This is a genomic window from Achromobacter sp. MFA1 R4, assembly GCF_900156745.1.
In the GTDB taxonomy this organism is placed as follows: domain Bacteria; phylum Pseudomonadota; class Gammaproteobacteria; order Burkholderiales; family Burkholderiaceae_B; genus Achromobacter.
This window is the reverse complement of the sequence record NZ_LT707065.1, coordinates 3,803,760-3,916,282: the sequence shown is the minus strand read 5'-3', so window position 1 is coordinate 3,916,282 and position 112,523 is coordinate 3,803,760. Positions and strand designations below refer to the sequence as shown.

107 protein-coding genes and 4 tRNA genes (2 of these 111 cut by a window edge) are annotated in these 112,523 nt (G+C 66.1%); 35 read left to right on the top strand and 76 right to left on the bottom strand.

The annotated features are described in order from the left end of the window. The 5 genes from phoU to rmuC all read right to left on the bottom strand — a co-directional run. Window positions 1–720, bottom strand: partial view of a phosphate signaling complex protein PhoU gene (gene phoU / locus BXA00_RS17895; protein WP_076519826.1) — the 5' portion only. The gene continues 9 nt to the left of window position 1, outside the view; the window shows 720 of its 729 coding nt (coding positions 1–720); its start codon is at window positions 718–720; the stop codon falls past the left edge of the window. Window positions 721–885: 165 nt separating this feature from the next. Continuing rightward, complete coding sequence (rpiA, locus tag BXA00_RS17890; RefSeq protein WP_076519825.1) at window positions 886–1,566, bottom strand: ribose-5-phosphate isomerase RpiA; 681 nt, start codon at window positions 1,564–1,566, stop codon at window positions 886–888. Window positions 1,567–1,605: 39 nt separating this feature from the next. Beyond that, a complete protein-coding gene (locus tag BXA00_RS17885) occupies window positions 1,606–3,270 on the bottom strand; it encodes an isovaleryl-CoA dehydrogenase (protein WP_076519824.1) in 1,665 nt (554 codons plus the stop codon). Between the two features lie 83 nt (window positions 3,271–3,353). Continuing rightward, window positions 3,354–4,922: an amidase gene (locus BXA00_RS17880; RefSeq protein ID WP_231952102.1), complete on the bottom strand. Its 1,569-nt coding sequence runs from the start codon at window positions 4,920–4,922 to the stop codon at window positions 3,354–3,356. An 80-nt stretch (window positions 4,923–5,002) separates the two neighbouring features. Then, window positions 5,003–6,421 (bottom strand): DNA recombination protein RmuC, encoded by a 1,419-nt coding sequence (gene rmuC / locus BXA00_RS17875; protein WP_369825574.1) that lies wholly within the window; start codon window positions 6,419–6,421, stop codon window positions 5,003–5,005. A gap of 99 nt (window positions 6,422–6,520) precedes the next feature. Here rmuC and BXA00_RS17870 point away from each other — a divergent pair, with 99 nt between their 5' ends. After that, window positions 6,521–7,219: a PhoP regulatory network YrbL family protein gene (locus BXA00_RS17870; protein ID WP_076519823.1), complete on the top strand. Its 699-nt coding sequence runs from the start codon at window positions 6,521–6,523 to the stop codon at window positions 7,217–7,219. On the opposite strand, the gene BXA00_RS17865 is transcribed toward BXA00_RS17870, so the two are convergent. The 9 genes from BXA00_RS17865 to BXA00_RS17825 all read right to left on the bottom strand — a co-directional run bounded on the left by BXA00_RS17865 (window position 7,216) and on the right by BXA00_RS17825 (window position 16,058). After that, window positions 7,216–7,962 carry a DNA-3-methyladenine glycosylase gene (locus tag BXA00_RS17865; protein WP_076519822.1) on the bottom strand — a complete coding sequence of 249 codons (747 nt, stop codon included), beginning with the start codon at window positions 7,960–7,962 and terminating at the stop codon, window positions 7,216–7,218. The genes BXA00_RS17870 and BXA00_RS17865 overlap by 4 nt on opposite strands. Continuing rightward, window positions 7,931–8,287: an arsenate reductase gene (locus tag BXA00_RS17860; RefSeq protein ID WP_076519821.1), complete on the bottom strand. Its 357-nt coding sequence runs from the start codon at window positions 8,285–8,287 to the stop codon at window positions 7,931–7,933. Before BXA00_RS17860 ends, BXA00_RS17865 begins: the two co-directional genes overlap by 32 nt. Further along, on the bottom strand, window positions 8,284–9,093 hold the full coding sequence (locus tag BXA00_RS17855; RefSeq protein WP_076519820.1) for an ABC transporter permease subunit: 810 nt from the start codon (window positions 9,091–9,093) through the stop codon (window positions 8,284–8,286). The genes BXA00_RS17860 and BXA00_RS17855 overlap by 4 nt, the downstream gene beginning before the upstream one ends. Further along, window positions 9,090–10,007, bottom strand: coding sequence for an ABC transporter permease subunit (locus BXA00_RS17850; protein WP_076519819.1), 918 nt, complete (start codon window positions 10,005–10,007; stop codon window positions 9,090–9,092). The genes BXA00_RS17855 and BXA00_RS17850 overlap by 4 nt, the downstream gene beginning before the upstream one ends. Further along, a complete protein-coding gene (locus tag BXA00_RS17845; RefSeq protein WP_076519818.1) occupies window positions 10,004–11,131 on the bottom strand; it encodes an ABC transporter ATP-binding protein in 1,128 nt (375 codons plus the stop codon). The genes BXA00_RS17850 and BXA00_RS17845 overlap by 4 nt, the downstream gene beginning before the upstream one ends. Window positions 11,132–11,136: 5 nt before the next feature. Beyond that, window positions 11,137–12,240, bottom strand: coding sequence for a polyamine ABC transporter substrate-binding protein (locus BXA00_RS17840; RefSeq protein WP_076519817.1), 1,104 nt, complete (start codon window positions 12,238–12,240; stop codon window positions 11,137–11,139). 143 nt (window positions 12,241–12,383) lie between these two features. Next, complete coding sequence (locus tag BXA00_RS17835; protein WP_076519816.1) at window positions 12,384–13,115, bottom strand: 3-deoxy-D-manno-octulosonic acid kinase; 732 nt, start codon at window positions 13,113–13,115, stop codon at window positions 12,384–12,386. Next, window positions 13,105–13,527 carry a group II truncated hemoglobin gene (locus BXA00_RS17830; RefSeq protein ID WP_083714278.1) on the bottom strand — a complete coding sequence of 141 codons (423 nt, stop codon included), beginning with the start codon at window positions 13,525–13,527 and terminating at the stop codon, window positions 13,105–13,107. The genes BXA00_RS17835 and BXA00_RS17830 overlap by 11 nt, the downstream gene beginning before the upstream one ends. Beyond that, window positions 13,527–16,058: an ABC transporter permease gene (locus tag BXA00_RS17825; RefSeq protein WP_083714277.1), complete on the bottom strand. Its 2,532-nt coding sequence runs from the start codon at window positions 16,056–16,058 to the stop codon at window positions 13,527–13,529. Before BXA00_RS17825 ends, BXA00_RS17830 begins: the two co-directional genes overlap by 1 nt. Before the next feature lie 102 nt (window positions 16,059–16,160). On the opposite strand from BXA00_RS17825, the gene BXA00_RS17820 reads away from it, so the two are divergent. The 3 genes from BXA00_RS17820 to BXA00_RS17810 all read left to right on the top strand — a co-directional run bounded on the left by BXA00_RS17820 (window position 16,161) and on the right by BXA00_RS17810 (window position 19,053). Next, window positions 16,161–17,135: a TRAP transporter substrate-binding protein gene (locus BXA00_RS17820; RefSeq protein WP_076519814.1), complete on the top strand. Its 975-nt coding sequence runs from the start codon at window positions 16,161–16,163 to the stop codon at window positions 17,133–17,135. A 103-nt stretch (window positions 17,136–17,238) separates the two neighbouring features. Next, window positions 17,239–17,739 carry a TRAP transporter small permease gene (locus BXA00_RS17815; protein WP_076519813.1) on the top strand — a complete coding sequence of 167 codons (501 nt, stop codon included), beginning with the start codon at window positions 17,239–17,241 and terminating at the stop codon, window positions 17,737–17,739. A 36-nt stretch (window positions 17,740–17,775) separates the two neighbouring features. After that, complete coding sequence (locus BXA00_RS17810; protein ID WP_076519812.1) at window positions 17,776–19,053, top strand: TRAP transporter large permease; 1,278 nt, start codon at window positions 17,776–17,778, stop codon at window positions 19,051–19,053. Here the strand turns inward: BXA00_RS17810 and BXA00_RS17805 are convergent. Continuing rightward, window positions 19,002–19,769 (bottom strand): aspartate/glutamate racemase family protein, encoded by a 768-nt coding sequence (locus BXA00_RS17805; RefSeq protein WP_076519811.1) that lies wholly within the window; start codon window positions 19,767–19,769, stop codon window positions 19,002–19,004. The genes BXA00_RS17810 and BXA00_RS17805 overlap by 52 nt on opposite strands. A 218-nt stretch (window positions 19,770–19,987) precedes the next feature. Continuing rightward, window positions 19,988–20,278 carry a DUF3579 domain-containing protein gene (locus tag BXA00_RS17800; RefSeq protein ID WP_013392635.1) on the bottom strand — a complete coding sequence of 97 codons (291 nt, stop codon included), beginning with the start codon at window positions 20,276–20,278 and terminating at the stop codon, window positions 19,988–19,990. A 181-nt stretch (window positions 20,279–20,459) separates the two neighbouring features. Between BXA00_RS17800 and BXA00_RS17795 the strand changes: the two genes are divergently transcribed. Then, entirely contained in the window at window positions 20,460–21,641 is a 1,182-nt protein-coding gene (locus tag BXA00_RS17795) for an aspartate aminotransferase family protein (protein ID WP_076519810.1), read from the top strand. 56 nt (window positions 21,642–21,697) lie between these two features. After that, on the top strand, window positions 21,698–22,639 hold the full coding sequence (gene argF, locus BXA00_RS17790; protein ID WP_076521990.1) for an ornithine carbamoyltransferase: 942 nt from the start codon (window positions 21,698–21,700) through the stop codon (window positions 22,637–22,639). 104 nt (window positions 22,640–22,743) lie between these two features. Here the strand turns inward: argF and BXA00_RS17785 are convergent, their stop codons facing one another. The 4 genes from BXA00_RS17785 to BXA00_RS17770 all read right to left on the bottom strand — a co-directional run bounded on the left by BXA00_RS17785 (window position 22,744) and on the right by BXA00_RS17770 (window position 25,746). Next, window positions 22,744–23,307, bottom strand: a complete 564-nt coding sequence (locus BXA00_RS17785) for a DUF4286 family protein (protein WP_076519809.1) — start codon at window positions 23,305–23,307, stop codon at window positions 22,744–22,746. 14 nt (window positions 23,308–23,321) lie between these two features. Beyond that, window positions 23,322–23,852 (bottom strand): carboxymuconolactone decarboxylase family protein, encoded by a 531-nt coding sequence (locus tag BXA00_RS17780; protein WP_076519808.1) that lies wholly within the window; start codon window positions 23,850–23,852, stop codon window positions 23,322–23,324. Between the two features lie 2 nt (window positions 23,853–23,854). Further along, complete coding sequence (locus BXA00_RS17775; RefSeq protein WP_076519807.1) at window positions 23,855–24,808, bottom strand: tripartite tricarboxylate transporter substrate binding protein; 954 nt, start codon at window positions 24,806–24,808, stop codon at window positions 23,855–23,857. A 71-nt stretch (window positions 24,809–24,879) separates the two neighbouring features. Beyond that, window positions 24,880–25,746, bottom strand: coding sequence for an amidohydrolase (locus BXA00_RS17770; RefSeq protein WP_156902928.1), 867 nt, complete (start codon window positions 25,744–25,746; stop codon window positions 24,880–24,882). A 96-nt stretch (window positions 25,747–25,842) separates the two neighbouring features. Between BXA00_RS17770 and BXA00_RS17765 the strand changes: the two genes are divergently transcribed. Together BXA00_RS17765 and argG are read left to right on the top strand one after the other, a co-directional pair. Further along, entirely contained in the window at window positions 25,843–26,751 is a 909-nt protein-coding gene (locus tag BXA00_RS17765) for a LysR substrate-binding domain-containing protein (RefSeq protein ID WP_076519806.1), read from the top strand. A 131-nt stretch (window positions 26,752–26,882) separates the two neighbouring features. Next, entirely contained in the window at window positions 26,883–28,223 is a 1,341-nt protein-coding gene (gene argG, locus BXA00_RS17760) for an argininosuccinate synthase (protein ID WP_076519805.1), read from the top strand. A gap of 106 nt (window positions 28,224–28,329) precedes the next feature. Here the strand turns inward: argG and BXA00_RS17755 are convergent, their stop codons facing one another. From BXA00_RS17755 to rnr, 12 genes are all read right to left on the bottom strand, one after another. After that, the gene (locus tag BXA00_RS17755; protein ID WP_076519804.1) at window positions 28,330–30,270 is read right to left on the bottom strand and encodes a potassium transporter Kup; all 1,941 of its coding nucleotides are present in this window, start codon (window positions 30,268–30,270) and stop codon (window positions 28,330–28,332) included. Further along, window positions 30,267–31,382 (bottom strand): HAMP domain-containing sensor histidine kinase, encoded by a 1,116-nt coding sequence (locus tag BXA00_RS17750; protein WP_231952101.1) that lies wholly within the window; start codon window positions 31,380–31,382, stop codon window positions 30,267–30,269. The genes BXA00_RS17755 and BXA00_RS17750 overlap by 4 nt, the downstream gene beginning before the upstream one ends. A 66-nt stretch (window positions 31,383–31,448) precedes the next feature. Continuing rightward, a complete protein-coding gene (locus BXA00_RS17745) occupies window positions 31,449–32,120 on the bottom strand; it encodes a response regulator transcription factor (protein ID WP_024068289.1) in 672 nt (223 codons plus the stop codon). Between the two features lie 63 nt (window positions 32,121–32,183). Then, entirely contained in the window at window positions 32,184–32,657 is a 474-nt protein-coding gene (locus tag BXA00_RS17740; protein ID WP_076519803.1) for a biopolymer transporter ExbD, read from the bottom strand. Then, window positions 32,657–33,625 carry a MotA/TolQ/ExbB proton channel family protein gene (locus BXA00_RS17735; RefSeq protein ID WP_076519802.1) on the bottom strand — a complete coding sequence of 323 codons (969 nt, stop codon included), beginning with the start codon at window positions 33,623–33,625 and terminating at the stop codon, window positions 32,657–32,659. The genes BXA00_RS17740 and BXA00_RS17735 overlap by 1 nt, the downstream gene beginning before the upstream one ends. Window position 33,626: 1 nt before the next feature. Beyond that, on the bottom strand, window positions 33,627–34,457 hold the full coding sequence (locus BXA00_RS17730; RefSeq protein ID WP_076519801.1) for an energy transducer TonB: 831 nt from the start codon (window positions 34,455–34,457) through the stop codon (window positions 33,627–33,629). Between the two features lie 359 nt (window positions 34,458–34,816). After that, window positions 34,817–34,892: transfer RNA gene (locus tag BXA00_RS17725), tRNA-Val, on the bottom strand. Between the two features lie 157 nt (window positions 34,893–35,049). Beyond that, window positions 35,050–35,322: an HU family DNA-binding protein gene (locus BXA00_RS17720; protein WP_003812968.1), complete on the bottom strand. Its 273-nt coding sequence runs from the start codon at window positions 35,320–35,322 to the stop codon at window positions 35,050–35,052. 353 nt (window positions 35,323–35,675) lie between these two features. Beyond that, a complete protein-coding gene (locus BXA00_RS17715) occupies window positions 35,676–36,356 on the bottom strand; it encodes a Fe2+-dependent dioxygenase (RefSeq protein ID WP_076519800.1) in 681 nt (226 codons plus the stop codon). Between the two features lie 57 nt (window positions 36,357–36,413). Further along, complete coding sequence (locus BXA00_RS17710; protein ID WP_076519799.1) at window positions 36,414–37,658, bottom strand: cystathionine gamma-synthase family protein; 1,245 nt, start codon at window positions 37,656–37,658, stop codon at window positions 36,414–36,416. A gap of 43 nt (window positions 37,659–37,701) precedes the next feature. Next, window positions 37,702–38,439 (bottom strand): 23S rRNA (guanosine(2251)-2'-O)-methyltransferase RlmB, encoded by a 738-nt coding sequence (gene rlmB / locus BXA00_RS17705; protein WP_076519798.1) that lies wholly within the window; start codon window positions 38,437–38,439, stop codon window positions 37,702–37,704. 145 nt (window positions 38,440–38,584) lie between these two features. Continuing rightward, window positions 38,585–41,050 carry a ribonuclease R gene (gene rnr / locus BXA00_RS17700; protein WP_076519797.1) on the bottom strand — a complete coding sequence of 822 codons (2,466 nt, stop codon included), beginning with the start codon at window positions 41,048–41,050 and terminating at the stop codon, window positions 38,585–38,587. A 220-nt stretch (window positions 41,051–41,270) separates the two neighbouring features. Here rnr and BXA00_RS17695 point away from each other — a divergent pair. Continuing rightward, window positions 41,271–41,355 (top strand) — tRNA-Leu (locus BXA00_RS17695). Window positions 41,356–41,520: 165 nt separating this feature from the next. On the opposite strand, the gene BXA00_RS17690 is transcribed toward BXA00_RS17695, so the two are convergent. Continuing rightward, window positions 41,521–42,132: a tRNA-uridine aminocarboxypropyltransferase gene (locus BXA00_RS17690; protein WP_076519796.1), complete on the bottom strand. Its 612-nt coding sequence runs from the start codon at window positions 42,130–42,132 to the stop codon at window positions 41,521–41,523. A gap of 151 nt (window positions 42,133–42,283) precedes the next feature. Between BXA00_RS17690 and BXA00_RS17685 the strand changes: the two genes are divergently transcribed. Next, window positions 42,284–42,368 (top strand) — tRNA-Leu (locus BXA00_RS17685). Between the two features lie 228 nt (window positions 42,369–42,596). On the opposite strand, the gene BXA00_RS17680 is transcribed toward BXA00_RS17685, so the two are convergent. Then, window positions 42,597–43,040, bottom strand: a complete 444-nt coding sequence (locus BXA00_RS17680; protein ID WP_076519795.1) for a GNAT family N-acetyltransferase — start codon at window positions 43,038–43,040, stop codon at window positions 42,597–42,599. Between the two features lie 118 nt (window positions 43,041–43,158). Between BXA00_RS17680 and BXA00_RS17675 the strand changes: the two genes are divergently transcribed. The 4 genes from BXA00_RS17675 (at window position 43,159) to BXA00_RS17660 (ending at window position 48,322) form a co-directional block, all read left to right on the top strand. Continuing rightward, entirely contained in the window at window positions 43,159–44,052 is an 894-nt protein-coding gene (locus BXA00_RS17675; RefSeq protein WP_076519794.1) for a DMT family transporter, read from the top strand. A gap of 33 nt (window positions 44,053–44,085) precedes the next feature. Beyond that, window positions 44,086–45,030 carry an AEC family transporter gene (locus BXA00_RS17670; protein WP_076519793.1) on the top strand — a complete coding sequence of 315 codons (945 nt, stop codon included), beginning with the start codon at window positions 44,086–44,088 and terminating at the stop codon, window positions 45,028–45,030. Between the two features lie 214 nt (window positions 45,031–45,244). After that, a complete protein-coding gene (locus BXA00_RS17665) occupies window positions 45,245–46,468 on the top strand; it encodes a YeeE/YedE family protein (protein ID WP_076521987.1) in 1,224 nt (407 codons plus the stop codon). Window positions 46,469–46,654: 186 nt separating this feature from the next. Then, a complete protein-coding gene (locus BXA00_RS17660) occupies window positions 46,655–48,322 on the top strand; it encodes an FMN-binding glutamate synthase family protein (RefSeq protein ID WP_076519792.1) in 1,668 nt (555 codons plus the stop codon). A gap of 18 nt (window positions 48,323–48,340) precedes the next feature. Here the strand turns inward: BXA00_RS17660 and BXA00_RS17655 are convergent, their stop codons facing one another. Both BXA00_RS17655 and BXA00_RS17650 read right to left on the bottom strand, forming a co-directional pair. Next, the gene (locus BXA00_RS17655; RefSeq protein ID WP_076519791.1) at window positions 48,341–49,780 is read right to left on the bottom strand and encodes a phosphatidylserine/phosphatidylglycerophosphate/cardiolipin synthase family protein; all 1,440 of its coding nucleotides are present in this window, start codon (window positions 49,778–49,780) and stop codon (window positions 48,341–48,343) included. Window positions 49,781–49,843: 63 nt separating this feature from the next. Next, complete coding sequence (locus BXA00_RS17650; RefSeq protein WP_076519790.1) at window positions 49,844–50,179, bottom strand: YqjD family protein; 336 nt, start codon at window positions 50,177–50,179, stop codon at window positions 49,844–49,846. Between the two features lie 369 nt (window positions 50,180–50,548). Between BXA00_RS17650 and egtD the strand changes: the two genes are divergently transcribed. From egtD to BXA00_RS17635, 3 genes are all read left to right on the top strand, one after another. Beyond that, on the top strand, window positions 50,549–51,526 hold the full coding sequence (gene egtD, locus BXA00_RS17645) for an L-histidine N(alpha)-methyltransferase (RefSeq protein ID WP_076519789.1): 978 nt from the start codon (window positions 50,549–50,551) through the stop codon (window positions 51,524–51,526). Window positions 51,527–51,561: 35 nt separating this feature from the next. Then, a complete protein-coding gene (gene egtB, locus BXA00_RS17640; RefSeq protein WP_076519788.1) occupies window positions 51,562–52,878 on the top strand; it encodes an ergothioneine biosynthesis protein EgtB in 1,317 nt (438 codons plus the stop codon). 160 nt (window positions 52,879–53,038) lie between these two features. Continuing rightward, window positions 53,039–53,115 (top strand) — tRNA-Met (locus BXA00_RS17635). Window positions 53,116–53,201: 86 nt separating this feature from the next. On the opposite strand, the gene BXA00_RS17630 is transcribed toward BXA00_RS17635, so the two are convergent. The 3 genes from BXA00_RS17630 to BXA00_RS17620 all read right to left on the bottom strand — a co-directional run bounded on the left by BXA00_RS17630 (window position 53,202) and on the right by BXA00_RS17620 (window position 54,875). Further along, entirely contained in the window at window positions 53,202–54,113 is a 912-nt protein-coding gene (locus BXA00_RS17630; RefSeq protein ID WP_076519787.1) for a hypothetical protein, read from the bottom strand. 189 nt (window positions 54,114–54,302) lie between these two features. Further along, entirely contained in the window at window positions 54,303–54,494 is a 192-nt protein-coding gene (locus tag BXA00_RS17625) for a hypothetical protein (protein ID WP_076519786.1), read from the bottom strand. Between the two features lie 129 nt (window positions 54,495–54,623). Beyond that, a complete protein-coding gene (locus tag BXA00_RS17620) occupies window positions 54,624–54,875 on the bottom strand; it encodes a hypothetical protein (RefSeq protein ID WP_076521986.1) in 252 nt (83 codons plus the stop codon). Between the two features lie 260 nt (window positions 54,876–55,135). On the opposite strand from BXA00_RS17620, the gene BXA00_RS17615 reads away from it, so the two are divergent. Further along, complete coding sequence (locus BXA00_RS17615; RefSeq protein WP_076519785.1) at window positions 55,136–55,327, top strand: hypothetical protein; 192 nt, start codon at window positions 55,136–55,138, stop codon at window positions 55,325–55,327. A gap of 26 nt (window positions 55,328–55,353) precedes the next feature. Here BXA00_RS17615 and yddG read toward each other — a convergent pair whose 3' ends face one another. After that, complete coding sequence (yddG, locus tag BXA00_RS17610; protein WP_076519784.1) at window positions 55,354–56,262, bottom strand: aromatic amino acid DMT transporter YddG; 909 nt, start codon at window positions 56,260–56,262, stop codon at window positions 55,354–55,356. A gap of 107 nt (window positions 56,263–56,369) precedes the next feature. Between yddG and BXA00_RS17605 the strand changes: the two genes are divergently transcribed. Further along, entirely contained in the window at window positions 56,370–56,612 is a 243-nt protein-coding gene (locus tag BXA00_RS17605) for a 6-phosphofructokinase (protein WP_076519783.1), read from the top strand. Window positions 56,613–56,635: 23 nt separating this feature from the next. On the opposite strand, the gene BXA00_RS17600 is transcribed toward BXA00_RS17605, so the two are convergent. The 4 genes from BXA00_RS17600 to BXA00_RS17585 form a co-directional block, all read right to left on the bottom strand. After that, window positions 56,636–58,153 (bottom strand): sensor domain-containing diguanylate cyclase, encoded by a 1,518-nt coding sequence (locus tag BXA00_RS17600; RefSeq protein WP_076519782.1) that lies wholly within the window; start codon window positions 58,151–58,153, stop codon window positions 56,636–56,638. A 130-nt stretch (window positions 58,154–58,283) separates the two neighbouring features. Next, window positions 58,284–58,505, bottom strand: a complete 222-nt coding sequence (locus BXA00_RS17595; protein ID WP_076519781.1) for a hypothetical protein — start codon at window positions 58,503–58,505, stop codon at window positions 58,284–58,286. Window positions 58,506–58,613: 108 nt separating this feature from the next. Then, window positions 58,614–59,768, bottom strand: coding sequence for an AI-2E family transporter (locus BXA00_RS17590; protein ID WP_231952100.1), 1,155 nt, complete (start codon window positions 59,766–59,768; stop codon window positions 58,614–58,616). Window positions 59,769–59,859: 91 nt separating this feature from the next. Next, window positions 59,860–60,573, bottom strand: a complete 714-nt coding sequence (locus BXA00_RS17585) for a DUF3053 family protein (protein ID WP_076521985.1) — start codon at window positions 60,571–60,573, stop codon at window positions 59,860–59,862. A 239-nt stretch (window positions 60,574–60,812) separates the two neighbouring features. Here BXA00_RS17585 and BXA00_RS17580 point away from each other — a divergent pair, with 239 nt between their 5' ends. From BXA00_RS17580 to BXA00_RS17570, 3 genes are all read left to right on the top strand, one after another. Further along, complete coding sequence (locus BXA00_RS17580; protein WP_076519780.1) at window positions 60,813–61,172, top strand: hypothetical protein; 360 nt, start codon at window positions 60,813–60,815, stop codon at window positions 61,170–61,172. A 763-nt stretch (window positions 61,173–61,935) separates the two neighbouring features. Continuing rightward, entirely contained in the window at window positions 61,936–62,217 is a 282-nt protein-coding gene (locus BXA00_RS17575) for a hypothetical protein (protein ID WP_076519779.1), read from the top strand. A gap of 88 nt (window positions 62,218–62,305) precedes the next feature. After that, window positions 62,306–62,998: a cytochrome b/b6 domain-containing protein gene (locus tag BXA00_RS17570; protein ID WP_076519778.1), complete on the top strand. Its 693-nt coding sequence runs from the start codon at window positions 62,306–62,308 to the stop codon at window positions 62,996–62,998. Window positions 62,999–63,167: 169 nt separating this feature from the next. Here the strand turns inward: BXA00_RS17570 and BXA00_RS17565 are convergent, their stop codons facing one another. Further along, window positions 63,168–63,626 (bottom strand): cytochrome c, encoded by a 459-nt coding sequence (locus BXA00_RS17565; RefSeq protein ID WP_076519777.1) that lies wholly within the window; start codon window positions 63,624–63,626, stop codon window positions 63,168–63,170. A 58-nt stretch (window positions 63,627–63,684) separates the two neighbouring features. Beyond that, entirely contained in the window at window positions 63,685–65,061 is a 1,377-nt protein-coding gene (gene purB / locus BXA00_RS17560; RefSeq protein ID WP_076519776.1) for an adenylosuccinate lyase, read from the bottom strand. Between the two features lie 162 nt (window positions 65,062–65,223). Between purB and BXA00_RS17555 the strand changes: the two genes are divergently transcribed. After that, window positions 65,224–65,835 carry a glutathione S-transferase gene (locus BXA00_RS17555; RefSeq protein WP_076519775.1) on the top strand — a complete coding sequence of 204 codons (612 nt, stop codon included), beginning with the start codon at window positions 65,224–65,226 and terminating at the stop codon, window positions 65,833–65,835. 77 nt (window positions 65,836–65,912) lie between these two features. On the opposite strand, the gene BXA00_RS17550 is transcribed toward BXA00_RS17555, so the two are convergent. The 3 genes from BXA00_RS17550 to gcvA form a co-directional block, all read right to left on the bottom strand. Further along, window positions 65,913–66,731: a sulfite exporter TauE/SafE family protein gene (locus BXA00_RS17550; RefSeq protein ID WP_076519774.1), complete on the bottom strand. Its 819-nt coding sequence runs from the start codon at window positions 66,729–66,731 to the stop codon at window positions 65,913–65,915. Window positions 66,732–66,827: 96 nt separating this feature from the next. Beyond that, window positions 66,828–67,946 (bottom strand): tRNA 2-thiouridine(34) synthase MnmA, encoded by a 1,119-nt coding sequence (gene mnmA, locus BXA00_RS17545; protein WP_076519773.1) that lies wholly within the window; start codon window positions 67,944–67,946, stop codon window positions 66,828–66,830. 7 nt (window positions 67,947–67,953) lie between these two features. After that, complete coding sequence (gene gcvA / locus BXA00_RS17540) at window positions 67,954–68,880, bottom strand: transcriptional regulator GcvA (RefSeq protein WP_076519772.1); 927 nt, start codon at window positions 68,878–68,880, stop codon at window positions 67,954–67,956. Window positions 68,881–69,115: 235 nt separating this feature from the next. On the opposite strand from gcvA, the gene BXA00_RS17535 reads away from it, so the two are divergent. The 5 genes from BXA00_RS17535 to BXA00_RS17515 all read left to right on the top strand — a co-directional run bounded on the left by BXA00_RS17535 (window position 69,116) and on the right by BXA00_RS17515 (window position 74,114). Further along, a complete protein-coding gene (locus BXA00_RS17535) occupies window positions 69,116–70,105 on the top strand; it encodes a tripartite tricarboxylate transporter substrate binding protein (RefSeq protein ID WP_076519771.1) in 990 nt (329 codons plus the stop codon). A gap of 67 nt (window positions 70,106–70,172) precedes the next feature. Further along, window positions 70,173–71,048, top strand: coding sequence for an N-formylglutamate amidohydrolase (locus tag BXA00_RS17530; protein WP_076519770.1), 876 nt, complete (start codon window positions 70,173–70,175; stop codon window positions 71,046–71,048). Between the two features lie 191 nt (window positions 71,049–71,239). Then, window positions 71,240–72,358, top strand: a complete 1,119-nt coding sequence (locus BXA00_RS17525; RefSeq protein ID WP_076519769.1) for a Re/Si-specific NAD(P)(+) transhydrogenase subunit alpha — start codon at window positions 71,240–71,242, stop codon at window positions 72,356–72,358. A 2-nt stretch (window positions 72,359–72,360) separates the two neighbouring features. After that, a complete protein-coding gene (locus tag BXA00_RS17520) occupies window positions 72,361–72,678 on the top strand; it encodes an NAD(P) transhydrogenase subunit alpha (RefSeq protein WP_006224972.1) in 318 nt (105 codons plus the stop codon). Continuing rightward, entirely contained in the window at window positions 72,675–74,114 is a 1,440-nt protein-coding gene (locus BXA00_RS17515) for an NAD(P)(+) transhydrogenase (Re/Si-specific) subunit beta (protein WP_076519768.1), read from the top strand. The genes BXA00_RS17520 and BXA00_RS17515 overlap by 4 nt, the downstream gene beginning before the upstream one ends. 25 nt (window positions 74,115–74,139) lie before the next feature. Here BXA00_RS17515 and glcF read toward each other — a convergent pair whose 3' ends face one another. The 6 genes from glcF to tldD all read right to left on the bottom strand — a co-directional run bounded on the left by glcF (window position 74,140) and on the right by tldD (window position 82,494). Next, the gene (glcF, locus tag BXA00_RS17510; RefSeq protein ID WP_076519767.1) at window positions 74,140–75,375 is read right to left on the bottom strand and encodes a glycolate oxidase subunit GlcF; all 1,236 of its coding nucleotides are present in this window, start codon (window positions 75,373–75,375) and stop codon (window positions 74,140–74,142) included. Window positions 75,376–75,381: 6 nt separating this feature from the next. Continuing rightward, entirely contained in the window at window positions 75,382–76,488 is a 1,107-nt protein-coding gene (glcE, locus tag BXA00_RS17505) for a glycolate oxidase subunit GlcE (RefSeq protein ID WP_076519766.1), read from the bottom strand. A gap of 12 nt (window positions 76,489–76,500) precedes the next feature. After that, window positions 76,501–78,000 carry an FAD-linked oxidase C-terminal domain-containing protein gene (locus BXA00_RS17500; protein WP_076519765.1) on the bottom strand — a complete coding sequence of 500 codons (1,500 nt, stop codon included), beginning with the start codon at window positions 77,998–78,000 and terminating at the stop codon, window positions 76,501–76,503. 180 nt (window positions 78,001–78,180) lie between these two features. Continuing rightward, window positions 78,181–79,590, bottom strand: a complete 1,410-nt coding sequence (locus tag BXA00_RS17495; protein ID WP_076519764.1) for an FAD-binding oxidoreductase — start codon at window positions 79,588–79,590, stop codon at window positions 78,181–78,183. 102 nt (window positions 79,591–79,692) lie between these two features. Then, window positions 79,693–80,766, bottom strand: a complete 1,074-nt coding sequence (aroG, locus tag BXA00_RS17490) for a 3-deoxy-7-phosphoheptulonate synthase AroG (protein ID WP_076519763.1) — start codon at window positions 80,764–80,766, stop codon at window positions 79,693–79,695. Window positions 80,767–81,033: 267 nt separating this feature from the next. Continuing rightward, entirely contained in the window at window positions 81,034–82,494 is a 1,461-nt protein-coding gene (gene tldD, locus BXA00_RS17485; protein WP_076519762.1) for a metalloprotease TldD, read from the bottom strand. A gap of 833 nt (window positions 82,495–83,327) precedes the next feature. Here tldD and BXA00_RS17480 point away from each other — a divergent pair. Further along, window positions 83,328–83,711 (top strand): H-NS family nucleoid-associated regulatory protein, encoded by a 384-nt coding sequence (locus BXA00_RS17480; RefSeq protein ID WP_076519761.1) that lies wholly within the window; start codon window positions 83,328–83,330, stop codon window positions 83,709–83,711. An 88-nt stretch (window positions 83,712–83,799) separates the two neighbouring features. On the opposite strand, the gene BXA00_RS17475 is transcribed toward BXA00_RS17480, so the two are convergent. Continuing rightward, window positions 83,800–84,435 (bottom strand): DUF4136 domain-containing protein, encoded by a 636-nt coding sequence (locus BXA00_RS17475; RefSeq protein WP_076519760.1) that lies wholly within the window; start codon window positions 84,433–84,435, stop codon window positions 83,800–83,802. Window positions 84,436–84,582: 147 nt separating this feature from the next. Between BXA00_RS17475 and pepN the strand changes: the two genes are divergently transcribed. Both pepN and BXA00_RS17465 read left to right on the top strand, forming a co-directional pair. After that, entirely contained in the window at window positions 84,583–87,288 is a 2,706-nt protein-coding gene (pepN, locus tag BXA00_RS17470; protein WP_076519759.1) for an aminopeptidase N, read from the top strand. 10 nt (window positions 87,289–87,298) lie between these two features. Further along, on the top strand, window positions 87,299–88,330 hold the full coding sequence (locus BXA00_RS17465; RefSeq protein WP_076519758.1) for a class 1 fructose-bisphosphatase: 1,032 nt from the start codon (window positions 87,299–87,301) through the stop codon (window positions 88,328–88,330). Between the two features lie 118 nt (window positions 88,331–88,448). Here the strand turns inward: BXA00_RS17465 and BXA00_RS17460 are convergent, their stop codons facing one another. The 4 genes from BXA00_RS17460 to alaC form a co-directional block, all read right to left on the bottom strand. Beyond that, entirely contained in the window at window positions 88,449–88,670 is a 222-nt protein-coding gene (locus tag BXA00_RS17460; protein ID WP_056567306.1) for a YgdI/YgdR family lipoprotein, read from the bottom strand. Between the two features lie 179 nt (window positions 88,671–88,849). Continuing rightward, entirely contained in the window at window positions 88,850–90,259 is a 1,410-nt protein-coding gene (gene thrC, locus BXA00_RS17455; protein ID WP_076519757.1) for a threonine synthase, read from the bottom strand. A 111-nt stretch (window positions 90,260–90,370) separates the two neighbouring features. After that, a complete protein-coding gene (locus tag BXA00_RS17450) occupies window positions 90,371–91,675 on the bottom strand; it encodes a homoserine dehydrogenase (protein WP_076519756.1) in 1,305 nt (434 codons plus the stop codon). 169 nt (window positions 91,676–91,844) lie between these two features. Next, on the bottom strand, window positions 91,845–93,032 hold the full coding sequence (alaC, locus tag BXA00_RS17445) for an alanine transaminase (protein WP_076519755.1): 1,188 nt from the start codon (window positions 93,030–93,032) through the stop codon (window positions 91,845–91,847). A 233-nt stretch (window positions 93,033–93,265) separates the two neighbouring features. On the opposite strand from alaC, the gene BXA00_RS17440 reads away from it, so the two are divergent. Genes BXA00_RS17440 through BXA00_RS17430 form a run of 3 tightly spaced genes read left to right on the top strand, consistent with a single transcriptional unit; the run spans window position 93,266 to window position 95,951 of the window. Next, window positions 93,266–93,727 carry an Mth938-like domain-containing protein gene (locus BXA00_RS17440; protein WP_076519754.1) on the top strand — a complete coding sequence of 154 codons (462 nt, stop codon included), beginning with the start codon at window positions 93,266–93,268 and terminating at the stop codon, window positions 93,725–93,727. Next, a complete protein-coding gene (locus BXA00_RS17435; protein ID WP_076519753.1) occupies window positions 93,724–94,188 on the top strand; it encodes a peroxiredoxin in 465 nt (154 codons plus the stop codon). The genes BXA00_RS17440 and BXA00_RS17435 overlap by 4 nt, the downstream gene beginning before the upstream one ends. Window positions 94,189–94,244: 56 nt before the next feature. Then, window positions 94,245–95,951: a PhoH family protein gene (locus BXA00_RS17430; protein WP_076519752.1), complete on the top strand. Its 1,707-nt coding sequence runs from the start codon at window positions 94,245–94,247 to the stop codon at window positions 95,949–95,951. Window positions 95,952–96,033: 82 nt separating this feature from the next. On the opposite strand, the gene BXA00_RS17425 is transcribed toward BXA00_RS17430, so the two are convergent. The 14 genes from BXA00_RS17425 to metE form a co-directional block, all read right to left on the bottom strand. Further along, a complete protein-coding gene (locus BXA00_RS17425) occupies window positions 96,034–96,165 on the bottom strand; it encodes an entericidin A/B family lipoprotein (protein WP_008164311.1) in 132 nt (43 codons plus the stop codon). Between the two features lie 39 nt (window positions 96,166–96,204). After that, the gene (locus BXA00_RS17420; RefSeq protein WP_076519751.1) at window positions 96,205–96,900 is read right to left on the bottom strand and encodes a fumarylacetoacetate hydrolase family protein; all 696 of its coding nucleotides are present in this window, start codon (window positions 96,898–96,900) and stop codon (window positions 96,205–96,207) included. Window positions 96,901–97,187: 287 nt separating this feature from the next. After that, on the bottom strand, window positions 97,188–97,718 hold the full coding sequence (gene ppa / locus BXA00_RS17415; protein WP_076519750.1) for an inorganic diphosphatase: 531 nt from the start codon (window positions 97,716–97,718) through the stop codon (window positions 97,188–97,190). A 29-nt stretch (window positions 97,719–97,747) separates the two neighbouring features. Beyond that, a complete protein-coding gene (locus BXA00_RS17410; RefSeq protein WP_076519749.1) occupies window positions 97,748–99,370 on the bottom strand; it encodes a heme biosynthesis HemY N-terminal domain-containing protein in 1,623 nt (540 codons plus the stop codon). A gap of 5 nt (window positions 99,371–99,375) precedes the next feature. Continuing rightward, window positions 99,376–100,566 carry a uroporphyrinogen-III C-methyltransferase gene (locus tag BXA00_RS17405; RefSeq protein WP_076521984.1) on the bottom strand — a complete coding sequence of 397 codons (1,191 nt, stop codon included), beginning with the start codon at window positions 100,564–100,566 and terminating at the stop codon, window positions 99,376–99,378. A gap of 37 nt (window positions 100,567–100,603) precedes the next feature. Then, on the bottom strand, window positions 100,604–101,422 hold the full coding sequence (locus BXA00_RS17400; protein ID WP_076519748.1) for a uroporphyrinogen-III synthase: 819 nt from the start codon (window positions 101,420–101,422) through the stop codon (window positions 100,604–100,606). Continuing rightward, window positions 101,422–102,366 (bottom strand): hydroxymethylbilane synthase, encoded by a 945-nt coding sequence (gene hemC, locus BXA00_RS17395; protein WP_076519747.1) that lies wholly within the window; start codon window positions 102,364–102,366, stop codon window positions 101,422–101,424. The genes BXA00_RS17400 and hemC overlap by 1 nt, the downstream gene beginning before the upstream one ends. 9 nt (window positions 102,367–102,375) lie before the next feature. Further along, the gene (locus tag BXA00_RS29405; protein ID WP_042792647.1) at window positions 102,376–102,498 is read right to left on the bottom strand and encodes a hypothetical protein; all 123 of its coding nucleotides are present in this window, start codon (window positions 102,496–102,498) and stop codon (window positions 102,376–102,378) included. Next, window positions 102,485–103,204 carry a TerC family protein gene (locus BXA00_RS17390; protein WP_076519746.1) on the bottom strand — a complete coding sequence of 240 codons (720 nt, stop codon included), beginning with the start codon at window positions 103,202–103,204 and terminating at the stop codon, window positions 102,485–102,487. The genes BXA00_RS29405 and BXA00_RS17390 overlap by 14 nt, the downstream gene beginning before the upstream one ends. A 113-nt stretch (window positions 103,205–103,317) precedes the next feature. Further along, window positions 103,318–104,016 (bottom strand): TerC family protein, encoded by a 699-nt coding sequence (locus tag BXA00_RS17385; RefSeq protein ID WP_076519745.1) that lies wholly within the window; start codon window positions 104,014–104,016, stop codon window positions 103,318–103,320. Window positions 104,017–104,280: 264 nt separating this feature from the next. Further along, window positions 104,281–105,162 carry a succinate--CoA ligase subunit alpha gene (gene sucD, locus BXA00_RS17380; protein WP_076519744.1) on the bottom strand — a complete coding sequence of 294 codons (882 nt, stop codon included), beginning with the start codon at window positions 105,160–105,162 and terminating at the stop codon, window positions 104,281–104,283. Between the two features lie 21 nt (window positions 105,163–105,183). After that, the gene (gene sucC, locus BXA00_RS17375; RefSeq protein ID WP_076519743.1) at window positions 105,184–106,344 is read right to left on the bottom strand and encodes an ADP-forming succinate--CoA ligase subunit beta; all 1,161 of its coding nucleotides are present in this window, start codon (window positions 106,342–106,344) and stop codon (window positions 105,184–105,186) included. Between the two features lie 10 nt (window positions 106,345–106,354). After that, window positions 106,355–106,957 (bottom strand): DUF2889 domain-containing protein, encoded by a 603-nt coding sequence (locus BXA00_RS17370; RefSeq protein WP_076519742.1) that lies wholly within the window; start codon window positions 106,955–106,957, stop codon window positions 106,355–106,357. Window positions 106,958–107,222: 265 nt separating this feature from the next. Further along, complete coding sequence (metE, locus tag BXA00_RS17365; protein WP_076519741.1) at window positions 107,223–109,520, bottom strand: 5-methyltetrahydropteroyltriglutamate--homocysteine S-methyltransferase; 2,298 nt, start codon at window positions 109,518–109,520, stop codon at window positions 107,223–107,225. Window positions 109,521–109,721: 201 nt separating this feature from the next. On the opposite strand from metE, the gene BXA00_RS17360 reads away from it, so the two are divergent. Further along, window positions 109,722–110,639, top strand: coding sequence for a LysR family transcriptional regulator (locus tag BXA00_RS17360; protein WP_076519740.1), 918 nt, complete (start codon window positions 109,722–109,724; stop codon window positions 110,637–110,639). Window positions 110,640–110,686: 47 nt separating this feature from the next. Here BXA00_RS17360 and recX read toward each other — a convergent pair whose 3' ends face one another. Together recX and recA are read right to left on the bottom strand one after the other, a co-directional pair. Next, complete coding sequence (gene recX / locus BXA00_RS17355) at window positions 110,687–111,406, bottom strand: recombination regulator RecX (RefSeq protein WP_156902821.1); 720 nt, start codon at window positions 111,404–111,406, stop codon at window positions 110,687–110,689. A 134-nt stretch (window positions 111,407–111,540) separates the two neighbouring features. Further along, window positions 111,541–112,523, bottom strand: partial view of a recombinase RecA gene (recA, locus tag BXA00_RS17350; RefSeq protein ID WP_063952854.1) — the 3' portion only. It continues 79 nt past the right edge of the window; only the last 983 of its 1,062 coding nucleotides appear in the window; the start codon falls outside the window, past its right edge — the gene reads right to left on this strand; it ends in the stop codon at window positions 111,541–111,543.

Below are 112,523 nucleotides of genomic sequence, written 5' to 3'. Positions count from 1 at the left end.
CGAGGTGTCCTCGGACTCTTCTTCGCCGCGCGCCAGGCGCTCGGTGTTCTTCACGCCGGTGTGGCGCACGTCGGCGCCCTTGACCATGTAGATCACGCGCTCGGACATGTTCTTGGCGTGATCGCCGATGCGTTCGAGCGCGCGCGCGATGAAGATCATGTCGATGGCGCGCGAAATGGTGCGCGGATCTTCGATCATGTAGGTGATCAGGTGGCGCAGCGCGCCCTTCCATTCCTTGTCCACTTCCTTGTCGCTGCGCACGACGGCGGCGGCCAGGATGGGATCGAGGCGAGCGAACGCATCCAGCGCCTGGTGCAGCATGGTACGCACGGCGGCGGCCATGTGGCGCAGTTCGATCACGGGAATGTGGCGCAGTTCGCCTTCATGGACGCGGCGGGCAACGGTGGCGACCTTCTCGGCCTCGTCGCCGGATCGCTCCATGTCGGTCAGCATCTTGGACACGGCCATCAGCATGCGCAGGTCGATGGCGGTGGGCTGGTGCCGGGCCAGGATGCGGCTGATGCTTTCGTCGATCTCGACTTCGTGGCGGTTGACTTCCTTTTCCCGCTCGCGAACCTTATCGACCAGCGACATATCGCCGCTGGCCAGCGCGTCGATCGCCTCCTGGATCATGGCTTCCACCACGCCGCCCATTTGCAAGAATTGCGAACGGACGCTCTCCAGATCGGCGTCGAACTGCTTGTTTGTATGCTCCGTCATCCGGGCTCCCTGCGTGGTTGATCTCATTGCATTGCCCCGAAATAAAAGCGGTTACGAGATGGGCCTGCACAACCGGCAAGGTTATGACCCAAGTGTGACAGGATTATGAATCGAGGCCCCGCCCCCGGCAAGGCGGATCGGCGGGGCCTGCAGGCCGGCGTCTGGTCAGCCGGCGCGGTCCAGGCGGCGGATGCCGTTCTGGGTGGCCAGCAGCGCCACGTCGGCGCCCGACAGCGCGAACAGGCCGCAGGTCACGACGCCCGGCAGGTTGTTGACGATGGCTTCGAACGCGGGCGCGTCGGTGATGGACAGCCCGGACACGTCCAGGATGATGTTGCCGTTGTCCGTGACAAAGCCCTCGCGCAGCCGGGGCTGGCCGCCCAGCGCGGTGAGCGCGCGGGCCACGGATTCCCGCGCCATCGGAATGACTTCGAGCGGCAATGGAAACTTGCCCAGCGTCTGGACCAGCTTGGATTCATCGGCGATGCAGATGAAGCGTTCGGCCACCGAGGCCACGATCTTCTCGCGCGTCAGCGCACCGCCGCCGCCCTTGATCATGTGCAGGCTGGCGTTGATCTCGTCGGCGCCGTCCACGTAGATGGGCATGGTGGACACGTCGTTCAGGTCCAGCACTTTCAGGCCATGGCCCGCTAGACGGGCCGCGCTGCGCTCGGAACTGGCCACCGTGCCACCGATGCGGCCCTTGAATCGCGCCAGGCCGTCGATGAAGAGGTCAGCCGTGGAACCGGTGCCCACGCCGATGATGGCGTCCGGGCCGGCGACCTGTTCGACGAATTCCAGGGCTGCGTCAGCGGCTTGCTGCTTGAGTTCTTGCTGGGAGAGCATGGCGGTAGAAGTGCGGAAAAGTTGCGTGAGCCAGGAAATTTAGCATGCGGCGGTTTCGGGCCAGGCGCGCGCGAGGATCGCGTGCGTGTCGGCGCCGGCGGGCATTTCACCAAACATGCCCCCCGGCGCCTGCAGGCGGCTGGCCACGAAGGCGTCCGACACCGCGGCGGGCGCGTGCTCGATGAGCAAGGCGGCCTGCCACAGGCGCGCCAGGCCGCCGGCGACACGCCGCGCCTGGAACAGAGCCTGCTCGGTGTCCGCCAGCAGCGCGCGCCAGCGCCCAAGGGCCTCGTCGTAACCGCGGTGCTGCCCCGCGGCGCGCGCCAGCTCGGCCTCAAGCGCGGGCAGCGCCTCTGGTTCGCGCTGCAACGCCCGCAGCACGTCCAGCGCCATCACGTTGCCCGAGCCTTCCCAGATGGAGTTGACCGGCGTTTCCCGATAGAGCCGGGGCATCGGCCCGTCTTCGACGTAGCCATTGCCGCCCCAGACCTCCATGCACTCGGCCACGGCGGCCACCGCGCGCTTGCAGACCCAGAGCTTGGCGGCGGGCGTGCCCATGCGCACCAGCGCGCGCGCGCCGGCGTCGGCACGTTCGTCCACGGCCCGCGCCAGACGCAGGGCCAGCGCCATGGCCGCTTCGCTTTCCAGGGCCAGGTCGGCCAGCACATTGCGCATCAGCGGCTGTTCGACCAGCCGCTTGCCGAACGCCTGGCGGTGCAGCGCATGATGCGCCGACTGCGCCAGCGCCTGGCGCAACAGCGCGGCGCTGCCCAGCACGCAGTCCAGCCGCGTCGTGCCCGCCATTTCGAGCAGCACCGACAGGCCGCGTCCGGGCTCGCCGACCATGACGCCCCAGGCCTCTTCGAACTCGACCTCCGAGCTGGCGTTGCTGCAATTGCCCAGCTTGTCCTTCAGGCGCCGCACGCGCACGGCGTTGCGCGGGCCGTCGGGGATCCAGCGCGGAACGAGAAAGCAGCAGAGGCCCTCGTCCGTCTGGGCCAGCACCAGGTGCGCATCGGCCTGCGGCACCGAGAAGAACCATTTGTGCCCCACGAGCTGATACGCGCAACCGCGCCCGGGCGCGCCCAGCGGCATGGCGCGCGTCGTGACGGCGCGCAGGTCCGACCCCCCCTGCTTTTCCGTCATGCCCATGCCGATCAGGGCGCTGCGCTTGGCGCCGAGCGGCGCATCGGCGGGGTCGAATTCCCGCGAATACAGCGCGGGCAGCCACTGGCCGGCGAAATCCACCACGCCGGCGGGCTCGCGCTGCAGCAGCGGCACGGCGGCGAAGGTCATGGTGGTGGGGCACAGGGTGCCGGCCTCGACCTGGCCCTGCATCAGGTAGGCGGCCGCGCGCGCCACCTGCGCCCCCGGCGCGGGCTGCATCCAGGCGCGGCTGTGCAGGCCGCGGGCCATGATGCCGGTCATGAGCAGGTTCCAGGCGGGATGGAACTCGATGCGGTCGACGCGATGGCCCGCCCGGTCGTAGCTGACCAGGCGCGGCGGACTGCGGTTGGCCTCGGCCCCCGCGGCCAACGTCTGCGCGCGGCCCAGCCAGGCGCCGTGGGCGTTCAGGTCGCCCGCCCAAGCCTGCGCGCCCTCGCGGCGCACGGCCTCGCGCAGGGCGGGATCGGTGTCGTACAGGGAATAGTCTTCCAGGGGCGGAACCTGGTTGAACACGGTGTGCGTCGCGAACGATGACATGGAATCCCCCTGATTCGATCGGCCGCCGCGCCGCATGGACGTATGTCCGTATGCGCGGCGCGGCTTGCCCCGCGGGCCCCGGCCTAGACAGCCATGGGCGCCGTCAGCGTCCAGGGCCGCAGGGCCTCGATCTGCGCGGCCAGTTCCAGCAGTTGCGCCTCGGCGCCGAGCGGCCCCATGACCTGGATGCCGATCGGCAACCCGTCGGCGGACATGCCGAACGGAATGGAAATGGCCGGCATGCCCGTCAGGTTGGCCAGCGGCGCAAACGGCGAATAGCCGATGACGCCCTTCTTGCCCAGACGGTAGGCCAGATAGTCGGCGTTGTCCATGGCGTAGCGGCCGATGGGTGCGGGCGGCTGCGCCAGCACCGGGCTGAGGAACAGGTCAAAGCCCTGGGCGCCATCGCGATGCAGGAATCGCCCGACGCGCCGGGTGATCTCGTGGCAGGTATCGACGCAGGCCACGTATTGCGCGCCGGAGATCGCGCGGGCGTATTCGCGCGCGCCCAGTGTGGTGGGTTGCAGTTCGTCGGCGGCCAGGCGCCTGCCGCGCGCGGCGACGAAACTGTCGATGGCATTGGCCGCCGCGCTGGCGATCAGCGGCAGCATGGGCGACAGGACTTCCTCGGAGCCCACGGGCGGCGCGGCCGGCACCAGTTCGTGTCCCAGCGCGGCAAGGAACGCGGCGGCCTCGTCCAGCGTGGCAGCCACGTCGGGATGGATGGCGCCGCCTTCGTAGGTGGTGTTGACGAAGGCGATGCGCCGCCGGGGCGCCGCGCGCGGATCCGCGGCCGCCCGGGCCGCCACCGTGCGGAAGGATTCCGGGGGCTGGGCCGGCGCGGCATAGGGCGCGCCTACGTCGGCGCCCGCGCTGATGTCGAGCGAGGCCGCGCAGTCGCGGACGGACAGGGTCATCATGTGTTCGGTGGCCAGGCCGCCCCAGCCCTCGCCCTTGAGCGGGCCCAGCGGCATCAGGCCGCGCGAGGGCTTCAGGCCCAGCACGCCGCAGCACGACGCCGGAATGCGGATCGAGCCGCCGCCGTCGCTGCCATGCGCGATGCGCACCATGCCGCTGGCCAGCGCCGCGCCCGCGCCCCCGCTGGAGCCGCCCGCGCTGTGGCCTTTTTTCCAGGGGTTCTGGGTGGGCGGTCCGTAGACGGGGGATTCGGTCGTGGGGCTCAGGCCGAGTTCGGCGCTGGTGGTGCGGCCGAAGGGAATCAGGCCCGCGCGGCGATAGCGCTTGACGAGGTCGGCGTCGACATTCCACTGCACCTGGCCGTACAGCACCGACCCCATCGCGCTGGGCAGGCCGATGGCGGCGGTGCCCAGGTCCTTGAGCAGGGTGGGCACGCCCAGGAACGGCCGGTCGCGCAACTGCGCCAGGCGCTGGTCGGACGACAGGGACGCCAGTTCGTCGTCCAGCGCCTGCGCCAGCCGCAGGCCGGCTTCCGCCTGCACGCCGCAGGCCGCGTTGATGGACGGGTTGCGGGCCGCGACGCGCTCCAGCGCCTGCTGCATGGCAGCCAGCGCCGTGGTGGCGCCTTGGGCGATGTCGGCGCCCAGCGCCGTCGCGTCGAGGGGAGAGGAATCATGGCGTTCGGCGATGCTCATGCTGACGATGCTCCAGGGATCGACGGCGAAGTGCCGCATGCATGAGGATATCGGCTGCGGGGACGGGCAACAAGCGCGCCCCCGGGCGGGAATGGGTCCGAATCTTGCGGACCCCCGTTTCAGGCGGCGCCGGCGGACGGCGCGCGGGGCGCGTCGGTGTCCTCGTCGGCCTGCGCCGCATCGGCCGCGTCCGTGCCCAGCAGGCGCAGCGCATCGGCCTCGGGCAGCGCTTCCACGCCCTTCAGGTTCCGGAGCATCGCGCGGGTGCGCACTTCGGTCTGCCCGATCTTGTTGCTGGCCGTGTCCAGGGTCTTCTTGACGCTGGCCAGGGATTCGCCGAACTTGCCGAATTCGGTCTTGACCGCGCGCAGCACCTGCCACACCTCGGACGAGCGCTGCTCGATCGCCAGCGTGCGAAATCCCATCTGCAGGCTGTTCAGCAGCGCCGCCAGGTTGCTCGGACCCGCCACGTTGACGCGCAGGTCATGCAGCTTGTCCAGCAGGCCGGGCCGGCGCAGCACCTCGGCATACAGGCTTTCCGTGGGCAGGAACATGATCGCGAAGTCGGTGGTGTGAGGCGGTGCGATGTATTTGCCGGCGATCAGGCGCGCCTGCACTTCGACCGCCCTGCCCAGCGCGGCCCCCGCCATCTTCACGCCCTCGGCGTCCGCCGCTTCCTGCGCGTCCATGAGGCGCTCGTACTCTTCCTTGGGAAACTTGGCGTCGATCGGCAGCCAGACGGGATCGCCGCCGTCGCCGCGGCCGGGCAGGCGGATCGCGAATTCGACGGCCGCGTCGCTGCCCGGGACGGGCTTGACGTTGGCGGCGTACTGGTCCGGCGTCATGTTGTCTTCGATCAGCCTGGCCAGTTGCACTTCGCCCCACGTGCCGCGGGACTTCACGTTGGTCAGCACCCGCTTCAGGTCCCCCACCCCGGCCGCCAGCGCCTGCATTTCGCCCAGCCCCTTGTGCACGGCCTCCAGGCGGTCAGAGACCAGCTTGAAGGATTCACCGAGCCGCTGCTCCAGCGTGGCGTGCAGCTTTTCGTCCACGGTGCGGCGCATCTCGTCCAGTTTGGCGCTGTTGTCCGACTGCAGGGACTGCAGACGCTGGTCCACGGTGGCGCGCACTTCCATCAGGCGCCGCTCGTTGATCTGGATGAGTCCCTGCAACTGCTCCGAAAACCCCGCGGCAAAGCGCGCCAGCGATTCGGCCGATTCGGCGCGCGCGGCCTGCGCGTCGCGCGACAGGCCCGCGCGCAAGTCGCCATGCGACTGCGACAGTTCCTGGCGCAGGGCGCGCGTGGAGTCGGAAAACTCGCTGCGCAGGCCGCGCTGGCCCTCCGCAATGTCTGCGCGCAGCGCGCGCTCGGTTCTCTCCAGACCCTCCAGCAAGGCGTCCAGGCGGGCATCGGAAGCGGACGGACGCAGCCACGCCAGCACGGCGGCCACAAAGGCCAGCACGGCGCCGCCAGCGGCGACCCAAAGCAGAATATCGTTCAAAAGAGGCGTCTCCAAAGCGCGAATTGTAGGACTCATCCCGGCCCGCGTTCCAGCCGATCGCAGCGGCGGGCGGAAAGACGCGGCAAAGACAACCGGATTACACTGGCGGCCAGCCCAACAGATCCGCCCGCCGCATTGAACTCCGCCGATCACTCCGCCTGCACGCCTGACGTTTCCTTCCAATCCGTGTTCGGACCGCTGGACCTGGATTCGGAAACGCCGCTGGCTACGGGCGGGGACCGCCACATCTTCCAGCACCCGCATTCGCCGGCCCTGCTCGTCAAGGTCATGGACATGCACGCGCGCGCCATCTACCTGGATGCCCGGCCGTTCAAGCGCTGGTACAAGCAGTATCAGCGCGAAAGCGCCTACCGCGTCTACCTGAACGAAATCTCGGAATACGTCACCACCACCACCCGCCCCTCCGGCGTGTGGCAGGTGCCGATGGCGCGCGTGGTCGGCGTCGCGCAAACCTCGCTGGGCCTGGGCCTGGTGGTCGAAAAGATCACCGATGGCGCTGGCAACATGGCGCCGACGGTGACCGACCTGGCGCTCAAGGGCCAGTTGGACGATGCCCTGAAGGCGCAACTGGATGAATTCTTCGACGATCTTGCCGACGCGCATGTCGTGGTGCACGACATGTCGGCCAGCAATATCGCGGTGGGCCTGAACGCCGACGGCAAACCGGGGCTGTATCTTATCGACGGCTTTGGCGTGCTGCCCCTGATTCCGCTGTATGCCTGGAGCAAGCGGCTCAATCGCCGGCGTATCCAGCGCAAGTATGCGCAGTTGCGCGAATCGCTGGCCAGGCGCGTGCGCGAAGCCGGTTTCTAGCCGCCCGCCGGCGCCTCGGGCAGGATGATGCCCTGGCGGTCCACCCAGACATAGTCATGCCCGGCGCGCTGGCCGCGCCGCAACGGATTGCGCGTGCAGAAGGCCGCGTAGGCCGGGTCCACGAACCGATAGCTCAGATGTTCGTCGCGCCCGGCCGGAATGCCCAGCCGGGTGGTGCACACAAGGTAAGGCGGCGCCTCGCCCACGTCTTCGACATACAGCGCTTGAGGATCGAATCGGCGGGCATCCCAATCCGGCACCTTCAGGCCCAGCGATCGGCAAAGCAGCGTCTGGCCCGCGCAGAGCGCGCCCAGCGGCCGGGGCCGGCCTTGCGCATCGGGGTTCAGTTCGCGCATGCGGGCAAGCGCCTCGGGCCCGGACAGCGCATCGGTCCAGGGATAGGCGGACTTGATCAGCACGGCATTGCCCGGACCGCCCGCGCTGAAATTCAGCGAATCCCCGCCCCGCGCGTAATACATATAGATGGTGCCGCCGTCCATGAACAGGGCGCGGCGCTTGTGGGTATAGCCCAGCGAGGCATGGCTGCCCCGCTCTTCCAGGTAGTAGGCTTCGGTTTCAATGATGCGGGCCGACAGCCACAGGCCGCCGACCCGGTGGCGGATCACCTTGCCCGGCAGCTCGCGCGCGAGCTGGGCGGCGTCGCGGTCGAAGAAGGCGTCGGGCAGCGCCCGGCCGGCCCGCCCCGCGGACTCAGGCGAAACGTTCGCCGTAGCGCTTTTCACTGAAGCCAACGCTCACCTCGCCATCCGGCGTCACCGTGACCGGGCGGCGCACCAGCGCCGGGTATTCGGCGATCAGCTTGGTCCACTGCGCGTCGGTGTGGGCCGTCTTGCGGTCTTCGGGCAGGTTGCGCCAGGTCATCGAGGCGCGGTTGACCAGTTTTTCCCAGCCGCCGACCTGCTCGGACCAGGACTTGAGCGTGGCGGCCGGCACCGGATCGTCGCGGTAGTCGACGAAGGCGTGATCGACGCCGTGCTCGGTGAGCCAGTCGCGGGCCTTGACGCAGGTGCTGCACTTGGCCAGGCCATACAAGGTGGTTTGCTTCATTTGGATTCGGACTCCTTGCGCCATTGCATGCGGTTGGCGAGGATCACGCAGGTGCCCACCGCCAGGATGAACAGGGTGGCCAGCGCGTTGATCTCGGGCTTGAGGCCCAGGCGCACCCGGGAGAAGACCTCCATGGGCAGCGTGCTGGACCCGGGGCCGGACAGGAACGACGCGATGACGACGTCGTCCAGCGACAGCGTGAACGACAGCAGCCAGGCCGACGCCAGCGCGGGCGCGATGAGCGGCAGCGTGATTTTGAAGAACACGGTGATCGGCGTGGCGCCCAGGTCCAGCGCCGCTTCTTCCAGCGAGCGGTCCAGGTCGCGGATGCGGGTCTGGATGACGACGGCCACGAAGGCCATGCACAGCGTCACGTGTCCGACCCAGATCGTGAACATGCCGTTCTGCTCGGGCCAGCCCAGCGCGCCGCGCAGTTCCACGAACATCAACAACAGCGAGATGCCCAGCACGACCTCGGGGATCACCAGCGGTGCGCTCAGCATGCCCACGTACAGCGCAAAGCCGCGAAAGCGCCCCATGCGGCTCAGCACGTAGCCGGCCCAGGTGCCGATGATGACCGCCGCGGTGGCGGTCAGCACGGCGATGCGGAACGACAGCCAGGCCGCGCGCAGCAGCGCGTCGTCGTTGACCAGCGAGTGATACCAGCGCAGCGAGAACCCCGTCCACGACGTGACGGACGGGGATTCGTTGAACGAAAACACCATCAGGCTGAGGATGGGCACGTACAGGAAAAAGTAGCCCAGTCCCAGGACCAGGGCGCGCAGCGTCTTGTTGGGCCCGTTCATGCGCGGCCTCCGGCCTGGCGCTGCTGCCTGACCTGGCTGTACTGGAAGTAAACCAGCGGCACGAGCAGCAGCAAAACCATCACGCACGTCACGGCCGATGCCATCGGCCAGTCGGCGTTGTTGAAGAATTCATTCCACATCACGCGTCCGATCATCAGCGTGTTGGCGCCGCCCAGCATTTCCGGAATCACGTATTCGCCCACGGCGGGGATGAACACGAGCATGGCGCCGGCGATCACGCCCTGGCGCGACATCGGCACCGTGATCTGCCAGAACGCCTGCCAGGGCTTGGCGCCCAGGTCGTAGGCGGCCTCCAGCAGGCGCAGGTCCATCTTCACCAGCGTCGCGTACAGCGGCAGGATGAAGAACGGCAGATAGGCATAGACCATGCCGATGTACACGGCGAGGTCGGTCCGGTAGATCTCGAGCGGGCTGGAGATCAGGCCCAGGGCCTGCAGCAGGTTGTTGAGCAGCCCATCGTTGCGCAGGATGCCCACCCACGCATACACGCGCAGCAGCAGCGAAGTCCAGAACGGCAGGATCACCGCCAGCAGCAGCAGGTTGCGCACCCGCGCCGAGGAACGCGCGATGTAGTACGCGATGGGATAGCCGATCAGCACGCAGACCAGCGTGGTGATGCCGGCGATCTTCACCGAGCTGAGGTAGGTCCGGACGTACTGGTCTTCCGTGAACAGCAGGATGTAGCCGCGCAGGTGCAGGCTGAACTGGATCGCCTCGTCCTGGAACTGCGCCAGCGACGTGTAGGGCGGAATGCCGAATTTCATTTCGGCAAAGCTGATCTTCAGCACCAGCAGGAAGGGCAGCAGCAGGAACAGCACCAGCCAGGCAAACGGCGGCACCACGGCAAGGGCCCGGCCCGACGGGAGCCAGTCGCGGGGCGAAAAGCGGATCATGACGCCAGCACCGTCGCGCTGTCGGCGTCCCAGCTCACGAAGATCTCTTCGTCGATGCCCGGCGCGTCCATCTGGGCGAGCAGGCGGCTGGGCACGCTGGCCTCGACCGTCTTGCCGGAATCCAGGCGGATCTGATAGAGCGCGTAGCTGCCCATCCAGGCCATGTGGCTGACCATGCCGTGCGCCCAGTTGTAGTCGCCGTCGGGCTGCTCGCGCGACACCAGCAGGCGTTCGGGGCGGATGGACACGTGCACTTCCATGCCCAGGGGCTCGCTCACGCCGTGGTTCACGTAAAGCGGCCGGGTCAGTTCGGCGCATTCGATGGCGACGTGGTCGGGTTCGTCGACCACGATGGTGCCGGTGAACATGTTGGTCGAACCGATGAAACTGGCGACGAAGCGCGAGTTCGGGAAGGCGTAGACGTCCTGGGGCGTGCCGCACTGGACGATCTGGCCTTCGGTCATGACGGCCAGGCGATGCGCCATGGTCATGGCCTCTTCCTGGTCGTGGGTGACCATGATGCAGGTCACGCCGACCTGCTCCAGGATCTTGACGAGTTCGATCTGCGTCTTCTGGCGGATCTGCTTGTCCAGCGCCGACATGGGCTCGTCCAGCAACAGCAGCTTGGGACGCTTGACCAGGCTGCGCGCCAGCGCCACGCGCTGCTGCTGCCCGCCGGAGAGCTGGTTGGGCTTGCGGCGGGAATAGCCCGCCATCTGCACCAGGTCCAGCGCCTCGAACACGCGGTCATGGATTTCCGCGCGGTCCACGCCTTCCTGCTTGAGGCCGAAGGCCACGTTGGCCTCGACCGTCATGTGCGGGAACAGCGCATACGACTGGAACATCATGTTCACGGGCCGGCGGTACGGCGGCACGCTGGTGATGTCCTCGCCATCGAGCAGGATCTGGCCCGAGGTGGCTTCTTCAAACCCCGCCAGCATGCGCAGCAAGGTGGACTTGCCGCTGCCGGAGCTGCCCAGCAGCGCGAAGATTTCGTTGCGCTTGACGGACAGGTTGACGGAGCGCACGGCAACCACGTCGCCAAAGATCTTCACCACATCGGAGACCCGGACGAACTCGTCCGGGTCCGCCGAATGCGGCGCCGAGTAACGGCTGTCGTTCATGATGACTAATTTCCCAACTTCAGCTCGGACCACAACTTGTTCTGCAGGCGCGCGATGTTCAAGGGCAGCGCCTTGATCACGTACAGCGTCTTGGAGACCTCGGCCGGCGGGTAGATCATGGGATTGTCGGCCACGTCCTTGTTCACGTACTGCCGCGCCTCTTTGTTGGCGTTGGGGTAGAACATAGTGTTGGTGATGGCCGCGTGGACCTTCGGCGTCTCGATGTAGTTGATGAAGGCCAGCGCCTCTTCGGGGTGCGGGGCGTCCTTGGGGATGACCATCAGGTCGAACCACGCCGGCGCGCCGCCCTTGGGAATGAAGTAGTTCACTTCGTAGGGCTTCTTGGCGTCCTGCGCGCGCTTGCGGGCGATCATGACGTCGCCGGAGAAGCCGTAGACCATGCACAGGTCGCCCACGGCCAGCTCGTCGATGTAGCCCGACGAGCTGAACTGGCGGATGTACGGGCGGATCTTCTTCAGGACTTCCATCGCGGCCTGGTAGTCGGCGGCATTGGTGCTGTTGGGATCCTTGCCCAGGTACTTGAGCACGGCCGGAAAGACCTGCGCGGCTTCGTCCAGCATGGAGATGCCGCATTCCTTCAGCTTGGCGGCGTTCTCGGGCTTGAAGAGCATGTCCCAGCTGGCGAGGTCCACGTCGTCGCCCATGATCTGCTTGACCTTGGTGACGTTGTAGCCCAGCCCGTTGGTGCCGTAGCCCCAGGGAATGGCGTGTTCATTGCCGGGATCGACCGTGGCGACGAGCGCCATGATTTCGGGATCCAGGTACTTCCAGTTGGGGATCTTGGACTTGTCCAGCTTCTGGAAGAGGCCCGCCTCGATCTGGCGCGAGGCGTAATGGGTGGACGGGACAACGACGTCGTAACCCGACTTGCCGGCCAGCAGCTTGGCCTGCAGCGCGTCGTTGCTGTCGTACACGTCGTAGCGGACCTTGATGCCGGTTTCCTTTTCGAAACCCGGAATCGTGTCCGGCGCCGTGTATTCGGCCCAGTTGTAGACGTTGACGACCTTGTTCTGCGCCACGGCCGTCGATGTGGCCGCCGCAACCAGCACCGCGCCGAGCGCCCAGCGCATTCCCGCCTTCAGTTTCATTATGACCAGCCCCCTTGCTCTATGCCGTATGCGACAGAAGTACCAAAAGGCGAAATGATAAAGCTTTTTAGCGATCACCTGACCAACTTTGGGGGGTAAATGGCGCCATTCCCCGGGCCTGCGTCCGCGAGCGGATCGGCCGGTCAGGGCTGGATTCCAACGCCCCACGCCGTCCAGTAGCTGTCCCGCAGCCGCAGCCAGAACCGTTCGCCGGCCTCGCCGCCCACCTTGCGCAACGACCTGCGCAGCCGCTCCAGGTTGGCCTGGCGCTGCCGGTCGGTCAGCGCGCCCTGGGTGCCCCGGTCGAAATCGATGAGCCAGACCCGGCCGTCATTGCCGATGAGGATGTTGAACGCGTTCAGGTCGGCATGCCAGACGCCTGCCCGGTGCATGCGCGCGATGGCGTCGGCCACGGGCTGCCAGAGGGGCTCGGACAGCGCCTGCGCCAAGGGGCGCACGCCGGGAATGCGCTCGACGACGATGGCCGCGCGGTAGATCGGGCCCTGCCGCCAGTAAGCGGCGGCCAGCGGGGCGGGCACCGGCAACCCCTGCGCGCGCAGCGCAGCCAGCAGCCGGTATTCACGGAAGCTGCGCGTGCGGGATTCGCCGTTCCAGAGATAGGCGTCGCGGCTGATGCGGGCGATCATGCCGCCGCGGCGGTAGCGCCGCAGCACGCCCTGCCAGCCCTGGCCCTGCACGAACCACGCAGCCTGGCGTCCGCCGGCGTCCACCGGACGCGCCAGTTCGCCGTAGTGCGCGGGATTGAAGATTTCCGGACCGGCGTCCGCCAGGCGGCCGGCATCGCTGAGCATGGCGCCCGCCAAGGGGCCGGTCCAGGACGTGCGCCGCGCGCCGGAACGATCATCACCCTTCACGGTTGCGCATCCAGTCGGCCACGCCGTAGAAGGATTCGAGCAGGCGCTCGACCAGGACGGGCTCGATGCCCTCGTCTTGCATGGCGCGTCCGATGCACGTCACCCACTGGTCGCGCTCGACCTCGCCGATAGAGAACGGCAGGTGGCGCGCCCGCAACCGGGGATGGCCGAAGCGTTCTATATAGTGGTCCGGACCGCCGAAGTACCCGCACAGGAACCAGAACAGCTTGTCGCGCGCCGCATCCAGGCTGGGGCCGTGGGCGGCGCGCAGCGCCTTGAGGTCGGGCTCCATGTCCATCAAGTCATAGAAACGGTCGACGAGGGCGCGCACGCCGGCTTCGCCGCCAAGAAGGTCAAACACGGTGCGGGAATTTTCCACGGGTTCTGAAATGGAATGGACGCGGGACGTCATCAGGTTTCTCGAAGGGTGACGAGCGGCGGCGTGCGCAGGACGCCGCGCAGGGCCAGCGCCCCGCCGGCCCAGGCGCCCAGCATGCCCGTGCCGATGCCCGCCAGCCAGGGCCAGAGGCTGAGCGTAAAGGCGAAGTCGAACACCTGGGTTGATAAAGCCCAAGCGATCGCCGTGGCACCCGCGGCCGCCAGCAGGCCCGCCAGCCCGCCCACGGCCCACAGCTCGATGCGCTGGGACCGGGCAAGCTGGCGCCGCGTGGCGCCCAGCGCGCGCAGCACGGCGGCCTCGCGCATGCGCTCGTCGCGCGTGGCGGTCAGCGCCGCGGACAGCACCAGCACGCCGGCGGCCAGCGTGAACATGAACAGCAGCTGCACCGCGCGGCCGACTTCGTTCAGCACGGATTGCAACTGCTGCAGGATGGCGCCCACGTCGAACACGGTCAGGTTCGGGAACTCCCGCACCAGGGCGGGCAGCACGGCCGCCTTGTCAGGCGGCAGGTAAAACGAGGTGATCCAGCTCTGGGGCATGTCGGCCAGCGCGGCGGGCGTCAGGATGGCGAAAAAATTGACGCGCATGGTATCCCAATCCACCCGGCGCAGGCTGGTCACGGCCACCTCGACCTGCTGGCCGGCCACGTCGAAACGCATCTTGTCGCCCAGGTTGATGCGCAGGGACTGGGCCAGCCCCGACTCCAGCGAGACCTCGGCCGAGCCCGGCGCCAGCCAGCGGCCCTGCTCGATGCGGTTGGAGGAAGGCAACGTCTCACCATAGGACAGGTTGAACTCGCGGTCCACCAGGCGCTTGGCGCGCGGCTCTTCGTAATCGTCCGGCCCGACCGGCTTGCCGTTGATGGCGATCAGCCGCCCGCGCACCATCGGCGACAGCGTGATGCGGCCCAGCCCTTCGCGCGTCAGCGCGTCCGTCACGGCCTGGCGCTGGTCGGGCTGCACATTGATGAGGAAGCGGTTGGGCGCGTCGGGCGGCATGGTGCGCTGCCAGCCCTGGATCAGGTCGGTCCGGGTCATGGTCAGCAACAGCAGCGCCATCAATCCGACGGCCAGCGCGCAGACCTGCGTGATGGTGGCCGCCCGGCGGCGCACCACGCCCGCCAGCGCGAAGCGCAGCGCGGGCAGCCCGGCAGCCAGCCGGCGCACCCGCGCCAGGCCGAGGATGCACAGCCACGCCACCAGGGCGAACACCCCGAACGCCCCCAGGAAACCGCCCGCCACCACCCCGCCCAGCTTGGCATCGCCCGCGAACCACCAGATCAAGAGCGCAAAGCCCGCCGCGCCCAGCGTGTAGCCGAAGGCGCTGCGCGCGCTGATCGTGTCCGCATCGCGCCGCAGGACCCGGGCGGGCGGCACGTGCCGCAGTTGCGCCAGCGCCGGCAGGGCGAACCCCAGCAGGAGCAGCACCCCGGTCAGCACGCCCTGCAGGGCCGGAATGGCCGACGGCGCCGGCAAGGTCGTGTCGATGACCGACCCGAGCAGCATCACCAGCACCTGGTGCACCGCGTAGCCGACCAGGCAGCCGGCCGCGGACGAAAACAGTCCCACCAGGGTGAATTCCAGCGTCAGCATGCGCGAGACCTGCGACTGCACGGCGCCCAGGCAGCGCATGACCGCGATGCCGTCGCGGTGGCGCGTCATGTACCGGCCCGCCGCCAGCGCCACGGCCACGGCCGAGATCAGCACCGCCAGCAGCGCGACCAGCGACAGGAAGCGCTGCGCGCGGTCCAGCGTGCGGCGCACCTCGGGTCGGCCCGATTCCAGCGTGGCCACCTTCTGGCCTCGCTTGAGGTTCTGTTTCAGCCAGGTGGAATACCCGGCCACGGCGTCGGGCTGGCCGGCGACCAGCATGGCATAGCCGATGCGGCTGCCGGGCGCGATCAGGCCGATGGCCGGCAGGTCGCTGGCGCGCAGCAGCACGCGCGGGGCGACGTTGACGAACTGCATGCCCTTGTCGGGCTCATAGGTGATGACGCGGTCGATGCGCAGGCGGGCGTCGCCCACATTCAGGCTGTCGCCGACTTTCAGGTTCAACAGCGCCAGCAACTGGCCGTCGACCCAGACCGCGCCTTCGGGCGGCACATCGCGGGTGGGGGCATCGGGCGCGAACGGCGCATCCGCGACCCGCAAGGCGCCGCGCAGCGGATAGCCCGGCTCCACGGCCTTCAGCGCGGCAAGCTGCGCGCCGTCGCCCGCTCCCACCATGGAGGGAAACTGCCACGTGCTGGACACGGTAAGCCCCCGCTCGCGCGCCGCGTCCTTGAACGCCGCGGGAACGGGCTCGTCGGCGTCCAGCACCAGATCGGCGCCGAGCATCTGCCCGGCGTCGCGCTCCAGCGCCCGCCCGACGCGGTCGGCCAGGAACCCCACGCTGGTCACGGCCGCCACCGCCACCACCAGGGCCAGGACCAGCAGCCGCAGCTCGCCGGCGCGCGCGTCGCGCATCATCATCCGGGCGCCCAGGCGCAATGTGGACCAGAAACCGGGGCGCTTGGCCTGTGACATATCAGGGAAATCCATCATTCATCTATGTTAACTAAGGGCCTGTAGGGCGTCCGAATCCCGATATCATCCCGGGGCGGGAGGCAAAGCCGCCCCTAAAGATAACCAATTCCGGAGAAGACAATGCGTAAATCCTGGCTTGCTGCCACGATTCTGGCCGCCTGCGCGGCCGCCACATCCCTGCCCTCGGCGGCCCAGACCACCCTGAAGATGGCCTACGCCCTGTCGACCTCGTCGCACTACGGCGCCGGCGCCGAAGCGATGGCCAAGTCCATCGAGGCCTCCACCAACGGCAAGTTCAAGGTCCAGCAATTCGCCAACAGCGCGCTGGGCGGCGAACGCGAAGTCATCGAAGGCCTGCAGATCGGCACGATCGACCTGGCCATCGTTTCGACAGGCGCCACCCTGAATTTTGTTCCCGAGACCGGCGTTTTCGACATCCCCTTCCTGCTGCGCGACCTGGACCACGCCCGCAAGGTGCTGGACAGCAAGATCGGCCAGGACATGCTGGCCAAGTTCCCCAGCCGCGGCATCGTGGCGCTGGCCTGGGGCGAACAGGGCTTTCGCCACCTGACCAACAACGTGCGCCCGGTCAAGACCCCGGCCGACGCCAAGGGCCTGAAGATCCGCACCACCGAGAACCCGATCCACATCACCGCCTTCCGCCAGATCGGCATCCTGCCCACGCCGATGGCCTGGCCCGAAGTGGCCACCGCCCTGCAGCAGGGCACGATCGACGGCCAGGAAAACCCGCTGTCGGTGATCACGTCGGCCAAGCTGTCGCAGATGCAGAAGTACCTGTCCCTGACCGGCCACGTCTACGGCCCGGCCCTGGTGCTGATGTCCGCCAACGTCTATGAAGGCCTGTCGGCCGCCGACAAGGCCAACTTCGACAAAGCCGGCAAGGAATCGGCGCAGGCCATGCGCGCCTACGTCGACAACATCGAAAAGACAGGCGTCGAGCAACTCAAGAAGGAAGGCATGCAGGTGACGGAAGTGGACCGCGCCGCCTTCGCCGCCGCCGTGGAACCGGCCTACCCCGAGTACTACAAGAAGTTCGACAAGAAGCTGATCGACTCGATCCGCGACACCAAGTAAGCAGGCGCGGCCCCCGAGCGGGGCCGCTCGTCCTGCGGGCGGAACCGGCGCGCGCCGCGTGGCCGCCCCGCCTCTTACGCGACTATCGCCACCAGGATTTACCATGCGTTTGCTCTGCGCTTTCGACCGAGGCCTGTTCAGGCTGGTCTCGGTCCTGGCCCAACTCTTGCTCGTGGCCGCCGCGGCCGCCGCGTTCTACCAGGTCATCGCCCGCTTCGTGCTGCAATCGCCCGCCGACTGGAGCGAGGTCCTCACCCGCGCGCTGCTGATCTGGACCGTTCTGCTGGGCGTGGCGCTGGCCTTTCGCCACGGCGCCATGATCAGCGTGGAACTGCTGCGCAACCTGCTGGGCGGCAAGCGCCGCCGCGTGCTTGAAGCCGTCATCGGCCTGGTCTGCGCCGGCTTCCTGGGCTTTCTGGCCTGGATCGGCGGCAACATGACCTACCGCGTGCGCTTCCAGACCGTGCCCAGCCTGGACATTTCCATTTCCTGGATCTACCTGGCGATTCCCGTGGGCGCCACGCTTGCGGCCATTGCCGTACTGGCCCGCTGGTGCGCGGGCGAAGAAGAAGACGTCCCCGTGCGCAACGACGCGCAAGGCTGAGCCGTCCCTCAAAGAACCCCTGCAGCAGATATCGCCATGTCCCAATTAATGATTGTCTCGATGCTGATTTTCTTCGGGCTGTCGGTGCCGGTCGCCGTGTCGATCGGACTGGCCAGCCTGGCGGGCGTCGGCACCGCCGGCCTGCCGTGGGTGGTCGTCGCCCAGCAACTGTATGCCGCGCTGGACAAGTACCCCCTCGTCGCCATTCCCTTCTTCATCCTGGCTGGCAACCTGATGGAAGCCGGCGGCATCTCGGAACGCATGGTGGAGTTCGCCAAGAGCGTGGTGGGCGGCATCCAGGGCGGACTCGCGTGCGCCTGCGTGCTGACCTGCATGATCTTCGCGGCGGTGGCGGGCTCCAGCGTGGCCACCACCTTCGCGGTCGGCGCGATCCTGATCCCCGCCATGATCCGGCACGGCTACCCCGCGCCCTTCGCGGCGTCGCTGCAGGCCAGCGCGGCCGAACTGGGCGTGATCATCCCGCCGTCGATCCCGATGATCCTGTACGCCGTGTCCACCGACACCTCCACTGGCGAGCTCTTCATTGCCGGCGTCATGCCCGGCATCCTGATCGGCGCGGCGCTGATGCTCTACGTCTGGCTCTATGCCAAGCGCAACAACCTGGGCAAGCGCGACGGCGAAGGCCGCCTGCCGCTGTGGCCGGCCTTCAAGAACGCCTGGCTGGCGCTGCTGATGCCCGTCATCATCCTGGGCGGCATCTACGGCGGCATCTTCACCCCCACGGAGGCCTCGGTCGTGGCCGTCATGTACGCCGTGTTCGTGGGCAAGTTCATCTACCGCCGCCTCAGCTTCCGCCAGCTTTCCGTCACGCTGCACAAGTCGGTGGTGTCCACCGCCGTCATCATGTTCGTGATCGCCAACGCGGGCGTCTTCAGTTTCCTGCTCAACCGCGCCGGCGTGCCGGACGCGCTGGGCGTGTGGCTGTCCCAGATCTTCGACACCAAGTTCACCTTCCTGATGGGCATGAACGCCGCGCTGTTCGTGATCGGCATGTTCATCGAGACCTCGGCGTCCATCGTGGTGCTGGCGCCCCTGCTGCTGCCGGTGGCGCTGAAATTCGGCGTCGAGCCGGTGCACTTCGGGATCATCATGGTGGTCAACCTGGCGCTGGGGATGATCACGCCGCCGTTCGGCGTGAACCTCTTCGCCGCCAGCGCGGTGGCCAAACTGCCGCTGGAGCGCCTGATCAAGCCGCTGATCCCGTTTGTCGCCGTCGTGATCGTGTGCCTGCTGCTCATCACCTACTGGCCAGGACTGTCGCTGGGGCTGCGCGACCTGGTGTATGCAAAGTAATTTGCCCGTTCCAGCGACGCGAGGGCCAGCGCCTGCGCCAGCGCGGCCCGGTAGGAATCGATGACGGGCACGCGCGGCGGGCGTGGCAGGCTGGGCAGGTAGCCCGCCAGCGCGGCGCCCGCCAGGATCACCACGTCGGCGCCCTGCTCCGCCGCCGCGTCCAGCGCGCCGGCCACCGTGGCCGCCGCGTCGGACGACCGCGACGCATAGTCCAGCGCATTGCCCGGCAGCGCCCGTATCCCCGCGCAGCGCGATTCCACGCCAAGTTGGCGGATCTGCTCGCGCAGCATGCCGGGCCAGCGCTGCCCCACGGTCACGATGGCGTAGCGGTCGCCGCGCTGCATGGCCGTCATGATGGACGCTTCGGCCATCCCGACCACGGGCGCATTCAGCCGCTCGCGCACCGCGCCGATACCCGGCTCGCCGAAGCAGGCCAGTACGCAGGCCTCGAAGGGCAGCTCCGCCTGCGCCGCCTCGCATTCGACGGCGGCCAGGACCGCGTGCGCCGACAGGGCCGCGTCCGCCCGGCTGGCGACGTAGGCGGGGCCGAAGGGCGCGGTGACGCTCCGAAGCTGGACGGCGGTGCCGAAGAACGTGCGCCCCTGGCCGGCCAGGCTGTCCGTGAGGGTGGCGGTGGTGTTGCCGTTGACCACCAGCAGGCGATAGGGCGCCGCGGCGGGTCTGTCGGCGGTCAGGGAATCCGGGGTGTTGGGCATGTGACCTCTTTGGTACGGGGTATGTATACAAAGTGTGTCAACAATGCACCGGACTCGTGCCGCCCCTCAAGCTATCGCTAACCCTTGCGGCCCACGGACGCAGGGCTGCGGGGCGCGGCGGCCAGCGCGGCGGGCAGCGCCCCGCCCGCCCGGACGGGCGTGCAGGGGACGCAGAATGAGAAAAGCGCCCGGTGGGGGCGCTTTTTTCGTTCCGCGGGCTAGATTTCGCGTTCTTCCGTCTTGAGGTTGTTGTCGCGGGCGAAGTCCACCACGAACTTGTAGGCCAGCGGCTCCAGGTCGCGCAGGCGCAGATCGACCACGATCCCGCGCACGCCATCGATCACGACGGGAAGCACATAAGGCGAATAAGTGAGGTGGTTACCAGCACAGCCGGCGGGCCGGAACTGTGCCATCACGCCGGCGAGCCGTTCTGCCCAGTCGCTGGGACGGAAGCGGCTACCGCTTTCGGTAACGCCATGAATTACGAATTGTCTGACGCGAGTTGCCATGTGTTCTTTCACTGCGGGACGCCTTTCACGAAAGCCGGATCTTCGGCGTGATCAAACATCCGCCCCGCGCCGCGAATTGTATATGATTGATCCTTTGCCCTCTTTCGAAACGCGATTCGCCTTGAATCGGCCCCTTGAAAGCGGGCATGCTTTCGACGCCATTCACCCAGGAGGATCCGCGATGAGCTCGCCTCTGGCCAACATCTATGCCCGGCTGCCGGTTTCGTTCACGCACGGCCAGGGCGTATGGCTGTGGGACGCGGACGGCCGGAAGTACCTGGATGCCCTGGCCGGCATCGGCGTCTCGTGCCTGGGCCATGCCCACCCGAAGCTGGTCGCCGCCATCGCCGAGCAGGCCGCGCGCGTCATCCACACCTCGAACATCTACGAAATCCCCCAGCAGACGGCGCTGGCCGCCCGGCTGGCGGAACTCTCGGGCATGCAGGAAGTCGCGTTCAACAACAGCGGCTCCGAAGCCAACGAAGCGGCCATCAAGCTGGCCCGCTACTACGCCTACCAGCGCGGCAACAGGCACGCCCACATCATCACCATGGACTCGTCCTGGCATGGCCGCACGCTGGCCACGCTGGCGGCCACCGGCAGCGACAAGGCGCGCAAGGGCTTCGAGCCCCTGCCCAGCGGGTTCATCCAGGTCCCGTACAACGACCTGGATGCGGTGCGCGAGGCCGGCGATGCCGAGCCCCGCACCGCCGCGGTCCTGCTCGAAGTCCTGCAGGGCGAAGGCGGCATCCGCCCGTCCGACATCGCCTACCTGCAGGCACTGCGCCGCCTGTGCACCGAGCGCGGCTGGCTGCTGATGATCGACGAAGTCCAGTCCGGCATCGGCCGCACGGGCAAGTGGTTCGCGCACCAATGGGCCGACATCCGCCCTGACGTCATGACGCTGGCCAAAGGCCTGGCGGGCGGGGTTCCCATCGGCGCGATGCTGGCCGCCGGCCCCGCCGCCGGGGTTTTCACCCCGGGCAGCCATGGCACCACCTTCGGCGGCGGCCCCATGGTGTGCGCCGCGGGCCTTGCCGTGCTGGACGCGCTGGAATCGGAAAATCTCCTGGAGAACGCCCGCACCGTGGGCGCTCACCTGCAAGACCGCCTGGCCAGCGCGCTGGCCGGCACGCCCGGCGTCACCGAGGTCCGCGGCCGCGGCCTGATGCTGGGCATCGAACTGGCCCGCCCCTGCGGCGTCCTGGCGCTACGCGCCCTGGAGGCCGGCCTGCTCATCAACGTCACGCGCGACCGCGTCATCCGCATGCTGCCGCCGCTGATCCTGACCCGGGACGAGGCCGACCGCATCGTCGCCATCCTGGTTCCGCTCATCCAACAGTTCCTGGCCGAAAAACCATAATCAACGTCCCATCCGGGCCACGAGCCCGGCCGGGCCCAATGACCTGCGACATCACCATGACTCCTCCCACGACTCAAAACGGCCCGCTGCGGCACTTTCTCCAGTTCAAGGACTTCTCGTCCGCCGAGATCGCCTATGTGCTGGACCGCGCGCGGCTGATCAAGGAAAAGTTCAAACGCTACGAACCCCACATGCCGCTGCATGACCGCACGCTGGCGATGGTGTTCGAAAAGGCCAGCACGCGCACCCGCGTGTCCTTCGAGGCCGGCATGTACCAGATGGGCGGTTCGGTCATCAACCTGACCTCCAACGATTCGCAACTGGGCCGCTCCGAGCCCATCGAGGACACCGCGCGCGTGATTTCGCGCATGGTCGACATCGTCATGATCCGCACCTTCGAGCAGACGCGCATCGAGCGCTTCGCCTCGCACTCGCGCGTGCCCGTGATCAACGGCCTGACCAACGAATTCCACCCCTGCCAGATCCTGGCGGACATCTTCACCTACATCGAGCACCGCGGCCCCATCGCCGGCAAGACGGTGGCCTGGGTGGGCGACGCCAACAACATGGCCTACACCTGGCTGCACGCGGCCGAAATGCTCGGTTTCACGCTGCACGTGTCCACGCCGGCCGGCTACGAACTCGAAGCCGCCCGCATCGGCACGCCGTCCGACAAGGTGCTGCGCCAGTTCAAGGACCCCATGGAAGCGTGCAAGGGTGCGCACCTGGTCACCACCGACGTCTGGACCAGCATGGGCTACGAAGCCGAAAACGAAGAGCGCCGCGCGGCGTTCGCCGACTGGTGCGTGGACGCCGAAATGATGGCGGCGGCCGACCCGCAGGCCGTCTTCATGCACTGCCTGCCCGCCCACCGCGGCGAAGAGGTCACCGGCGAAGTCATCGACGGTCCCCAGAGCGTGGTCTGGGACGAAGCCGAAAACCGCCTGCACGTCCAGAAGGCGCTGATGGAATTCCTGCTGCTGGGACAGGTCGACTAAGACCATCCCCTAAGGAAAAAGGGCCCGGGCATCGCGCGATGCCCGGGCCCCTTTGTTTCGCGCCGGATCAGCAGCCTGAAGCGGCTTCACGCGGCTTCAGGCCGCTACAGGATCTTCCTGAACATCGTGCGCCGCGTGTTGCGGAACGACGGCCGCACGCGGCTGCTCCAGTCGGTCGCGCGCACGGCAAGCCATGGCGGACTGCCGAAGGTTTCCTGCGTATGCAGGTCGTAGCAGGCCAGATAGCGCGGCGATTCATCGCGGCATTCGTAGCGCTGCGCGCGCACGGTGCCCGGCACCGAGGCCAGGCCGGGCAGGTGCTCCTGGTCGTACCAGGCGTTCAGGTCGGCCTCGGCTTCCGGCGCCACATCGGTTTCGACGATGTAATGCCACGGCGCGTCCTGCCCCGCCGACGCGCCGGCCAGATCCAGCGTAAGGTGCAGCGCGCGCGCCCGCGCGCCCGGCGCCTGCGCCGCAAGCCGGTCCCGGACCGCGGACAGCACATCGGCGCCGCCGCGCACATAGACATAGGTCTCGTCGGCGTCCAGCGCCGCAAAGGCCGTGACGCGGGCGGTCGACAGCCCGTGCGTCAGGCGATCCGCCAATTCCTTCGCGCGTGCTTCGTCGATGCGCCCGCCCAGCGACACCAGCAATAGGGTTTCCTGCACAGTCAGCTCTCCTTTCAATGCCCGACGCGCAAGGCGACCAGGAAGCGCGACACCATGTTGTAGGCGCCCACGGTCGCCGTCAGCTCCACCAGTTGCGCATCATCGTATCGCGCACGCAGGGGCGCAAACACCGCATCCGGCACCTCGATGTCGCGGGTCATCGCGTCGGTCAGGGCCAGCACCTCGGCCTCGCCCGGTTCCAGGCCCGGCACCTGGTCCGGCGCCGGATTGCCGCGCAGCGCGTCAATGACCGATTGCGGCATGCCGCCCGCCAGCGCGTGCGGCACGTGCGCCTCGAATTCGTACGGCGCGTTATTCAGCGTGGCCACGCGCAGGATGATGAGCTCGCGCAACCGAGGCTGCAGCGACGTCTTCTGGCGGATCGCGGTCAACATGGCTTCCCATCCTTCCACCACGGCCGGACTGTTCAGCAGCACCTGGTACAGGGGCGAAATGCGGCCCCGCGCGGCGGCGATGCGCGCCTCCATCGGGGCCAGTTCCGGGCGCGTGCCCGGCACGACGGGTTCGACTCGACAAGCGCTCATGGTCACTCCGGACGGATGTTCTTGCGCTGGATCAGGGCGGCCCACTTCTCGCGGTCCGATGCGATGAGCGCCGCCAGCTCCTGCGGCGTGCTGGGCGCGGCCTCGGCGCCGAACTTTTCCAGGCGGGCGCGCACGGCCTCGTTGGCCAGGGCGGCGCGCACGGCCTGGTTCAGCTTGTCCACCGTGGCGGCCGGCGTGGCCGCGGGCGCGACGATGCCGTACCAGTTGTTGGATTCCACGCCGGCAATGCCCTGCTCGGCCAGCGTCTTCACGTCAGGCAGCAGCGGATGGCGCTTCGGCGCGGCCAGGCCCAGCGGCTTGAGCTTGCCGCCCTGGATATGGCCGATCAGCCCCGGCACATCGCCAAAGAAGCCCGCGACCTGGTTGCCCATGACGTCATTGATGACGGGCGCCGCGCCCTTGTAGGGCACATGCAGCACCTTGGCCTTGCTGGAATCGGCAAACATTTCCAGCGTCAGATGCGGAATGCTGCCGATGCCCGACGAGCCGATGGCCACCGATTGCGACGCCGACTGCGACCGCTTCACGAAGTCCGCGGCATCGGTGGCGGGGTTGGAGGGATTCACCACGAACACCGTGGCGTTGTTGACCACGCGCGACACCGGCGCGAAGTCGCGTGCCGGATCGTAGGGGAGGTCCTTGTAGAGCGCAGGGCTGATCGCCACGGCGCCAACGCTGGTCAGGAACAGCACCGAGCCGTCGGCGGGCGCCTTGGCCACGTAGGCGGCCGCGATGTTGCCGTTGGCGCCGGCCTTGTTCTCGACGATGACGTTCTGCTTGAGCTCCTTGCCCAGCTGCTCGGCCAGCACCCGGCCCACCAGGTCCACCGGACCGCCCGGCGGAAACGCGATGATCAGGCGCACGGGGCCCTCGGCGTGAACCGCACCCACGGCGGCCAGGCTCAGCGCGGCGGCCGAGATGATTTTCTTGAACATGGTGTCTCCTCGTTGATTGGGATGTTCTTGCGGCTGGGGCTTCCAGGCCCCTGTTCCGCGGTCATTGCCTGCTACTGAAATCCGTACAGCCGTGCCGGGTTGTCCACCAGCACGCGCTGGCGCAGCCCGGCGTCCGGGCATGCCTCGAAAAACGTGTCGACCAGTTCGCCATCGTCCGGCATGTCGCCCGCCACGTTCGGGTGCGGCCAGTCCGTGCCCCACAGGGTGCGATCCGGCATGGCCTCGACCAAAGCGCGCACGAAGGGAATACCTTCCGAAAACGGACGCTGGCCGGATGCGATGCGGTCGATGCCCGACACCTTCACCCAGGCCTTGCCCACGTCGGCCAGGCTGAGCAACGCCCGCATGGCAGGCGAGTCCAGCCCATCCGCCGCCTTCAACCGCCCCATGTGGTCCACGACGAACGGCACCGGCAGCGTCAAGAGCCGCGGCAGCAGTTCGGGCAGCATCGCGCCGTCCACGTGCAGGCACAGATGCCATCCCAGCGGCGCGATCAACGCGACCACGTGGTCGAACACGGCCGGGTCGGGCGCGCCGCCCAGATGCGGCACGAAATTGAAGCGCGCCGCCCGCACGCCGCCGTCATGCAGCGCCCGGACGCTGGCTGCGGTGGCATCGCCGCCCAGCAGCGCAACGCCGCGGTACCGCCCTTCACTGCGCGCCAGCGCGTCCAGCAAGGCGCGATGGTCCGAGCCATGGCAATTGGCCTGCACCACGACCGCGCGCTCGATGCCCAGATGGGCATGCAACGCCGCCATGCTGGCGAACGACGCGTCCGGCGGCGTATAGGAACGGCCTTGCGCGTACGGAAACACGTCGCCGGGCCCAAAGACATGGCAATGCGCATCGCACGCGCCCGGCGGCAGCGCGTGGCGGGGACGAGAGGGCGAGGCGAGCGGAGGACGGCAATCGGGCACGGGGGCTTCCTGCATGGAAAGCGCCATGGTCCCGGATTGCCGCCTGGCGAACAATGCTATACCTTATATTTCTGATATAGAAAAACTACATATCCGATGGACCTCAAGCAGATCGAATACTTCGTGCGCGTGGCCGAACGCCGCAGCTTCTCGCGCGCCGCTGAAATGCTCGACGTCGCCCAGCCCACGCTCAGCCGTCAGGTGCGGCTGCTGGAACTGGAACTGGGCCAGCACCTGCTCTACCGCAATGGCCGCGGCGCCGAGCCCACCGAAGCCGGCCTGCGTTTCCTGGAACATGCCCGCGCCCTGCTGACCCTGGCCGAACGCGCCAAGGAAGATTTGCAGACGCTGCGCGAAACGCCTACGGGCAAGGTCGTGATCGGCCTGCCGCCGCGCATTGCGCGGGTCCTCACCCCGCCGCTCGTCCAGGCGTTCCGCCAGGCCTTTCCCGACGCCTCCATCGCCGTGGCCGAGGGCCTGAGCGCCCAGGTGCGCGAATGGCTGCTCGCCGGCCGGGTGGATCTGGCGCTGCTCTACGATCCGGCGCCCTCCCCGCAACTGGCCTACGAATCCCTGTTCCGCGAAGACCTGGTGCTGGCCGCCGCCGCGGGGCATGTGCCGCCCCTGCCCGCCCGCGTGCCGGTTGCGCGCCTGGGCGACTATCCGCTGGTGCTGCCCAGCCTGCCCAACGCCATCCGCACCCTGGTCGAAAGCGTCTGCCGCGCGCAGGGCGTGCGGCTCAAGGTCGCGGCCGAGGTCGACGCGGTGCAGACCATCGTCGAACTGGCCGCGCAGGGCGATGCCTACGCCATTCTTCCGCGTTCGGCGGCGCGCGGCCCGGCCGCCGAACATGAACTGTCCCTGTGCGATATCGGTTCGCCCACGATCACCAACAACCTGGTGCTGGCCAGCGCCCGCCACCGCCCGGCTACCCGGCTGGCGGCGGCCACGGGCCAGCTGATCCGCGGCCTGCGCCTTGCCGACCTGTTCGCGCCGGGCGGATAGCGCCGGGCGGGCGGCTCCGGGCGAGCGCCCCGCGCGGCCAGCCCCACCTCAAAAGAGTTAAAATGGCGGGCTACTTTTCTTGTTTGGCGGCTCGTTGCTGTCAAAGTCCTGTTGGCGTCTCACCTCAAACAATGACCACTATCCTCCCGAACCTGCCCACCGGCCAGAAAGTCGGCATCGCCTTTTCCGGCGGCCTGGACACCAGCGCGGCGCTCCTCTGGATGCGCAACAACGGCGCCATCCCCTACGCCTACACCGCCAACCTGGGCCAGCCCGACGAGTCCGACTACGACGAAATCCCGCGCAAGGCCATGGCCTACGGCGCCGAAAACGCCCGCCTCATCGACTGCCGCGCGCAGCTCGTGGCCGAAGGCATCGCCGCCCTGCAATCCGGCGCGTTCCACATCTCGACCGCCGGCATCACGTACTTCAACACGACGCCCATCGGCCGCGCCGTCACCGGCACGATGCTGGTCGCCGCCATGAAGGAAGACAACGTCAACATCTGGGGCGACGGCAGCACCTTCAAGGGCAACGACATCGAGCGCTTCTACCGCTACGGCCTGCTCACCAACCCGGAACTCAAGATCTACAAGCCCTGGCTGGACCAGCGCTTCATCGACGAGCTGGGCGGCCGTTCGGAAATGTCCGAATACATGCGCCAGGCCGGTTTCGACTACAAGATGTCGGCGGAAAAGGCCTACTCCACCGACTCGAACCTGCTGGGCGCCACCCACGAAGCCAAGGACCTGGAGCAACTGAACTCCGGCATCCGCATCGTCAAGCCCATCATGGGCGTGGCGTTCTGGCGCGATGACGTCGCCGTCAAGGCCGAGGAAGTCACGGTGCGCTTCGAAGAGGGGCAGCCCGTCGCCCTGAACGGCGTCGAATACGCCGACCCGGTCGAACTGATGCTCGAAGCCAACCGCATCGGCGGCCGCCACGGCCTGGGCATGAGCGACCAGATCGAAAACCGCATCATCGAAGCCAAGAGCCGCGGCATCTACGAAGCCCCGGGCCTGGCCCTGCTCTTCATCGCCTACGAGCGCCTGGTCACCGGCATCCACAACGAAGACACCATCGAGCAATACCGTGAAAACGGCCGCAAGCTGGGCCGCCTGCTGTACCAGGGCCGCTGGTTCGACCCGCAAGCCATCATGCTGCGCGAAACCGCCCAGCGCTGGGTCGCCCGCGCCGTGACCGGCGAAGTCACCATCGAACTGCGCCGCGGCAACGATTATTCGCTGCTGAACACCGTCTCGCCCAACCTCACATACGCGCCCGAGCGCCTGTCCATGGAGAAGGTGGAAAACGCCCCCTTCACCCCGGCGGACCGCATCGGCCAGCTCACCATGCGCAACCTCGACATCGTCGACACCCGCGAAAAGCTGTTCACGTACGTCAAGACCGGCCTGCTGGCCTCCAGCGGCACCTCGCTGCCCCAACTGAAGGACGCCGCCAAGAAGAAGTGATTCTTCAAAGCCAAACAAAAACCCTCGGCAAAAAAGCCGAGGGTTTTTTTTCTCCCTGCACCGCCCGCGCCGGCTGGCTCAGACGGCTGGTTCAGACTCGGGGCGCCTACAGTTCCACCTGCATCCCCATTTCCACGACACGGTTCGCCGGGATCTTGAAGAACTTCGTGCTGCGCGTCGAATTGCGCGCCATGAACGAAAACACCACGCGCCGCCACCGCCACAGCGCGGGCTTCCTGGCCGCCACCACCGTCTGGCGCGACAGGAAGAACGACGTGCGCATCGGTTCCAGGTCCAGCTCGGGATAGGCCTCGGCGATCAGGCGCAGCGCCTCGGGCACGTCCGGGTCTTCCTTGAAGCCGTAGTTGACCGTCGCCGTCCAGCTCGACGCGCTGAGCTTGGTGACCTCGAAACGCTCTTCCGGCGCGATGTACGGCACATCGGCAACCAGGATCGTCAGGAACAGCACGTGGTCGTGCAGCACCTTGTTGTGCTTCAGGTTGTGCAGCAGCGCCGGCGGCACATTGCCCGAGTTCATCGTCATGAAGATGGCCGTGCCCGGCACGCGCGACGGCGGGTATTCCTCGAGCTGCGCCATGAATTCCTTGAGCGGCTGCCGATCGCGTTGCTGCATGTCGGACAGCAGGCGACGGCCGCGGCGCCACGTCATCATCAGCGTGAACACCACGATCGCCACCATCAGCGGCAACCAGCCGCCTTCGTGAATCTTGAAGACGTTGGCGGAAAACAGCAGCACGTCCAGCACCAGCAGCAGGCCCAGCACCAGGAACCACATCATGCGCTTGACGCCGGTCGTGCCGCGCGGAAGCACCGCGAAGGCCAGCACCGACGTCGTGAGCATCGTGCCCGTCACCGCAAAGCCGTAGGCGGCCGCCAGGTTGTCGGAGTTGCGGAACCACACCACCAGGATCAGCACCGCGCACAGCAGCAGCGCGTTGACCTGCGGGAGATAGATCTGGCCCTTTTCGACGGCCGACGTATGCAGGATCTGCATGCGCGGCCAGAAGCCGAGCTGCACGGCCTGGCGCGTCACGGAATAGGCGCCGGAGATCACGGCCTGCGAGGCCACGATGGTCGCGATGGTGGCAAGCGCCACCAGGGGCACCAGCCCCCATTCGGGGGCCATCAGGAAAAACGGATTGCGGATGGCGGTGGGGTCGCGCAGCAGCAGCGCGCCCTGGCCGAAATAGCACAGCGTCAGCGCGGGCAGCACCATGCTGAACCAGGCGCCGCGGATTGCCGGCCGGCCAAAGTGCCCCATGTCCGCGTAGAGCGCCTCGGCGCCGGTCAGCGCCAGCACCACCGCGCCCAGCAGCACGAAACTGATCCACGGAAACTCGACGATGAAGCGCAGGCCCCACATCGGGTTCAGCGCGGCCAGCACCTCGGGCGTCTGCCAGATCTGCCAGCCGCCCAGCGCGGCCAGGGTGGCGAACCACAGAAACATCACCGGACCGAACAGCTTGCCCATCGCGGCCGTGCCGTGCGACTGGATCGCAAACAGTGCGATCAGGACCACCAGCGCGATCGGCACGACCCAGTGATCCAGCGTGTGCGATACGATGCCGATGCCTTCCAGCGCCGACAGCACCGAAATGGCGGGCGTGATCATGCTGTCGCCGTAGAAGAGCGCCGCGCCGAAAATGCCCAGCACGATCAACACCCAGCGCAGCTTGCCCTCGCGCGCGCGCACGGCCAGCTCCAGCAGCGCCAGCGTGCCGCCCTCGCCGCGGTTGTCCGCGCGCAGCACCAGGGTGACGTATTTGAAAGACACCACCACCATCAGCATCCAGAACAGGATGGACAGCACGCCCAGCAGATGCGCCGGCTCGAGGTCTGTGTGCACGCTCAGGCCGGTCAGGCAGGCGCGCAGCGTGTACAGGGGGCTGGTCCCGATGTCCCCGTAAACCACGCCCAGGGCGCCCAGGATCAGCGCGGCACGCGATGACGGCGCGTGGTGCGCCCCGCCTGCCGCGCCTGCCGCGCCTGTGGGCGAAATAGGTGTGCTGACCGTGCCTTGGCTCATGATGCGGGTTCTTGGCGAGTGAGTTGGGCCCCTTTGCGGGGGCCGGGGAATACGACGGACAGCCGTGTCCCGGCAAAATCGGGCCGGCTCGTGAGCTTCCACCAGGCGCCGTGCGCGTGCGCGATCTCGCGCACGATGGCCAGCCCCAGGCCTGAGCCGCCCGCTGTCGCGGTGGGCGACCGGTAAAACGCCTCGAACACGCGGTCGCGCTCTTCGGGCGGAATGCCGGGGCCGTCGTCTTCGACGGTCAGCGAGGGAGGATTGGCGCCCACGATGAGCGTGATGCGCCCCGTGGGGTTGCCATAGCGCAGCGCATTGTCGATCAGGTTGCCCAGCAGTTCAGCGAGCAGCAAGGGGTCGGCGTCGATCCAGATGGGCCGCTCGGGCGCCACCAGGTCCAGCTCGTAGTGCGCCTCGCGCACGCGCGGGAACCACTCGGCGCCATGCGCCCGCACCCATTCGCACAGGTCGATGCGCACGAAACTGTCCTGGGGACGGGCATTGGGATCGGCGCGGGCCAGCACCAGAAGCTGCTGGCCCAGCCGGATCATGCGGTCGCTGACGGCCTTGATGCGCTCGGCGCGGGCCCGGACGTCATCGGGCAAGGGACGCGCCAGCATGAGTTCGGATTCGAGCCGCAGGCCCGACAACGGCGTGCGCAACTGGTGGGCCGCATGGCCGATGAAGCGCCGCTGCGCGGCCAGGGACGCATCCAGCCGCAGCAGCAGGTCATTGGTGTGGGTGACCAGCGGCTCGATCTCGACCGGCACGCCCGCCACCTCCAGCGGCTGCATGTCGTCGATGGAGCGCTGCCGGATCTCTTCGGACAGATGATTCACGGACCGCAGCCCGGATCGCACGCCCTGCACCACCACCCAGGTGAACAGGCCGATCAACGCTACCTGCCCCACCACCATCAGCCAGAAGAAGTCTTCCAGCATCCAGAGCGACATGTCGATCTTGTGGGTGATGACCCAGGTGGCCGCCAGGTCCAGCAGGACGAGCAGCAGGATCGGGGGCATCAGGCGGATCACCAGATGCCGGGCAAGCGAACGGGAGGGGAGCAAGGGGCGCGAAGCCGGGGACGGTTGAGGGATGCGTTCCTGCGTCATGGCGCAACGCCTTCGCTGGGGCGAATGGATGCGTGCGGCCGGAGCAAGGCGGCCGCAGCCGGCCCGTCAGGCCGTTTCCACATCCAGCATGTAGCCAAAGCCGCGTACCGTCTGGATGCTGGCGCCCGTGCCTTCCAGACGCTTGCGCAGTCGGTACACGTAGACTTCGACCGCGTTTTCGCTGAAGTCCGCGTCCCACGCAGACAGGGAGTTCACGATCTGGCGCTTGGTCACGACGCGGCCCACGCGGGCCATCAGCATTTCGAGGACGGAGAGCTCGCGCACCGACAGCGACAGGCGCTGGCCATTGGCGCGGACTTCGCGGCCGACGGTGTCGAACACCAGGGGCCCCACTTCGATCAGGGGCTGGGCCTGGCCGGCGCGGCGGCGTCCGAACGCGCGGACGCGGGCGGCCAGCTCGGGCAGTTCGAAAGGCTTGGTGACGTAGTCGTCCGCGCCGGCGTCCAGACCGGCGACGCGGTCTTCAATGCCATCGCGGGCGGTGAGAATGAGCACGGGAACCTGGTTGCCGTCCTGGCGCAGCTGGCGCAGCACATCCAGGCCGCTCATGCCAGGAAGGTTGAGATCCAGCAGCATCAGGTCGTAGGGCTGGCCCGCCAAGGCGCCCAGGACCCGGTCGCCGTCAGTCAGCCAGTCGACCGCATACCCCTGGTCGGCCAGAAATTCCTGGAGCGCATGGCCCAGGGTGGTGTCGTCTTCGATTACCAGAACTCGCATGCCGCGATTCTAGCGCGATCCAAAAAAAAAGGGGCGCGAAATGCGCCCCCTGCCTGGATTCGTTCACCCGCCGGACGGTGCCGCGGCGGGAGCCGGGGCGCCCGGTGCGGCAGCGCTGGTGGACGGTGGCGTCGTGACGAAACCGATGCGCGTCATGCCGGAACGGCGGGCCGAGGCCATCACCTTGGCCAGCGTTTCGTAACGCGTGTTCTGATCCGCGCGGATGCGGATCTCGGGCTGCGGCTTGGTGCCGGCGATCGACTTGAAGCGGTTCGGCAGGTCGTCGATATTGACCGGCTTCTCGTCCCAGAACAGCGCGCCGCTGGCGTCGATGGCCAGGTCCACGGTCTTGGGTTCTTCCTCGATCTGCTCGGCGGCCACCTGGGGCATGTTGATCTTGATCGAATGCGCCAGCAGCGGCGCCGTGATGATGAAGATCACCAGCAGCACCAGCATGACGTCGATCAGGGGCACCATGTTGATCTCGGACACCGCATGGCTTCCGGACCCTTTACCCTCAAAGCTGCCAAAGGCCATTATTCGCTCCCGCGTTGAACCGCGTGGCCGTTCTGGCGACGCAGCGCGCGCACCTTGCCGTCGGACAGCGCGACTTGCTGGCCCGTGGTCAGGAACGCAAACAGATCATGCGCAAACGCATCCAGGCGCGACAGGTACACGCGGTTGTTGCGCACAAACATGTTGTACGCCAGCACGGCCGGAATGGCCACCGCCAGGCCCAGGCCCGTCATGATCAGGGCCTCGCCCACCGGACCCGCGATGCGGTTGATGGTCATGCCATCGGCCATGCCGATGCCGACCAGCGCGTGGTAGACGCCCCAGACCGTGCCGAACAGGCCGACGAACGGCGCCGTCGAACCCACGGAGGCCAGCACGGTCAGGCCGTTTTCCAGCTTGGCGGTTTCCTCGTCGATCACTTTGCGCATGGTGCGCGTGACGAAATCGGAGTTGCTGCCCGACTCTTCCAGCTTGGTCGCGCCGAACTTATTGTGATGCGCCTGGGCATGCATGGCATGGCTGGCCAGGTGCGAGAACGGATCGCGCGCGCCGTGCGTGTTGATTTCGTGCTCGACCTGTTCCAGCGAACTGGCGTTCCAGAACTTGTTCAGGAAGTCGGCCGAACGCTTGCGCATGCTGACATTGCTGCCGGCCTTGACCAGGATGAGGTACCACGTCACCAGCGACATCAGGATCAGGATGACGAACAGGCTCTTGCCCACGAAGTCGCTCTGGGCGACAAAGTGCAGAAAGCCCATGTCGGGCGCCGGAGCCGGCGCTGCGGGCAGCGACGAGGCGGCGTTGTGCAGCACGTCCGCCGATTGCTGGACAGCGCCAGCGGCCTGCTGGACGGCGCCCGCGGCTTGCTGGGCGACGTCGCCGCCGGTCGTGGCGGCTTGCTGGGCTGCGGGCGCGGCCGCGGCAGCCGGCGCGGCCGGGCTGGTGGTCGCCTGCGCCACCAGGGTGGCGCTATGCAGTGCGTTGGACATCTCAGTTCCTCATGACGAAATCAAACGGAATTTTTGCTTTGGCGGGATAGGCCACGCCATTGCGGGTATAGGGCTTGAAACGGCCTTTGCGGGCGGCTGCCAGTGCCGATTCGTCCAGGCGCGGAAAACCCGACGAAACGTCGATGGTTGCCCGCTCGACCAGGCCCTGGGTATTGATTTCCACCAGCACCACGACCCGGCCCTCCTCCCGCATGCGGCGCGACGCCATCGGGTAGTTGGGCATCGGACGCGCGCCCTGGAACTCGATGCTCGAGACCAGCACGGGCTGATCGGGCGGCGGCCCCTGCTGCGGGCCCTGAGGCGCCTGCGTGCCTTCCGGCGCACCGCTGGGCGGCGTCTGCTGAGGCGGCGGTTCCGGCTTGGGCTCAGGCTTGACTTCCTTCTTGGGCTGAGGCTTGGGCTTGGGCTTGGGTTTCGGCTTGGGCGGAGGCGGCTTGGGCGCAGGCATCGGCGGCTTTTCGACCACCGGCTCAGGTTCGATCTCGGGCTCCGGCTCGGGCTCGGGCTTCAATTCCGGCTCGGGCTCGGGTTCCGGCTCGGGTTCGATCTCGGGCTCAGGCTCGGGCGGCGTTTCGACCACGGGCTGCTGCACTTCGGGAATGGGTTCGGCTTTGGCGATCTGGGGCACGGGAGCATCCACCACGCTCACCATGATCGCCTCGGGTTCCTCCAATTCAGGACGACTTTCCGGCGCCAGGAAAATGGCGCCTATCACCGCCGCATGCAATGCGACGACCGCCAGGCCAGCGCCTGCGCGTATACCAAAAGAAGACCGCGAAGAAGAATTCCAACCGGGTTGAAGACTAGGCATGAATCAGCCAGGGTGCAGTGACTTTCCGGCCAGCCAGAGGATCGACGCGCACACGATGGCGCCGCCGGCTGACCGGTACAAGCCCGTCATAGTATCTCAAATGCGAATGATTCGCACGTTGTATTTCGTCTGGAACAGCGTACCATTTCTGATCCGGATCAAAGCGGAATCAATGGAACGCTTACGAAATAGCCTGCGCCAAGTCGCGATGCGCCCGCGACAAAGGGGATTTGCTCGAAGCGCCATCCCGCCGCTGCCCGCGTCAGAAAACAAAAAACCCGCCACGATGTCGTGTGCGGGTTCGATGTGCGTTCGGGTCTGTCGCACGGTGTGCCGGCCGAACCGATATGTTGTGCTTCTGGTGGGTGCTACAGGGGTCGAACCTGTGACCTACGCCGTGTAAAGGCGCCGCTCTACCAACTGAGCTAAGCACCCTTTCGGTGCAGTTGCCGCGCAAATTTCCTGACAGGAAAACCGTGCATGACAACTGCCAATCGGGGTACTCAAAAGCAATACGCGGGCCGGAGTATACCGGACCGCGTACTAGTGGGCAAATCGCGGCGCGCAGCGCCTTGCGATCGCCTGCCGTTCATTAGTTGACGGCATCCTTCAGGGCCTTGCCCGGACGGAACTTCGGCACCTTGGCCTTCTTGATCTTGATGGTTTCGCCGGTGCGCGGGTTACGGCCAGTGCGCGCGGCGCGGGCCGACACGGCAAACGTGCCGAAACCAACCAGCGTGACCGTACCGCCCTTCTTCAGCGTGGTCTTCACGGCACCGATCAGGGCGTCGAGCGAACGGCCGGCAGCAGCCTTGGAGATATCGGCCTTGCTGGCGATGTGATCGATGAGTTCGGTTTTGTTCATGCAGGTGTACCCCTCACAAGGTGTGGAGTCTGCCGGGGGCGAAGTTCATGGCCGTCAGGATGGATGCCACAAATGGACGCGAGACCAGGCAAACGACGAACAGACAGTGGATAAACTTTTTTCTTGCGCTGCAAAGCACAACTTTTAAACTGCTGCGCCGCCTAGGTTTTGCTGGACCAATGCCTGCAAACCGTCAGCGACGCAGACGTGTATTAGGCCTTGGCGTAGAGCGGCTGTCAAGCGAAAACCTCACGGCAACCCGCGTCAATACTAGCTTTTAGGCGTTTTCGCAATAAACAAAAACGCGCATTTCGGGGTTTGCGCGACACCCCGAAAAAACACTTTAGGCTTCATCAAACGTCCGCCCATCGGCGCAGCAGATTGTGATAAATGCCGGTGAGCTGCACGATCGACGCATGCCCCGCCACATCCTGGTTCAAGCGCTGTATGGCCACGTCCATGTCCAGCAGCAGCGCGCGCTGGGTGTCTTCGCGCACCAGGCTCTGCATCCAGAAGAACGAACTTACGCGCGCCCCGCGCGTCACGGGGTTGACCTTGTGCAGGCTGGTGCCCGGATACAGGACCATGTGCCCGGCCGGCAGCTTCACGGCGCGCGGACCATAGGTGTCGTCGATGACGAGCTCGCCGCCGTCATAGCTGTCCGGATCCGAAAAGAACAGCGTCGCGGACAGGTCCGTGCGCACGCGCTCCGCCGTGCCGGCGATACCCCGCACGGCATTGTCCACGTGATAGCCGAAGGCTTCACCGCCTTCGTAGCGGTTAAAGAGCGGCGGGAAAATCTTGCGGGGCAAGGCGGCCGACATGAAGAGATTGTTCGCCGACAAGCGCTGCAGGATCAGCGCGCCCAGCTCCTGAGCCAGCGGATGCTGCTCCGGCAATTGCCGATTGCGCTTGACCTCGGCCGACTGGTGGCCCGCCGTCACCTTGCCGTCGACCCAATCGGCAGCATCCAGCCGCTGGCGGATGGCTGCCGCTTCCTCGGGCGTAAAAATTTCTGCGATCTGTATAAGCATGGGTCCCGACCCGATTGCGTTGCCGGCGCGACCTTTGCACAAGTCGCGTCTGCCGAATTATCCCTTCAGGCACCCATTGAGCGCCTGATCGAAATCAAACAGCAAATCCGCTTCGTCTTCGATGCCCACCGAAACGCGAATCAGGCTGTCGGCAATGCCCATCTGCTTGCGGCGTTCGGCGCCCATCTCGTAATAGATGGTGTGGGCCGCGGGCAGCGCCAGGCTGCGCGTGTCGCCCAGGTGCGTCGCCATCAGCACGACGCGCAGGCGATTGAGGAAATCGAAACAATCCACGCCGTCCGCGAGCTCGACGCCAAGCAGGCCGCCGAAGCGCGATCCAAACAGCGCCGCGGCGCGCGCGTGCTGCGCGTGGCTTGCCAGCCCCGGATAATGCACCTTCGCCACGCCGGGATGCTCTTCGAGAAAACGGGCCAGCGCCAGCGCGTTGGCGCAGTGGCGGGCCATGCGCAGGGCCAGGGTCTCGGCGCCGACCGCGATGCGGTGCGCGGGCTCCGCGGCCAGCGTTCCGCCCATGTCGCGCAGTCCCTTTTTCTTGATCTGCGTGAGACCCCAGCCGGTCGACGGCCCCTTGCGATAGGGTTCGTGGATGTTGCCGCTGCCAGCCCAGTCGAACAGGCCGGTATCGGTGACCGCGCCGCCCAAGGCGTTGCCGTGGCCGCCGATGTACTTGGACAGCGAATTCATCACGAGCGATGCGCCAACGGTCGCGGGCCGGAACATCCAGGGCGAAGTCAGCGTATTGTCCACCACATAGACCAGCCCCTTTTCGCGGCAGATCTCGCCAATCACGGCCAGATCGGCGACCTGCGTGCCCGGGTTGGCGATGGTTTCGGTAAAAACCATGCGCGTGTTGGACTGGATGGCCGCGCGCACCTGCGCCGAGTCCGTCGCGTCGACGAAGGTGATTTCCACGCCAAGGTCCTGCAGCGTGCCGAACAGGCTGTTGGTATTGCCGAACACGAACTGGCTGGACACCAGATGATCGCCACGGCGCAGCAGCGTGGTGAAGATCGCCGCCAGCGCGGCCATGCCGGTCGAGAAGCTGACCGTGCCCTTGCCGCCCTCCATCTGCGTGATCTTGGCTTCCAGCGCGGTCGTGGTCGGCGTGCCCTGGCGCGCGTAGGTGAAGCCCGCCTTGCCCTGGAACACGGCGGCCAGCTCGCGCGCGTCGTCGTACGCGAACTCGGACGACGGATGCATCGGCTTGTGCACCGCTCCGTGCTCGACGGATTGATTGCGGTCGGAATGGAGAATCGTGGTGGTAAAACCGTTCTGGTGCATGATGAGCTGACGCAAGAAAAGGGAACCTACAAGGCAGGCAGGATCAGGATTGACGCTGGCGCACGGTCTCGTACAGGCAGACGGCGCTGGCGACGCTGACGTTCAGGCTTTCCACCGAACCCAGCATGGGAATGTTGACGAGCTGGTCGCAGGTTTCGCGCGTGAGGCGGCGCATGCCCTCGCCTTCGGCCCCCATGACCCATGCCATCGGCTGGCGCGCGTCGATCTTGTGCATGCTGTCGGCGGCCTGGTCGTCCGTCCCGACGAGCCACACGCCGCGGTCCTTCAGACCGCGCATCGTGCGAGCCAGGTTGGTCACCATCAGATAGGGAACGGTGTCCGCCGCGCCGCAGGCGACGCGCTGCACGGTGGCATTCAGGCCGACCGCCCGGTCGCGCGGCGCAATGACCGCGTGCACGCCCGCCGCATCCGCCGTGCGCAGGCAGGCGCCCAGATTGTGCGGATCGGTCACGCCGTCAAGGATCAGCAGGAGCGGCGGCCCCTCCACCAGATCAAGCACTTCGTCCACATCGACCGCGAGCTGGCGCTCATCGGCCAGCGCCACGACACCTTGATGGCGGGTGCCGCGCGACAGGCCGTCCAGGCGCTCCATCGGCACGGGATGCAGGCGGCAACCCGCCTTTTCGGCCTGCTCGATGAATGTCTGCATGCGCTTGTCGCGGCGCGAGGCCTCGACGTAGATTTCCTTGATCGACTCGGGCGCGTGGCGCAGCCGCGCAACGACCGCGTGAAACCCGGCCAGGACTTGGGTCGACGCCATAAAACAATACCTTTAGATAAACGAATACCCGCCCCAGAGGGGGCGGGCCACCGGACAGACCGGCAATAAACGCAATGTTACCCCTTAAGGCCGCGCCGCCAAACGACGGCCCGGCCTTGAGGTTCAGACGGCGCCCGTCGGCGCGTCAGTGGCGGCTGCGCGTGGCCTTCTTGGCGGGCGCGGCCCGTTTGGCGGCCTTGGGCGGCTTGCTGGCCTTCTTGGCTTCGGCGCGCCTTTCCTTGGCGGTCTGTCCCTTCAAGCCCGCAGGCTTGGGCGACGCAGCCTTCTTGACCCGGCGCATCGGCTCATCCGGCCCGCGGGCCGCCGCCTTGCGCAGCGCGTCAAAGCTCGTGCCTTGCACCAGCCGGAACTCGATGCGGCGCGCCTCCAGGTCCACGCGGGACACCTGGACCTGCACCTTGTCGGTCAGGCGGTAGCGCATGCCCGTGCGCTCGCCGCGCAGTTCGTGCAGGGCGTCGTTGAACTGGAAGTACTCGCCGCCCAGCTCGGAGACGTGCACCAGGCCTTCGACATGCAGCGTATCCAGCGTGACGAAGATGCCGAAGCTGGCCACGCCGGTGACGGTGCCGCTGAAGTCCTCGCCCACGCGCTCCTTGACGAACCAACACTTGAGCCAGGCCTCGACGTCCCGCGACGCCTCGTCCGCGCGGCGTTCGCTGGCCGACAGCACCAGGCCCATCTTTTCCCAGATGGCGTGCTCGTGTTCGCGCTGCGTGCGGCCAATGACCACGGCGTGGTCGTCCAGGCTGGGCACATACCGCTGCCCCGCCAGCAAGGCCTTGATCACGCGATGCGTGAGCAGGTCGGGATAACGGCGGATCGGCGAGGTGAAGTGGCTGTAGCCCGGATAGGACAGGCCGAAGTGGCCCATGTTGTCGGGGCTGTACACGGCCTGCTGCATGGAGCGCAGGCACATGGTCTGCAGCAGCGGGTAGTCGGGACGCCCGCGCACGGAATCGAGGAAATCCCCGTAGTCCTTGGCCGTCGGCGATTCGCCTCCGCCCAGGGACAAGCCCATGGTGCGCAGGAATTCGCGCAGCGACTGCAGGCGTTCCGGCGTCGGCCCCTCATGGATGCGGTACAGGCCGGGATGCTTGCTGCGCACCATGAAGTCGGCCGCGCACGTGTTGGCGGCCAGCATGCACTCTTCGATCAGCTTGTGGGCGTCGTTGCGCACGGACGGGACGATCTGTTCGATGCGTCCCAGTTCGTTGCAGACGATCTTGGTTTCGACCGTGTCGAAATCGATGGCGCCCCGCTTCTTGCGGCCCTGCGCCAGCAACTGGAACAGCTCATACAGATGCTGGATCTGGGGCATGACGCTCTGCATGGCATGCGCCGCCGGCCCGCCCGGCTGCTGCAGGGCGGCCCAGATATTCGTGTAGGTCGTGCGGGCATGCGAATGCATGACCGCGTTGTAGAACTGGTAGGCGGTGACCGTGCCGGCCTTCGCGCCGCTGGCCGGAATGACCATGTCGCAGACCAGCACCAGGCGGTCGACGTCCGGATTCAGTGAGCACAGGCCGTTGGACAACGACTCCGGCAGCATGGGAATGACCCGGCGCGGAAAGTACACGCTGGTGCCGCGCTCGATCGCGTCGTCGTCCAGCGCATCGCCCGGCCGCACGTAATGGCTGACGTCGGCAATGGCCACCAGCAGGCGCCAGCCGGGACGCTTGCGCTGACCCGAGCCCAGCTCGACCGGCTCGCAATACACCGCATCGTCGAAGTCGCGCGCGTCTTCACCGTCAATGGTGATGAGCGGCACGTCGCGCAGGTCCACGCGGTCTTTCAGATCCGACTTGCGAACGGAGTCGGGCAGGCGCGCAGCCTGCTTCAAGGCGGCTTCGCTGAAATCGACCGGCACGTCGAACTTGCGCACGGCGATTTCGATTTCCATGCCGGGATCGTCGATCTCGCCCAGCACCTCAGCCACGCGGCCCAGCGGCTGCGTATGGCGGGTGGGCTGCTCCATGATTTCCACCGCGACCACCTGCCCGTGCTGGGCGCCGTTGGTGTCGCTGGGGGGAATGAGGATGTCATGCTTGATGCGCTGGTCCTCGGGCACGACGATGGACAGGCCATGCTCGTGCAGGAACCGTCCGACCAGCTTGTTGGTGCGGCGCTCGATGACTTCGACGATGGTGCCTTCCGGCTTGCCCCGGTATTCGCCCGTCGGCTTGACCAGCACGCGGTCGCCATGCAGCACCTTGAGCATTTCGCGCGGCGACAGGAACAGATCGGGCCCGCCGTCGTCGCGCAGCAGAAAGCCGAAGCCGTCGCGGTGACCCAGCACCTTGCCCGCCACGAAGTCGAGCTTGGTCGCGAGCAGCAGCACCCCCTTGCGGTTGGGCATCAACTGCCCGTCGCGCTCCATGGCGCCCAGGCGGCGCTCGAATCCCACCATCGTCGCGGGTCGCTCGATGCCCATGCGCTCGGCCAGCTCAACCGGAGACAAGGGCGAACCGGCGGCGCGCAGCGCCGTCAGAATGGCTTCACGGGACGGAACATCAGGATCGAAGTCCGGCGGCGCTTCGGGCAAGGGAGTTGATCTGTTGTTATTCGATTCGTTATTCGATCGTTTTGCCAAAGCTAAATTTTCCGTATATAATGCGCAGCTTCTGTGGTTCGCCCAAGGCTGAACACTGAAGCAGAAATGGTCAGAAGTGCGGGTCAGAGTTGCTAATAAAGCGCTGATAAAGCCGCATTGTAAAACCAACTGCATCCTGACGCATGGTTTAGTTCAAAAGTTGAATTGAACGATGCAACGGAAGGCAGGGTAGCACAGACTTCTGACAGTATCTTTCAGTGCCCAGGTGGCGGAATTGGTAGACGCGCATGGTTCAGGTCCATGTGCCGCAAGGTGTGGAGGTTCGAGTCCTCTCCTGGGCACCACGGAATTCAAATCGAGTCAGTATTCACTGATTTGATTGCAAAGGCTGAAGGCCCCGGAAATCGAAAGGTTTCCGGGGCTTTTGCTTTGCGCGCCAGCAGGGCACGCAAACCCACTGCACGTAACCCCACGGCAAGTAAATCTCAATACGCTCAATACGCGGCACATTATCGCCAGGGCACTTTGCGATTGAGGTGATGCCGGGCATAAAGATCGGCGCCCATGCCGTTGATCTGCCCGTCGATGAGCGCCTCGAACGGCGCGAGCAGCGCATCGAAATTGCGCGGCGCCTCGATGGCGTTCAGCGCATGCGTCACGGCCTCGATGGTGGACAACGCGCCCGGCACATCCGCATGGCGCACCCGGTAGCGCGTGGCCAGGCCCGGCGGCAGCATCACACGCGGCAGCGCGGCAAGCGCGGGATTGATATGCAGCAGCTTGCGCGCATGCCCCCACGTTCCGTCGGGCACGATCAGTCGGATGGGAACGTCCATGTCCTGCCCGTAGCCCGGCGTCAGCACGTCGGCGCCCTCCCCGGGAAACAGCAGGCGCGGCGCGTGACCGGGCGCCGCCCAATCGGCCTCGGAAAAATATTCGCCCACCACGCGGCGAGCGCCCGCAAGACCCAGCACCGCCAGCCGCGCCGTATTCAACGCGTGACGCGCTTCGCTGGGATGCTGCAGGACCACCACGCTGGTGCGGCACGATAGCGACGGAATCAGCGCGCAAAGGCAATGCGACAGCGGACGCAGGCAGCGGGTACAGAGGGCTCGGGACATGGACGACACTATATAGAAAGCGGCAAGACAAAAAAAAAGTGAAAAAAAAGCAGCACGACTTGCACACTTCCAAAAAAGTATGCATAATCTCGTTCCTCTGCTGCTGAACACGAAACGGAAGCGCAAGCAACCGGATCTGCGAAGCAACAGCGCCCAGGTGGCGGAATTGGTAGACGCGCATGGTTCAGGTCCATGTGCCGCAAGGTGTGGAGGTTCGAGTCCTCTCCTGGGCACCAATTACTACATCACGAGGTACCTGTCGTGATGCGCCAAAGAAAAACCCCGTACGCGAAAGCGTTCGGGGTTTTTGCTTTTGCGCGCCGACAAAACCCTTGTCTGCCTGAGTCGCCCCTCACACCTTGCCTTGTTTCATGCGCGGCCGCTTGCCCGTTACGGAGCAGGACGGCCGGCAGGTGCAACGACAGCCATCACAGCCGTTGCAACGACAGGCAGGCCGCAGCGCCCTACTTCAAGGTGCGCGTCATCACCACGTGCGGGATGCCGGCCTCGACGAATTCCTCGCCCTCGGCCTTGAAGCCATGCGCTTCATAAAAACCGGCAGCATGCGTCTGCGCGTGCAGCACCAGCATGCGATGGCCATCGCCGTGACCCTGGCCGATCAGCGCATCCAGCAACTGGCCGCCCACGCCCATCCCGCGCGCGCGCTTGTGAACGGCCATTCGGCCGATATGGCCGTCGGGCAGCAGGCGTCCCGTGCCCATGGGCGTGCCGTCGGGCCCGTAGGCCACAGCATGCACGGACACCGCGTCGTCGTCGTCCAACTCGACTTCGGGCGGCACCTTCTGCTCGACCACGAACACCGCATGACGCACGGAATACGCGTCCTCGCGCAGGCGATCCCACGTACCCAGGGCGATACGCACCGTTGCTTGTTTATTGGCCGACATGTCCTTCCCCTACGTTGCAGCAAATGAATAACGAAATCCTACGCCGCATTCTCGCAGGGATGAAGGCGGCGCGAAAAGGGGTACGATCGCGGCTTGCCCTTGCCGCCCAGGTTCCGCCATGACGCCTGCCGCTCCTCCCGCCTGGTTGAAGGCCGCGCCCGCGCTCTTTCTCGTGCTGTGGTCCAGCGGCTTCGTGGTGCTCAAGGTGGGCCTGGCCTACGCGGATCCGCTGACGTTCCTGGCCTTGCGCTATGCCTGCGTCGTTCTCATCCTGGCGCCGCTGTTGCTTGCGCTGCGCCCACCGCTGCCCAGCAACCCACGCACGTGGGGGCACCTGGCGATGGTGGGCCTGCTGTTGCAGGCAGGCTACTTCTGCTTTACCTACCTGTCGCTCAAGCAGGGGATGTCCGCCGGCGGACTGGCCCTCATCACCTCCCTGCAGCCCATCCTGATTGGCCTGCTGGCGCCTGCCATCGCGCATGAGCGCGTCGATGCCCGGCGTTGGGCCGGGCTGGCGCTGGGCGTGGCCGGCGCCGCGCTCGTCATCGTGGCCAAGGCCTCGATCGATGTGCTGGCACCGTGGGGACTGCTGTTCGCGGTGGGCGCCCTGCTCTGCATCACGGGAGGCACGCTGTACGAAAAACGATTCGGCACGCAGATTCATCCGGTCGCGTCCAACCTGGCGCAATACAGCGTCGGGCTAGCCGTCTCCGCGCCGCTGGCGTTCTGGCTGGAATCGATGCACATCGAATGGACCGCACCCCTGCTTGCCTCCCTGGCCTATCTGGTGGTGGGCAATTCGCTGGTCGCGATCACCCTGCTGCTCACCATGATCCGCCACGGGGAAGCCTCGCGCGTGTCCGCGCTGTTCTTCCTGGTGCCGCCCTGCACGGCGGTCATTGCCCTGCTGATCCTGGGCGAGCCGATCCCGGCGCTTGCCTGGCCGGGGATGGGACTGGCGGCGCTGGGCATTCTGCTCGTCACACGCAGGGCGCGCGGCGCGGCCAAGTAGAATGAGCGCCTTTCCGACCTCGCGCCCCCGCCCATGAACGCCGTCGTCACCGCCGCCCTGCCAGTCTTTGCGCTGATACTGACCGGCTGGCTGGCCGCGCGCTGGCGCATCCTGGGCACCCACGCGACCGACGCCCTGAACCGGTATGTGGTCTACCTGTCGCTGCCCGCGCTGCTGTTTCGGGCGATGACGCAGGTGGACCTGGCGCACATGGCGCACTGGGGGTTCGTGGGCGCCTTCGCGGGCGGCATCGCCATCACGTTCCTGGCGTCTTTCCTGCCGCGCAAGCGGGGGCCGCACACGCTGACCGACCGCAGCATAGAAGGCCTGGCGGCGTCCTACGCAAACGCCGGCTACATGGGCATCCCCCTGTGCCTTGCGCTGCTGGGCGCGGACAGCCTCGCGCCCGCCACCTTCACCACGCTGCTCACCGCCAGCGTGCTCTTCGGATTTGCCATCGCGCTCATCGAGTTCGACCGCCAGCAGACGCCCAACCTGCCCGCCACGCTGCTCAAGGTGGGACGCGCGCTGGCGCGCAATCCGCTGCTGGCCGCGCCGGTGCTGGGGCTGGCCTGGGCGGCCACCGGCGTGGCGCTGCCGGATGGCGTGGACCGCTATGTCGCCCTGCTGGGCGCCTCGGCCAGTCCGTGCGCGCTGGTCACCATCGGCCTCTTTCTTGCGCAGACGGAAACGGCCAGCGCAGGCCCCGGCGTGCTGCGCCTCGTGCTGGGCAAGCTGCTGTTGCAGCCGGCCGCCACGGCGGTGCTGGCCTTTTATGTTTTCTCCATGCCCGCGCTGTGGGCCTGGACCGCCGTGCTGATGAGCGCATTGCCCATCGGCACCGGCCCGTTCATGCTGGCCAAGATGTATGGGCGCGATGCCCGCACCACCTCGCGCGCCATCCTCGTGAGCACTGTCGCTTCGGTGCTGACGGTCAGCCTGCTCGTGGCCTGGATCAGCGCCCATCCCGTCTCCTGAGCCCGGCGCATGCCGGACCCATGCCGGACGCGCGCGCATCATCGCTTCGCGTCGGAACGGCCGGCCGCGCATCATGCATTCATATAACTTCAAGTTATTAATCAAGCACGAATCTGTGGTTTGAGAGATTTGTCGGCCGGTCTAGACTGACGGCTATTTCCACGGGTGCGACTGCGCACCCGTTTGCATTTACGTTTTGATCTTCGGGATTCCCATGAGCGCCAACGCCTCCTCCCTGCCCTTGTCCTCGGCCCTGCCCCCCATCCAGATCAACCGCAAGCCGCTCTGGATTGCGTTGCTGCTGGTGCTGGCCGGCGCGCTGTATCTCAACCAGACCGTAAGCTGGCGCCAAGGCGCGCTGTGGGTGGTCGGCGCGCTGCTCGGCGTCACGCTGTACCACGCGTCCTTCGGCTTCACGCAGGCCTGGCGCGTGTTCGTGTCGGATCGCCGCGGCGCGGGTCTGCGCGCGCAGATGCTGATGCTGGGCGTGGGCGTGCTGCTCTTCTTCCCGTTCCTCGCCGCCGGCACCTTGTTCGGCCAGCCGGTGAACGGCTTTGTGTCGCCCCCCGGCGTATCGGTCGTGCTGGGCGCATTCCTCTTTGGCATTGGCATGCAACTGGGCGGGGGCTGCGCGTCGGGCACGCTCTTCGCCGTGGGCGGTGGCAACACCCGCATGGTGGTGACCCTGCTGTTCTTTATCGTGGGCTCGGTCATCGCCACGGCCCATTTCGGCTGGTGGTCCAACCTGCCGGCGCTGGCGCCCACGTCACTCATCAAGACGTGGGGCCTCGCGCCCGCCCTCGTCGTCAACCTGGCGGTCTTCGCCCTGATCGCCTGGGTCGCGACCGTGCTGGAAAAGCGCCGTCATGGCCATGTGGTTTCGTTCGCGTCGCGCACCGCCCGCCCGGTCTCGCTGCTGCAGGGCCCCTGGCCGCTCATCTGGGGCGGCGTGGCGCTGGTGGTGCTGAACTTCGCCACGCTGGCGCTGGCCGGACGCCCGTGGGGCATCACGTCCGCGTTCGCGCTGTGGGGCGCCAAGACGCTGGACGCGTTGGGCGGCGACGTGGCCTCCTGGGCCTATTGGGCCAAGCAGCCGTCGCTCGCCGCGCCGCTGCGCCAGGACGTCACGACCGTCATGGACATCGGCCTGATGTTGGGCGCACTTGCCGCCGCCAGCGCAGCGGGCAAGTTCGCCCCCGTCTGGAAGGTGCCGGCACGTTCGCTCGCCGGCGCGGTCATCGGCGGCCTGCTGCTCGGCTATGGCGCGCGCCTCGCATTCGGCTGCAACATCGGCGCCTACTTCAGCGGCATCCTGTCGGGCAGCCTGCACGCCTGGCTGTGGCTGCCGGCCGCGTTCGCGGGCAGCGCGCTGGGCGTGCGCCTGCGCCCGATCTTCGGCCTGGCCGTCGAAAAGACGCCTTCAGCGTCCAGCTGCTGAGAAACACTGTTCCAGAAAATGGCCTCCGATACCGGAGGCCATTTTTTCGTCTGCCCGCAAACCCTGTGAATACGCCATTCCCGGCCCACAGCGGACCGGCGCGACCGCCCGCGCCCGCGGCGTTTCATTCATCCGCCGGACGGCTGCCCTGGTGTATGGTTGCTCCATTCCGAAACGGAGATGGACATGAACTGGATAGCCGGCCGCTACGCGGCCTTTCTGTTGACCCTGGCCGGCGCGGCGGTCACCGCGCTATTGGCCGCGACGGCGTCCTTGTGGTGGCTCGCGGCCGCCGTGCCGCTGGCGCTGCTGGGCGCGCTCGGCGTGTATGACCTGATCCAACCGCGCCACGCCATCCGCCGCAACTATCCGGTGCTGGGCAACCTGCGCTTCCTGTTCGAGTTCATCCGCCCCGAGATCCGCCAGTATTTCCTGGAAGACGACACCGAGGCCGCGCCCTTTTCGCGCGCCCAGCGTTCCATCGTCTACCAGCGCGCCAAGCGGGAAATCGACAAGCGCCCATTCGGCACCCAGGAAGACGTCTACGGCGACCGCTACGAATGGATCAATCATTCGATGTCGCCCTCGCATATCAACGACACCGACTTTCGCGTGACGGTGGGCGGCCCCGACTGCACGCAGCCCTATTCCATGTCGGCGTTCAACATCTCGGCCATGAGCTTTGGCGCGTTGTCGGCCAACGCCGTGCTGGCCTTGAACGAAGGGGCGCGGCAAGGCGACTTTGCCCATGACACCGGCGAAGGCGGCATCAGCCGCTACCATCGCCAGCCCGGCGGCAGCCTGGTATGGAACATCGGCTCGGGCTACTTCGGCTGCCGCGACGAGCAGGGCGCGTTCTCCGAAGAGGCGTTCGTGCGCAATGCCTGTACGCCGCAGGTCAAGATGATCGAGATCAAGCTGTCGCAAGGCGCCAAGCCCGGCCACGGCGGCATCCTGCCCGCAGGCAAGGTCACGCTGGAGATCGCCGAGGCGCGCGGCGTGGCGCCCTGGCAGGACTGCAACTCGCCCGCCAGCCACTCGGCATTCGACAGCCCCATCGGGCTGATGAAATTCGTGGCGCGCCTGCGCGAACTGTCGGGGGGCAAGCCGATCGGCTTCAAGTTCTGCGTCGGACATCCCTGGGAATGGTTCGCCATCGTCAAAGCCATGCTGGAAACCGGCATCACGCCGGACTTCATCGTGGTCGATGGCGCGGAAGGCGGCACCGGCGCGGCGCCGGTCGAGTTCGTGGATCACGTGGGCACGCCGCTGCGCGAAGCCCTGCGGCTGGTCCACAACACGCTGATCGGCGTGAACCTGCGGGACCGCATCAAGCTGGGCGCGTCGGGCAAGATCATCACCGCCTTTGACATGGCCCGCGTGATGGCGATGGGCGCGGACTGGTGCAACGCGGCGCGCGGCTTCATGTTCGCCATTGGCTGCATCCAGGCCCAGGCGTGCCATACCGGCAAGTGTCCCACCGGCGTGACCACGCAGGACCCGCTGCGGCAACGCGCGCTGGTCGTGCCGGACAAGTCGCAGCGGGTGGCCAACTTCCACAAGAACACCCTGCATGCGCTGGCCGAACTGCTGGCGGCGGCGGGATTGACGCACCCCGGCCAGTTGCGTCCGCACCATATCGCGCGCCGCATCTCGCCCAGCGAAATCCGGCTGCTGTCGGCCCTGTTCCCCGAACTGGCGCCCGGCGAACTCTTGCGCGGCGAGTTCCGCCACCAGGTGTTCCGCGCGGGCTGGGCCATGGCGCAGGCCCATTCGTTCCAGCCCACCCACGACATCACCACCGCCCTGGCGCGGGAACACGCGGCGCAGGCCGCCGCCGCGGGCACCTCATGACGCCGCGCGCGACTGCGCCTACAGCCAGCGCTCGAAAATGCGCGAGAACGACTCCATGAAGCGGTCGTCCAGGCCGCGCTCCTTCCAGGCCTCGGGCGTGATCTGGACGGCATCGGCCACGTCGCGCTGGAACAGCGCCTCCATCTCGGCGGCGAACTCGGGGCCCAGCACGACCGCATTGACCTCATAGTTCAGCGCGAAGCTGCGCCAATCCATGTTGCTGGAGCCCACGGTGGACCAGACGCCGTCCACCACCGCCGTCTTCGCGTGCAGCAGCGCGTCGCGCCGCTCGTAGATCTTGACGCCGGCGCGCAGCAGATCGGTGTAGTGCGAGCGCCCCGCGTGGAACACCAGCGATGAATCGCTGAAACCCGGCAGCACCAGCACCACATCCACGCCGCGCCGCGCCGCGGACTCGAGCACCTCGATGAAGGCCGGGTCCGGCACGAAGTACGCCATCGTGATGTGAATGGACTTCTGCGCGCTTTCGAAGGCGGACATCAGCGTGAGGTACACCGTGTAGCCATCGCTGCGGTCGGGCTGGTTGGCGAGGATGCGCACGGTGGTGTCGCCGACGGGCGGCGCGACATGCGAATCTCCCCACTTGATCGGCTCCTTCGCCTGCGACGCCCAGCCCGCCTGCAGCACCTGTTCAAGCTGCGCCACGGCCGGGCCTTCGATGCGCAGGTGCGTATCGCGCCACGGCGCGGATTCCGCATCCTTGGGCGGGTCGCCGGCCTTGTCATCGCCCGAGCCGCCGCCAGAGCCGGACCCCACGCCGGAACCGCCGCCGCCCGACAGCGACGACGATTCGTACACGCTGCTGACGTTGATGCCGCCCAGGTATCCCACCTTGCCATCCACGACCAGCACCTTGCGGTGATTGCGCTGGTTCGGCGACCAGCCGGCGCGCGCCCGCGCCGGATTGACGGGATTGAAGACCGCAACCTGGATGCCGGCATCGCGCATGCGCTGGAACAGCTCATCGGGCGTCTTGATCGTGCCCACGGCATCGACCATCAACGAGACCTCGGCGCCCCGCTCGCGAGCCGCCATCAGCGCCTCGGCAAAGCGTGCCCCTTCGGCGTCGTCGTCGAAGATGTACGTTTCCATGTGGACATACCGGCGCGCCTGGCCGATGGACTGGAGCATCGCCTTGTACGTGCTGGGCCCGTCCGCCAGCAGGCGCACGCGATTGCCTTTCACCAGCGGCGCGCCGCTGACGGCCTGTTCTACCGCCAGGTGACGGGCGAGAAAATCATCCTTGGGTGTCTGCGGGTCCGCCGCAATGCCTTGCCCGCGGCGATAGCTGTCCTGCGCGGCGTCGGCGGACAGGCCCGCCTGCGCCGCACGCGCCTTGCGCTCCTGCGTGTCCGGCACGCTGGCACAGGCCGCCAGCGCGGATGCGACGCACACGAGCAGGAACGTGCGCGCCCATCGGCACGCACCGGACGCCATCGTCCGCCAGCCACTGCGCGGCCCAACCCGGCTCGAGGCCGGACATGGACTCATGATGCCGCGTCAGCGTCGATTGCCCGCCACGAGGATGCAGCCAAGCACGGCGCCCACCAGGGCCGCCACGCCGACCGACTTCCAGGCATGCTCATGCACGTATTCGTCCGCGTAGGCCGTGGCGCGACGTGCGCGCTCGCGGGCAGCGCCTTCCCACAGGCCGGCGGACTCACGCGCCTCGGCAAGCTGGCGCTTCAGGCGCGAGCGCGCCGCATCGATTTCGGAGCCCGTGTACGAAGCCGTCGAACGCAGAAGGTCTTCCGTACCGGCGAGCAGCTCATGCAAGCTGTCATTCACACGTTCACGATGCAAAGCCATTTCAGCGCGCTGGTGCTTTCGATTCATGGTAGCTCCTTTATTTTTGGGGCCGCCCCGGCTAGCGCCCGCATCGCCTGATGCAACGCAGCATCGCCATGGGCCGCGGAAACGACTTCCGCATGGCCGAAGCCCCATTGTCCACACCATCGGCCACTACTGCCCGAGCTTTCGCAACCAGCCGTAAACCGATATTTCAGCGGAGCGAAACTTGCTGATCGCAAGGGGCGGCACCTGGGCGGGGACGCGCCGCATCCCTCGCCGTTCTCCGCAAAACCTGATTTCGATTTCGTAAAAGTCCATTGCATTCAGAGGCTTGGCGCTTGACACGCAAACCCCCTCAACCGCCACAATAGGTCTTCTCAATGCGCTTCAACCGCCCCAAAAGGAACTGAACGCATGGTTTCTCCTTCTGCACTTTTTGCCGCCGCCGCCCCTGAATTCCTCGCGTCCGAGCCGCAGCATCCCAGCGCCGAACAGATCGAACTGCATGACGGGCTGCTGGACCGACCCGCGCACATCGATCCCAAGTTCCTTTACGACGCGCTCGGCTCATCGCTCTTCACGGCCATCACGCAACTGCCCGAGTACTACCCCACCCGCTGCGAAGATGAAATCTTTCAGCGTCACGGGGCCGATATCGCGCGCCACATCGGGCCGGTGCAGGCGATGATCGACCTGGGCGCGGGCGACTGCGTCAAGGCCGAGCGGCTGTTTCCCAGCCTGCGGCCCAGCCATTACGTGCCGGTCGACATCTCGGCCGACTATCTGCAGACGGCCGTGCGCCGGCTGCAATTGTCGTATCCCGACCTGCGGATCACGGCGGTGGGACAGGACTTTTCCCACGAACTCGCATTGCCCGCCGACGTTCCCGCCGAGCAGCGGCTGTGCTTCTACCCAGGATCGAGCATTGGCAACCTGGGCCCGGATGACGCCTATGCCATGCTGCGCCGGATCCGCGACGCCTGTCCCGGCGGAGGACTGTTGGTGGGCGTGGACCGCGTCAAGCCCCGAAGTGTGCTGGAACCGGCCTATGACGACGCCCTGCACCTGACGGCGGCGTTCAACCTGAATCTGCTGCGCCACGTCAACGCGGTGCTCGACAGCGATTTCAATGTCGAGGACTGGCGGCATGTGGCCCTCTTCAACAGCGAACGCTCGCGCGTCGAAATGCATCTCGAAGCCCAGCGCGCGCTGCACGTCACCTGGCCCGGCGGCCACCGGGAATTCAAGCGCGGCGAGCGCATCCACACGGAAAACTCCTACAAGTTCACCCCGCAGGCATTCAGCGACCTGCTCCACCGCGCGGGCTTTCGCGATGTCGCGCATTGGTCTGACACGCGCGGCTGGTTTTCCGTTTTCAGCGCCCGCGCCTGACGCGCGACCGCCCACCCCGCATCTTGAGGATCGACATGGACCCCGCATGCCTGCTGACCCACCCCGCCCTCGGGCCTTACGCCAGCGGACAGGCCGGACAACACGACCGGTACGACGCTGTGCGCGCCACCACCACGGCCCTGGCGGCCCCGCTGAGTCCGGAAGATTGCCAGGTGCAGTCCATGCCGGACTGCAGCCCCGTCAAATGGCATCTGGCACACACCACGTGGTTCTTTGAAACCTTCCTGCTGGCGCGCTTCGATGCTGCCCGCCCGCCATTTCATCCGCAGTACCGGATGCTGTTCAACTCCTACTACAACGCCGTCGGCGCCAAGCATCCCCGGCCGCAACGCGGCCTGCTGTCGCGCCCGCCGCTGTCCGAAGTACTGCAGTACCGCCAGCATGTGGACGACGCGATGCACGCGCTGATCTCGCGGCTGGGCGGCAATGATCCGGATTTCGATGCGCTGCTCGAACTGGGCCTGAATCACGAGCAGCAGCACCAGGAACTGATCCTGACCGACCTCAAGCACATGCTGTCGGCCAATCCGCTCAAGCCGGCCTACGTGGCGCCGGGTCCGCCCACGATGCCCCCGGCCACGGCCGCGGGCTGGACCCGCTACGAAGGAGGCATCACGCGCATCGGCCACGACGGCCACGGCTTTGCCTTTGACAACGAAGGACCGGCCCACGACGTGCTGCTGACGCCCTTTCAACTGTCCGACCGCCTGGTGACACAGCAGGAGTACCTGGCCTTCATGCAGGATGGCGGATACCAGCGGCCCGAACTGTGGCTATCGCTGGGATGGGACATGGTCTGCGCGCAGGGCTGGCACGCCCCGCTCTACTGGGAGGGCGACCGCGACGCGTGGCGCATCTTCACCCTGCGCGGCATGCAGGAGCCCGACCTTCAGGCGCCCGTCACCCACGTCAGCTATTTCGAAGCCGACGCGTACGCGCGCTGGGCGGGCGCACGCCTGCCACGCGAAGCCGAATGGGAACACGCCGCGCGCCAGTTGCCGGACAGCACCTTCTCTGCGCGCGCCAACATGCTGGAAAACGGCCACCTGGCCCCGCGCCCCGCCCCCGCGCGCGATGGCCAGGGCGGTCCGGTGCAGCTCTTCGGCGATGCCTGGGAGTGGACCTCGAGCGCCTACGACGCCTATCCGGGCTTCCAAACCAGCGCCGGCGCCGTGGGCGAATACAACGGCAAGTTCATGTGCAACCAGTTCGTGCTCCGCGGGGGCTCCTGCGCCACGCCGCGAGACCACATCCGCGCCAGCTACCGCAACTTTTTCCCTGCCGAGGCGCGCTGGCAGTTTTCCGGCATCCGTCTTGCGCGCGACGCCTGACGGAGCGTCCGGGCAGCCGCGCCTGCACGCAGAAAGGTGCGAGTCAAGGCGCCCAACAAAATCCAAGCGCGGCCGCTTGCACTCGCAAAAAACTTCGTGCTAGAATTTCGTTCTTCGTTGATCAGCACTTGCAGCGCAAACTGACCAACGAGAAAAGGATGGCGCATTAGCTCAGCCGGTTAGAGCGACGGAATCATAATCCGCAGGTCCCCTGTTCGAATCAGGGATGCGCCACCAAGAATTTCAAGGCCCGCACAGTGTGCGGGCCTTTTGCATTGCGCCTACGGCATATCGGGCCCGAGGAATATCAGGCCCGAAGGGATTCAAACCCGATACACCGCATCCCGGCGGCGACCGCCCCAGGTTGCCGCCAGACTGGCCACGAACGCGCCGATCAGCATCGACGCAAAGCCCCACAACGCGAACGCCGCGGCAGCCTTGCGGGCGGCGTCGGCCGCTTCCTTGGCTTTCTGCTTGGCGTCCTCGGCCGCCTTCTTGGCGTTCTGGATGGCCTGATCGACGCGGCGTTGCGCCACCGCGGGTTCCACGCCCGCCTGCGCCGCAACCACCTTCACGACGTAGTCGCGGTCCTCGGGCGTCATGTCGCCGCGCGTGACGCTCATCGCCACGATACGGCCGACTTCGGCGCGCGCCGCCTCGGGATCCGCCGTTGCCTCCGGACGATCCGAGCGCAGCAGGCTGTCGGTCAGATAGTCGGTGGCGCGTTCCATGCCGCCCCCGCTCGCCCCGGCCGCCGCAGCGGCCGTGGCAGCCGTGCCTGCCGTGGCCGCCACCGCGGCGCCGGCCTTGGCCACACCCGACGCCATGGAAGCCAGGGCAGAACCCAGCAGCGCTGCGCTGACGATCGCGCTCAGGGCCCACACCAGAAAGCCGTGCGCGGTGTCGCGGAAGTAGACCTCGTCCGAGTGCACGTCGACCCATTTGGTCCGCAGGCGTCCAGCGACGTAGCCGCCGATGCCGTAGGAAACGATCTGGGTGAACAGCATCCAGACGATGATGCCGATGCCGATGGCCGGGGCCGACATGCCTTCATCGCCCCACGGCGACACCGACAGGAAGCCCAGACCCGTGCCGCCAGCGAAGAGCGCGAGCGAAAGCGCGGCGGCGATCACCGCGCCGGCGAAGACCGCCGCCCACGAAACGGCCGAAATGGCCGATTCGCGGACCGGCAGGCCGTCGGCGTAGGGTTGGCTCAATGAAGACGAATTTTCCATGATCGATCCTTGTTCATAGTCTTATGCAACCGCATGAACGCGGCGGATAACGAGTCAGCGGTCAGTGCCAGAACAATGCCAGCAGGATGATGATGGGGATGGGCACGCCTAGCAGCCACAGCAAGATGGAGCGCATGGAAACCTCCTTGTTTCGATGATGGAATCGGGATCGCGCGACGCAGGCCGCAATCAGGCCAGGTCAATGGTGCCCGGGGCGCGAGGATCCGGCGCGGGCGGCGTGGGATCGATGACGTCGGGGTTGTCCGTGGGACGGCCCGGATCGGGAAGCGGATCGTCCTCGGGCGGATTGCCGGGCAGAGCCGGATCGTCGGGTTGAAGATCGCCCGGCTGGCCGGGTTCGCGGTGCGGGAATTGGGACATGGTTGCATCTCCTCAAGCGGCGCTCATGCGCCTTGCCTGAGCTTCAGCAAACGGCGTTCCCGGTGCCCTGCCCGTGTCGTGCAACGTTGAACGGCCCTGGGCATCTGCCCTGGACCCAAACGCGGCGCATCAGTCCTTGCGCCGTCCCCCGCCTTGCGCGGCGGACGGCTCCGGCGCCTCGCCGCCCAGGAATGCCATGACGGCAGACTTGCCCGCGGCCGAGGCCTCGTCCAGGCTGGCGTAGCGCTTGTCGGAGTAATTGGTGCTGCGCACATTTCCCGATTCAGGATCGAGCAGCGTGATGATCCAGGCGAATTCGCCGGGAGAAAGCTGGCGCACCTGCAGGGTGGCGCGCGTGCCGGGACGCAATTCTTGCGTCATCTTGCGGCCTTTTCGGTAGTTCGATGACGCCATCGTAGCGCAATCCGCCCCGCCGTCGCGAGTCGCTACCGCCTTGCCAAAAATGCTGCAGCCGCACATGTTTTTCATGCTGCAGACCCCGAGGCAAATACGCCACAAAGCGCGTGCCGCAGCAGGAAAACCCTAGGGTGCAGTCCGCAAATACAGGCGCACAATCGACACAAACAGAGAGACCGCTCAGCGGCGCCGCATCCCTTTAATCAGGCGAGGACGGAGACAACATGACTTACTTGGCAGTTTTCATGAGCTGTTTGATGGTTATGGGTATCGTCGCGTTGGTGATTCAAACGATACGCAGCGCAGGGCCCGAGCCCTGGCTGAAGATATCGGCGGCGATCGTCAGTTCCACCTTTGCATCGTTGCTGCTGGTCCCGTTGGGATTCGCGGTCGCCCTGACGATGCTCATCGAGTAATCCCCCTTCTGAAGGCCAGGCCCGGACTAACCGTTGCGGGCCGGCCTGCCGCGCGTCGCCGCCCAGCACACCAGCGAGCCGGCGGTGACCATGGCCACCCCCTGCCAGAACGACAGGGTGAGCGGCGTCGACAGCCACACGGCGGCGAAGAAGGTGGAGAAAACCGGGGTGAAGTATGACGCCGTGGCCAGCAGGGTGAGGTTGCCTCGCAGTATCCCCACGTTCCAGAACGCATAGCCGGCGGCCATCGCGCCCCCGGCCACGCATAGTTCGAGGGTGGCGGGCGCCGTGAACACCAGGGAGGGTTCCGCGCTGAGCAGGAACTTGATCCACAGGACCGCGGCCGTCAGCATGAAAAACAGCGCGACGCCATTTTTGCCATCGGCAAAACGCTTCGTCACGTTGCAGTACACGGCCCAGATGATGGCGCCGCTGAAGGCCAGGCCATAACTCAAAGGATTGCTCGACACATTGGCGGCGGTGCGTTCGAACGACAGGCCGCCGGAACCACCCACGACCCACACGATGCCGCAGACCGACAACAAGATGCCCGGCGCCACCCACACGCTTGCCCGCTGGCCGTTGATGAGCATGGCAAATATCACCGTCAAACACGGCCAGAGGTAATTGACGATGCCCAGTTCGATGGCTTGCCCACGATCGGCCGCGAAACCCAGCGACAGCGAGAGGCATATCTCATAAGCGACGAACAGCACGCTGCCCACCACGAGATAAGACCGGGGAAATGCGCGCAGCTTGGGAAAGCCGAGCAACAACACCAGCAACGCCGCACCCACCGTATAAATCAGCGCGGCGCCGCCTATCGGTCCGAAATTTTCACTGACGCCGCGAATCAGGCCGACGACAGTGCCCCACAGCAGCACCGCCAGCAAACCCAGGGTAGTGGCCGCGTTACGGCCAGGAGTCCATTGCATTACCGTTTCCAATTGCTTGCCACACCTGCCCGCCGCACTGCCCGCCCGCAGGCCGGCGCGGCGCCAAGGCGGCAAGTTTAGCGAAAACCGTATGGAGAATAAGCTGCATGGCCATTTCAATACGCAGGATGAGCGACGTACTGGCAAGCACGGATTCGGGCCGTCTCTACCGCATCGAAGTGTTCCTGCAGGCGGACGAGCCCGAGGCCGGCGCCGCGCCGCGCGCCGGTTCGCGCTACATCCTCAGGACTTCCGAGGGAGACCACGTGATTGCGCTGGACGACAGGCGCTACCGCCTGAGGTCGGGTGAAGTCCTGACCGCCCTGCCGCCGCCGCGCCACGACATCTGACGGACGCGCGGCGAGGCCCGGCTTCAGGGGTCCAGGGCCACCCGCCGCTTGCCCAGCCCCTTGGCTCGATACAGCAACACGTCCGCGCGCTCCAGGAGCTGCATCATGGTCGTGCCCGATCGCGGATACTCGGCGATGCCTATGCTTGCCGATACGGCGACGCGCACGCCGGGGTACGGCAGCGACAGGCTCTCGACAAGGGCCTCGGCCACCTGCCGCGCATGCTCTCCGCTGGCGCCCAGCAGCAGCACCGCGAATTCGTCGCCCCCCAGCCTTGCCGCCACGTCGGACACGCGGATGGCGCTCGCCATGCGGTCTGCCGCCTCCTTGAGCACCGTATCGCCCGCGGCGTGGCCGTGCATGTCGTTCACCGCCTTGAAGCCGTCCAGATCGATCGCCAGGATCGAGAACGCGTCGCCACTGCGCTGCGCCACCGCCAGTTCGCGCATGACCAGTTCGCCGAACAACACCCGGTTGCACAGGCCGGTCAGGGGATCGTAGTGCGCCAGGTGCTGCGCGCGCGCCAGCATGCGCGACGCCTGCAACATGGCCGCCCCAACTTCCTGGGCTTCCTTCACGCGTGTGGCCGGCAGTTCCACCGTACGGCCTTCGCCCAGCGCCACGGCGGGCGCGACCAGTCCGTGCACCGCCGACGTCAGCCGGCTTGCCAGCCGCAGCGCCAACCATAGCCCCAAGCCGAACACACACAGCGTGCCCAGCGCGATCCACGCAATGGAGCGGTACAGGCCCGTGGTCAACAATTGCGTGGGCGCGCCGGCCACGACCGTCCAGCCCGACAGCGACGACCGGCTGAACGCCGTGTAGACCGGTGAGTCCTCCTTGGTGATGGTTTCGAGCGAACCTTCGCTATCCTGCTGCATGGCGAGCGCCAGCGCGGGCACCGCCTTTTGGCCCACGAACCGGGACGTGTCCCGGGTCCGCGCGACGATGGTGCCGGACTCGTCCAGCACCGCCGCCACCCAGCCCTCGGGCAGCGCACGCCGGCCCAGCACGTCTGCGATGCTCTCGGGCGACAGCGCTACATTCAGGCTATAGACCACTTCTTCGCCACGCAGCACGGGCACGCCCAGGGCAATGGTGGGCCTTTTGGAGAGGCCGCCGACAAACAGGCCGGTGAGCACCGGGGCACGCGACTGGAAGACGCGCAGCAGTTCCTTGGGGGCACTGCCCGCCGGCAGGGCCGCTCCATAGGGCACCCGCGTGTTGAGGATCTGGCGTCCTTCCTTGTCGGTCAGGACGTAGCTGTCGGCGATCTGGAATCGCACGGCGTCGCGCGCGCGCCGATGAAATCCCTCCAGGTCCCCGCCCACCAGGTCGGGAGACGAGGCGAGCATCTGCAGGCCGGCCTCGACGCCGGTGAGTTCGCGGTCGAGGATGGCCGTGAGATTGCGCGCCAGGAAGATCGTGTCGCGGTAGATCCGGTCCTTTTGTACGACGTAGCTTTCGTAGACGGCAACGGTCGCCACGATCAGCGACGGGGTGATGCAGGCAAAGACCAGCACCAGCAGGCCCGTCTTCATGGAATAGCGGCGCGGCCAGCGCGGGCGCGCGCCACCAGGTTCGTCGCCGTCAGCCGGGGCGCGGCGCGCCGCCGGGGCTGCGCGTCCCGAACCTGCCGCCGTGCCTGATGATTTCCCCGTTTTTTCCGCGCTAGCTGTCTTCAAGGTCCGGCGTCCCCGCGAACTGGCTCTTGAGGAGCGTCAACGCCCCTTTTTCAGCCAGCGCCTCGTTGGGAAACACGTGCTTGTTGTCTTCAAGCACAGGAAAGCCGAAGACCCGCGCACGGACGTGGTAGCCCTCGGGTGTTTCCGCGAATTCAATGTCGAAATTGCGCTCTTCGATCCAGCCCGACCGATGCAGTTTCCATTCCATATTCCATGCGCTCCTGGTTGGCGAGGTTGACACGAACGGCCGGCGGCAAAGCCGCCGGCGCTGCTACACCATACACCCGGCCAGGCGCTCCCGGGGAGCCCGGCGAGGCTATTCGGGACGGGCCCGACGGGCAGCCGCCGGCGTGCCTGCAACAGGGCCGCCGGCCGCAGCGCCATCCGTCACGGATGCGCTTGCCTCGGGGGCAACCGCCGCGTCGTTTGTCGCGGACGAAAACAAATCCCAGCTCGCCATGAACAGCGCAGCGATCAGCGGGCCGATCACAAAGCCGTTCAGGCCGAACAGGGCCATGCCGCCCAGCGTGGAGATCAGCACGACGTAGTCAGGCATTTTCGTGTCCTTGCCCACCAGGATGGGCCGCAGGACATTGTCGACCATCCCGATGACCAGCACCCCAAAGCCGATCAGCACGGCACCCTTGACCACGGCGCCCGTCAGCAGGAAATAGATCGCCACCGGCGCCCAGATCAGGCCCGCGCCGATCGCCGGCAGCAGCGACAGGAAGGCCATGATCACGCCCCACAGCAGCGCGCCCTGGATCGAGAGAATGGAAAAGATGATGCCGCCCAGCGCGCCCTGCGCCGCCGCCACCGCGACGTTGCCCTTGACGGTGGCGCGCACCACGGTCGTGAACTTGCGGAACAGGTGCTGCTTGTGGCCGTCGCTCAGGGGCACGGCGCGCCGCAACCGCGCGGACAACTGCGGCCCGTCGCGCAACAGGAAGAACAGCAGGTACATCATGATGCCGAAGCTGACCACGAACTGGAACGTGTCCTGTCCGATGCTCAATGCCTGGGTCGCCAGAAACTGGCTGGCCTGCATCGCGCCGGCGCTCAGCTTTTCCTGCAGGCTCGGAATGTCGGCCAGGTCGAAGCGTGACAGCAAGGCATGCACCGACGGCGGCAACGCCTCCATGGCCTGCTGGAAGTAGGCCCCGAAGTTGATCTGGCCGGACTTGATGCTTTGATAGAGATTGGCGCCTTCGGTCACCAGCGATCCGCTGATCACGACCAGCGGAAGAATCACCAGCAGCAGCACCAGCAGCAAGGTGATGAGCGCAGCCAGATTGCGCCGTCCCCCGACGCGCATCACCAGGCGGCGCTGCAAGGGAGCAAAGAGAATGGCGAGAATGGAGCCCCAGAAAACGGCACCATAGAAAGGCCACAACAACCATCCGAACGCGATGGTGACTACCACCAGCAGGAGCAGAAAGGTTTTGTAGTGCACGCCGGAAGATTGGCTCATAGTCCGTCCAAGGCACGGCAATCGCCGCAAGAGCCGCATTGTACAAAGCGCGGCCGGGCGGCGCTCGGGTCGCGAGGGGTCTGTCGCATGGCTATGGCGCCGCCGGGCCTGCGCCGGCCGCCTGCAGGAGGGTCGCGCGGGCCGCCTCCAGCGCATCGGACTGCGCGTTCAATCCCTGCAGGCGCAGGTTCAATTCCTGCTGCAGCGTGGGCTTGGCGACGCGCGCCTGCCCGTCCACGAGCAGGATGTCCGCGGCGTTGGCTGCCACGAGGTCGGCGATGCCCAGCGCGTCACGCGCAACCGAATCCATTTTGGCTGCGGCATCCATCAACTCGGCAGCCGGCGCACTCACGGCTTCGTCGTAGACCCCGTCGTACACCGGCGCCAGGTCGGCGGGCAGGGCCAGGTCCGTGCGCGCCCGGTCAGCCTTGCCGCGCGCCTCCTGGACCTGCGCGGCGGCGTCGGCCAAGGTCTTGCGGGCGGCCTCGAAGCTGGCCCTGCGCTCCACGATCTCGCCCACGGACCGGATCGTCTCGACCGCCAGCACCTCGCGTAGCGGCGAGGCCGCCTTGGCCATCGCGTCCTGGAAGTCCGTGATCACCTCGTAGGCGTCGTCGTAATCGCCGATGGCTTCCTTTTCGGATTTGCTCAGGATGCCGATCGGCACCAGCGTCACGTTGTTCATCCGGGCCTGCAGCAACTGTATGAACGCGGCGCGCTCCTGCGGCTCTTTATTTACGCAGGCCGTCATCAACATCAACGAGACCACCGCCATGCCTGTCACGCACGCGCGAACCAAGACCATGCGCATCCTTTCGCACTCCGATTTTGCAGATTCCGGCGCCCGCCGCGGCGGGCATTTCCGGCAGATTATCCGGCAGGGGCCGTCCCCGCATCCCGAGGGGCGGATTTTGTTGCCATCGAAGCGAGTTGACACAGGGAAGCGGGCCCTCGCGCCCGCGCGACGGATCGGCGCCGGCTTCCTCTAAAATCACGGATCCGGCGGCCGGCGGCCGCCCGCAACATCGCATTTTGGCTGACGACATGAATCAGAACGCTTCCTCCCAGGCCTGGGGTTTCACGCATCCGGACTGCCGCGGCGCGAATGCCCTGCTCCTTTTCATGAACGATCTGGCGCGCGTGGTCAATCAGTACCTGGGCAATGGCAAGCTGTCGGACGAAGCCCTGGCGGACGCCCAGAAGGCCGTCGACGCCCTGCTCGACCGCTATGTGGAAATCGAGGCCGCGCCGGAAGCGTTCGACAACGAGCGCATCGAACTCGCCCTGGAAACCGCCCCGCAACCCGACGGCTCGACGGCCGCCCAGGTGGCGCTGCGCATGTCGCCGCGCCTTGAGGGGCTCATCATCGAGGCCCAGCGCCAGGCCCGTCCCGCGGCGCACTGAGCGTCCGGCACGCGCCGCTTATGCCCTTTGCACAGAAACCGCTTGCAAAATCGGGCAACTTCGGATATTATTGTCAGTCGGCTCTTGCGGCTAAATCTTGCGGCTTAAAAACCGGCTGCAAAGACCAACGTAAGAATATCGCTGTACGGGCAACACCGTACGGTCACCAACGTCTTCCCAGACCCTACCCATCTGGGAGCACACCGGAACCGAAGCGGGATCACTCCCGCCGTTCCAGCCAACGCCTGTAAGTCCCTGCGTCATTGCGACGTATATAGCGAATAACAAGCGAAAAACGCAAACGCAGGGCCAGGTCGCAGCACCGCCTTAGCCGACCCGTCAGTTCCGGATCGGCCTGAAGCCACCGCAATCATCCCAAAGCTGCCCTATCGGAAGCAGCGACACATATCGCGGGCAATGACCGCGAATGCAAGAGCCTAGCCGCTCTGCATGATCTCGGGCCGCACGGGCGCAGACAAACGCGCAAGCGGAAGTCTTGTACATCCAAGCCACGCGGACCCGAACCGATGCCATCCAGGACTGGAGGATGGCATCACCGCCGCATCACGCCATCGAAACGACGCGCAGAAACATGAGAATGCGCAAAGAGATGGCGGCAACAATGCGTTAGTGTCATGTAATGCCTGTCCAATACAACCCGGCGGGCACGGCACAGGTGCAAATGCCCGGCCTTAACGCCGCCTTGCGCCCCACTTGGCAATACGCAGCTTTTCCAATAACTAGAACCTAAAGAGAACACAACATGAATACTCGTTTCACCACCACCGACCTGATCCAGCGCCCGGCCCACACCCAGCTCGACGACATGCCCATCCATATCGGCGACATCGTCTACCTGAAGCCGGCCAACGGCCCCGAGATCCGCGCAACCGTCATTTTCAATGCGCCGATCAACGGCACGACCACCTACACGACCGAAGTGGTGCCGTGCGGGGCGGCCGCGCAAAAGGCGCCCGGCCAGCGCATCCGCTTCCGCCACGAACACGTTCATCGCATCGAACCGGTGCGCCGCAACGCTCGCTGAGCCGGGTCAAGACCGCCGCGTTTCATACGCGGCGGTTTGCTTTTGTGCGTGATAAAGTCGCGGCAATTCCAGCCTTGGCGATATCGACATGCAGAACAATCGTCTCGCGGTCCGCATCTGGGACCTTCCCACTCGACTCTTCCATTGGGCCCTCGTCGTCTGTATCGTCGGCGCGTTCGTCAGCGTGAAGCTGGGCGGCCTGTACATGGACTGGCACGTGCGCTTTGGCTGTACGGCGCTGGGCCTGATCCTCTTTCGCCTGCTGTGGGGCTTTGTCGGCCCGCGCTACGTCCGGTTCGCGCACTTCGTGCGAGGCCCAGCGTCGATCGCCCGCTACCTCAAGGGCGCGGCGGCGCCGGCCGGCCACAATCCGCTGGGAGCCCTGTCCGTGATGGCGCTGTTGCTGGTCGTGGGCTTCCAGGCGGTCAGCGGGCTTTTCACCACCGACGACATCATGACGCAGGGCCCGCTGTTCGGATACGTGTCGGAAGCCACCGCCAGCGCCATGACCTCGTGGCACAAGCTCAACGAGTGGGTCATCATCGGCCTTGTCGCGCTGCATGTGCTGGCCGTGGCCTGGTATGCCGTCGTGCGACGCAAACGGCTGGTGCGAGCCATCATCACCGGCAACGTCGACGCCAAGGACATTCCTGCGGGCACGCCGCCCACGCAAGACGGGCTGGCTGTCTGGCTGCGCGCCCTGGTGCTGGGCGCTTGCGTCACCGGCCTGGTGCTGTGGATACGGTCTCTGGAGATCGTGTCGGACATGTCTTTCTCGTAGACCTTTCTCGCAGACCTTTCTCACAGACGCGCCTCGCGAGCGCGCAAGGAAAAGCCCCGTCTGAACCACCCCGAAAGCTGGACGTGAATCCGACTTCGAGGTCTTTCAGTGCGGGGCTTGTTCTTTGGAAGGCGCGAGGCACGCGGCTGGCGCGCAGCCTCAGCCTTGCTTACTTCTTTTTGCGATACGCGTCGTGGCAGGCCTTGCAGCTTGCGCCCACGTCGCCGAATGCGGCGCGCAGCTTGTCCAGATCACCGGCATCGGCCACGGCCGACAGCTTCACGATGTTGTCCTGAAACGCCTGCTGCTTCTGCTTGAAACCCGCGGCATCGCTCCAGATCTCCGGACGGGCGTCGCCGCCTTCCGTGCCCGGACCGAAAGCCGTCCAGGGCAATGCCGAGAGCGTCTTCAGCACCTCGACGTTCGCCTTGATCTGCGCGGCGTCGTAGGGCGCCTGGCCCTTGACCACCGGCGCCATGCGGCCGAAATGCGAGGCGATGAGCGAGAGCGCCGACTGGCGGTACTTGACCGCGTCTTCGGGCTTGGCGAACTGCGCGGAGGCGGACGTCGCGAGCAGCGGACCCACCGTCATACAGGCCAGCGCAGCAAGCGTGGACAACTTCTTCATTGCTTTCTCCCGTAGGTACAACGTGAACGCCGCGCGCATGGCGCGCGCGGCATGGCGACTATACCGCCCGGGCCAGCTCGGCTGCCAGGCCGATGTAGGAGCGCGGGGTCATCGCCAGCAGGCGGGCCTTCGGCTCTTCAGGCAGCGCCAGGCCCTGGATGAATTCTCGCAGAGCCTCTTCGGTGATGCCCTTGCCGCGCGTCAAGGCCTTGAGCTGTTCGTACGGCTGCGGCAGGCCATAGCGGCGCATGACGGTCTGCACCGGCTCGGCCAGCACTTCCCAGCAGGCGTCGATGTCGGCGTCGATGGCGGCCGCGTTGACTTCCAGCTTGCCCAGGCCGCGCATGCAGGCATCCCACGCCACCAGGCAGTAGCCCAGGCCGACGCCCAGGTTGCGCAGGACGGTGGAATCGGTCAGGTCGCGCTGCCAACGGGAGATGGGCAGCTTGTCGGCCAGGTGGCGCAGCACGGCGTTGGCCAGGCCCAGGTTGCCTTCGGAGTTTTCGAAGTCGATCGGGTTGACCTTGTGGGGCATGGTCGACGAGCCGACCTCGCCTTCCTTCAGGCGCTGCTTGAAGTAGCCCAGCGCCACATAGCCCCAGATGTCGCGGTCCAGGTCCAGGATGATGATGTTGGCGCGGGTGATCGCGTCGAACAGGGCCGACATCCAGTCGTGCGGTTCGATCTGGATGGTGTGGCGGTTCTGGGTGAGGCCCAGGCCAGCCAGCACGCGCTTGCTGAATTCGGGCCAGTCGATCTCGGGATAGGCGGACAGGTGGGCGTTGTAGTTGCCCGTTGCGCCATTGAGCTTGGCGAGCGGCTCGACAGCCTCGACGGCGGCGATGGCGCGGTTCAGGCGCGCGGCCACGTTGGCGAATTCCTTGCCCAGCGTGGTGGGGCTGGCCGGCTGGCCGTGCGTGCGCGACAGCAGCGGCTGGTCGGCGTTGGCCACAGCCAGTTCATTCAGCTTGGCGGCCACTTCGCGCAGGCGCGGCACCACGACCTGGTCGCGGGCGCGCGACAGCATCAGCGCGTGCGACGTGTTGTTGATGTCCTCGGAAGTGCAGGCGAAATGGATGAACTCGGCCGCGCGGGCCAGTTCGGCGTCATCGGCGACCTTTTCCTTCAGCCAGTATTCGACGGCCTTCACGTCATGGTTGGTGACGCGCTCGATGTCCTTGATGCGGCCGGCGTCCGCTTCGGAGAAATTGGCGACCAGTTGGGCCAGGCGGGCGCGGGCGCCTTCGGAGAAGGCGGGCAGCTCGGGCAGGCCGGCGTCGGACAGGGCGACGAGCCAGGCGACCTCGACTTCCACGCGGTGCGCCATGAAGCCGGCCTCGGACAGCAGACCGCGCAGCGCGTCGCCCCGTGAAGCGTAGCGGCCATCCAGTGGCGAAAGGGCATTGAGTTGGCTCAGCTGATCGGCGATTTGCATGGTCTGGGAGAGAAAAAGCTACGGATGGGAAAACCCGACGATTTTATCATCCGAGCCAGCCCCACATTGTGGCAAACTGACGAAGATTCCGGCCTGCGGACAATTCCGACCGTCATGCGGCCTGCTATACTTCGGCCGCTTTCCGACTCCGCTTGTGACTCCATGAAACTGATCGGCTCGCTTACCAGTCCCTACGTGCGCAAAGTGCGCATCGTCATGGCCGAGAAAAAGCTGGACTACCGGCTTGAACTCGAAAACGTCTGGTCCGCCGACACGCAGATCCAAACGTACAACCCGCTGGGCAAGGTGCCCTGCCTGGTCATGGAAGATGGCGGCGCCCTGTTCGACTCGCGCGTCATCGTCGAGTACCTGGACACCCTGTCTCCCGTCGCCCGGCTGATTCCCCAGCCGGGACGCGACCGCGCGGCCGTCAAGTGCTGGGAAGCCATCGCAGACGGCGTCCTGGACGCGTGCGTGACCATCGTCAAGGAAAACCAGCGCCCCGAGGCCCAGCGCAGCCCTGAATGGATCGAACGCCAGTACGGCAAGATCCACGCCAGCCTGGACGCCATGAACAAGAGCCTGGGCGAAAACGCCCATTGCATGGGCATCAACTACAGCCTGGCGGACATCGCAGTCGGCTGTGCCCTGGGCTACCTGGACCTGCGCTTTGCCACCCTGGACTGGCGCACCGGCCAACCCAATCTGGCCCGCCTGTACGACAAGCTGTCCCAGCGTCAGTCGTTCATCGACACGGTGCCCAAGACGGCCTGACGCCCCCCAGAAGCGCCCGGCCTGACCGGGCGTGCGCTGCGCCGGCCGCTCTCCGCGGCCGGTTTTCCTTATCCCGATCACGCTGCCCAGGTCTGCCAGGCCTTGAACAGCATGTACGCGGCCAGCGCGAACAGCAGCGCGGCAAACACGCGCTTGAGCGTCTGCACGGGCAGGCGATGGGCCATGCACGCGCCCAGCGGCGCAGTCAGGACACTGGTGCAAACCAGCGCCAGCAGCGCTGGCCAGTAGATGAATCCGAGCATGCCGGGATAGGTCTCGGCTTCATTGAGGCCCGAGACGATATAGCCCACGCTGTTGGCCAGCGCGATGGGAAAGCCCAGCGCCGCCGAGGTCGACACCGCGTTGTGCAGGGCCACGTTGCACCAGACCATGAACGGCACCGACAGGAAGCCGCCGCCGGCCCCGACCAGGCCCGACAGGAAGCCGATGCCCGCCCCAGCCGCGCTGGTGCCGACGACGCCCGGCATCTGGCGCGTGGGCTTGGGCTTCTTGTTGCGCAGCATGCTCCAGCCGGAATACCCCACAAAGAGGGCAAAGAACAGCGACAGCCACAGCGTGCTAAGCGCCGCGAACACCGCGCCGCCCGACAGCAGGCCGCCGACGATGATGCCCGGCGCCATGGCCGCCACGATGCCCCACTTGATGGTGCCCCGCTGCTGGTGGGCGCGGACGCTGGAGATGGAGGTGAACAGGATCGACGTCATGGACGTGGCGATCGCCGCATGCACCACCAGGTCGGCCGGCATGCCCTGCCAGGTGAACAGCATCGTCAAGAACGGAACCAGCAGCATCCCGCCGCCGATGCCCAGCAGGCCCGCGGCAAACCCGACCACGCCGCCCAACGCCAGCAGGCATATCACCATCGTCACATCCACAGCCATCTCCTCTCTTTTATTGTGATGAACATTGTCATGAACAAGGCCCCTCGGGCATCGCGCCCGGGGGGCCTTGGTTACGAGCGGCTGCGCATCCTAGAGAATGATGCCGCCGCCCAGGCAAACCTCGCCATCGTATAGCACGGCCGACTGGCCGGGCGTCACCGCCCACTGCGGCTCGGTGAATTCCAGCGAAAACGCGCCGTCCGCGGCATTGCCCAGGCGGCACGCCGCGTCGGCCTGCCGGTAGCGCGTCTTGGCGCCGTAGGCGCCCGGGGCCGGCGGATGGCCCGCCACCCAGCTCGCGTCCTGCGCCGTGAGGCTGCCGGACAGCAGCCACGGATGATCGTGCCCCTGCACCACGTACAGCACGTTGCGCGCCAGGTCCTTGCGCGCCACGTACCAGGCCTCGGCCGTGCCGTCTTCCCGCTGGCGTCCCTTGACGCCGCCAACGCCCAGGCCCTTGCGCTGCCCCAGCGTGTAGAAGGAGAGTCCTTCGTGGCGCCCCACCTGCTGCCCTTCGGGAGTCAGGATGGGACCGGGCTCGGTGGGCAGGTAACGGTTCAGGAATTCCCGGAACGGGCGTTCGCCAATGAAGCAGATGCCCGTGGAATCCTTCTTGGCGGCATTGTGCAGGCCGATCTCGTGCGCGATGCGCCGCACCTCGGTCTTGTGAATCTCGCCCAGGGGAAACAGCGTGCGCGAAAGCTGCGCCTGGTTCAGGCGGTGCAGGAAATAGCTTTGGTCCTTGGAGCCGTCCAGCGCCTTGAGCAGCTGGAACTGCGTGCCGCCGCCCTCGGCGGGCACTTCGCGCACGCGGGCGTAGTGCCCCGTCGCGATATGCTCCGCGCCCAGCGCCATGGCATGGTCCAGGAAGGCCTTGAATTTGATCTCGGCGTTGCACAGGACGTCCGGGTTGGGCGTGCGGCCCGCGGAGTACTCGCGCAGGAATTCCGCGAACACGCGGTCCTTGTATTCGGCGGCGAAGTTGACGAACTCAAACTCCACGCCGACCAGGTCGGCCACGCTGGCGGCGTCCAGGAGATCCTGGCGGGTGGAGCAGTATTCGGAATCGTCGTCGTCTTCCCAGTTCTTCATGAACAGGCCGACGACCTCGTAGCCCTGTTGCTTGAGCAGCCAGGCGGTGACCGAAGAATCGACCCCGCCGGACATGCCGACGACAACGCGGCCTTTCTTGGTGGATGTTTGACTCATGATGCGGCTATTTTAGATCGGACACGGTGTCTTCCCTCGGCTGCGGCTCGGCGGCCCGCGACACTTCCATCAGCCAGGCGCGGAAGGCCTGCAGGGTGGGGAGGTTGGCCTTTTGCTCGGGGTAGCACAGGTAATAGCCCATGCGCGCCCGGATCGGCAACTGTATGGCAATGGCCAGCTTGCCGTCCCGCAGCTCGTCTTCGATGAGGCAGCGCGGAATCAACGCCACGCCGAACCCCGCCGCCGCGGCCTGCGACAGCAGCGCGTATTGGTCAAAGCGCGCGCCCTCCAGGCTGCGCCGCGTATCGCAACCGGCCTGTTCGAACCAGTCGCGCCAGCCCTCCAGGGCCGAGGTATGGTGCAACAGCGGATACGCCAGCAGGTCTTCGGGCGACTTGCACCCGCCCGGGATCAGGCGCGGGCTGCAGACAGGCAGGATCTCGCGACCGACGATGTAGTCCGCGCCGCTGCCGGGCCAGAGGCCCTCGCCAAACCGCACCGCGGCATCCAGCTCCGGTGTGGAAAAATCGTAGCCCTGCCGATGCGGCAGGAATTCGACATGGATATCGGGGCGCAGGCGCATGAACGCGGTCAGCCGCGGAATCAGCCAGCGCGCCCCGAAGGTCGGCATGCACGTGAGATTCAGCGTGCCCCCTCGCCCCTGGTGCGCGATCAGTTCGACCGTGGCCGCCTCGATCTGGCCGAGCCCTGCCTGGATCTTCGTGAGATAACTGCGGCCGGCTTCGGTGAGGACCAGGCCTTGCCTGATCCGCAGGAATAGTTCTACCCCGACGAACTCCTCCAAATGTTTCACCTGTTTACTCACGGCGCCCTGCGTCACGCAAAGCTCCTGGGCAGCGCGGGTGAAACTGCTATGCCGGGCGGCCACCTCGAAGGCTTGAAGATCGGTTAAAGAGGGACAGAAACGCCTCATCTGTAGTCCCCACTGAAGGTGGGGCTCCCTGCCCTGCGGGCCTGACGACGGCCTGCGGGAGACGCAAACGTTACATAAAAGTAACGTCAATCGAGGCTGGCCGAAAAAGAGGTATGAAAAAAAGTCATAGCTTACGGAGAAACTTTCGTTTGCGCAAACCCGGCCGCCAGGAAAGAATCGTTGCGTTTGCGACTGCCTTTGCGCAACCGCTTTCCATTCATTAGTAGGGGAATCCATGCAACGCCGTAATGTAGTACTGGGCCTGTGTGTCGCCGCCGCGACGCTGGCCACGCCGCTGACCTCGGGTATCGCGCACGCTGAAGACGCGTATCCCAGCAAGCCCATCCGCCTGATCGTCCCCTTCCCGCCGGGCGGCACCACCGACATCGTCGGCCGCCTGTTCGCCGACAAGCTCGGCAAGGAACTGGGCCAGACCGTCGTCGTGGAAAACCGCGGCGGCGCCGGCGGCTCGATCGGCAGCGCGTTCGTTGCCAGCAGCGCACCGGACGGCTATACCCTGGGTATCGCCACCGTCAGCACGCACGGCATCAATCCGGCCATCTATCCGAACCTGCCGTTCGATGGCGAGAAGGACTTCACGCCCATCTCGAACCTGGCGGCCGTGCCGAACATCATGACCATCAACCCGAAGGTCCAGGCCAAGAACATCGCCGAATTCATCACGCTGGCCAAGAGCCAGCCGGGCAAGCTGACGTACGCGTCGGCTGGCAACGGTTCCGTGTCGCACATGATGGGCGAACTGTTCAAGATGGCGTCGGGCACCGACCTGATGCACGTGCCGTACCGCGGCGTGGGCCCGGCGCTGAACGACGCGCTGGCTGGCCAGGTCGACGTCATGTATGACAACCTGCCCTCCACGCTGCCGCACGTCCAGTCCGGCCGCCTGATCGCCATGGCCGTCGCCTCGCCCAAGCGCGTGGCCGCCCTGCCCGACGTGCCCACGTTTGCCGAAGCCGGCCTGCCGGCCGTCAACGACGCGTCCTGGTTCGGCCTGGTCGCTCCGGCCAAGCTGCCCGCCCCCGTGCTGGCCAAGCTGAACGCCGCCGTCCAGAAGGTCAGCGCCGAAGAAGACGTCAAGTCGCGCCTGGCTGCCCTGGGCGCCTCGCCGGCCGCCAACACCTCGGCCGAATTCGGCGCGCAGATCTCGGCTGAAATCGCCAAGAACAAGCGCATCGCCAAAGAAGCCAACGTGAAGATCGACTAACCGGTCTTCGGTCCCCGCGCGTCCATGGCGCGCGGGGACCTCCGATTCACGAACGCAGTACCCCCTTATGCGAATTACCCAACCCCTGTCCTACCGCCTCGACCTTCCGCAGCAATACCCCGATTCGGAAATTTCGGCTCCCCTTGTGCTGGACTCCCCGCACAGCGGCACCGCCTACCCCCCCGATTTCGCTGCCGCGGTGGACTTTGGCGCATTGCGCACCGCCGAGGACACCTGGGTTGACGACTTGTGGGGCGACGCCATCGAGATGGGCGTGCCGATGATTGCCGCGGCCTTTCCGCGCGCCTACATCGACGCCAACCGCGCGCCCGACGAAATCGACGAACTGCTGCTGGACGAGGCGTGGCCCGACGCGCTGAACGCCTCGCCCAAGGTCAAGCTGGGTAAGGGCCTGATCTGGCGCATGCTCGATGACGGCACGCCCCTGTACGACCGCAAGCTGACGGTCCAGGAAGTGCGCCACCGCATCGACGCCTGCTGGAAGCCCTACCACGCCGCGCTCGGCCAGGTGCTGGACAACGCGCACCGCAAGTTCGGCAAGGTCTGGCACATCAACTGCCACTCCATGCCCAGCGTGGCCGGCGAATTCGCCACCGACCGCCCCGGCCTGGTCCACCCCGACTTCGTGCTGGGCGACCGCGACGGCAGCACCAGCGACCCGGCCTTCCGCGAATTCATCGCGGCCTGGCTGCGCGAACGCGGCTATGACGTCACGGTGAACGACCCCTACAAGGGCGTGGAACTGGTCCGCGCCTTCGGCCGCCCGCAAGAAGGCCGCCACAGCCTGCAGATCGAGATCAACCGCAAGCTGTACATGGACGAAGTGTCGCTTCGCCCCAGCGAGAACTACGGCCGCCTGAAGGCCGATCTGCGCGACCTCACCGCCGCGCTGATCCTCTGGACTCGCGCACAGACGGTTTGACGCCGGACGTCTGCGCGCTGGTGCCGGCCGGCGACGTGGTCTGACTGGCCGGAGCATTCGGGTTGCAAGACCCGCACCCCATGGTTCGCCATGGGGTTTTTTTTGCCCGCGCACAAGCGGACCAAACGAGGGGAGCGTGAGAACGCACATTCCGTGTATAACTACGGCGAACCTTCTGAGGAGAGGCGTCGATGCACATCGGGATACCCAAGGAAACCCGAGACGGGGAAACCCGTGTCGCAGCAACACCGGAGACCGTCAAGAAGTATGTGGGCGGCAAGCACACAGTGGTCGTGGAGCGCGGGGCAGGCAGCGCCGCCCGCTATCTCGACGACGCCTACGTCGCCGCGGGCGCCACGCTCGGTTCCGCCCAGGAAGCCCTGGGCGCCGAACTCGTCATGAAGGTTCGCGCGCCCTCCCCCGATGAACTGCCCCACATGAAGCCGGGCGCCGTGGTGGTGGGCATGCTCGATCCCTTCGACGAGGAAGGCCTGGCGCAGTTGGCCGCCGCCGGCCTGACCGGCTTCGCGCTGGAGGCCGCCCCCCGCATCACCCGCGCCCAAAGCCTGGACGTGCTGTCATCGCAGGCCAACCTGGCCGGCTACAAGGCCGTGCTGCTGGCTGCCCATCACTACGGCCGCCTGATCCCCATGATGATGACCGCCGCCGGCACCCTGAAGGCCGCCCGCGTAGTCGTGCTGGGCACGGGCGTGGCCGGCCTGCAGGCCATCGCCACGGCCAAGCGGCTGGGCGCGGTGGTCGAGGCCTCCGACGTGCGCCCCGCCGCGCGCGAACAGGTCGAATCCCTGGGCGCCAAATTCATCGACGTGCCGTTCGAAACCGACGAAGAACGCGAGATCGCGCAAGGCACGGGCGGGTACGCCCGGGCCATGCCGCCCGGATGGATGGCCCGCCAGGCCGCGCTGGTGTCCGAGCGCTGCAAGCAGGCCGACATCGTCATCTCGACCGCGCTGATCCCCGGCCGCCCCGCCCCCACGCTGGTCTCCGAGGAAACCGTCGCGGCCATGAAGCCGGGCTCGGTGCTGGTGGACCTGGCCGTCGAACGCGGCGGCAACTGCCCGCTGTCCGAAAAAGGCCGAATCGTCGACAAGCACGGCGTGACCATCATCGGGCTGACCAACCTGCCCGGCCTGGTCGCCACCGACGCCTCGGCGCTCTATGCGCGCAACATCCTGGATTTCCTGAAGCTCATCATCAATGCGGACGGCGCGCTGACGATCCAGCGCGACGATGAAATCGTGGCCGCCTGCCTGATGTGCGAAGGCGGCAATGTGATGCGGAGGACGTGACCATGGAAGCGATCAACCCCACCCTGATGAACCTCATCATCTTCGTTCTGGCCATCTATGTCGGCTACCACGTCGTCTGGAACGTCACGCCCGCGCTGCACACGCCGCTCATGGCGGTGACCAACGCCATTTCCGCGATCATCATCGTGGGCGCGATGCTGGCCGCCGCGCTGACCGAAGGCGGACTCGCGCGCGGCATGGGCGTCTTTGCCGTGGCCCTGGCCGCCGTCAACGTGTTCGGCGGCTTCCTCGTCACGCGGCGCATGCTCGAGATGTTCAAGAAAAAGGACCGCAAGCCGGGCAAGGAGGAAGCGAAATGATCTCGCTGAACCTCGTCACCCTGCTTTATCTCGTCGCTTCGGTCTGCTTCATCCAGGCGCTCAAGGGCCTGTCCCACCCCACCACCTCGCGCCTGGGCAATGCCTTCGGCATGGCTGGCATGGCGATCGCCGTGCTCACCACCGCCGCGCTCATCATCGGCCTGGCGCGCAGCGGCACGGCCACGATCGGGCTGGGCTGGGTGGTGCTGGGACTGCTGGTGGGCGGCTCGGTCGGCACGCTGATGGCCAAGCGCGTCGAAATGACCAAGATGCCGGAACTCGTCGCCTTCATGCACAGCATGATCGGCCTGGCGGCGGTCGCGATCGCGGTGGCCGTCGTGGCCGAGCCCCACGCCTTCGGCATCGCGCCCGCCGGCATGGCCATCCCGACCGGCAACCGGTTCGAGCTCTTCATCGGCACCTTCGTGGGCGCCATCACGTTCTCGGGCTCGGTCATCGCCTTCGGCAAGCTGTCGGGCAAGTACAAGTTCCGGCTCTTCCAGGGCGCGCCCGTGGTGTTCACCGGCCAGCACCTGCTGAACCTGGCGCTGGCGCTGCTGATGCTGGGGTGCGGCTTCTGGTTCATGCTCACGCAGGAATGGACCCCCTTCATCATCATGACCCTCATCGCGTTCGTGCTGGGCGTGCTGATCATCATTCCGATCGGCGGCGCGGACATGCCGGTGGTGGTGTCGATGCTGAACAGCTACTCCGGCTGGGCGGCGGCGGGCATCGGCTTTTCGCTGAACAACCCCATGCTGATCATCGCCGGCTCGCTGGTGGGCTCTTCGGGCGCCATCCTGTCCTACATCATGTGCAAGGCCATGAACCGGTCGTTCTTCAACGTGATCCTGGGCGGTTTCGGCGGGCAGTCGGGCGGCGGCGCCGCGGCGGGAGACGCCCAGCAGCGCAGCGTCAAGTCAGGCAGCCCCGACGATGCGGCGTTCCTCATGACCAACGCCGAAAGCGTGACCATCGTGCCGGGCTACGGCCTGGCCGTGGCCCGCGCGCAGCACGCCCTGAAGGAACTGGCCGAAAAGCTCACCGCCCGCGGCGTGACCGTCAAATACGCGATCCATCCGGTCGCCGGCCGCATGCCCGGCCACATGAACGTGCTGCTGGCCGAGGCCGAAGTGCCCTACGACCAGGTCTTCGAAATGGAAGACATCAACAGCGAGTTCGGACAGACCGACGTCGTGCTGGTGCTGGGCGCAAACGACGTGGTCAATCCCGCCGCCAAGAACGATCCCAAGTCGCCCATCGCCGGCATGCCCATCCTTGAAGCCTACAAGGCGCGCACGGTCATCGTGAACAAGCGTTCCATGGCCTCGGGCTATGCCGGGCTGGACAACGAGCTGTTCTACATGGACCGCACGATGATGGTCTTCGGCGACGCCAAGAAGGTGCTGGAAGACATGGTGAAGGCCGTCGAATAGCCGGCAAGCCAGGCGCTGCGCGGCCCTAGGGCTGCGCAGCCTGGCGCAACTGTTCATCCACCACCTCGACCCAATGGCGCACCGGCGTTTCGGTGCCGCTTTGCAGATGGCCGATGCATCCGATGTTGGCCGACAGGATCACGTCCGGGCTTGCTGCCGCGATGGCGCCCAGCTTGCGGTCACGCAACTCCATCGCGATGTCCGGGTTCAACACCGAATACGCGCCCGCCGATCCGCAGCACAAATGCTTGTCCGCGAACGGCTGCAGGTCGAATCCCAGGTCGGCCAGCAGTTGCTCCGACAGCGGCCTCAACCCCTGCCAGTGCTGCAGGGTGCAAGGCGGATGGAATGCTGCCCGGGTGCCGGCCGGCAGTCGCGCGCGCAGCAACCCGGCATGCGGCGCGACGATCTCGGCCACATCCTTGACCAGCGCCACGATGTCGGCGGCTTTTTGCGCATAGGCCGGATCATTGCGCAGGTGGTGCGCATATTCCTTGACCATCGCGCCGCAGCCCGACGCATTCATGACGATGGCCTCAACCTTGGCGTCCTGCACCAGCGGCCACCACGCGTCGACGTTGGCGCGCATCTGCGCCACGGCCTCGTCCTGCACATCCAGGTGGAAACTCACGGCGCCGCAGCAGCCCGCGCCCGGCGCCAGGCGCGCTCCGATACCGACGGCATCCAGCACGCGGATGGTGGCGGCGTCGATGGTGGGCATCATGGCTGGCTGCACGCATCCGGTCAGCATCAGCACCTGGCGCTCATGCCGCGCCACCTGCGGCAGCGGGCCCGCGTCGCGGCGTTCCGGCACCTTGCGCTTGAGCGCCTGCGGCAGCATGCCGCGCAGGCTCTGGCCCAGGCGCATGGCCGGCGCAAACAGGGGCGAGAGCATCGTCCGGCGCAGCAGCGTGCGTTTGGTCTTGTCCGCCCATGAGCGCTCCACCCGCTCGTCCACGATCTTGCGCCCGATATCGACGAGGTGCCCGTATTCCACGCCCGACGGGCAGGTGGTCTCGCAATTGCGGCAGGTGAGGCAGCGGTCCAGGTGCTGCTGCGTGGACTGCGTGGGCTCCTTGCCCTCCAGCACCTGCTTGATGAGATAGATGCGTCCGCGCGGGCTGTCCAGCTCGTCGCCCAGGACCTGGTAGGTTGGACAGGTGGCGGTGCAGAAGCCGCAGTGCACGCAGCGGCGCAGGATGGCGTCCGCCTCTTCGCCCAGTTCGGTGCCGCTCGCCCAGGATGCCAGATTGGTTTGCATGATGCCCTATAGCTCCAGGACCAGGCGGCCAGGATTGAAAAGACCCGCGGGATCGAGCTCCTGCTTGAGCCGGCGGGTGATCGCGCCCACGCCTGGCGCGAGCGGCTGAAACACGCCATCGGCGGGCGGCGTGGCGCCGGCCGGCCGGAACAGCGTCGCGTGGCCGCCGTGCCGGGCCGCGGTCGCGCGCAGCGCTGCCGCATCGTGCGGGCCGGACAGCCACCGCTGGCCACCGCCCCACTCCAGCAGCGTCGGCCCCAACTCCAGGTCGGGGGTGGTGGGCGGCAGGGCGAGGCGCCACAAGGGGCGGTCCGGTGCGAAGAAAGCATCGGTCTGCTCGCGCAGCGACTGCCACCATGCCGCGGCGGCGTCGGGCGCCAGGACGTCGCCGCCGATCAGCGCCTGCGCGCTCGCCAGCGCCGGTGGCGCGCCCGACAGGCGCACCCTCGTCATCCCTTCACCGCCATCGCCCTCCCCGGTCCAGCTCGTGGCCGAGATGGGCAGGGGCTTGCCCCGCCAGAAGGCAAAGTTGGCAAGCGCCTGCGGCTGCGTGGCGGGCAGCGCCAGCGTGATCTCTTCCATCGGCCTGGGCACGACCTTGAGCGACACCTCGAGGATGGCGCCGAAAATGCCATGCGACCCGGCCAGCAGGCGGGACACGTCGTAGCCGGCCACGTTCTTCATGACCTCGCCGCCGAACGACAGAATGCGGCCTTCCGAATCCAGCAGCTGCGCGCCCAGCACAAAGTCTTTCAAGGCGCCGGCGCTCATGCGGCGCGGCCCCGAAAGTCCGGCCGCCACACATCCGCCCACCGTCGCCGACGGCGCGAAATGCGGCGGTTCGAACGCCAGCATCTGGCCGTGCTCGGCAAGCGCGGCCTCCAGTTCGGCCAGCGGCGTGCCGGCGCGCACGGTCACCACGAGTTCGGATGGGTGATAGCTGACGATGCCGCGGTAAGGCGTCATGTCCAGGAGACAGTGGCCATCCTGCGGCCGCACCGGCCGGTAGTTGCCGTAGAAGCGCTTGCTGCCGCCGCCCATCACGAACAGGGGCTTGTGACCGGCACGCGCCGTCATGACCTGGTCGCACAATTCCGACAGGACAAAATCCATAAGGAAAGCGTCCTAGAAACGGGCGAGATCGGGGAAGCGCAGTTCTCCCGCATGGACGTGCATCTTGCCGTATTCGGCGCAGCGGGCCAGCGTTGGGATGACTTTTTCAGGATTGAGCAGGCACGGCGGATCGAAGGCCCGCTTTACCGCCAGAAACGCGTCGAGTTCTTCGCGAGAGAATTGCACGCACATTTGATTTATCTTCTCCATTCCCACACCGTGCTCTCCAGTCACGGTTCCTCCCACCTGCACGCACAGCTCGAGAATGGCGGCGCCGAATTTCTCGGCGCGCTCCACCTCGTCCGGCTTATTCGAATCGAACAGGATCAGCGGATGCAGATTGCCGTCGCCGGCATGAAAGACGTTGGCGCATCGCAGACCGAATTCGTCTTCCATTTGCTCGATGGCGCCCAGCACGCGCGCCAGATGGCGGCGCGGTATGGTGCCGTCCATGCAGTAGTAATCGGGCGACACGCGCCCGGCGGCGGGAAACGCATTCTTGCGCCCCGCCCAGAATTTCAGGCGTTCGGCCTCGGAGGTGGACACCTGGCAACGCGTGGCGCCGGCGTCGCGGAATACCGCTTCCATGCGCGCGATTTCATGCGCCACCTCTTCAGGCGTGCCATCCGATTCGCACAGCAGGATGGCCTGCGCGTCCATGTCGTAGCCCGCGCGCACGAAAGGTTCGACCATGTGCGTGGCGCGGCGGTCCATCATTTCCAGCCCGGCCGGGATCATGCCTGCCGCGATCACCTGCGTGACCGCGTTGCCGGCCGCCTCGACGCTGGAAAAGCTGGCCATGACGACCTGCGCGCAGGCGGGCTTGGGAATCAGCTTGACGGTGACTTCGGTCACCACGCCCAGCATGCCCTCGGATCCGACAAAGACCGACAGCAAATCCAGGCCCGGCGCATCGGGCGCCTCCGATCCCAGCTCGACCACGTCGCCGTCGATCGTGACCACGCGCACGCGCAGCACGTTGTGCACGGTAAGGCCGTACTTGAGGCAATGCACGCCGCCGGAGTTCTCGGCGACGTTGCCGCCGATGGAACATGCGATCTGGCTGGACGGGTCCGGCGCGTAGTACAGGCCGTAGGGCGACACGGCTTCCGAGATAGCGAGATTGCGCACGCCGGGCTGCACGATGGCGGTCGCGCTGGCCAGATCGATGTGTTTGATGCGATTGAACTTGGACAGCCCGAGCAGCACGCCCCGGGTGTGCGGCATGGCGCCGCCCGACAGACCCGTTCCGGCGCCCCGCGCAACGATGGGTGCGTTCAGCCGCTTGCAGATGCGCATGACGGCCTGCACCTGCTCTTCGGTTTCAGGCAAGGCCACGACGGCCGGAACCGCGCGGTAAAGGGATAGGCCATCGCACTCGTAAGGACGCGTGTCTTCTTCGCGATAGAGCACACAGTGCGCGGGCAACGCGGCCGACAACGCCTCGACGAGCTGCTGCAGCGAATAAGGCGCCTGCACTTGTGCCAGGCCAGTTTCGACCAGTGAATTCATGAGCGCAACAATAGCGCGTGTGCCCACGATAAACAGGCCGGGATTTACCCGCACCTTCCGGGCGCTAAAGGGCATCGCGGCCGACGCATACGTAACCAGCCGTAAACCCCGTAGCGGCCTGTCGCAGAAAAGCCGCAAGCCAGCGGCAATGCAAGCGGGACGAGCCGTCCCGCCGGCGTCCTACCAGGACACGATCTTGCCGGGATTCAGGATGTTGTTTGGGTCAAACGCGTGCTTGAGACTGCGCATCAGGTCGAGCGCATCTTCGCCGTGTTCTTCCGCCATGAACTGCATCTTGTGCAGGCCCACGCCGTGCTCGCCCGTGCAGGTGCCGTCGGCCGCGATGGCGCGGCGCACGAGGTTGTGGTTGATGGTTTCGGATTCCTGCCACTCTTGCGCGTTATCGGCATCCAGCAGCATCAGCACATGGAAATTGCCATCGCCGACGTGGCCCACGATCGTGTAGGGAAAGCTGGCGCGATCCAGTTCCTCGACCGTGTCGCGCACGCAATCGGCCAGGCGCGAGATGGGCACGCAGACGTCGGTGGTGCTGGCGCGGCAGCCCGGGCGCAATTGCAGGCCCGCAAAATACGCGTTGTGGCGTGCGGTCCAGAGGCGGCTGCGGTCTTCGGGACGCTCGGCCCATTCGAAGTCCATGCCGCCATGCTCGGCCGTGATGGCCTGCACGGTTTCCGCTTGCTCTTGCACGCCTGCGGGGCTGCCGTGGAATTCAAACACCAGCAGCGGGGTTTCGCGCAGGCTCAGCTTGCTGTGCAGGTTCACCGCGCGCACGCTGGCCGCATCCATGAACTCGACGCGCGCGACGGGCACGCCCATCTGGATGATCTCGATCACGCTCTGGACCGCGGCGTCCAGCGTGGGGAAATTGCAGACCGCGGCGGACACGGCTTCAGGCTGCGGATACAAGCGCACGGTGACTTCGGTGATGATGCCGAGCGTGCCCTCGCTGCCCACGAAAATGCGCGTGAGGTCATAGCCCGCCGACGACTTGCGCGCGCGGCCCGCGGTGCGGATGATGCGGCCGTCCGCGGTGACGACGGTCAGCGACATGACGTTCTCGCGCATCGTGCCGTAGCGCACGGCGTTGGTGCCCGAGGCGCGGGTGGCGGCCATGCCGCCGAGGCTGGCGTCCGCGCCGGGATCGATCGGGAAGAAGAGGCCCGTGTTGCGGATTTCTTCGTTGAGCTGCTTGCGCAGCACGCCCGCCTGCACCGTGGCGGTGAGGTCTTCTGCGTTGATGGCCAGAACCTTGTTCATCTGCGACAGGTCCAGGCTGATGCCCCCCTGGATCGCCAGGATGTGGCCTTCCAGCGACGAGCCGGCACCGTAGGGAATCAAGGGAACGCGATGTTCATTGCACACCTTGGCGACGTACGCGACATCCTCCGTCGACTGCGCAAAGACCACGGCATCGGGCAGCATGGCCGGATAAGGCGATTCATCGCGGCCGTGGTGTTCGCGCACGGCGGCGGTTTCCGACAGGCGATCGCCAAAGCGCGCGCGCAAGGCATCCAGACAGGCAGCGGGCACCGCGCGGCGCAACGTTTCGGCGTGCAAGGGAGCGTTCATGATCTAGGAGTTCCCGGGGTTCGATAATCCGAATATTCTACGCCGCCCCGCATGCTGCGCCGCACACCGCCCCAGGCAGGCGGTCGGCGGCGCGCATCCCCCTCATTTGCCGGAGGTCAGCGCCACCCGGCGGCGCTCACGCACGGCCTGCGCCAGGCGTTCGAGCACGGCCACCGATGCGTCCCAGTCGATGCAGCCATCGGTGATGCTCTGGCCGTACACCAACGGCTGTCCCGGCACCATGTCCTGGCGGCCGCCCAGCAGGTGGCTTTCGACCATGACGCCGATCAGGCGGGCGTCGCCCGCTTCCATCTGCCGCGCGACGTCTTCGATGACCAGCGGCTGGTTCTCGGGCTTCTTGCTGCTGTTGGCGTGGCTGGCATCGACCATGATGCGCTGCGCCAGACCGGCCTTGGACACGTCCTGGCAAGCCGCATCGACGCTGGCTGCGTCATAGTTCGGCGTCTTGCCGCCACGCAGGATCACGTGGCAGTCCTCATTGCCGGCGGTGGACACGATGGCGGAATGCCCGCCCTTGGTCACCGACAGGAAATGATGCGGCTGCGAAGCCGCCTTGATCGCGTCGACCGCGATCTTCACATTGCCGTCCGTGCCGTTCTTGAACCCCACCGGACACGACAGGCCCGAAGCCAGCTCGCGGTGCACCTGGCTTTCCGTCGTGCGTGCCCCGATCGCCCCCCAGGAGACCAGATCCGCGATGTATTGCGGCGTAATCATGTCCAGGAACTCGCATCCCGCCGGCAAGCCCATGCTGTTGATGTCCAGCAGCAGCTCGCGGGCCACGCGCACCCCCTTATTGATGTCGAAGCTGCCGTCCAGATCGGGATCATTGATGAGGCCCTTCCAGCCGACGGTGGTGCGCGGCTTCTCGAAGTAGACGCGCATCACGATTTCCAGGTCGGCGCTCAGGCGGTCGCGCACCGGCTTGAGCCGCTTGGCGTATTCGATGGCGGCGCGCGTGTCGTGAATGGAGCAAGGACCGATCACGACGATCATGCGGTCGTCCATGCCGTGCAGGATGCGGTGCATGCCCTGCCGGGCGGCGAACACGGTCTCGGACGCCTCTTTGGTGCAGGCGAACTCGCGCATGACGTGCGAGGGCGGGTTCAGTTCCTTGATTTCTCGAATGCGAAGATCGTCGGTGTTGTGTGACACGGTACTGCTCCTGGTTTGCCCGCCACGGCGGCACAAAAAAAGCCGCCAGTTCGCTGGCGGCTTTTTTGGGGGGATTCTTTCCAAACTTCAGATTGAGCGCGTCCCTTCCTCCGCCAGCGGCTTCAGAAAACCAAAAAAATAAAAATAAAAGGCGGGGGACGCGAATTTCATGGGAGAAGACTCTAGCACAATTTTTTGAGGGCGTCACGCTGGCAATTTTGCCGCATGCCGCCCCCTATTTACCGCTTCAGGACACTTTGGACCGCGTCAGGCCGTGCCGCCGACCGTCAGTCCTTCCATGCGGACGGTGGGCATGCCGACGCCGACGGGCACGCTCTGGCCGTCCTTGCCGCAAGTGCCCACGCCGGAGTCGAGCTGCAGGTCATTGCCGATCATGGTGACGCGGTTCATGGCATCGGGGCCGTTGCCGATGAGCGTGGCGCCCTTGACCGGATAGGTCACTTTGCCATCTTCGATCATGTAAGCCTCGGACGCCGAGAACACGAACTTGCCGTTGGTGATGTCGACCTGGCCGCCGCCGAAGTTGACCGCATAAAGGCCACGCTTGACCGAGGCCACGATCTCATCGGCGGGCTTGTCGCCCGCCAGCATGTAGGTATTGGTCATGCGCGGCATGGGCAGATGCGCAAAGGATTCGCGGCGGCCGTTGCCGGTGGCGGCGGTCTTCATCAGGCGGGCGTTGAGCGTGTCCTGCATGTAGCCGCGCAGGATGCCGTCTTCGATGAGCACGTTGCGCTGGGTGGCATTTCCCTCGTCGTCGATATTGAGCGAACCGCGGCGATCAGGGATGGTGCCATCGTCGACCACCGTCACGCCCTTGGACGCCACGCGTTCGCCGATGCGGCCGGAGAACACGCTGGAACCCTTGCGGTTGAAGTCGCCTTCAAGGCCATGGCCGACGGCTTCGTGCAACAGGATGCCGGGCCAGCCCGAACCCAGGACTACGGTCATTTCGCCGGCAGGCGCCGGACGCGCCTCAAGATTGACCAGCGCTTCGTGCACTGCCCGCTCGACATAACCCTGCAGCATGTCGTCGGTGAAGTACGCCAGGCCGAGCCGCCCGCCGCCGCCCGCGTGGCCCATTTCGCGACGGCCATTGCGCTCGGCGATCACGGTGAGCGACAGGCGCACTAAGGGGCGCACGTCGGCGGCCAGGCGGCCATCGCTGCCCGCGACGAGCACCACGTCATACTCCGCGCCCAACCCGGCCATCACCTGGATCACATGCGGATCGCGGGCTCGCGCCATGCGCTCGACGCGCTCCAGCAGCGCGACTTTCTCGGGCGCGCTCAGGCTGGCCACGGGATCAATGTCCGCATAAAGGCTGCGGCCGATCTCGGCCTCGACGTGGGCGGCCACCTTGACCTTGCCGGCGCCGCGACGGGCGATGCCGCGCACGGCGTGCGCCGAGGACAGCAGCGCCTCGGGCGACAGGGAATCCGAATAGGCGAACGCGGTTTTTTCTCCGCTGACGGCCCGCACGCCCACGCCCTGGCTGATGGAAAAGCTGCCCGTCTTGACGATCCCTTCTTCCAGGCTCCAGCCTTCGCTGCGCGTGTATTGGAAGTACAGGTCGGCGTAATCGACCTTGTGGGTGAAGATTTCACCCAGTGCCCGCGCCATGTCCGCTTCGGTCAGGCCCCAGGGGTCGAGCAGAAGGGATTTGGCGGTGGCCAGGGATGCAATGGCGGGATCGATGATTTTCATAGGCTCAGTTCAGGAACGGCAGCGGGGCCGCGCATGCGCGCGATGGCGCTCAAGACCGTATCGTAACGCCGACCAGGCTCCGGCGTCCCGACAGGCGGCAAAAGTTACGGGCGCCCGCATCCGCCATGGCAGGACAAAATGGTCTCGCATCGGACGGGCATTGGCCGCGCATTATCTTTCCCATACACATGGGGACGGTACATTGGGTATCAAGTTAAGTATTTGTGGGGATGGAGGCAAACCGCACCCACGTCGTTTCCCGGTCGCTTTCCAGTCGTTTCCGGGTCTTTTTCCAGGTCTTTTCCAGGTCGTCACACGACCTGACAAAAAAATGAAATGTCGGGGACGGAGCGCCGGCAAGTCGACCATATCATTCCCGGAGAATGAGAATGCCAAAATGCATGACGCACGTTTTTGCGTCGTGAATACAGGCATCTGCGCACCGTATAGGCCGCAATTCGGCGGCGTGGTGGTAATGACTGGCATATAGACGGCATTTGCGCCCAAATGGTTTCCCTGCGGTCGTTCGACCTGCGCGCAAGCCCCGCCAACATTGGGCGTCGGCCCCCCGGTTGTCAGACAATCGACCCCCATCCTGTCGACCTGTCAGCCCAAGCAAGCGCTTGTTTCAGTTTGTCCCAAATTTAAGATTTACCTTCCCATGTTTTGAAGAGTGCGGCCACCCACCGCCCAAAAGGCTAACAACCCTTTTGATACAAAGTAATTAGTCTGAAAGTGACAAAGCCCGCGTGTAAATTCTGTATTATGCGAGGCACAACAAATAAAGATAACTTCGCCGGCGATTAAAGCAGTTCCATAATCAGGAATAAACCATGGCCCGAGAAACCTACGCAGCTCTGCAAGCAAAGATCGAAAAGGAAATCAACAAGCTCCAAAAGAAGGCTGAAGTCCTCCAGACGAAGCGCCGCAAACCCGTGATCACGTCGATCATCACGTCGATGCGCGAGTACGACATCACCCCCGAAGAAATCATCGCAGCCTACGGCGCCGGCAAGCCCGCCCGCGCCGCCACGGGCGGCCGCCGCAAGGCCAGCGCCCCCGCCCGCGCAGGCGCCACCGCCAAGCGCGCCGTTGCGCCCAAGTACCGCCATCCGCAAACCGGCGAAACCTGGAGCGGCCGCGGCAAGGCGCCGCGCTGGCTCGCCGCCGAAGAGGCTGGCGGCGCCACCCGCGAGAGTTTTCTTATCAAAGAATAAAACCTATCCCGCAGTAAGAAATAAAAGCGGCGCACCATGATGGTGCGCCGCTTTTATATTAAGAATGCGCGCCGCGCGCGCCAAGGACTCAGCGCCGCGGGAATTGAATCTCGCGCTCCGCGCCATTATTGCCCGGGAAATTGTCGAATATGGCACGCACCAGATACGGCATCGTGCGGATCAAATCGTCACGCTCGCTCAATATGAAGGCGGTCGAACGGTATACCTCGGCGCCGCCCTGCTGAGTGTCGCGAATGAAAAGCGACAAGGAATTGCGCTGGACCACCATGGGCACGTCTACCCAGTCCGGCCCCCAGAATCCCGCGCCCATGCCCCAGGGCCCGGGCCCATAGAAACCGCCATAACCGCCGTAGAAGTACGGATCATAGGGACGGCGCACCATCACCTGGGTCTGCGAACTGCCATAGCGGAACGACACGTCGAAACGGCCTTTTGCGCCGGACCGGGCTTCGACCAGGCCCGTGGCGCCGATGCCGGCACGCACCATGTCCTGGAAGGACTGGTATTCCAGATTATTGATTTGCGAGGAATCGGCCGGCACGAACTGATAGGTCTGGCCCTCGACGCCCGCTGGCCATTGCTGGAACGACGTCACCCTGGCTGATACGGTCGGCGCGGCGCAGCCCGTCAAGGTCAATGCGCCCAGCACGGCCAATATACCGGCCCACCGGCCGAGACTGCTGAACAACGACGTGCTGGACATTTGCGGCTCCTTTTGCGCGACGGCGCATGATACCGAGCTTTGACATACGCGCTTGCCAAAAGTTTAAGGCTAGCCCGTAAGCCCGGGGGTGTGGCCCGCGGCCAACCACTACAATAGGCGCATTGTTCATACAGGACTGCAAATCCCATGCGCACCGAAACACCCGTTACCGTATACCGCAAGGATTACCAGCCCTACCCCTACGAAATCCCCGAAGTCGCCCTGGCCTTCGACCTCGCGCCCGACGCGACCGAAGTGCGTTGCACGATGCACGTGCGGCGCAGGCCCGAAGCCAGACCCGACGCCGCCCTGATCCTGGATGGAGAAGAGCTGGAACTCGTGTCGGTAGGCGTGAATGGCGAGCCGCTGCCCGCCGCCCGCTACCAGTTGTCGGACCACACCCTCACGTTGCAGGGCCTGCCGGCCGATGCCACGGTCGAAATCGTCAGCCGCTGCAAGCCATCGGCCAACTCCACGCTGATGGGGCTGTACGTATCGGGCGGCAATTTCTTCACGCAATGCGAGGCCGAGGGTTTTCGGCGCATCACCTGGTTTGCCGACCGTCCCGACGTCATGTCGCGCTATCGCGTGACCTTGCGCGCCCGCCCCGAATACCCCGTGCTCCTGTCCAACGGCAATCTGATCGCCTCGCGCCAGTTGCCCGACGGCCGCAACGAGGTCGAATGGGAAGATCCCTTCCCCAAGCCTTGCTACCTGTTCGCGCTGGTGGCCGGCAACCTGACGCACCGTGAAACCAAGGTCCGCACCGCCAGCGGCCGCGAGGTGCTGCTGCAGGTCTACAGCGATCCGGGGTCCGAGACCAGGACCGAATGGGCGCTGGATTCCCTGGTGCGCGCGCTGCGCTGGGACGAAAGTCGCTTCGGGCTCGAGCTGGACCTGGACCGCTTCATGATCGTCGCCGTCCATGACTTCAATATGGGAGCCATGGAGAACAAAGGGCTGAACATCTTCAATGCCGCCTACGTGCTGGCCAACGCCGACACGGCCACCGACGCGAACTACGAAGGCATCGAATCCGTCATCGGCCATGAATACTTCCACAACTGGACGGGCAACCGGGTCACCTGCCGTGACTGGTTCCAGCTCAGTCTCAAGGAAGGCCTGACGGTCTTTCGCGACCAGGAGTTCAGCGCCGACATGATGGCGCACGGCATGGACGCGGACGCCGCGGCCAGCGCCCGGGCCGTCAAGCGCATCGACGACGTGGTGGCGTTGCGGGCGGCCCAGTTCCCCGAAGACGCCGGCCCCATGGCGCATCCGATCCGCCCGGAAAGCTACCAGGAGATCGGCAATTTCTACACGGCCACCGTGTACGAGAAAGGCGCCGAAGTCATCCGCATGCAGCACACGCTGCTGGGCGAGGAAGGCTTTCGCGCCGGCATGGACGAGTATTTCCGCCGCCATGATGGCCAGGCCGTGACGTGCGACGATTTTGTCGGCGCCATGGAATCGGTCTACCAGCGCCAGCATCCCGGCCGCGACCTGTCGGTGTTCCGCCGCTGGTATCGCCAGGCTGGCACGCCGCGCGTCTCGGTCAAGCTGGAACACGACGCCGCCGCCCGCCGCTGCACGGTGACGCTCACCCAGTCCTGCCCGCCGGTCGGCGTGGAAAAGAAGGCCGGCGCCGATTACGTAAAAGCGCCCTTCCACATTCCCTTTGCGATCGGCCTGCTCGACCACGAAGGCAATGCCCTGCCGCTGCGCCACGAAGGCGCCGTCGTCGACACCGCCCTGCTGGAACTGACGACGCAAAGCCAGCAATGGGTGTTCGACGATATCGCCGAGCGCCCCGTGCCGTCGCTGTTGCGCGATTTTTCCGCGCCCGTCATCGTGGACTACGACTGGTCGGACGAGGAATTGGCGCTGCTGTCCGCGCACGACGGCAACCCCTTCGCCCGCTGGGAAGCCGGCCAGGAACTGGCCACGCGCCAGATCCTGGCGCTGGCGCAAGCCCGCCAGGCCGGACGCACGCTGCACGCCGACGCCGCCTTCATCCAGGCGTGGCGCGCGCTGCTCACCGATCCCGCGCTCGACGCCGCCTACCGCGCACGCGCGCTGGCGCTGCCGTCTGAAAAGACCCTGGCCGAGCGCATGCAGCAGGTCGATCCGCCCGCGCTGGCCGTGGCGCGCGACTTCCTGCGCGCCGAACTTGGCCGGCAGCTCCAGGCCGAATTGCGCCGCGCGTTCGACGACAACCAGACGCCGGGCGAATACAGCCCCGCTCCCGTGCCCGCGGGCAAGCGCGCGCTGAAGAATCTGGCGCTCAGCCACCTGATGGCGGCGGGCGAACCGCAGGCCCAGCAGCTGGCGCAACAGCAGTATGCCAACGCCGGCAACATGACGGACAGCATGGCCGCGCTGTCGGCGCTGATCAACTTTGGGCAGGGCGACTTCCCACAGGACGCGCTGGCCGCCTTCTACGCGAAGTGGAGCGCCGATCCCCTGGTGGTGGACAAGTGGTTCGCGCTGCAGGCCGCGGCCCGCTCGACCACGGTGCAGACCGCGCGCGAGCTGATGAAGCATCCGGCGTTCACGTTGCGCAATCCCAATCGCGCCCGCGCGCTGATTTTCCAGTTCTGCCTGAACAACGCTCGCGGCATGCACCATCCGGACGGCTCGGGCTATGCCTTCTGGGCCGAACAGGTGCTGGCGCTGGATGCGTTGAATCCGGAGATCGCCGCGCGCCTGGCGCGCGCGCTGGACAACTGGTCGCGCTTCGTGCCTGCGCTGCGCGCGCCGATGCAGGCCGCGCTCGAGAAAGTGCGCCAGCACGACGGCCTGTCGCGCAACGTACAGGAAATCGTATCCAAGGCTTTAGAATTTGCTGCATAGGGAGACCCTTTTGAAACGTAAAACACTGACTCAATACCTGGTGGAGCAACAGCGCTCCGCCCAAGCCCTCGCGCCGGAAGTCCGGTTGCTCATCGAAGTCGTGGCGCGCGCCTGCAAGGCGATCAGCCATGCCGTCAGCAAGGGCGCGCTCGGCGGCGTCCTGGGCAGCCTCGACAGCGAAAACGTGCAGGGCGAAGTCCAGAAGAAGCTGGACGTGCTGTCCAACGAAATCCTGCTGGAAGCCAACGAATGGGGCGGCCACCTGGCCGCGATGGCCTCGGAAGAGATGGAGACCATCCACCTGATTCCGAACCGCTATCCCAAGGGCGAATACCTGCTGTTGTTCGATCCCCTGGATGGCTCGTCGAACATCGACGTGAACGTGTCCATCGGCACCATCTTCTCGGTGCTGCAGGCGCCGCACAATGTGTCGGGCGCGCCGGTCTGCGAAGCGGACTTCCTGCAGCCGGGCAACAAGCAGGTCGTGGCCGGCTACGCCGTCTACGGTCCGCAGACGATGCTGGTGCTGACCATCGGCAATGGCGTGGTGGGCTTCACGCTGGACCGGGAAATGGGCTCGTGGGTGCTCACGCACGAGAACATCCGCGTTCCGGAAGACACCAAGGAATTCGCCATCAACATGTCGAACCAGCGCCACTGGGCTGCCCCGGTCAAGCGCTACATCGACGACTGCCTGGCCGGCTCGACCGGCCCGCTGGGCAAGGACTACAACATGCGCTGGATCGCCTCGATGGTGGCGGACGTGCATCGCATCCTGACCCGCGGCGGCATCTTCATGTACCCGTGGGACGCCCGCGAACCGGGCAAGGCCGGCAAGCTGCGCCTGATGTACGAAGCCAACCCCATGAGCTTCCTGATCGAACAGGCAGGCGGCGCGGCCATCAATGGCGTGCAGCGCATCATGGACATCCAGCCCGAGAAGCTGCATCAGCGGGTGAGCGTCATCCTGGGCTCGAAGAACGAGGTCGAACGCGTGGGCCGCTATCACGCCGAAGACGCAGGCAGCAAGGCCGCGGGCTGATTACCAGCCCCGACGCAAAAGCGAAAAGCCCCGGCCAGTTTGAAACTGGCCGGGGCTTTTTACTTTCAGGCTGTTCAGGCTGTTCAGGCTGTGCAGATTGCTCAGGCTGCCGCGGGCCTTACTTGACCTCTTCGATGGACTTCACGTCGTCCTTGTTGATCTGAACCTTCTTGCCATTCTGCTCGTATTCGTACATTCCCGACTTCTTGTCGTATTCGGGCTCATCGGGCGCTACGGTCGAAGAGCCGTCGCGTTGGTTGATAACCGAGGGCGACGAGCATCCGGCCAGCACTCCAACTCCGGTCATCACCAGGGCCAACGTCATGGTCTTCAGGTTCATGGTCGTGTTCTCCGAGTGTTGAATAGGTGATTTCACTCTATCGGAATCCGGCCCCGAAATCGTGTCGGGTTGTCGGCAAAATGCTTAAGAACGTAATCGGCCCCGACCCCAATAACGAAAAACCCCTCGCAGGGCGGGCCTGGGAGGGGTTGCAACCGAATACATGCGGCAAGCGCGATTTACACCTTGGCGTTGGCCTCGATGAAACGACGCACCGACTCGATATTGCAGTCCATGATTTCGACGCGCTGCGGCAACGATTCCAGGTCGGCGAGATTGCCCGGCGGGGTGGCGGGACGGCCCAGCGCCTCTTCGATGGTCTCGGAGAACTTGGCCGGCAAGGCGGTTTCCAGCACGAGCATCGGCACGCCGGGTTCGACGAACTCGCGAGCGACCTTCACGCCGTCGGCGGTGTGCGGATCGACCAGCACGCCGGTCGCGTCGTACACGGCGCGGATCGTGGCGAGACGATCCGTGTGCGAGCTGGCGCCCGACACGAAGCCATACCGCGATTCAAACTGGTCCTTGAGCTCGGACAGGTCGAACGACCCGTCGCGCGCCAACGCCGTCCACAATTCCTTCACGCGTCCCGTGTCGCGGCCCACCAGGTCGAAGACGAAGCGCTCGAAGTTGGAGGCGCGGGAAATATCCATCGACGGGCTGGACGTGGCGTAGGTCTGTTCCGCCGGGCGGGGGCGATACACGCCGGTGCGGAAGAATTCTTCCAGCACGTTGTTCTCGTTCGTGGCCAGCACGAGGCGGCGGATGGGCAGGCCCATGCTGCGCGCGATGTGGCCCGACAGGATGTTGCCGAAATTGCCCGACGGCACGGCAAACGACACCTGCTGTCCGGCGCGTTCGGTGGCGCGCAGCCAGCCGTGGAAGTAGTACACGACCTGGGCGGCGATGCGCGCCCAGTTGATCGAGTTCACGGCGCCCAGGCGGTACTGGGTCTTGAAGGCCAGGTCGCTGGCCAGCGCCTTGACGATGTCCTGCGCTTCGTCGAACACGCCGCGCACGGCGATGTTGTGGATGTTCTCGTCCTGCAGGGAGTACATCTGCGCGCGCTGGAAGGCGCTCATGCGGCCATGGGGCGACAGCATGAACACCGCCACGCCCTTCTTGCCGCGCAAGGCGTATTCCGCCGCCGAGCCGGTATCGCCGGACGTGGCGCCCACGATGTTGAGCGTGGTGCCGCGCTTGGCGAGCACGTACTCGAACACCTGGCCGAGGAACTGCATGGCCATGTCCTTGAAGGCCAGCGTCGGACCTTCCGACAGGCCCAGCAACGACAGTCCGCCATCCAGCGGACGCAGGGGAACGATGTCTTCGCTGTTGAAGATCTGCGGCGTGTAGGCGGCGCGGGTCAGGCGGCGCAGGTCTTGCGCGGGGATGTCCGTCGCGAACAGCGACAGCACCTCGAAAGCCAGGTCGGCGTACGACAGGCCGCGCCACGATTCCAGCGTTTCAGCCGGTACCTGCGGCAGCGTCTGCGGCACCGCCAGGCCGCCGTCGGGCGCCAGGCCTTCGAGCAGGATGTCGGAAAATTCCTGCGCGGCCATGCCGCCGCGCGTCGAGATGTATTTCATGTCAATTGCTCCACGATGCGCCAGCCTTGCCGGATCCGGTCCGCGCGCAGGCCCCCTTGAAGGGGGACCGCCCAGGGGAAAGCGCCAGAGGCGCTCCGGAGTCGGTCTTGCTCACGTCAGGTTCTCCACGCGCAGGCGCGTGACCTTGGACCGCACGAAGGGCAGCGATTCGATGCGCTCGATGGCCTGGTTGACGTTGCCTTCCACCGCCTCATGCGTGAGGAAGATGATGTCGGCGCCGCCGATGTGCGAGGGCTGCTGGATCATCGAACCGATGGAGATGGAACGGTCGGCCAGGAGGCGCGCAATGTCGGCCAGCACGCCAGGCTGGTCGTCCACGCGCAGGCGCAGGTAGTACGACGTGCTGACCTGTTCGATCGGCAGGATCGGCGTGTCCGACATGGCATCGGGCTGGAACGCCAGGTGCGGCACGCGGTTGCCGGGATCGGCGGTATGCAGGCGCGTCACGTCGACCAGGTCGGCCACGACCGCCGAGGCGGTGGGTTCTTCGCCCGCGCCTTGTCCGTAGTACAGCGTCGGGCCGACCGCGTCGCCCTTGACCAGCACGGCGTTCATCGCGCCTTCGACATTGGCCAGCAGGCGCTCGGCGGGCACCAGCGCCGGATGCACGCGCAATTCGATGCCGTCCGGGCGGCGCTTGGTGATGCCCAGGAGCTTGATGCGATAGCCCAGGCGTTCGGCATGCTCGATGTCTTCGGCGGCCAGTTGCGAGATGCCCTCGATGTAGGCGCGATCGAATTGCACCGGCACGCCAAAGGCCAGCGAGGCCAGCAGCGTCAGCTTGTGCGCGGCATCCACGCCTTCGACGTCGAAGGTCGGATCGGCTTCGGCGTAGCCCAGGCGCTGGGCTTCGGCCAGCACGTCGGCGAACGGCAGCCCGCGCGAGCGCATCTCAGACAGGATGAAGTTCGTGGTGCCGTTGATGATGCCGGCAACCCACTGGATGCGATTGGCCGTCAGGCCTTCGCGAATCGCCTTGATGATGGGGATGCCGCCGGCGACGGCGGCTTCGAAGTTCACCATCACGCCGCGTTCGGAGGCGGCGGCGAATATCTCATTGCCGTGCTTGGCCAGGAGCGCCTTGTTGGCGGTGACCACATGCTTGCCGTTGGCGATGGCTTCGAGCACCAGATCGCGCGCCAGCGTATCGCCGCCGATGAGTTCCACGACGATGTCGATCTCGGGATCGCGCACCAGCGCATGCACGTCGGTGTCGACCAGGATGGAGTCGCCCACGCGGGCACGCGCCTTCTCCACGTCGCGCACGGCGGCGCGGGTGACTTCAATGCGGCGGCCGGCGCGGCGGGCGATTTCCTCGGCGTTGCGCGACAGCACGGTCCACGTGCCGCCGCCCACCACGCCAAGACCCAGCAGGCCCACTTTCATGGGGTTCATCGCGCCGCCCTCTGCGGGCGGGCGTTGAGGGGAATTCATTTCAGTTCTCCATAATGCTGTGCAAGGGACACCCTACTTGGCAGCACCCAGCGCGGCCGCGCGGAGCCGGCTTCGCCGGTCCGCTGCGGCGCCCCTTGGGGGGAAGCGCGCAGCGCTGCGGGGGGGGGCCCTATTTCAGCAATCCGTCCTTGCGGAACATATCTTTGATGCCGCGCACCGCCTGGCGGGTGCGCTGCTCGTTTTCGATGAGCGCGAAGCGCACGTATTCGTCGCCATACTCGCCGAAGCCGATCCCGGGGGAAACGGCCACTTTCGCATCCGACAGGACACGCTTGGCAAATTCCAAAGAGCCCATCGCCCGGTAGGGTTCGGGGATCTGCGCCCAGATGTACATGGACGCCTTGGGAATCTCCACATTCCAACCTGCTTCGTGCAGGCCGCGCGCGAGCACGTCGCGGCGGCTCTGGTACTGCGCCACGATTTCGTTCACGCAGTCCTGCGGACCGTCCAGCGCGGCGATGGAAGCCACCTGGATCGGCGTGAACGTGCCGTAGTCGTGATAACTCTTGATGCGCGCGAGCGCGTTGACGAGCTCGCGGTTGCCGACCATATAGCCGATGCGCCAGCCCGCCATGTTGTAGCTCTTGCTCATCGTGAAGAACTCGACCGCGACATCGCGCGCGCCGGGAACCTGCATGATGGAGGGCGCCACGTAGCCGTCGAAGGTGATGTCGGCATAGGCCAGGTCATGCACGACGAGGATGTCGTGTTCCTTGGCCAGCGCCACCACGCGTTCGAAGAACGACAGGTCCACGCATTGCGCGGTGGGGTTGCTGGGAAAGCCCAGCACCATCATCTTGGGCTTCGGGATGGATTCGCGCACGGCGCGTTCCAGTTCCTCGAAGAAATCCACGCCCGGCGTCATGCGCACGGAGCGGATGTTGGCGCCCGCGATGACCGCGCCGTAGATGTGAATCGGGTAGCTGGGGTTGGGCACCAGCACGGTGTCGCCGCGATCCAGCGTGGCCAGCATCAGGTGGGCCAGGCCCTCTTTCGAACCGATGGTGACGATGGCTTCGGAATCCGGATCGAATTCGACTGCGTAGCGGCGCTGGTACCAGTCACAGATCGCCTTGCGCAGGCGCGGAATGCCCTTGGATACGGAATAGCCATGCGTGGTGGGGCGGCAGGTCGCCTCCACCATCTTGTCCACGATGTGCTTGGGCGTTGCGCCGTCCGGATTGCCCATCGACATGTCGATGATATCTTCGCCGCGCCGACGCGCCGCCATCTTGAGCTCGCCGGTGATGTTGAAAACGTACGGGGGCAAACGCTCGATGCGAGAGAACTTCCTCATGATGGGAATCCTTAGGGGCGAAAAGGCAAAAAGACCAGGGCGCGGTCGCGCGAAGGGAAAGGGGCTCAAAGCCGCGCCGGCACACGTTTGCAGCGCAGCAAAACCCTGTAATCTAGCGCAACGACGCCCGGGCGGCAAATGAGGCAAAAAAAGCCACTTTCCCCTCGTGGATACGTTGCAACATGCGGCGTGTCCTATGCGCTATTATCAAGCACGTAAAGCCGGAGTTCTTATTGAAGCTGCATACCGATCCTGCGACGGCCGCTCTTAACACTGTCACCGCTTATGGCGATGGCTACATCGAGGTCAACCAGGTACGTTTTTCTTCGTCGGTCGCGTTTGGCCCCGAAGGCGAAGTTACCGTCTGGCCCGTTGAGTCGCCGGCCGACATCACCTCCTCCCTCTTGCTCCAGGCAGCCGGATTGTCCGAGCCCGCCCGCGACCCCATGGATTTCCTGGACGCCCCGGAATCCTCGCCCAGCCGCCCGGCCAATGCGCCCGAGGTCCTGCTGGTGGGCACCGGCGGCAAGCAACGGTTCCTGCGCCCCGAAGTATTACGTCCCCTATTGGCCGTGGGCATCGGCGTGGAAACGATGGATACCCACGCCGCCTCGCGCACCTACAACATCCTGATGGCCGAGGGCCGGCGCGTGGTCGTCGCCCTCATCCCTCCCAATGGAGCAACCAGTCAATGACGCCGAGCATAGGCAAACCCGCCCCGCTGTTCACCGCCGAAAGCACGATAGGCCCCATCAGCCTTGAGCAGTGCCAGGGGCGGGCGGTGATCCTGTATTTCTATCCCAAGGACAACACGCCCGGCTGCACCACCGAGAGCCAGGATTTCCGCGACCTGCACGCCGAGTTCCTGGCGGCCAGCGCGATCGTGATCGGCATCTCGCGCGACTCGCTGAAGTCGCACGAGAATTTCAAGGCCAAGTACGAGCTTCCCTTCCCTCTCATCTCCGACGCCGACGAAACCGTCTGCAATCTGTTCGGCGTCATCAAGCAAAAGAACATGTATGGAAAGCAGGTGCGCGGCATCGAACGCAGCACCTTCTTGATCGATGCCTATGGCGTGCTGGTGCAGGAGTGGCGCGGGGTGAAGGTCCCGGGCCACGCCAAGGAAGTCCTGCAAGCCGCCAAAAGCATCGGTTAGCCGCACAGGAATACCCGTCAGGCGCTATAGCCGGCCCAAACAGGAGAGTGACGCATATGCCGCTTCCGAAGTTGCCTACCCGCCCCGCAGCCATCCTGACCTTCCCCTCGGGCGACTCCGCCCGGGCGCAGGCCCGCACCACCAAGACTGCCGCTGCGCGGTCCAACACCCAGGCCGCCCTCGCCGAAGACGAGGACGAACTGCTGGTCCAGCCAGAACTTGATGGCATGGCCGCGCCGGCGCGCAAGGCCCACACGCCATCCCCCGCTCGCGAGGTGCCGCCGCCCGCGCCCGCCACGCCGGCCGCGCGCGCGCCCGCCCGCCAACAGGCCAAGACCGCGCCGGCACCCGCCAAGCGCGGCAAGGCCCGCGCCGAGAACGCCCCGCGCAAGCTGTTCGTGCTGGACACGAACGTGCTGCTGCACGACCCCAGCTCGCTGTTCCGCTTCGAGGAACACGACATCTTCCTGCCGATGATGACGCTGGAAGAGCTGGACCACCAGAAAAAGGGCATGTCCGAAGTGGCGCGCAATGCGCGCCAGGTCAGCCGGTCCCTGGACTCGCTGGTGCAGGACGCCACGCACCTGGACGAAGGCCTGGAGCTGGCCAAGCTGGGCAACAAGGACGCCACCGGGCGCCTGATGTTCCAGACCACGGCCATTCACAGCACCCTGCCCTCGGACCTGCCGATGGGCAAGGCCGACAACCAGATCCTTGGCGTGGTGCGCGCGCTGCAGGAAAAATACCCGCAGCGCGAAGTGGTGCTGGTGTCCAAGGACATCAACATGCGCCTGAAGGCCCGCGCGCTGGGCATGGCCGCCGAAGACTACTTCAACGACCATGTGCTGGAAGACTCGGACCTGATGTATTCGGGCGTGATGCAACTGCCCGAGGACTTCTGGAACAAGCACGGCAAGGACGTCGAATCCTGGCAACAGGGCGGCACGACCTTCTACCGCATCCATGGCCCGCTGTGTTCACAGTTCGTGGTCAACCAGTTCGTCTATTTCGAAGGCCAGATGCCGCTGTACGCGCAGGTGCGTGAAGTGAGCGGCAAGATGGCGGTGCTGGCCACGCTGCGCGATTACACCCACGGCAAGAACAATGTCTGGGGCATCACGGCGCGCAACCGAGAGCAGAACTTCGCCATGAACCTGCTGATGAACCCGGAATGCGATTTCGTGTCGCTGCTGGGCCAGGCCGGCACGGGCAAGACGCTGCTGGCGCTGGCGGCGGGCATCACGCAGGTGCTGGAGACCAAGCGCTACACCGAGATCATCATGACGCGCGTCACGGTTCCGGTCGGCGAAGACATCGGTTTCCTGCCCGGCACCGAAGAAGAAAAGATGCTGCCCTGGATGGGCGCGCTGGAAGACAACCTGGACGTGCTGAACATGGGCGACGGCGAAGGCAACGGGGACTGGGGCCGCGCCGCCACCATGGACCTGATCCGCTCGCGCATCAAGGTGAAATCCCTGAACTTCATGCGCGGCCGCACCTTCCTGAACAAGTACCTCATCATCGACGAGGCGCAGAACCTGACGCCCAAGCAGATGAAGACGCTGGTGACCCGCGCGGGCCCCGGCACCAAGGTGATCTGCCTGGGCAACATCGCCCAGATCGATACGCCCTACCTGACGGAAGGCAGCTCGGGCCTGACGTTCGTCGTCGACCGCTTCAAGGGCTGGCCGCACTCGGGCCACGTCACGCTGCAACGCGGCGAACGGTCTCGCCTGGCCGACTACGCGGGCGACGTGCTGTAGGTCCAGGTCCGCACGTCATCGCTTCGGCAACGAAAAAGCCCCTTGATCGCTCAAGGGGCTTTTTCTTACCGCGGCGAGCCGATTATTTGTCGGCCGCGTTGGTGATGGCATTGCCCGCCCGGGACATGTCCTTGCCCATGCCGGCCACGGTATTGCAACCGGCCAGCACGAAGCCGAACACGACAAAGGCAGTCAGCACGATCTTGCCGCGCATGCTGTAGCTCCTGAATGAAAAAAATGAAGACGCCCGGCCCTAGACGATCTGCACGCGCAGTTCGCCCAGCCCCTCGACGCCGCCCGTGATCACGTCACCCTGGCGCACGGCGCCCACGCCTTCGGGCGTGCCGGTGAAGATGATGTCGCCGGGCTGCAGCTCGAACAGGCCCGACAGGTACGAAATGCTTTCCGGCACGTTCCACAGCATCTGCGAAATATCGCTGGACTGCTTGCGCTCGCCGTTGACGTCCAGCCAGATGGCGCCCTTGTCGAGTGTGCCGACGACGCTACGCGGATGGATGGGGCCCAACGGCGCGGATTGGTCGAACGCCTTGCCGATTTCCCAGGGACGGCCCTGCTTCTTCATTTCACCTTGCAGGTCGCGGCGGGTCATGTCCAGGCCCAGCGCGTAGCCCCACACGCATTCATTGGCCTGCTCGACGGGGATGTCGCGGCCACCCTTGCCCAGCACCACGACCAGTTCCATCTCGTAGTGCAGGTTGGAGGTCTTGGACGGATACGGCATCTTGCCGGTCTCGCCGTCGGCCACGAACAGCACGGCGTCGGCGGGCTTGCAGAAGAAGAACGGGTCTTCGCGGCCGGTGAATCCCATTTCCTTGGCATGCTCGGCGTAGTTGCGGCCCACGCAGTAGACGCGACGCACGGGGAACAGCGCAGCGCTGCCGGCAACGGGAACCGCGACGGGGGGCTGGGGAGGTAAAACGTAGTCCATGAGCTATCAACCTATGACAAATACGTGACCGGAAAACCGGCGAAACATGTTACCCCGACGCCGCGCGCTTGGCATGCCCTGTCACCCCGCGATTGGGGCGTTGTTGTTCTTGGGCGGCCGGGCGTTTGAAAAGCACTCGCGAGTGTATCCCTTTCTGCGCCGCGTGCGCGGACCGGATGTGGTCGGCGTCCATAACGCAACGGCGCGGCGGCGACCGGCGCGCAGCCGTCGCGGCCGCGCCGCTTCGCATGGCCGGCCGGCGCAATGCCGGCACGGCCCGATCCCGATCAGCCCTTCGCGTAGCGCTCGGCGCTGCGCACGATTTCCTCGTGCGCGGCATCGACGCCCTTCCAGCCCTTGACCTTGACCCACTTGCCCTTTTCCAGGTCCTTATAGTGCTCGAAGAAGTGCTGGATGCGGGAGATGTCTTCCGCCGGCAGATCTTCATAGGACTTGATGTTGCGGTACGGGGGGTACAGCTTTTCGATCGGCACGGCCAGCAGCTTGGCGTCGCCACCCGACTCATCGTCCATTTCCAGCACGCCGATGGCGCGGCAGCGCACGACGGCGCCGATCTGGATGGGGAACGGGGTCAGGACCAGCACGTCGGCGGGGTCGCCGTCTTCGGACAGGGTCTGGGGAATGTAGCCGTAGTTGCACGGGTAGTGCATGGCCGTCAGCATGAAGCGGTCAACGAAGATCGCACCGGAATCCTTGTCGACCTCGTATTTCACCGGGTCGGCGTTCATGGGGATTTCGATGATGACGTTGAAGTCTTCCGGCAGCTTCTTGCCAGGGGAGACGCGATCAAGACTCATGGTTCAACCTTGTTTGTCTGAAAGGATATTCAAATCGAGCCGTCGTCCTTGAACGGCGGCTTGGTGGTCGGCACGGGCGCCGCGGGCGGCGTGGGCTTGGGAGCGGGCGCCGCAGGGGCCGGCGCGGGGGAGTACGTGGGCACCGGCTCATCGAAAGCAGCCGCGGGAATCGGGGCGCTGTCGAAATACTCTTCGATGTCGGACGTGCCGCGGGCCAGCGGGGCGTCCTCGGGGGCCAGGGCGCGGTCGCGCTGCGCGTTGCTGACGCGCGCGTCCGGGTCCAGCACGTAGTCGGAGGCGGACGCCGCGACGGCCGGCGGCAGGGACGGGTAGTCGCCGCCGACGTCCGCATCGGTGTCCGTATCGGACAGGCCCACGGCATAGCCGCCTTCGGCATCGACGCGATAGGGATCCGAGCCCGTGTCGGCGGCAGGCAGCGCCGCGTCCGAGGCCAGCACCGGCAAGGCCATGCTGGCGGCCGTTGCCAGGCGCCAGTGGCGGACCGCATCGACCGGACGGTCGAGCCGATCATAAAGACTGCCGAGCAACGCGTGCGTCTGCGCATCGCTGCGCCGCGCGAGGCTGCGCAGCAGGTAGCGTTCGGCCTGACCCCATAGCTGTCCGTTCAGGCACAGCATGCCCAGGGCGGTCAGCAGATCGGGATCGGTCGGACGCTGCTGCAGCCAGGTCTCGGCCTTGGCAAGGCGCCGCGACACCTGCTCGGCTTCGCAGCGTGCGTAGGCAGCCACCAGGGCGGGATTGAATTTGACCGCGACGGCCGATTCCAGGACGCGGGCCGCTTCGTTGGCTTCGCCCGCGGCTTCGAACGCCGCCGCGCCCGCCAGGGCGATCTCGGGCAAGAGGCGTTCCTCGGCTTTCAGGTCTTTCCAGATGGCGCGCCAGGCATCGCTGCCCGCGGCGGCGCGCAGGCGCGCGGACCCGGCGGCGTCGATCAGGAGATCGGCTTCGTGGCGGCCCATCGCGTTGCGGCGCAGGAGTCCGCGCGCCAAGGTGAAGACCTGTTCGGGGTGATTCAGCGCGGTATGCGCCCGCAGCAGCAGGCGCATCGTGTGCAGGTGGCGTGCGCCGCCGTCGGCCAGGGGCGCCAGCACGGTCAGCGCCCGTTCGGCGCGGCCCTGGTCGAGCAGCATGTCGGCCGACACCGTGGCCGTGGCTTCGACCAGGCCGGGATCCGTGCCGGCCTGCTCCTGGGCGGTGGCCAGCAGGCGGTCGCGCCGGTCGAATTCGCCCAGGCCGTGGGCAGCGCGGCCCGCCGACAATGCCGCCAGAACGCGGCGCGTGCGCACCTTGGTCTGGTCCAGCAGCTTGGTCAGGTCTTTTTCGGCGTGGGTGTAGCGGCCTTCGAGCAGGCCGATCCAGCCGCGTTCGAGCAATTCGTGGTCGCGCGCCTGCGCACGCTTGCCGCGCCAGGCCCGGACACGGTCCGGGATGGCGAGCAGCCAGGCCAGCAGGCGCAAGCCCACGTACAGGATGACGAAGGTCGCGACGATGAGCAGGACGGCGAGCGTCAGCGACATGTCGATGCGCCACGGCCACACCAGCAACAGCACGTTGCCCGAATGCGAACGCAGCACCACCGCCAGGGCGACGGCGACGACGGCGAGCAGAAGGGTCCAGAACCAGGTACGCATAAGCCTCAGTCCTGATCGCTGGTCTTGAAGCCGGCGGCCCGCAAGGCGGCCACGGCGTTCAGGCTGTCCGCCACGTCCGGCATGCGCACGGCGATGTCGGTCTGGGCCAGTTCGCGCGCCAGGTTCTGGGCGGCCACGGTGTCGGGCGAGCGGCCATCGAAATACTTGGAGAGCGTGGAGCCGACGTTGTCGAGTTCGCTCTTCCAGACCGAGGGCTGGCGCATCAGCATGGCCAGTTGCGCCGTCAGCAGGCGCTGGCGCAGCGTGCCGCGCACCTGGTCGGCCTGTTCGGGCGACAGCAGCAGCGCGGCCGGCTCGTCCACGCGCTGAATGGTGATAAGCCCGCCAAGTTCATGGGCCAGCGCGGACCCCGCGCGGCCGGGCCAGGAGGCCACCTCGGCGCGCCAGCGCTGCCACCAGGGCGCATCGGCAGGCAGGTCGGCCTGGGGATCGACGGCGGGGGCCGGCGCAGGCGGTTGGGCCTGGCCAACCGGCGCCACGCCCGGGGACACGGCATCGGGCACCAGCAGCGGCGCCTTGCCGACCAGGGCAACCAGACGTTCGATGCGCGCGGATTGCGCCGGGATGTCGACGGTGGACACGGCGCGCAGGCGGTCCAGGTCGCCGTTGATGGATTGCTGCAGGCTGGAGAAACGCGGACGGTCCGCGCGCGCCAGTCGAGACTGGGCGGTTTCCAGGGCAACGATGGCGTTGGAAACATTGCCCGCCAGGCGCAGTTGCTGGTTGGCGATGGTCAGCAGGCGCTCGACGTCGTTGGCCAGCAGCTCGTCGCTGGCGCTGTCGTTGAAGTTCTGCCAGGCCTGCTGCAGGGCGTTGTACTGGCTTTGCGTTTCGCGCAGGGTGTCTTCGAGTTCCGCCACGCGCCCCGCCTGCGCCTGCGCAAGGGCGAGGGCTTCGCGGGTGTCCTTGCGGGCTTGCGCCACGTCAGCGCTCAACGTGTCGATGCGGGTGGCCACTTCGCGGCCGGCGGACACGAACTGGGTGCGCTGCTTCCACAGCGCATACCCAAGGCCCACGGCCAGCAGGATGACGATTATCAGGGCGGTGACCATCGGGCCACTGCGGCGCTTGGCCGGACGGGCCTTGACGGAGTCGGCCGGGGCCGATGCGGACGCGCTTGCGTCCGGGGCGGCCGGATGAACGGCCGGATCGGTAGCGGGAGTCTTGTCTGTCATGACGCGATTGTATTCGGTGTCAGTCCGAACCAACGAATCAAGCAGCAACAAAAGCCTGGAATATCGACTCGTCGTTGGGCAAGCAGATTTTTACCATCGCCGGACCGCCCGCGCCATCGCCCGCCTGCGGCACGCGCCGCGCCAGCGAGGGATGCGTCAGCACGAAACGACAGCGCCCCCACCAGTCGGCGAGACCCGCGGATTCGAGCTGGCCGCGGATGGCATCGGCGCCCTCCCCGCTGGTGACCAGCCAGGTGGCGGCGACGCCCGCATCCGCCCAGTGGCGCAGGGCGTCAAGCTGGGCGGGCGTCCATGCGGCCGGCCGCCGCTGGTACGCAGCATGGCGCGTGACGCTGACCCCATGCGCCTGGAGCGTGTCGCCCAGCCAGTCGCGGCCCTGGGTGCCGCGCACCAGCAGCACGCGGGCGGGCAGGCTCGGCTGCGCCTGCAGCACGCGCCACAGGGCCTCGGAATCGTGGCTGGGCGCGGATTCGTCGGGGTGCAGTACTGTTGTATTCGCGCCAAAATGACCGGTCTGGCGCAGCGCCAGCGCGCTGGCGGGGCCCACGGTGGCTGCGGCCACGTGCGCGGGCCAGGCGACGGCGCCGTCCGCGAAGGCGATCTGGTCCAGATACTGGCGGGCCGCATTGCCGCTGACGAACACGACCAGGTCGTAGTCGGCAGGCCGCGGCAAGTCCTCGGACGCAATGGACAGGGGATGGATTTCGAGGGCCGGCAGGATAGAGGCCTGCCAACCGGCGCCGCGCAAGCGGTCGGCAAGCGTTTCGTTGCGCCCGGCGGGCCGCGTCAGTACGGCGATGCGCGGCCCAGGGGCGGCTGCAAACGCCGGGCCCATCAGCCGGGTCCGTCGGGATGGAGCAAGTCGCGAAGAATGGCCTGCGCGCCCCCGTCCAGCAATTCGTTCGCGGCAGCTTCGCCGATGGCCTCGGCCTCGCTGACAGGACCCGTGCGGACTGCCCGGACGATACGGGCGCCATCGGGTGAAGCCACCAGGGCGCGCAGCGACAACGTGTCGCCGGAAATCTGGGCGAACGCCGCCAGGGGCACCTGGCACGAACCGCCCAGCTTGCGCGACACGGCACGCTCGGCCAGCACGCAGGAGGTCGTGTCCGCGCTGACGAGCGGCGCCAACCAGGCGCGCATGTCGTCGCGGTCGTCGCGGATTTCGATGCCCAAGGCGCCCTGCCCGGCGGCCGGCAGGCTGTCGGCGGGGTCCAGCAGGCTGCGGATGCGCTCGCCCAGGCCCAATCGGTCCAGGCCCGCCGCCGCCAGCACGATGGCGTCGTAGTCGCCCTTGTCGAGCTTGCCCAGGCGCGTATCCAGGTTGCCGCGCAGGGGCTTGACCACCAGGGCGGGGAACCGGGCGCGGATCTGGGATTCGCGGCGCAGGCTGGACGTGCCGACGACGGCGCCCGCGGGCAAGTCGGCCAGCGAGGCATAGCGGTTGGATACGAAGGCATCGCGCGGATCCGCGCGATCGAGGACGGCGCAAAGCTCGAACGGGGCATGCAGCTCAACCGGCACGTCCTTGAGGGAGTGGACGGCGAGATCTGCGCGCCCGTCGAGCAGCGCGGTTTCGAGTTCCTTGACGAACAGGCCCTTGCCGCCCACCTTGGACAGCGTGCGGTCGAGGATCTGGTCGCCTCGGGTCGTCAGGGTAAGAAGTTCAACCGCGCACGCTGGGTACAGCGTGCGCAGCCGATCGCGCACATGCTCGGCTTGCCACAGGGCAAGCCGGCTGGCGCGGGTCGCGATGACCAGGCGTTGCGGTAGAGACACGTGACGCCATCAAACGAAGTTGGAGACGATGACCGTCGCGACTACCCCGAGGATGGCCAGCACGAACAGGCCTTGAAGAAGGCTAAGGCCCGATTCGGATTGCTGGGGATCGGTGGATCTACGCAGACTCATGTGCTGATTCCTTGGAAGCGTTCTTGCGGCTTGCAAGCCACCGTCCAAGGACAACAACCAGCAAGGCGCCAATGATTTCAGCCGCGATTTTAACCGTAGTCGGCTGAACACCGAATTGACGTTCGACAATGACGTCGGTGATCAGCATGCCGCCGGCGATCCAGCCCAGGAGCGCAGCGCCGAACGTGACGACCAGCGGATAGCGGTCGATGAGCTTGAGCACCAGCGTGCTGCCCCAGATGATGATCGGCACACTGACGATCAGGCCGAAGGCAACCAGGCCGATCTGGTGGTCGGCGTGGGCGTTCTGGGCCGCGCCGGCAATGGCGATGACGTTGTCCAGGCTCATCACGAAGTCAGCGATGATGATGGTCTTGATGGCGGCGGCGATGGATGTTCCGCCCTTCACGTTGCCATGGGCATCGTCTTCGGGAACGAGGAGCTTGACGCCGATCCAGACGAGCAACAGGCCGCCCACGACCTTCAGGAACGGGATGGACAGGAGCGTCAGGGCAAAGGCGATCAGGACGACACGCAGAAGGATCGCACCCGCGGTGCCCCACAGGATGCCTTGCATCCGCTGCTTGGGCGCCAGGTTGCGACAAGCCAGCGCGATCACGACGGCATTGTCGCCGCCGAGCAGGATGTCGATGAGGATGATCTGGAATACCGCTGCCCAACTCAGCGTCTGGAAAAACTCAAGCACTTTGAACCCCCGAAGGCATTTATAAAAAGAGTGGCCGGTCCCGGCCCGGCCGCTCCTGCCGTGCTTGCGCACGGCAGGAAATTTCAGAAAAACATATTATTGTAGTTCAGCTTTCAGTCAGCTTTCTGACGCATCAGCAAAACTTTACCAATCAACAGGACCATCACCGCACCCAATGCCCCCGACATCAGCGCGAAACTGTGCTGTGTCACACCCAACGCGGCATCGATGCGCGCCACGGGTTCCTGCAAGGCGGGATCGCCCACCAGCAGTTCGCCTGCAATGAAGCCCAGCAGCGCCGCGCCGACCCAGACGATGAGCGGGAAGCGTTCAATGACTTTCAAGAGCAACGTGCTGCCAAAGATAACCAGGGGAATGCTGATTGCCAAACCAAGCACGAGCAAGGTTGTGTCACCCATTGCCGCGGCGGCCACTGCCACCACGTTGTCCAGGCTCATGACCAGGTCGGCGATCATGATGGTGCGGATGGCGGTGAGCAGGTTGCCATGCGACTTGCCGGCGCCGTCTTCTTCACCTTCGGGCAGCAGCAAGGTCACGCCAATATAGACCAGGAGCAGCGCGCCGATCAGCTTGAGCCACGGCAACAGCAACAGCTTGGCCGCGACGAGCGTGAGCACGATACGCATGATGATCGCAGCGGCGGAACCGACCACGATCGCTTTCTTCTGTTGCGCCGGAGGCAGTGAACGCGCCGCCAGCGCAATAACCACGGCGTTGTCGCCTGATAGCAGAATGTTGACCCAAATGATCTGGAGCAACGCGATCCAGAATGCCGCTGAACTGAGTTCCATGCCTCTCTTTCCTAGGTGTGATCCCCCTAGGACAAAACCAAATTAATGGATGAAATGAAGAAAACAACGTACTGACCGTCTTGGTGCGAGCCCGACGGCATTCTTGCTGGGTACGTGCGAAATTTCTTTCATTATAGTTTCGTTCAGCTTTCCGTATGATTGGCTCGACCGCGTCCTGGACGCGGGATTACCCTAGGAAAAGCTAAAAAATCCAGACGAAAAAAAGCCCGCCGAAGCGGGCTTTTTGCAGCGCAATGCTGAAACTTACAGCACCGACTTGAGCAGCTTGCCCATTTCGGAGGGGTTGCGCGTGGTGCGGATGCCGCAGGCTTCCATGACTTCCAGCTTGGCGTCGGCCGTGTCGGCGCCGCCGGAGATCAGCGCGCCGGCGTGGCCCATGCGCTTTCCGGGAGGCGCGGTGACGCCAGCGATGAAGCCGACGACCGGCTTCTTCATGTTGTCCTTGGCCCACTCGGCGGCGTTGACTTCGTCCGGACCGCCGATTTCGCCGATCATGATGACGGCGTCGGTGTCGGGATCGTCATTGAACAGCTTGAGCACGTCGACGTGCTTCAGGCCGTTGATGGGGTCGCCGCCGATACCGACAGCGCTGGATTGGCCCAGGCCCAGTTCGGTGACTTGCGCCACGGCTTCGTACGTCAGGGTGCCCGAACGGCTGACGATGCCGATGCGGCCCTTGCGGTGGATGTGACCCGGCATGATGCCGATCTTGATTTCGTCGGGGGTGATCAGACCCGGGCAGTTCGGGCCCAGCAGCAGCGTCTTGCTGCCCTTGGCCTTCATGCGGTTCTTGACTTCCAGCATGTCGCGGACGGGAATGCCTTCGGTGATGCAGATCACCAGGTCCAGTTCGGCTTCGACAGCTTCCCAGATGGCGGCAGCAGCGCCCGCGGGCGGCACGTAGATGACGGACACGGTGGCGCCGGTGTCGGCCTTGGCTTCCTTGACCGACGCGAAGATCGGCACGCCTTCGAAGTCTTCACCCGCCTTCTTGGGGTTCACGCCGGCCACGAAGGCGGCCTTGCCATTGGCGTACTCACGGCACATGCGGGTGTGGAACTGGCCCGTCTTGCCCGTGATGCCCTGGGTGATGACCTTGGTGTCCTTGTTGATCAGAATCGACATTGTGAATCCTTGATTTTCTCTTTACTTGACGGCGGCTACGACGCGGGTGGCGGCTTCGGCCATCGTGTCGGCGCTGATGATCGGCAGACCCGAATCGGCCAGCATCTTCTTGCCGAGTTCTTCGTTCGTGCCCTTCATGCGAACGACCAGCGGCACGTTCAGGTTCACGGCCTTGCACGCGGTGATCACGCCTTCGGCGATGACGTCGCAGCGCATGATGCCGCCGAAGATGTTGACCAGGATGGCCTTGACGCTCTTGTTGGCCAGCATGATCTTGAAGGCTTCGGTGACCTTCTCGGCCGTGGCGCCGCCGCCGACGTCCAGGAAGTTGGCCGGCTCGCCGCCGAACAGCTTGATGGTGTCCATGGTGGCCATGGCCAGGCCGGCGCCGTTCACCAGGCAGCCGATGTTGCCGTCGAGCTGGATGTAGGCCAGGTCGAACTTGCTGGCTTCGATTTCAGCGGGATCTTCTTCGTCCAGGTCGCGGTAGGCGACGATTTCCGGGTGACGGAACAGGGCGTTGGAGTCGAAGTTGAACTTGGCGTCCAGGGCGATGATGTTGCCCTTGCTGTCGCGGTTCAGGGGGTTGATTTCGACCAGGGAGGCGTCGGTGTCCATGTAGCACTTGTAGAGCTTCTGGAACACGTCCACGGCTTGGGCGGTCGAGTCGGCAGGCAGGCCGATCGCGTTGGCGATCTTGGTGGCTTGCTCGGCGGACAGGCCGGTCAGCGGGTCGATGTATTCGGTGATGATCTTTTCGGGGGTGGAGTGAGCCACTTCCTCGATGTCCATGCCGCCTTCGCTGGAGGCGATGAAGGCGACCTTCTGCGTGGCGCGGTCGGTGACCAGCGAAACGTAGTATTCCTTCTGGATGTCGGCGCCGTCTTCGATGTACAGGCGACGGACCTTCTGGCCTTCGGGGCCGGTCTGGTGCGTGATCAGCTGCATGCCCAGGATTTCGGATGCCAGCTTGCGGACGTCATCCAGCGAGCGGGCCAGCTTGACGCCGCCGCCCTTGCCGCGGCCGCCAGCGTGGATCTGTGCCTTGACGACCCAGACCGGTCCACCCAGCTTTTCAGCGGCAGCCACGGCCTCGTCGACGGAAAGAGCGGGGATCCCGCGCGGCACGGGGACGCCAAATTGCTTCAGCAGTTCCTTGCCTTGATACTCGTGGATTTTCATGTGTTACCTGTCAGGACGTATGAGAAAAAGAAGGTGAATCGGAGGACGACTCGGCCGATGCCTCAGCGCTACCCCCGGTGTACCACTCGGGATAATGCTCAGCCACCACAGGGCCGCCAGTGCTGAGCGCATGGCAGCCGTCCAGTTGGAATGGACGCCGGTTCGGGTTGATTTCCTGCCGCCGGCGGTTGGCCATGGTCTGGACCGCCGCGGTGGGAAGCACCTGCGACAGTTCGGTCATGTGCGTACAGCCTTCCACATGCCCGAACCGCTCCTTGACCTGGCGACGGAACCCCTTTAGGAGGTTCATGCCGATCAGGTCAGTGTACGCCGGCTCGATGGCCTTGCAATGCTCGCCATAAGGCGCCGCGTCATAGACGGCCTGGGCCGCCACGATCGAGAATTCCTCGTCGATGGTGATGCGCAGGAGCATGTGGTGGATGGGTTGCCCGGCCTTGAACATCTCGCCGTCGCGCTTGGGAAAATCGTACGCCTTGACGTCGATAAGCTCGGCTTCCAGATCCCAGTTGCCGTCATCGCGCGCGTACGACTGCACACGTATGGAACGCGTATGCAGCGGTTGGCGAGGACAATCCGGCGGTGGCAAGGGCATGCGTGGGGCCTGCGGGGCAAAGATGGCCTGCGCAAATGGTGCGCGGCAACAAAACCTTCAAAGTATAGCGCAGGCCGCCACGCAACAATCGTATTAATTGGCCGGCCGGTGTTTCCTGGCGGCCCGGATCCGGTTCCATGGCGCGAAACCCGGCTGGCGCCTGGGCGCGAGCCGGGTTTCTGGGTGGGCCGTCGGGGGCGGCCGCCGGGGTCGGAATACCCGGCTTGGGCGCCGGGCCAGGCGCCGCGCCGGGGCCGGACGGGTGTCAGGCCGCTTCGCGCAGTGCGCGGGCCGCCTGCACCATGCCGATCAGCGCAGCCTGCGTTTCGGGCCAGGCGCGCGTCTTCAGGCCGCAGTCGGGGTTGACCCACAGACGCTCCTTGGGCAGCCGGGCGGCGGCCTTGTTCATCAGGTCCACCATCCAGCTCACCTCGGGTACGTTCGGCGAATGGATGTCATACACCCCCGGACCGATGTCGTTCGGGTAGCGGAAGTCCTCGAACGCCTTGAGCAGCTCCATGTTGGAGCGGGACGTTTCGATCGTGATCACGTCCGCGTCCATCGCCGCAATGGATTCGATGATGTCGTTGAACTCCGAGTAGCACATGTGGGTGTGGATCTGCGTTTCCTCGCGCACGCCGGCGGTCGACAGGCGGAAGCAGTCCACGGCCCAGTCCAGGTAGGCCTGCCAATCGGCGCGGCGCAGCGGCAGGCCTTCGCGGATGGCGGGCTCGTCGATCTGGATCACGCTGATGCCGGCGGCTTCCAGGTCAATCACCTCATCGCGCAGGGCCAGCGCCAGTTGCCGGCAGGTCTGCTCGCGCGGCTGGTCGTCGCGCACGAAGGACCACTGCAGGATGGTGACCGGGCCGGTCAGCATGCCCTTGACCGGCTTGTCGGTCAGCGATTGCGCATAGGACGACCACCCCACCGTCATGGGCGCGGGCCGGGCGACGTCGCCGAAGATGATCGGCGGCTTCACGCAGCGCGAGCCATAGCTCTGCACCCAGCCGTTTTTGGTGAAGGCGAAACCGGCCAGCAGCTCGCCGAAATACTCCACCATGTCGTTGCGCTCGGGTTCGCCGTGGACCAGCACGTCCAGGCCCACCTTCTCCTGGAAGCGGATGACTTCCTCGATCTCCTTGCGGATGGCGCGCTCGTAGGCGGAATCGGTCAGCGCGCCGGCCTTCCAGTCGCGGCGCAGCGCGCGGATCTCGGCGGTCTGCGGGAAGGAGCCGATCGTGGTGGTCGGATAGGCGGGCAGGCCCAGTTGCGCTTGCTGGCGAGCGATGCGGGCGGCGAACGGCGCGCGGTCGCGCGACACGCCCGCGGCCGCGGCCATGCGCTGCGCCACGGCCGGATTATGGATGCGGGTGGAGGCGCGGCGGGCGGCCAGGGCAGCACGCTGCCGGACCAGGCCCTCCTGCACTGACGGATCGGTGGCGTTGGCCAGCGCACGGCCCAGCAGGCTCAATTCATCCAGCTTCTGGGTGGCAAAGGACAGCCAGCTCTTGAGTTCGGCGTCCAGCTCGGTTTCGTTGTCCAGGTCGACGGGCACATGCAGCAGCGAGCAAGAAGGCGCCAGCCACAGGCGGTCGCCCAACTGGCGCGCGATCGGCGCCAGCGTGGCGATAGCGGCGTCCAGGTCGGTGCGCCAGATGTTGCGTCCATTGATGATGCCCGCGGACAGGACCTGCCCGTCATTCAGACCGGCAACCACCTCAGCAAATTGCTCGGGCGCGCGCACCAGGTCCACATGCAGACCAGCCACCGGCAGGGCCTGCGCCGTCGACAGGTTGTCCTTCAGGCCGTCGAAGTAGGTGGCGACCAGCAGCTTCACGGGGCTGGCGGACAGCGTGGCATAGGACTGCAGGAACGCCTCGCGCCAGGCCTGCGGCAGGTCCAGCGCCAGGATGGGCTCGTCGATCTGCACCCACTGCACGCCCAATTTGCCCAGGCGCGCCAGCACTTCCTCATACACCGGCAGCAGCGCCGCCAGGAGTTGCAGCTTGCCGGCGTCGGCGGCGCCATCGGCAAAGGCGTCGCCCTTGCCCAGATACAGCCAGGTCAGGGGTCCGGGGATCACCGGCTTGACCTCCAGCCCCAGCGCCAGGGCTTCATTGACCTGTTCAAACAGGGATTCGCGCGCGATGCGGAAGTTCTGCCCGGGCACCAGCTCGGGGACGATGTAGTGATAGTTGGTGTCGAACCACTTCGTCATTTCGCACGCGGCGGCCGGGTTGCCGGACGGGGCGCGGCCGCGGCCCATGCGAAACAGCGTATCCAGCGAGACCGGCTCATTGTCTTTCTGGCCAAAGCGCGCGGGCACCGCGCCCAGCAGCGTCGTCCACTCCAGGATCTGGTCGTACCAGGCGAAATCGCCCACCGGCACGAACTTCATGCCGGTGGCGGCCTGCAGCCTCCAATGCCGGGCGCGCAGCTCGCGGCCCGTTTCTTCCAGCGCGTCGGCGCCCTGCCTGCCGGCCCAGTAGGCCTCGACCGCGCGCTTGAGTTCGCGCTGGGCGCCGATGCGGGGGAACCCCAAATTATGAATCGTAGTCATGTGAACACCGCCATTCGACAAATTTTGTTCAAGTGACGATCATTCTGAGGCCAAATCAAAATGAATCAAAATCAATGTCTACATTCATAAGATGAAAAAATCTCATAAACTAGCGAGAACGCCAACCTGTCCTGGCCCAGAGCCCGCAGCCTCCCTTCCCTGCCGGGATCCGGTTCGAACGCCTGAAATGATCGCACCCTCATGCTAGAAATCCGCCATCTCGAAACGCTGACCGCCATCCGCGAAGGCGGCAGTCTCCAGGAGGCCGCCGAGCGCCTGCACCTGACGCAATCGGCCCTATCCCACCAGTTGCGCGACCTCGAAGCCCGGCTGGGCACGCCCTTGCTGAATCGCCGGACCCGCCCAGCGCGGCTGACCACCGCCGGCCTGCGCGTGTTGGCTCTGGCCGACGAGGTTCTCCCCCGCATCCGCGCCACCGAGCGGGACCTGCAGCGCCTGGCGGCCGGGCGCACCGGACGGCTGCACCTGGCGATCGATTGCCATTCCTGCTTCCAGTGGCTGATGCCGGCGCTGGACGCCTTTCGCGTCCAATGGCCCGATGTGGCCCTGGACCTGTCCGCGGCGTTCTCTTTCGCCCCCCTGCCCGCGCTGGTGCGCGGCGACCTGGACCTGGTCATCACGTCGGACCCGCAACCGCTGGACGCGGTGGAATACCTGCCGCTCTTCAAGTACGAGCTGGTGCTGGCGGTGTCCGAATCCAATCCGCTGGCCGCCAGCAAGTTCGTCATGCCGGAGCAACTGGCGGACCAGACGCTGATCACCTACCCGGTGGACAAGCAGCGCCTGGACGTCTTCACGGCCTTCCTGGACCCGGCGGACGTGGAGCCCGCCGCGATCCGAAAGGCGGAGCTGACGCCCATCATCGCGCAGCTCGTCGCCAGCAACCGTGGCGTGGCGGCCCTGCCCAACTGGGCGCTCACCGAATACATGAACCAGGGATGGCTGCGGCTTTGCCGCCTGGGCCCGCAGGGCGTGTGGCGCACGTTGTATGCCACCGTGCGCAGCGAGGACACGGAGGCCTCGTACATCGACGAGTTCCTGACCATCACCCGCGACGTGTGCTTCAAGACCCTGTCGGGGATCAAGTCGGCGAAATAGCGGGACTTGCTTCGGCCTGCGGGCGCCGGCCCATGCGGGAGCCGGCGTCAGTCTTCGTCGCCCTCGCCCAGGATGCGCCGGATCACGTCGTGCGCGAAACCGCGGCTGGCCAGAAAGCGCGCCTGCTTGGCGTAGGCCGCGCGGTCGTCGGGCTTGGCGCCGAAGCGCTTTTTCCAGACTTCCAGCGCCCGGTCGTATTCGGTGGCGCGAAGCTGGTCGCGCAGTTCGGCGACCTGGTTGTCGTCGACGCCGTGCTGGCGCAGTTCCTGCACGATGCGCGCCGCCCCTTGGCGCGAGGCGCGCCGATGGACCAGGCTTTGCGCGAAGCGTTCAGTGGACAGCCAGCCCTCTTTTTCGAGCGCATCGAGCACGGTGGCGACTTCATCGGGATCTTCGGCGTGGGGCGCAAGCTTGCGAGCCAGTTCTTCGCGCGCATGTTCGCGCCGCGACAGATAGCCCACCGCGCGCATCTTCAGCGATGGCCCTTTGCGGGCCGGCCTGCCGTCAGCGGGTGTCGCGTCGTCGCCGTCCGACTCGGCGCGTCGCTGACGACCTGCGCTGCGTTGTTCGGAACTGCGTTGTTCGGAGCTGCGTTGCCAGACAGGTGCGCAATCATCGGTAGCGTCGTCCGCCACAACGGCGGGCTCGCGCGGCAGACGCGCATCGGAGGTGCGCCGCAAGCCTTGCGGTTTGGCGACCGTTTCGAATTCGTCATCCAGCTTGGCGCGTAGGCGCTCGGCTGACGCGGGAGTCGATTTCCAGCTCATGCGCGTTCCTGCTTGCTGTACACCATGCAAAACGGCAGGCCCGTCCAGGCGCCTGCCGCAGTTCGCCGATCCCGCATGAGGAACGGCAAGGGGTCGCGGCCGCAAGCGGGCTTGCGGCCGGTGAAGTGCCCCGATTACTCGGCGGCGTCTTCCGCGGTGGGCACGAATTCGGCGGCGCGGCTGACAATGCCCTGGTTTTCGCGGACACGGTTTTCGATTTCGATGGCCATGTCCTTGTGCTCTTTCAGGTATTCACGGACGTTGTCCTTGCCCTGGCCGATGCGGTTGCCGTTGTAGCTGTACCAGGCGCCGGACTTGTCGACCACGTTGGCGGCCACGCCCAGGTCGATGATTTCGCCTTCGCGCGAGATGCCGGCACCGTACATGATGTCGAACTCGGCCTGTTTGAACGGCGGCGCGACCTTGTTCTTGACGACCTTGACGCGGGTTTCGTTGCCGACGACCTCATCGCCCTTCTTGATGGAGCCGATGCGGCGGATGTCCAGGCGCACGGACGCGTAGAACTTGAGCGCGTTGCCGCCGGTGGTGGTTTCGGGGTTGCCGAACATGACGCCGATCTTCATCCGGATCTGGTTGATGAAGATGACCATGCAGTTGGTCTTTTTGATGGTGGCGGTGAGCTTGCGCAGCGCTTGGCTCATCAGGCGGGCCTGCAGGCCGGGCAGCGAATCGCCCATTTCGCCTTCGATTTCAGCCTTGGGCACCAGGGCAGCCACCGAGTCGACGACGATCAGGTCGACCGAACCGGAGCGCACCAGCGCATCGGTGATTTCCAGCGCCTGTTCGCCCGTGTCCGGCTGCGAGATCAGCAGGTCGGCCAGGTTGACGCCCAGCTTGGAGGCGTACTGGACGTCCAGGGCGTGTTCCGCGTCGACGAAGGCGCACGTGCCGCCCAGCTTTTGCATTTCGGCGACGACCTGGAGCGTGAGGGTGGTCTTGCCCGACGATTCCGGACCGTAGATTTCGACCACGCGGCCGCGCGGCAGGCCGCCGACGCCCAGCGCGATATCCAGACCCAGCGAACCCGTGGACACCACCTGGATGTCATGCGAGACCTCGTTGTCGCCGTAGCGCATGATCGAGCCCTTGCCGAACT

Excerpts from the sequence above, each read along its gene's own strand:
- BXA00_RS17720 (WP_003812968.1), bottom strand. The coding sequence starts at position 35,322 with ATGAACAAAACCGAACTCATCGATCACATCGCCAGCAAGGCCGATATC.
- BXA00_RS17740 (WP_076519803.1), bottom strand. The coding sequence starts at position 32,657 with ATGGCCTTTGGCAGCTTTGAGGGTAAAGGGTCCGGAAGCCATGCGGTG.
- BXA00_RS17600 (WP_076519782.1), bottom strand. The coding sequence starts at position 58,153 with ATGAAGACGGGCCTGCTGGTGCTGGTCTTTGCCTGCATCACCCCGTCG.
- BXA00_RS17855 (WP_076519820.1), bottom strand. The coding sequence starts at position 9,093 with ATGAACGGGCCCAACAAGACGCTGCGCGCCCTGGTCCTGGGACTGGGC.
- purB (WP_076519776.1), bottom strand. The coding sequence starts at position 65,061 with ATGCAAATCGCCGATCAGCTGAGCCAACTCAATGCCCTTTCGCCACTG.
- BXA00_RS17480 (WP_076519761.1), top strand. The coding sequence starts at position 83,328 with ATGGCCCGAGAAACCTACGCAGCTCTGCAAGCAAAGATCGAAAAGGAA.
- BXA00_RS17575 (WP_076519779.1), top strand. The coding sequence starts at position 61,936 with ATGAATACTCGTTTCACCACCACCGACCTGATCCAGCGCCCGGCCCAC.
- BXA00_RS17815 (WP_076519813.1), top strand. The coding sequence starts at position 17,239 with ATGCGTTTGCTCTGCGCTTTCGACCGAGGCCTGTTCAGGCTGGTCTCG.
- BXA00_RS17625 (WP_076519786.1), bottom strand. The coding sequence starts at position 54,494 with ATGTCCCAATTCCCGCACCGCGAACCCGGCCAGCCGGGCGATCTTCAA.
- BXA00_RS17585 (WP_076521985.1), bottom strand. The coding sequence starts at position 60,573 with ATGGTCTTGGTTCGCGCGTGCGTGACAGGCATGGCGGTGGTCTCGTTG.
- BXA00_RS17885 (WP_076519824.1), bottom strand. The coding sequence starts at position 3,270 with ATGTCATCGTTCGCGACGCACACCGTGTTCAACCAGGTTCCGCCCCTG.
- thrC (WP_076519757.1), bottom strand. The coding sequence starts at position 90,259 with ATGAAATACATCTCGACGCGCGGCGGCATGGCCGCGCAGGAATTTTCC.
- BXA00_RS17795 (WP_076519810.1), top strand. The coding sequence starts at position 20,460 with ATGAGCTCGCCTCTGGCCAACATCTATGCCCGGCTGCCGGTTTCGTTC.
- BXA00_RS17780 (WP_076519808.1), bottom strand. The coding sequence starts at position 23,852 with ATGAGCGCTTGTCGAGTCGAACCCGTCGTGCCGGGCACGCGCCCGGAA.
- BXA00_RS17590 (WP_231952100.1), bottom strand. The coding sequence starts at position 59,768 with ATGAGCCAATCTTCCGGCGTGCACTACAAAACCTTTCTGCTCCTGCTG.
- BXA00_RS17675 (WP_076519794.1), top strand. The coding sequence starts at position 43,159 with ATGACGCCTGCCGCTCCTCCCGCCTGGTTGAAGGCCGCGCCCGCGCTC.
- BXA00_RS17830 (WP_083714278.1), bottom strand. The coding sequence starts at position 13,527 with ATGACGTCCCGCGTCCATTCCATTTCAGAACCCGTGGAAAATTCCCGC.
- glcE (WP_076519766.1), bottom strand. The coding sequence starts at position 76,488 with ATGGATTTTGTCCTGTCGGAATTGTGCGACCAGGTCATGACGGCGCGT.
- BXA00_RS17520 (WP_006224972.1), top strand. The coding sequence starts at position 72,361 with ATGGAAGCGATCAACCCCACCCTGATGAACCTCATCATCTTCGTTCTG.
- BXA00_RS17450 (WP_076519756.1), bottom strand. The coding sequence starts at position 91,675 with ATGAACCCCATGAAAGTGGGCCTGCTGGGTCTTGGCGTGGTGGGCGGC.
- BXA00_RS17435 (WP_076519753.1), top strand. The coding sequence starts at position 93,724 with ATGACGCCGAGCATAGGCAAACCCGCCCCGCTGTTCACCGCCGAAAGC.
- BXA00_RS17535 (WP_076519771.1), top strand. The coding sequence starts at position 69,116 with ATGCAACGCCGTAATGTAGTACTGGGCCTGTGTGTCGCCGCCGCGACG.
- BXA00_RS17800 (WP_013392635.1), bottom strand. The coding sequence starts at position 20,278 with ATGGCAACTCGCGTCAGACAATTCGTAATTCATGGCGTTACCGAAAGC.
- BXA00_RS17845 (WP_076519818.1), bottom strand. The coding sequence starts at position 11,131 with ATGAACGACAGCCGTTACTCGGCGCCGCATTCGGCGGACCCGGACGAG.
- BXA00_RS17710 (WP_076519799.1), bottom strand. The coding sequence starts at position 37,658 with ATGCACCAGAACGGTTTTACCACCACGATTCTCCATTCCGACCGCAAT.
- BXA00_RS17775 (WP_076519807.1), bottom strand. The coding sequence starts at position 24,808 with ATGTTCAAGAAAATCATCTCGGCCGCCGCGCTGAGCCTGGCCGCCGTG.
- BXA00_RS17410 (WP_076519749.1), bottom strand. The coding sequence starts at position 99,370 with ATGCGTACCTGGTTCTGGACCCTTCTGCTCGCCGTCGTCGCCGTCGCC.
- mnmA (WP_076519773.1), bottom strand. The coding sequence starts at position 67,946 with ATGAGTCAAACATCCACCAAGAAAGGCCGCGTTGTCGTCGGCATGTCC.
- BXA00_RS17630 (WP_076519787.1), bottom strand. The coding sequence starts at position 54,113 with ATGGAAAATTCGTCTTCATTGAGCCAACCCTACGCCGACGGCCTGCCG.
- BXA00_RS17405 (WP_076521984.1), bottom strand. The coding sequence starts at position 100,566 with ATGACAGACAAGACTCCCGCTACCGATCCGGCCGTTCATCCGGCCGCC.
- tldD (WP_076519762.1), bottom strand. The coding sequence starts at position 82,494 with ATGAAAATCATCGATCCCGCCATTGCATCCCTGGCCACCGCCAAATCC.
- pepN (WP_076519759.1), top strand. The coding sequence starts at position 84,583 with ATGCGCACCGAAACACCCGTTACCGTATACCGCAAGGATTACCAGCCC.
- BXA00_RS17565 (WP_076519777.1), bottom strand. The coding sequence starts at position 63,626 with ATGAAGAAGTTGTCCACGCTTGCTGCGCTGGCCTGTATGACGGTGGGT.
- ppa (WP_076519750.1), bottom strand. The coding sequence starts at position 97,718 with ATGAGTCTTGATCGCGTCTCCCCTGGCAAGAAGCTGCCGGAAGACTTC.
- BXA00_RS17670 (WP_076519793.1), top strand. The coding sequence starts at position 44,086 with ATGAACGCCGTCGTCACCGCCGCCCTGCCAGTCTTTGCGCTGATACTG.
- egtD (WP_076519789.1), top strand. The coding sequence starts at position 50,549 with ATGGTTTCTCCTTCTGCACTTTTTGCCGCCGCCGCCCCTGAATTCCTC.
- metE (WP_076519741.1), bottom strand. The coding sequence starts at position 109,520 with ATGACTACGATTCATAATTTGGGGTTCCCCCGCATCGGCGCCCAGCGC.
- BXA00_RS17555 (WP_076519775.1), top strand. The coding sequence starts at position 65,224 with ATGAAACTGATCGGCTCGCTTACCAGTCCCTACGTGCGCAAAGTGCGC.
- BXA00_RS17690 (WP_076519796.1), bottom strand. The coding sequence starts at position 42,132 with ATGTCCCGAGCCCTCTGTACCCGCTGCCTGCGTCCGCTGTCGCATTGC.
- BXA00_RS17745 (WP_024068289.1), bottom strand. The coding sequence starts at position 32,120 with ATGCGAGTTCTGGTAATCGAAGACGACACCACCCTGGGCCATGCGCTC.
- BXA00_RS17840 (WP_076519817.1), bottom strand. The coding sequence starts at position 12,240 with ATGAAACTGAAGGCGGGAATGCGCTGGGCGCTCGGCGCGGTGCTGGTT.
- rlmB (WP_076519798.1), bottom strand. The coding sequence starts at position 38,439 with ATGGCGTCGACCCAAGTCCTGGCCGGGTTTCACGCGGTCGTTGCGCGG.
- egtB (WP_076519788.1), top strand. The coding sequence starts at position 51,562 with ATGGACCCCGCATGCCTGCTGACCCACCCCGCCCTCGGGCCTTACGCC.
- BXA00_RS17500 (WP_076519765.1), bottom strand. The coding sequence starts at position 78,000 with ATGAATTCACTGGTCGAAACTGGCCTGGCACAAGTGCAGGCGCCTTAT.
- BXA00_RS17655 (WP_076519791.1), bottom strand. The coding sequence starts at position 49,780 with ATGGCGTCCGGTGCGTGCCGATGGGCGCGCACGTTCCTGCTCGTGTGC.
- BXA00_RS29405 (WP_042792647.1), bottom strand. The coding sequence starts at position 102,498 with ATGAGTCTGCGTAGATCCACCGATCCCCAGCAATCCGAATCGGGCCTT.
- BXA00_RS17400 (WP_076519748.1), bottom strand. The coding sequence starts at position 101,422 with ATGGGCCCGGCGTTTGCAGCCGCCCCTGGGCCGCGCATCGCCGTACTG.
- BXA00_RS17820 (WP_076519814.1), top strand. The coding sequence starts at position 16,161 with ATGCGTAAATCCTGGCTTGCTGCCACGATTCTGGCCGCCTGCGCGGCC.
- BXA00_RS17680 (WP_076519795.1), bottom strand. The coding sequence starts at position 43,040 with ATGTCGGCCAATAAACAAGCAACGGTGCGTATCGCCCTGGGTACGTGG.
- gcvA (WP_076519772.1), bottom strand. The coding sequence starts at position 68,880 with ATGAGGCGTTTCTGTCCCTCTTTAACCGATCTTCAAGCCTTCGAGGTG.
- BXA00_RS17420 (WP_076519751.1), bottom strand. The coding sequence starts at position 96,900 with ATGGACTACGTTTTACCTCCCCAGCCCCCCGTCGCGGTTCCCGTTGCC.
- sucD (WP_076519744.1), bottom strand. The coding sequence starts at position 105,162 with ATGTCGATTCTGATCAACAAGGACACCAAGGTCATCACCCAGGGCATC.
- BXA00_RS17750 (WP_231952101.1), bottom strand. The coding sequence starts at position 31,382 with ATGACGCAGGAACGCATCCCTCAACCGTCCCCGGCTTCGCGCCCCTTG.
- BXA00_RS17580 (WP_076519780.1), top strand. The coding sequence starts at position 60,813 with ATGAATCAGAACGCTTCCTCCCAGGCCTGGGGTTTCACGCATCCGGAC.
- BXA00_RS17605 (WP_076519783.1), top strand. The coding sequence starts at position 56,370 with ATGGCCATTTCAATACGCAGGATGAGCGACGTACTGGCAAGCACGGAT.
- sucC (WP_076519743.1), bottom strand. The coding sequence starts at position 106,344 with ATGAAAATCCACGAGTATCAAGGCAAGGAACTGCTGAAGCAATTTGGC.
- BXA00_RS17385 (WP_076519745.1), bottom strand. The coding sequence starts at position 104,016 with ATGGAACTCAGTTCAGCGGCATTCTGGATCGCGTTGCTCCAGATCATT.
- BXA00_RS17525 (WP_076519769.1), top strand. The coding sequence starts at position 71,240 with ATGCACATCGGGATACCCAAGGAAACCCGAGACGGGGAAACCCGTGTC.
- BXA00_RS17425 (WP_008164311.1), bottom strand. The coding sequence starts at position 96,165 with ATGCGCGGCAAGATCGTGCTGACTGCCTTTGTCGTGTTCGGCTTCGTG.
- BXA00_RS17715 (WP_076519800.1), bottom strand. The coding sequence starts at position 36,356 with ATGCTTATACAGATCGCAGAAATTTTTACGCCCGAGGAAGCGGCAGCC.
- BXA00_RS17850 (WP_076519819.1), bottom strand. The coding sequence starts at position 10,007 with ATGATCCGCTTTTCGCCCCGCGACTGGCTCCCGTCGGGCCGGGCCCTT.
- BXA00_RS17730 (WP_076519801.1), bottom strand. The coding sequence starts at position 34,457 with ATGCCTAGTCTTCAACCCGGTTGGAATTCTTCTTCGCGGTCTTCTTTT.
- argF (WP_076521990.1), top strand. The coding sequence starts at position 21,698 with ATGACTCCTCCCACGACTCAAAACGGCCCGCTGCGGCACTTTCTCCAG.
- BXA00_RS17615 (WP_076519785.1), top strand. The coding sequence starts at position 55,136 with ATGACTTACTTGGCAGTTTTCATGAGCTGTTTGATGGTTATGGGTATC.
- BXA00_RS17735 (WP_076519802.1), bottom strand. The coding sequence starts at position 33,625 with ATGTCCAACGCACTGCATAGCGCCACCCTGGTGGCGCAGGCGACCACC.
- rpiA (WP_076519825.1), bottom strand. The coding sequence starts at position 1,566 with ATGCTCTCCCAGCAAGAACTCAAGCAGCAAGCCGCTGACGCAGCCCTG.
- glcF (WP_076519767.1), bottom strand. The coding sequence starts at position 75,375 with ATGCAAACCAATCTGGCATCCTGGGCGAGCGGCACCGAACTGGGCGAA.
- BXA00_RS17595 (WP_076519781.1), bottom strand. The coding sequence starts at position 58,505 with ATGGAATGGAAACTGCATCGGTCGGGCTGGATCGAAGAGCGCAATTTC.
- recX (WP_156902821.1), bottom strand. The coding sequence starts at position 111,406 with ATGAGCTGGAAATCGACTCCCGCGTCAGCCGAGCGCCTACGCGCCAAG.
- BXA00_RS17765 (WP_076519806.1), top strand. The coding sequence starts at position 25,843 with ATGGACCTCAAGCAGATCGAATACTTCGTGCGCGTGGCCGAACGCCGC.
- BXA00_RS17650 (WP_076519790.1), bottom strand. The coding sequence starts at position 50,179 with ATGAATCGAAAGCACCAGCGCGCTGAAATGGCTTTGCATCGTGAACGT.
- BXA00_RS17495 (WP_076519764.1), bottom strand. The coding sequence starts at position 79,590 with ATGAACGCTCCCTTGCACGCCGAAACGTTGCGCCGCGCGGTGCCCGCT.
- alaC (WP_076519755.1), bottom strand. The coding sequence starts at position 93,032 with ATGAGGAAGTTCTCTCGCATCGAGCGTTTGCCCCCGTACGTTTTCAAC.
- BXA00_RS17620 (WP_076521986.1), bottom strand. The coding sequence starts at position 54,875 with ATGACGCAAGAATTGCGTCCCGGCACGCGCGCCACCCTGCAGGTGCGC.
- BXA00_RS17805 (WP_076519811.1), bottom strand. The coding sequence starts at position 19,769 with ATGCCCAACACCCCGGATTCCCTGACCGCCGACAGACCCGCCGCGGCG.
- argG (WP_076519805.1), top strand. The coding sequence starts at position 26,883 with ATGACCACTATCCTCCCGAACCTGCCCACCGGCCAGAAAGTCGGCATC.
- BXA00_RS17810 (WP_076519812.1), top strand. The coding sequence starts at position 17,776 with ATGTCCCAATTAATGATTGTCTCGATGCTGATTTTCTTCGGGCTGTCG.
- BXA00_RS17360 (WP_076519740.1), top strand. The coding sequence starts at position 109,722 with ATGCTAGAAATCCGCCATCTCGAAACGCTGACCGCCATCCGCGAAGGC.
- BXA00_RS17430 (WP_076519752.1), top strand. The coding sequence starts at position 94,245 with ATGCCGCTTCCGAAGTTGCCTACCCGCCCCGCAGCCATCCTGACCTTC.
- yddG (WP_076519784.1), bottom strand. The coding sequence starts at position 56,262 with ATGCAATGGACTCCTGGCCGTAACGCGGCCACTACCCTGGGTTTGCTG.
- BXA00_RS17880 (WP_231952102.1), bottom strand. The coding sequence starts at position 4,922 with ATGCGGCACTTCGCCGTCGATCCCTGGAGCATCGTCAGCATGAGCATC.
- BXA00_RS17530 (WP_076519770.1), top strand. The coding sequence starts at position 70,173 with ATGCGAATTACCCAACCCCTGTCCTACCGCCTCGACCTTCCGCAGCAA.
- BXA00_RS17515 (WP_076519768.1), top strand. The coding sequence starts at position 72,675 with ATGATCTCGCTGAACCTCGTCACCCTGCTTTATCTCGTCGCTTCGGTC.
- BXA00_RS17370 (WP_076519742.1), bottom strand. The coding sequence starts at position 106,957 with ATGCCCTTGCCACCGCCGGATTGTCCTCGCCAACCGCTGCATACGCGT.
- BXA00_RS17460 (WP_056567306.1), bottom strand. The coding sequence starts at position 88,670 with ATGAACCTGAAGACCATGACGTTGGCCCTGGTGATGACCGGAGTTGGA.
- BXA00_RS17665 (WP_076521987.1), top strand. The coding sequence starts at position 45,245 with ATGAGCGCCAACGCCTCCTCCCTGCCCTTGTCCTCGGCCCTGCCCCCC.
- BXA00_RS17860 (WP_076519821.1), bottom strand. The coding sequence starts at position 8,287 with ATGAAGCAAACCACCTTGTATGGCCTGGCCAAGTGCAGCACCTGCGTC.
- BXA00_RS17755 (WP_076519804.1), bottom strand. The coding sequence starts at position 30,270 with ATGAGCCAAGGCACGGTCAGCACACCTATTTCGCCCACAGGCGCGGCA.
- BXA00_RS17475 (WP_076519760.1), bottom strand. The coding sequence starts at position 84,435 with ATGTCCAGCACGTCGTTGTTCAGCAGTCTCGGCCGGTGGGCCGGTATA.
- BXA00_RS17570 (WP_076519778.1), top strand. The coding sequence starts at position 62,306 with ATGCAGAACAATCGTCTCGCGGTCCGCATCTGGGACCTTCCCACTCGA.
- rmuC (WP_369825574.1), bottom strand. The coding sequence starts at position 6,421 with ATGAGTCCTACAATTCGCGCTTTGGAGACGCCTCTTTTGAACGATATT.
- BXA00_RS17660 (WP_076519792.1), top strand. The coding sequence starts at position 46,655 with ATGAACTGGATAGCCGGCCGCTACGCGGCCTTTCTGTTGACCCTGGCC.
- BXA00_RS17825 (WP_083714277.1), bottom strand. The coding sequence starts at position 16,058 with ATGATGGATTTCCCTGATATGTCACAGGCCAAGCGCCCCGGTTTCTGG.